Origin of the sequence: Arcanobacterium phocae (assembly GCF_018913465.1) — a bacterium.
GTDB lineage: Bacteria > Actinomycetota > Actinomycetes > Actinomycetales > Actinomycetaceae > Arcanobacterium > Arcanobacterium phocae_A.
Window position 1 is genome coordinate 230686 of the sequence record NZ_JABAPM010000002.1, and the last position, 115343, is coordinate 346028.

The window sequence follows — 115343 nt, forward strand, 5'->3', positions numbered from 1 at the left end:
ATTGATAAGACCACGCGAATCTAACAAATATTTCCACACTATCGCAGCTGCAACTGAAGAAGTCACAACAGGTAAGAAATAAATGGTTCTGTAGAAACTTCTGCCACGGATAGGGCAGTTAAGTAACAAAGCAAATAAGAGACCCGAAAAGACCGACAGCACAGCAACGCCAAAAGCGTAAACGACAGTAACAAGGAGACTATTCCAGAATTCAGAATCGTAAGCAAGGCGTATATAGTTATCTATTCCGATAAAATCTTTTGCAGAAGAGAATCCATCCCAAGAAGTTAAACTTGTATAGATACCGGAAAATATAGGGTATATAACGAATATACCTATGATAACTAAAGCTGGAAGTAGCACTAGATATGCAGTAACAGCTTGCTCCCGTTTGTAATAATTTTGGTGTTTCATACTGTCGGTCTTTCCAGCCTACTTCACTTCGCTTGGGCAATTATTTCATTGACCGCTTTTTCAGCTTTTTCTAGTGCATCTTCCGCATCCACTTCACCCGCAAAAGCTTTTTCTAATTCTTTAGCAAATGCGAATGAAATCTTCGGATAGAGTGGCGTATTTGGACGGGTATGGGCGAACTCCATCTGTTCAACATAAGGAAGTAGCCTCGGCTCAGCCACTTGCACCCAATCAATATACTCTTGATCGGAAATAGCCGATTTTGTAACTGGGATAAATCCTGTCTTCTTATTCCACTCAATTACATTTTTCTTCTGCAAGAACCAGTTTAGAAATTCTCCAGATGCTTTCACTTTCTTTTCATCATTCGCAAATACGACGGCCTGTTCCCCACCTAAATTTGTTGCTTGCTTCCCCGGCAACATCGTGGGAAGTTGCGCTACACCAAAATCAAATGGTGGATCTTGCGACCAGATTCCAACCATCCATGATCCCTCTTGTGCAGAGCCACCTTGACCTTTTTCAAATTCACCCCACTTGGCGTAAGGACTAGCATCTGTTTTGATAAGTTTAAGCCAGTAATCAAGAGCTTTCTTTCCCTCTGGCGTATTAAAGGCTGCAGCGCTATTATCTTTTGTAAGAAATTCCCCTCCTGCTTGCCACAAGCTAACCTGAAAGTTCCACGTAAGACCTTCACCGTTGTCACCGGCTTCAGTGAAAAGATCATATCCAGGCTTGCCTGTTTTATCATGAATCAACTGCGCATCAGCTTCTAATTCTTCCCAAGTTTCTGGTGGATTATCGGGGTCCAACCCAGCCTCTACAAACAAATCCTTGTTATACATATAGGCAAGATTGTTTGCCGAAACAGGGATTGATGTATGCACTCCGCCTGTCTTACCAAAACTCTCAAGTGCCGGATTAAGATCATTAAAAATCTGTCTATCGATGATGCTATCTAGATCGGCGCTTTTCCCCATTTTCACAATTTGGGGTGCCCATACTAGATCACCAATAGCAATATCAGGAAGAGTGTCGGAAGTTGCAGAGGCTCGAACTTTTGTCAAGAAATCAGAATTCGGCACGACGACTGTTTCCACTCTGACATCTTTATGCGATGCGTTGAACTCGTCTACAAATGAATCGAATACATCTGCGTTAGTACCATCCCAATAATGCCACACTTGAATTTCAACTGGACTATCAGCAGAAAGTGAAGAATCATGGGGACCACCACACCCAGACAGCATGAGTGGAGCTACACACAATAATGACATTAGTTTTCTCATTTTTCCCTCACTCCTAGTTTTCGGCAAACCGCTTACCTTACCGCGGTGTTGCTTCATTGCTCTCACCGCCTATACCATTGAAAGTATTACCACTAAGTTCCCATTTATCATCTACGAGAACTTTATAGGTGAATTTCTTGCCCTCTGGAAAGCGCTCAATATCAAATTCCCATAGATCCGGAGCTATGTTACGAGCGGCTCGTCCATATTCCCATGACAGAGGATAGTCCGAACCTCGTATGGCTATGTTGTGCCCAAAACCAACATTCGCATGAACAATAATTTTGGTTAGATTACGTTCCATTGGTAGATAGTCTCCTGCAGGCTTACCAACTCCAAGTACAACTGTTTCATGCTCATCAAGTTGGACTTTTATCTGCTTCCCCGTAATACCACCGGCCACAACTTCAAATTGTTGCGTTGTATTAAGTTGGTTAGTTAGCTTTTGTCCAACTTCCAGATCGCTCTCGGAACGAATCGGAATAGTTCTTTCCTGCTTAGTAAAAGAATTCGAAGAAACTGTTATCGCCTCACTAGCTGTCGCCGTGTCAATCCTCGAAAATGCATACACTTCATCATCGACCCACATTTCACGTTGCTTTCCAGTTGCAAGTGCAGGAATCGCTTTCTTGATCTTATTTAACCTTTGAATGTGTTTATAAATCGGTGCATGTTCGTCAAAAGACGTCATATCCTTGCGATTATCTTTATTGGCAATTGGAACTTCATTTCCATTCCCATTGCCATCGTCAGCTTGTTCTGTTCCGTAATAAATAATCGGAATTCCTCGCGACGTCATCATAAAGGATAATGCCGAGCGTAGCCTTTGGTAATCATCATTGGCCCAAGTCAAAAATCGCGCACGATCATGGTTGTCAATAAACGTCTCAAGCTTATTTGCATCCACATACTTTGAATCATCTGCAAAAAGTGTGCTCAGCTCACGCATACTGGTATCTGCTGAGAAGGCTTTACGAACCGTGAAAAAATATGGAAAATCAAGCTCACCCCACTGATATTTCTGATAATCGGCTACATACCCAGTATCACCTACAAAAATCTCACCAAATGTAGGGATACCCATCTCCTGTTCAAATTTTTTCAACCACGGTTTAGGAATCGAGCGAGCAGCATCCACGCGGAGCCCATCGAATCCCATTGATACCCAATCCTTATATACTCTCATAAGATATTCGTTAACTTTGGGATTATCTTGGTCCAGGTCGTCCAACCCACCGAGGTCACAGTTGTTGAGCTGTTCCTGGGTTTCTGAATTGTCAAACCTACAGTCGCCGCTATGATGAAACAAAACTGGATCGTCTAATGGCGAAGCAGGACGGTATGAACCAATGTATGAATTCGAACTAGGATCCAAATAATCAGCAGTATGATTAGGGACAACATCAAGAATTATTTTTAGCCCTTTTTTGTGTGCAGTATCAATTAGCTGCTGTAACTCTTTACGATCTCCAAAGTGCTTGTTAGGGGTAGCGAAGTTCTTGGTAAAAAACCCATGATAGCTAGCCTCTTTCTTATCCTTAGACAAGGGTTCTTGTTCAGACACAGGAGAGATCCAGATTGCCGTAACGCCCAAATTCTGGATATAATCCAGCTTCTGAGTTAGACCAGCCCAATCGCCACCATGATAGAAACCGAGATCGTTAGGATCATACGCACCATCATTAAGATCGTTATTATTTTTATTACCATCGTAGAAACGATCAACTAAGACTTGATAGACCACATCTCCCTCAGCCAAAGTTCCCGGAGAAGCAACTTTAGGTGTTGCTTGTGTCGCAGAAAAAACAGTAGGACTATGTAATGTCTCTTGAGCAAGCGCCGGCACAGCAGAGACTACTCCAAGAGTGAGCGCAGTAACAAGACTTACATAACCGCATTTCTTCAGATATTTTGTTGACATGCGTCAATTCCTCTCCTAAAGAATTCACCATTGAATTCAGGCAATCATTGCCTAAATCACATATTAGATCGATCTACTAGCACTGTCAACAACTGATTGCACTTTAAGTATTTACTTTGTACCCAATGACAGATTGGGTTACTTTTAGATCTTTCCATAATTTTGATAAAAGATGGAGCCACCCACAGGTGGCTCCATCTTTTATCAGTTAAACCGTAAACTTTGTTCTTAAATGCTCGCTGACATCTTTGATTCCAAAGCATTCAGCGCGTTAGCCACTGGAACTTCGTACCGTTCGCCACTGCGACGATCACGGATCTCAACCATGCCGTCTTTGAGACCACGCCCGACAACAATCGCGAATGGAACACCAATCAGTTCGAAGTCCGCAAACTTCACGCCGGCTGATACCTTAACGCGATCATCGTAGAGAACTTCTAGTCCACGACCAGACAACTCCTCCGCAAAATTCTGCGCCGTCTCAAATATCGCCGCGTCCTTTCCAGTAGCAAGTACATGGACCTGAGCAGGAGCAAGATGCAACGGCCACTTCAGCCCCATATCATCTGAATTCAACTCTGCCAATGCAGCCATCACGCGCGAAACACCGATACCATATGAGCCCATGGTTACCACTGCGGTCTTACCGTTTTGGTCAAGCACTGTTAGGTCAAGTGCCTTAGCATACTTGCGGCCCAGCTGGAAGATATGTCCGATCTCGATACCGCGTTCGATCGTGAGCGGGCCAGAACCATCTGGAGCTTCATCGCCTTCACGAACCTCAACAGCTTCAATCGTACCGTCGGCTTCGAAGTCGCGCCCGTAGACCAGATCGAAAACGTGTTGATCAACTTCATTCGCCCCAGAAATCCAACGCGAACCGCGAGCGATATGCGGATCGAGTAAGTACCGCACTGAACCAGAGATTTCACCCTCATCACTCACTGTGCGGGAAGCCGAATTTGGTCCGATAACCTCCGGACCAATGTAGCCGGCCACAAGTTCTGGATGTTGCTCAAGATCATGTGCCGTTGCCATCTCGACTTCAGCCGGGGAAATACTGGCCTCTACTCGCTTGAGATCAACTTCGCGATCCCCAGGGACGCCAATAACAACAACTTCACGTTCACCATCCGGATGGACAAAAGCAACCACAACATTCTTCAACGTGTCACTTGCTTCCCACGCGCGATCCGCACGCGGTGCCACCTCGTTCGCCATCTCAACAAGCGATGCAATCGTTGTTGCACCCGGTGTTGGAACAGTGTGCGGTTCCGGAACATCAGAGAAATCCTGATCCGGCTGTGCCGGAGTAGTGACTGCTTCGGTATTTGCAGCGTAACCACCCGCGGACATAACGAAGGTATCTTCACCAATAGCACATGGCGAAAGGAATTCTTCCGAACGCGAACCACCCATTGGTCCAGACTGCGCCGAACAAATCACATACGGGATACCAAGACGATCAAAGATTCGCTGATATGCGGCACGCATCGTTTCATAGGAGCGGTCCAAACCGGCGTCGTCAATATCGAAAGAATAGGCATCCTTCATGATGAACTCGCGGGTGCGGATGATACCAGCACGCGGACGAGCCTCATCACGGTACTTATGCTGAATCTGGTAGAGCGATACTGGAAGATCCTTGTACGAAGAGTACATATCCTTCACAGCCAACGTGAACATTTCTTCATGCGTTGGTGCCAACAGATAATCGTTATCGCGCCGATCCTTCAACCGGAATAAGTTCGGACCGTATTCTTCCCACCGATTCGTAGCTTCGAACGGCTCGCGTGGCAATAGCGCCGGGAAATGCATTTCTTGCGAACCCGCATTATCCATTTCTTCACGCACCACAGCTTCAACTTTGCGGAGCACTTTGAGCCCTAGTGGTAGCCAAGTATAAATACCAGGCGCAGCACGACGTACGTATCCGGCACGTACCATCAGTTTATGAGAACGGACCTCTGCGTCGGCCGGATCGTCGCGGAGGGTACGGACAAAAAGTTCAGACATTTTTAGCACAGTACTAGTCTAGCTGTTTCACGCTGTCCACCCTATTTTCTCCGACGAATCAAGCGTGGCGTTGGCAACATTCACATTATGCCAACAGTACCGTTGCGTACTCTCCGACGACGGCGAACCCGGCTTTTTCATATGCGCGCACCGCAGCAATGTTGTAGTCGTTCACATAGAGGGAGACCACTGGCGCATGCGAATCCTGAATCAGTTTCGCTACGCTGGCCATTGCCGGCCCAGCGATTCCGCGCCCACGCAAATCTGGATGAACCCAAACACCTTGTATTTGAGCTACTCCCCCGGCTAACGCGCCAATATCAGCTTTAAACTCAACTACTGGCTGTGGAGAATCATCAAACCGCACGAACGTTCGTCCATCTCGGACAAGCGAATGCACCCGACGGGTATAGGCCGGCCCATACCGAGTAGGATCATACCCGACTTCCTCGATAAACATGGCGACTGAAGCCGGTACAATAAGTGGTCCTTCACCGAGCTGAGCGGGACGCACCTGATCGTCGTATCCACACCGTGAATTTCCCTGCCATACCATGGACAGCTGATGTTCCCGGACCTCGCGTGGAGCTGCATAAGAATCTTTAATGCGTTCCCACAGGCCCAGAACCTGATCAGCTGGACCTACCAGAGAGTTAGCGATCCGATCATGCCGGCTGACGTAACTGGCTAGTAAGTCTAGGCCAGGTTCATCAAACCCAAGTGGGATGATGTTGGCCCCGATCCAGCAAATTGATCGTAGCTGATCGCCGTCGTCGATCCCCACAGCATGAGCCAAACGTTGGGTGCGTGATTCGACGGCACCCCGCGCAAGAACAGAACCTACTGGGTCCCGGTCAAAGAACTGGAAAGCACGGCCAAGGTCATTCGACCCGAGTCGGCGAAGCTGACCGGCACGCCGAAACGGCCATGTCATCTCACACAATCACTTCAGGTGAGCTTGCTGCGTCCTCGCTTAACCCGAGTTCTTCTGCAACAATTCGCGCGCGAGCGATGAGAGTCGGGACGATATCTGCTTCTGGAACAGTTTCAACAACCTTACCTCGAACAAAAATCTGTCCTTTGCCGTTTCCAGAAGCTACCCCTAGGTCTGCTTCTCTTGCTTCGCCTGGACCGTTAACGACGCATCCCATAACAGCTACCCGCAGCGGGAACGAAATATCTTTCAGACCCTCCGAAACTCGATTCGCTAGGGTGTACACATCTACTTGGGAGCGGCCGCAAGACGGACACGACACAATTTCCAGCTTCTTTGGACGCAAGTTAAGCGAACGCAAAATGGCTTCGCCAACCTTGACCTCTTCAACTGGCGGGGCCGAAAGGGAAACACGAATAGTGTCGCCGATACCCTGAGCGAGCAATGCACCGAAAGCTACCGAGGATTTCACGGTTCCTTGGAACGCTGGACCTGCTTCGGTCACGCCCAGATGCAATGGCCAATCGCCTGCTTCGGACAGCAACTCATAGGCACGAACCATCGTCACTGGATCGTGGTGCTTAACAGAGATAGCAAAATCATAGAAGCCGGCATCTTCAAAAAGCCGGGCTTCATTCACTGCCGACTCAACCAGAGCTTCCGGAGTTGCCTTGCCGTATTTTTTGAGCAACCGCGGGTCTAGCGACCCGGCATTAATTCCGATGCGCATAGCTGTGCCGTTAGCGTTAGCAGCCGCAGCGATTTCCGGGATGCGGTCATCAAACTTCTTAATATTTCCTGGGTTGACACGCACACCACAGCCAGCCTCAATCGCCGCAAAAACATACCGTGGCTGGAAATGGATGTCAGCAACCACTGGAATCTTTGATTTTGTAGCAATAATTGGTAGCGCATCAGCATCTTTATCGGTTGGACACGCAACTCGAATAATATCGCAACCAGCAGTGGTCAACTCTGCGATCTGCTGCAAAGTTGCACCGATATCATGCGTTTTTGTGGTGGTCATCGACTGCACGGACACCGGAGCGTCACCGCCAACTTTGACGTCACCAACTTGAATCTGACGAGTCTTCTTCCGTTGCGCGAGAACAGGATCTGGTTCTTTCACGCTGGGTATTCCTAAAGCAATTGGCATATTCACGTTCTGTATTATTCCACTCTTGAGGGTTTCTCACACGATGGGGTTAACTATGTCGACCACAATCAGTAGCACGGTCATGAAAATAAAGAACAAAATCATTGTGTAGCTCACCGGCAGTAGCCGTGCAGTATCGAACGGTCCTGGATCCGGTTTCCCGCGGGAGAAAGCGATTTTCCGCCGGACACCTTCGATGAGTGCACCGAGTATATGGCCGCCGTCTAACGGCAGCAACGGAATCATATTGAAGATGAACAACGTCATGTTCAGCCCTGCGAGGAGCATCGTTAAATCGCCAAGTCGATCAAGAAAACTGTAGTTATCTACTTGCGCCGCACTGATAGATCCTGCGACATCAGCGATGCCAACTAGGCCAACCACAGAATCTGGGGTACGCTTTTCGCCGGTGACCAGGGTGCTAGCGGCATCCCAGAGTTTAACCGGCAACTGGACAAGTATTTTGGCAGTGCCGCTAGCCATTGTCCATGTCTGGCCCGGAACTTCAGAAAGCGTTCCTGGGCGGCGCTCGATTGCCGGACCTATTCCCACATATGGCTTGGTGGCTACAGTGCCAGTACCGTCGTCAAACTCGCGCATTACCGGGGTAACAGAAAGCGTTTTTTGAACGTTGTTTCGTTCGACGACGACGTCCGTCGCTACAGTCCCACCAGTTGCGATAGCTTGTTGGATATCATTCCATGTCTCGACTTGCTTACCGCCCCACGAAATAATCGTGTCCGACGGCTCGATGACACCAGTTGCCGGAGCAGGTGTGCAAGTTTCAGCATTATCAATACATGGAGCTACTTGTGCAATCGTCGTAGACAACCGCGGCACTCCAATACCGACGGTAACTGCAGCAAGCAAAACAATACTGATAATCAGATTCGTTAGCGGCCCACCAAACATGACAATCATTTTCAGCCGCGCTGGCAGGTGCCAAAAAGCACCTGGCTGCGCCGGATCATCAAATTCTTCAGCAGACTGTAACCGGGCTTCCTGAGCCAACGTTAAGGACCCGTCAGGTTTAGTTGTCGGCACGCCGTCTTTTGCCGGCGGCAACATTCCAGCAATCGATACGAACCCACCAAGCGGGATTGCTTTGACTCCCCATTCAGTTCCACCGCGTTCAATTGACCAAACAGTTGGACCAAAGCCAACGAAATACCGGCTAACTTTTGCACCAAATTTTTTCGCTGGTATGAGATGTCCTAGTTCGTGGATAGCTACTGAGGCGACGAGCCCAATAACCATAAAAATAATTCCGGGAAGCATAGTATCTTTCTCTGGTTAGAGGCTATGTTGTGCCATAATTTTGTGGGCAAGCGTGCGCGCACGCTTCTCAGTGTCAAGAACACTCTCAACAGTTCGCTCTGCCGGAACTGACAGTGTTTCAAGTACCTGTTTCACGGTATCGACAATTCCTAGATACGGTAACTTCCCAGCTAAGAACGCACCCACGCATTCTTCATTGGCAGCATTGAGAATAGCCGGGTGCAGTGACGACGTCGAGATCGCCTGCTGTGCTAATTTAACTGCCGGGAATACCTCATGATCAAGTGGCTCAAATGTCCATGCAGATGGCGTATCCCACGAGTGTGGAGCGACAACCGGATCGAGCCGATCTGGCCATGAAATTCCCAAGGCTATCGGAAGTCGCATATCCGGATCTGAAGCCTGTGCAATCGTAGATCCGTCCTGGAACTCGACCATCGAGTGGATCATCGACTGCGGATGAACAACTGGCACAATATTCTCTGGTGCAACGTCAAATAAGTATGCAGCTTCGATGAGCTCTAAACCCTTATTCATAAGTGTAGAAGAGTTAATTGTGACCACCGGCCCCATTGACCATGTTGGATGGTTTAACGCCTGTTGCGGGGTGACATTTGCTAGCTCGTGGCGCTTTTTGCCACGGAAAGGTCCACCTGATGCAGTCAGGATAATGCGGCTCACTTCGCTTGTTCCATCAACGATTGGTGAGGTTAACCCCTTACAATGCCGACCCGAACGAAGAGCTTGCGCGATAGCCGAGTGTTCCGAATCAACCGGGACAATCTGCCCCGGCCACGCCATCGCTTCAGCTACAAGAGAGCCTCCTACAACGAGAGATTCCTTGTTTGCCAGTGCTAACGTCGCGCCCGAGTGCAGTGCTGCAAGCGTGGGCAATAGCCCAACTGAACCCGTAATACCATTGACGACGACGTCGGAGGAATCAATGCTAACTCCACTACCACTACCCGCGAGCTCAGTGATTGCCCGCTCGCCAGCAATGATCTGAGGCTCTGGCAAATGCGCAAAACGATCATTCCACTGCTTATGAAAATCGTTAACAGCTGATTCGTCTGCCACGCCTACAATCGGAACGTTGAATGTTGCAGCTTGCTCAGCTAACAGCGGGATACGAGAACCTCCCGCACCTAAAGCATGCACATGGAATTTATCCCGATGCCGGGAAATCACATCCAGTGTTTGGGTGCCGATAGAACCAGTTGAGCCTAAAACGATAACCCGCCGCATTATTCCACACTCATCAAAACTGAAATCACACGATCGAGGAAAACATCCACGACTTTTTCTTCATAGGCTTTCTCATTCTTAGCCGAAGAAAAAGTAGTATTGCGGACTTCCTGAGAGGTAATCGGCTCCGCACTGTCGAAGAAAGCAATAATGCGATCCATTAATGCATCGACATCAGCAGAAGAGTAACCCGACTTCTCTGGGTGTGCAAAGCGCTGTCCGGCTGGTCGACGTAGACGTGGATATAGACTCGTTGCCCGATCATACGTAGATCGTAGCCAGCGGTCTTCGCCTTCTTCGCGTACCCGTGCAGCACGTCGCCGCTGAATAAAAGCTCTTTCTAACCGATCTAGCGCAGCGTCGACAAGCTGTGCATGATACCCATTACGTACCCACGGAAATGAGACACGTCGTACTGTTTCTTCAGTAATTTCCTGTCCATCTTCGTAAGCTACATCGTATGCATCTTTTGCTTGCTCCAAAAATGCATCAACCTGAGCTGGATCATACCCAGATCGGAACCAGCCAACGCGCGCAAATGTGTCATTCATCGATATCTCCATTCGTAACTGCTGCCATAGCAGCAAGAGTCGAATCAAAATCTTTCGGTTCGCTACGATGCGCCTCGATGCGGGCATCGACTGCAGCTTGTGCGCGGGCAGCGCGCCGTGAAACATGATCCCGGTCTACTACTTCAGCAGCTAGCTGGCCACACGCACCGTCTATATCTGAACCACGAGTGTCTCGGATCGTCGTCGAGATCCCAGCATCAGTCAACGTTTGAACAAAGACCCGTGTATCCGCCGTCGTAGACGCGGTCCAAATCGATCCTGGCGTCGGGTTAAGCGGAATCGGATTAACATGCGCCCAGCCACGCCCACGCGAATTAAGCTCCGCAGCAAGAAGCTCAGCACGCCACTGATGGTCATTCATATCTTTAATCAACGCGTACTCAATCGAAACTCGCCGTCCAGTCCGAACAAAATAATACCGTGCAGTGTCTAGTAATTCGCCAACTTTATAGCGCGAGTTAATAGGGATGAGATCGTCACGCAAACCATCATCCGGTGCATGCAAGGATACCGCCAATGTCACTGGCAAGCCTTCGTCAGCAAGCTTCTTAATTACTGGAACCATACCAACAGTAGACACGGTTATATTGCGGGCCGACATACCAAAGCCTTCTGGCGCTGGCTCAATCATGCGGTGCAATGCATCGCGCACTGCCGGGAAATTCGCTAATGGTTCTCCCATTCCCATGAACACGACGTTGGTTACCCGCACTGGCTCGCCAAAAATACCCTCTTCAGCAAGCTGACGTGCCTGGCGGAGCTGTTCAACGATCTCTCCGGCAGATAGGTTGCGTGTTAAACCAGCTTGGCCAGTGGCGCAAAATGGGCACGCCATGCCGCAACCAGCTTGTGACGAAATACAGAGCGTTGCACGATCGGGATACTTCATCAGCACCGACTCCACGACGGCACCGTCGAACAGTTTCCACAGCGTCTTAATAGTTACTCCGCCGTCAGCAACTTGATCACGAACTTTAGTGATGAGCTGCGGGAGCATAACGCGCGTCAAATCAGCGCGTTGAGCTTGCGGTAAATCCGTCATCTGCTCCGGGTCAACACAGCTATGCTCGAAATAATGCTTCGACAACTGGTCAGCACGAAATTGTGGGTATCCGAGATCTGCTACCAGTGCACGCCGCTCACTACGGCTAAGATCAGCCAAATGTTTTGGTGGCTTGCCATGCCGACGTTCAGTAAATGAAAGCGACGGGCGCGGCCCTTGCTCCACACGTGGCATAACCTGTTTAGTTTTCTTCATTCCAGTCCTCGAAAGCAGACGTATGTTTCTGGTTCGTCAGTTCACGCCGAAGCCATACGTAAGGACGACGTAGAGAATCGGTGCACAAAACAACAGTGAATCTACCCTATCGAGCACGCCACCGTGGCCTGGAAAGATCGATCCCATGTCTTTCACACCAAGATCACGTTTCAGAAGCGATTCCGAAAAGTCGCCAGCTGTAGCAAAAACCGGGGTTAGCAGCCCGATGATTAGCGCCGCATACCAAGGTAAGCCTAAAGCGAACCAGATAGTAACCCCCGCAGCGAAGAGTGCTCCGAGGAGTGAGCCAACAAAGCCCTCCCAGGATTTTTTAGGTGAAATCGAAGGTGCTATCGGATGCTTGCCAAAGGTGATGCCCGCAAGCCAGCCACCAGTATCCGATGCCACTGGGAGAAGCACGAAAGCGACGATAGCAAGCGGGCCATTTTCAAGTGCTGCCAGGGCTACTGCAAACATCGAAAAGATACCGATCCATGCCAAGGCAAAAACCCCGGCTAAAGCATCGGTTAGGGCATTCGCCATTGGCATATAGCTACGCCACAAGACCAAGATACCACTGGCGATGAGGAATACCACCAGTCCCGCTTCTATTCCGCCGAACCAGGTTGCTAGTATCATACCTAGCCCACTTCCAAGAAGTGGGATCGCTGGAATATGAATATCGCGAGCCAGAAATGCTCCCGCAATTTCCCATAAACCAGCAAGGATGAAAGCAATCGCAAGCACTACAAAACCTTCGATTTTGTATGCTAATGAAAGCCCCACCAAGCCCAACAAGACAGCAGCCGTCAGCACTGCAGCCGGCACATTTCGCCCGGCACGCGAAGTAACCTCTTTAGGCGGACGCGGCGGGTGCGGAGTTATGCGTTCTAAAAACGAGCGAGTCGCTGTTGGACTTGGTGTAGCCACAATCAGATCTCCATCAATTCCTTCTCTTTAGCCTCAAGAATAGAATCGACAGTATCGACAAACTTCTTAGTGAGGCTTTCGAGTTCTTTTTCGGCGCGCTCGACGTCATCTTCGCCAGCTTCGCCGTCCTTCTTGATCTTATCCAGCGTTTCCTTAGCCTTACGACGAATTGCTCGAATCGAAATACGCGCATCTTCACCCTTAGTCTTGGCAAGCTTGACGTATTCCCGACGACGCTCTTCGGTAAGCGCAGGCAGGTTAATACGCAATACTTGGCCGTCATCAGTAGGGTTAACACCTAGGTCTGATTCTTGGATAGCACGCTCAATATCTTTCATCGCAGAGCGATCATATGGCGAAATAAGAACAGTACGAGCTTCCGGAACCGAAACTGTGGCCAGTTGCTGCAACGGAGTTGGCGCGCCATAGTAGTCCACAACTAGAGATGTGAATAGTTCTGGATTAGCACGACCCGAACGGATTTTCGAGAAGTCATTACGGGCAACGTCAATTGCTTTGCCCATCTTTTCTTCGGCTTCGAGTAGGGTATCGTCAATCATTTTTGGTCCTTGCTGTTGGGGGTTGATGTCACTAGGGTACCGATCTTTTCCCCGCGCAGCGCGCGAGACACGTTTCCTGGTGTACCCATTCCGAAAACGCGCATAGTCATTCCATTATCTTGGCATAACGAGAACGCTGCCGCATCTACCACTTTTAGACCGTCGTGGAGGGCTTGCTGATACGTCACTGATTCAAGCATGACAGCGTTCGGATCTTTACGTGGGTCTGCAGTGTAAACACCGTCAACCCCGTTCTTCCCTACTAACAACTCATCACACCGTAATTCGAGTGCACGTTGTGCCGAGACTGTATCAGTTGAGAAGAAAGGCATACCTGCGCCGGCGCCAAAGATAACAACACGGCCTTTTTCAAGGTGACGGATTGCCCTTAGTGGAATGTATGCTTCAGCAACCTGGCTCATCGTAATCGCCGTTTGTACACGCGACGGAATACCTGAGTTCTCCAGGAAATCCTGCAAGGCAACAGCATTAATAACAGTGCCAAGCATTCCCATATAGTCGGCCCGAGCTCGATCCATGCCATTTTCTTGGAGTTCGACACCACGGAAGAAATTACCCCCGCCGACGACGACAGCGACTTGCACACCAGCTCGCACAGCTTCCGCGATTTCATTAGAAATACGACGAAGTACCGTTGTATCGAGGCCGATGTCTCCACCGCCAAATACCTCACCCGACAGTTTTAAGAGCACACGGCGTGTACCGTGTGCGGCCATATCAGCAGACATGGTCCACCTTTCATCTAGTTAGCGCTAAGAAGATTCTACCCCATATGACCATAGTTCGAATTACGTCCAAGAATCCGATCCAATTCGCGTCGTTCTTTCTTCGTAGGCCTGCCAGCTCCGCGCTCTCGAGTAAAAACTGGGATAAAGAGCTTCGGGCGTTGCGGACTCAAATCGTCATAGCATTCTTGAGCGCGTGGCGCACTAGTGCGCTTCGAGATAAGCCCAGTCACTTGCAATATCCGATCAAAACCTTGGAACCTATAACGCACTTCGTCACCGATTTTCACCGGCGAGGAAGGTTTAACAACGGCACCATTAATGCGTACATGTCCTGCTTTACATTCCGCAGTAGCCAGACTGCGCGTTTTAGTTTGCCTAACCGACCACAGCCAAACATCTATTCGAACCGTTTCACTCATGATATCCAGCCTAAAGGGTCACACAGATCACTACAATATTATGACCCAGCACGTATTAGTTGAAAATGAAAAGGACTAGTATCGATCCGTACCTTCTTAGACTGAGAGAACACGAATGAAGAAGAACGCAAGATCGATTCCAACCGAGCACGCTTTCACTGTGCCCGGTTCCCCACGCATATACGATAAACGCCAGCTTCTAGCTGTACTCCTTGTGCCTCTGATGATGGCATTAGTACAGGTGAGCTCAGTGAACAACGCACTGCCAGCCCTACGCGAGGCACTCCATTCCACCGACTCTGGTCTACAGTGGGTATTATCTGGTTATGCTCTCGCTATCGGAATTGTTCTTGTTCCAGCCGGACGATTAGGTGACATCTTAGGACGCTCATCACTGTTCGTCGTCGGACTCACGTTGTTCACTACTATGTCTCTTGCTTGTGGGTTATCCACACATATCGTCGTACTCAATATTTTTAGAGTATTACAAGGGATTGGCGCCGGAATTCTCTCGCCCCAAACTACTGGGCTCATCTTGCAATATTTCGAAGGTCAGGCACGCGCCAAAGCCTTTGCACTTTTCGGCTTAGTGGTTTCCTTATCCGTGGCAATCGGTCCCATCCTATCTGGGGTCTTAATCGGATGGCTCGGCAATGACCTCGGCTGGCGAGGCGGATTCTTAGTCAACGTACCGCTCGGAATAATCGGATTGTTATTGGCTATCAAATGGCTACCCTTCGGTAAAGAACGACGAACCGTGGGGCCTCACCATCAACAAGTGCAAGCAGAATTCCGACGTCGTGAGCGCGCTGTCGGACATAAGGTTATTGAACGACGGGGCAAAATTGATATTGACCCCATCGGAGCTTCCCTGCTTTCCGTATGCGTCCTACTTATCATGCTTCCTTTTATGGTACGAACCACACCATGGATATGGACATTTTTGCCAGCAGGACTAGCGCTGACTATTTTCTGGGTGCGCTGGGAGAAACGCTACAAAGAGCGCGGACACTACCCCATGATGGATCTCGAGCTTCTCAAAATCCCAAGCTATGCGCTCGGTACACTCACTGGTTCATTATTCTTCTTGGCCGGACCTGCTGTCATGGCCATCGTCGCAATCTACCTCCAAAACGGAGTAGGCGCTATAGCCCTAAGCGTCGGGCTACTTACCTTACCCAACGCCGTATTGTCAGCGTTTGGAGCGATGTGGGGTGGACGATACGCCGTCAAACATGGTGCTGCAATTCAAGTATTATGTGCCATCATCATCGTTGCCAGCGCCATTGGGCTGGCCGGCGTCGTCTGGGGAATCGAACATGGTGCTAGTTTCTGGTGGGCAGCCATCCCCCTCGCATTCCAAGGATTCGCTTTCGGAGCATTCGGTTCAGCAAACCAAACAATAACAATGATGGACGTGCCCCACGCACACGGCGGAACTGCCGGTGGCTTTTTGCAAACAGGTCAGCGCATCGCTACTGCTATCAGCATCGCAATGGTGACTGCAGTATTCTTCGCAGGGCAAAGATCGACAACAGGAGAACCCAACTGGCTACTAGGAATGCTCCTCGCACTAGGACTCGTTGTTTTCCTAGCTTCGCTCACTCTCACCGTTGCATCGATTATGGTCCATCAGCAACGTACTAGCCTTCGCGATAGCTGATCCCCATCCCGGAATTCGGGTAATGCCAGCTCAAGGTACCAGCCGGAGCTAGTGCTAAACACGTACCGCACTCCAAGCATGCCGCATATTCAGCAGCCACAGTTCCATCAGGATTCTTCGAATACACTCGTGCCGGACAAATATGGATAAGCGTATCCGCGAAACCACTGGCAGCTAATTCTTCCTGATGAACCTCGATATGCGAAGCCTCATCGTCAGTCATATACGAGTTGCCTGCTAACCGGCGATTAAGCGGAGGCAAGGAAAAGTTATCGCTCTGCGTCATAGTGCCTTCTTCATCTTCCGGGCGATCTTGACTAAATTCCAGATGCTCAGCTTAGAGGCCCTGAGCTTTGCTAATGCCAATGGGACGATGCGTCTACGTGGAGTCTGATCCATATGGTAAACACCGTGAAGCACATCAGCCGCGTACTGACCAATCTCGCCGTACATCTGTGGCGTCGACGCTAAAAAGTCAGGCGCATGACGGAAAGTCGCCATATCCTGGCCCAGCCACGAGGCAGCAACATTGTGCTCATAAGCTTGCAATCGAGTAACAGAATAATCCTCTGCTTCTAAAGCCTCATGCACTGCGCGGGCAGCGCACCGTGCTGATTCCGCAGCCAAATCCATTCCACGAATCGCAAAACCATTGTTAATGGTGAAACCAGCAGCGTCACCAACAATGACTGCACCGTCAAAAGCAATCTGACCAACCATAGTCTGACCACCCTCGGCCACCATATGAGTACCATACTCTAGCAACTCACCACCAGCCAGCAGCGGCTGAATAAACGGATGGCTAATCAGATGATCATGTAACTCCACAACATCATGCCCGGATTCGGCAAGATCCTGGGCATTGACGACAATACCTACGCTCACGGAATCCTTGTTCGTGTACATAAATGCTCCGCCTGGAACACCACGAGTAGCGTCGCCAACCAATGCGTACGCCACGCCGTCGTCGTTCCCAGCGTGGAAACGCTCCGAAACCACATCGGCGCCAAGACGCACCACTGATTTCACACCAACGCCCAGCGTCTGCGGAGCAGGCTTCGCTCGCAAACCTGCAGCACAAGCTAAAAACGAATGAACACCATCTGCCAAGACTACGACTTTGGCATGCAAAATATCCTCGCCGGCACGGATACCGCATACTGCGCCCGACTCACTTTTCACAAGCTCATCCACTTTGACGCCACTCATAACAGTCACGCCAGCTTCTTCTGCCTGCTCAGCAAGCCACGGATCAAGTTTGGCACGCAAGACCGACACCGCATTCGCTGGTTGTGCTAAACGCGCGTCCCAATAATCCATTGAAACTGCAGAATCAGCATTAAGGAGCGTCAAGACATTGCGCGTCATGCGGCGTTCTATCGGAGCTACCTGCGAAAAATCCGGAAAAATCTCATCCATGACACGTGAATAGAACACGCCGCCGGAAAGATTCTTCTCCCCTGGCTCATTGCCGCGCTCCGCTAGCAATACTTCGTGGCCGTCCTGAGCCAACAAATAAGCAGTAGTAAGACCAGCAATACCAGCGCCCACTACTATAACGTCAAAATCGTAATCAATGCTCACAGGAATTTAGCTCATTTCTGCAATGCCGCAGTCAATTCCGGCAATACTTGATACAGGTCACCGACAATGCCATAATCTGCAAAATCAAACATTGTTGCGAGCTCATCATTGTTGATAGCCACGATTGTTTGGGAGTCCGTGACACCTGCAGTGTGATGGATCTGGCCTGAGGTACCAACAGCAATGTAAAGCTCGGGAGCAATAATTTGTCCCGAAATACCAATATAGTTATCGCGACGCACCCAACCATAGCCTTCGGCAAGCGGACGAGAAACGCCCATTTCGGCACCAAGAACATCCGCTAAATCCTGAGCGAGTTGGAGATCCTCTTTGTTTTCAAATCCGCGACCGGCACACACCACGCGCTCCGCGCGCGTAATATCTACCCGCGGCGTATCACTAATATCCTCCGTGATCACCCGCGCCGAATAACCTGCGCAGTCTACAGTCGCCTCGTCACCAGCTGTTCCGGTAAGCTCAGCCCCACCATCATATAGCGCCACAACCGGACCCGTAAATTCGACTGTTTCGAGTGTAATAGCGCCGAAACGAGCAACCTGCGCAGTGCCTGTGCCAAGCTGACGAACGCTCACAAGAATAGGGACGCTCAACTTTGCTGCCACAGCCCCTGCGAGGACACGTTCAGCAGGTAAATCAGCAGCCAAAATGACATCATCAGCACGAGCAGTAACAACAGCGCTAACTGCCGGAGCTAGAACTTCAGCTGGCTGACCTGCTTGTTGCGGAATCCGAATGACTGAATCAACATCAGCAACAGCCACATCACCGACTACAACGGCAGTAATAGTATCGCCGCGGTCTTTACCTAAAGCAACGAGATCAGAAATAGCTCCGTTGGTAGTAACAATCCATGTAGTTGACATTTTGTTCCTTCCTTAGAGCACGCCATCTGCACGGAGCGCAGAAACAAGTTCATTTACTGCATCTGGTCCGGCAAAAATTGTTCGCTTACGCTCACGCTCGACTGGTTTTTGGTGCGCAACAGGTCGCACACCAGCTGGAGCCGGCTCAACATCTGCCAGCGTTAGTACCTCGACCGGAGTTTTACCTGCAGCCAGAATTTCCTTCATCGACGGTGCCGGGACACGTGCCGCATCTGATGTAACTGCCACAACAACGGAACCAGAAACATCTACCGTGCGAGTTCCTCCAGCAACCTGCTGAGTAAGGCGATAGCCGCCGTCAAGAGGTTCAATTTTCTCTACTTGCTGGAATACCGGCCAACCAAGATAGCCGCCAAGTACCGCTGAGGTCATCGATGCTCCATTATCAATTGATGCATCACCAGTAATGACTATCGTTGCATCTCCGATACGCTCGACTAGTTGTGAAAGTAGCTGAGCGTATTGAGTTGGGTTGAGATCTTGCGCCGCATCATCAGCAAGGATCAGACCGCGAGAAAAGCCTTTAGACATAGCATTTTTCCGAGCCATGGATCCGCCAATAGCTGCTGCCCCAACACTGATGCCGATAGATTCTGTTCCTAGATCCGCGGCTAAGGCTTTGCCAACTTGGGCTGCCACTGGATCATAATCACTCATTGCAGGTTTTGCACGTGACCAGTCCACCGTACCATCAGCTGCTACTCGAGCATCTTGTGGGTTTGTGGTGTATTTGTATGCAACAACTACACTCATGAACACACTCCTATGAATTGCGGGTTTAAACCACCACAATTCTATACGTTTTGCGTAATCGCATGCGCTGGAAGCGTGGTGGGATTAGTCGCTAAACCGTTGCTGTCCCAAACGAGGTCTGGTCACTACACCGCTGAGGTAACTAAACCGTTCTTCGATGCCAGAATGGGGTTGCTACACGTGATACCGTCCGCTAATCGCGGCAATAGTGCAAACCGAGGCATATATGCTCTCGGTTTGCGCTATTGCCGAGTTTCTCTACCGCCGACCTCTGCGATCTCGGCTACCCACAAACAGTAAGGGCGAGGTTCAAAAGAACCTCGCCCTTACACTCTTAAGCTATGTGCTTGAGCTGTGCTCACTCAGCGGCAGCGTCAGCAGCAGCTGCAGCCTCGCCTACGCGAACGCGCTTGAAGCCTGTGACCTTACCGCCAGCAGACTCGATGACCTGACCGACAGAGGTCTTTGGGTCACGAGCAAATGGCTGATCAACTAGCGTAATCTGCTTGAAGAAGCCCTTGAGACGTCCTTCAACGATCTTTGCGATAGCTTTTTCTGGCTTACCTTCAGCAACCGTGATATCGGTTGCAATGCGGCGCTCGTTTTCCACGATCTCAGCTGGAACTTCTTCTTCGTTGAGATACTGTGGGTTCATTGCTGCAATGTGAACAGCAACATCATGAGCAACCTTGGTGCCAGCTTCGTCAGTCGCAATGAGAACTGCTACCTGAGGTGGCAGATCGGTTGCGGTGCGGTGCATGTAAGATTCGATATGCTCGCCAGAAAGGGTCTCGAGAGAACCAACAGCAAGCTTCTCGCCGATAACACCGGTGAAGTTGTCGATACGATCCTTGACAGTACCTTCAGCAAGTGGAGCTTCGAGCAATGAATCCACCGAGGTAGCCTTGGAAGCAACAGCGGCTTCAAGCAGTTCCTCAGCGAACGCAATGAACTTCTCGTTCTTTGCTACGAAGTCAGTTTCGGAGTTAACCTCAATGATGTAACCGGTCTGACCGTCAGCGGAGTCAACGATCTTGGAAAGAACGAGACCTGCACTTGCAGTGCGACCTTCGCGCTTTGCAGCAACCTTCAAGCCCTTGAGACGAAGTAGCTCTTCAGCCTTGGCGGTATCGCCTTCAGCATCAGCAAGCGCTTTCTTAACGTCGAGCATTCCGGCACCAGTCTTCTCACGAAGAGCCTTAATATCAGCGACAGAGTAATTTGCCATGTAAATATACCTTCCTTTATAAACCCAAATCAGGCTTCAGTTGTTTCGGAAGCGGACTCTTCGGTGGTTGCTTCAACTTCAGCGGCTGGAGCTTCTTCCTCCGCCTTGTCGGAAGCGAGCATTTCGCGCTCCCACTCTGGCATTGGTTCTTCAGCGGCATTCTTACCACCATTACGGGCAAGAAGACCTTCAGCAACAGCGTCAGCAACAACACGGGTGAGGATTTCGATGGAGCGAATAGCGTCATCGTTTCCAGGAATGCCGTAGTCGACAACATCTGGATCACAGTTGGTGTCAAGAACAGCAACAACAGGAATGTTGAGCTTCTTGGCTTCAGCAACAGCCAAGTGCTCCTTATTGGTATCAACGATCCAAATAGCGGAAGGAACCTTTGGCATGTCGCGAATACCACCGAGGGTACGCTCCAGCTTTTCCTTCTCGCGACGCATCATCAACAGCTCTTTCTTGGTGAACTTTGAACCAGCGACGTCGTCGAAATCAATTAGTTCAAGTTCCTTGAGACGCTGAATACGAGATGAAACGGTGGCAAAGTTCGTCAACATACCACCCAACCAACGCTCGTTCACGTATGGCATACCGACGCGCTCAGCCTGCTCGCGAATTGGCTGCTGTGCTTGGCGCTTAGTACCAACGAAGAGGATGTTGCCACCGTGAGCAACAGTTTCCTTAACGAAATCGTAGGTAGAGTTGATGTCTTCAACAGTTTTGCGAAGATCGATGATGTAAATGCCGTTGCGTTCGGTAAGAATGAAACGCTTCATCTTTGGGTTCCAACGGCGGGTCTGATGACCGAAGTGGACACCAGCTTCAAGCAGCTGGCGCATAGAAACGACTGCCATGGTCGTCCTTTCTCAGGCGTGAAAACACGCATAGATACGGTTAATGTTTATCGGCAGGATTACCGATAAACCCTGGCGTGCCACCTTCTGCAACATAAGCACCGAAGCAGAAGAGACCTTACGGCGAACGCACGCGCGAATTAGCTACACTCGTAGCCTTTCCAAGTTTACCTGACGCTTCTCATTTACAGCTAACGTCTTGTTAGAGATAAGACGTGGGATTGGTGACATTTTCTGCTTTTCACGAGCGCGTCCAGACAACTCGGTCGATTTTATTCGCTATTTTCTGAGCAGCAAATAATTATCCACATAGAACCAGATTTCGCCTGTTTTCCACAATTTCCATTGTCAACCATTCCCAATCAGTATTTTCGCGCATACTGTCACTATGTTTAGATTAACTGTTGCAAAAGCTTGTGTTTCTTGTGCCGTGCTGGCCACAAGTTTAATAGTTCCTGCTACCTTTACACATTCGCCAGATTCAGCTTTAGAACACACGGATATAGTAACCAGCAAGATCACGAATCACTCGTTTCCATCCAGCAACCAGTCCCATGTGCGACAAGTTCCCATCAGGCATCGTTACGATTGGCCAACTGGCCAGCCGGTTAAAGTTATACAACCGTTTAGCGTTGGCAAGTATAATTGGCTACCCGGGCATCGTGGAGTTGATCTCGACATTACCCAAGGAAAACCGATATACGCTCCGGCAGCAGGAACAATCATCTATTCAGGAGTTCTCAATGACCGGCAGGTTATATCGATTCTTCACGACGACGGTATCCGGACTACGTATGAGCCAGTAATCCCAGCAGTTGTTAAAGGACAGCGGGTCCAACCACATGAAATCATCGGAACCGTGGACGGCACTCATTGTGCTCCCTCGTCGTGTCTACATTGGGGAGCGAAACAAGGAAAGAATCATTACCTCAATCCGTTATTTTTACTTGAAGGCCCAATAGTTCTTTTAAAATAGCACTTTTCTTCACCACGATCAACGATAATATCGGGCGAATATAGGACACTATGCCTATATTCGCCCGATATTAACAAAAGTTGCCGCTATTTAATTGTTGCGACCAATATTGGCTCGGAAAATGCGATAGACATGTTCTCTTGTATCGCTGCAACAATGTTTTGCATTTCGTTTTCTGTTATCTTCCTACTCAATGTAACAGTCAGCGCTCCTTTGCCATTGGCCTGAGCAGATTTTGCTATTACATCTGACTGTTGGAAAATTGTATTCAGTCTTTCAACTTCTTCTGGAGGAAGCAACTGTGCGAGATCACCTGTTGCAGGACCCGCAGCTAAAACTTTAGCTTCAGCTGAGTTTGATTCATACCCAATTACAAGAAGACTGGTAGACATATCGCGAATAGGGTCTGGCTGCTCAACTACTGATCCAGATTTCCGCGACTCTCCGCTAGTTGGACGCTGCGAAGAGAAATCACCGCCGCCTTCAACCTCTAGTGGTTCAGCTACTTCGCTATCATTCTCCGATGTTTCTGTTCCACTAAGTATAGGCAATGAGTCCCTAGTCTCCGTTGTATCATCAGCACAAGCAATCAGAGTTAATAAGCAGCAGAAAGAAAGTGAAAGTATGCCTAAGGCCCTCCGCATCTTTACTCCTCCTAGATTAACGCGCAAGATAATGGAAAGTGGTCCCGGCGACCCGACCAGAATGCTCTCCTTGAATATATAAGATATGGTAGCCACGCTTCAGGAATTTATCAGGAGAAAAGAAAGCATTGGCTCTTCCCTCCTCATTAACTTTCACGCTGCCGATTGGGTTATTGAAATTATCGATAAAAGCAACGATATCTTCTCCAGGTTCAAATCCAGCAATATCTACTCCAGTAGTCTCACTACTATCGAGCCAAAAATCTCTCAGCATCACTCGAGCACGCGCCGGAGACTTCACTGGAGCTTTAACCGGAGACTTCACTGGAGCTTTAACCGGAGACTTCACTGGAGCTTTAACCGGAGACTCCGGAACAGGTTTGGAAGTATTTTGTTCATCGTCAGAGTCCAAATTGCGTTTCACTATTGATGCAGCAGCACGAAGAGCAGCTGGCGCATCGAGTAAACCTTGTCCGCATCCGCCACGGCATTCTTTAATCTGCTTGGTAGAGGCTACCAATGCGTCTTTAACTTGAAGCGGAGTCATTTCAGGGAACTTGGATTTAAGTAATGCTGCTACACCAGTAACATGAGGAGTAGCCTGCGATGTTCCCTGCATCCAAATATAATTTGGTTTTCCTGGCCGCGAGCTTGAGCTGTTACCGGCCGACAAAATCTGGTTTTCTCGTGATCCATTTCCTCCGGGGGCAGAAAGTGTTAGATTCGGACCATAATTCGAGAAACTAGACTGCTCTCCTTTAGCTCCCGTTGCACCTACTGTGATCACGCCTTCACAATTTGCTGGTGTCGAATATCGGGCATTCTGGCTTTCGTTACCTGCAGCTACAACAACTGTCGCTCCGCGCTTGATAGCTTCATTGATTGCATTCTGATAAACATGCGGACACTGTGGCGCGTTTCCTCCAAGACTCAGATTAATAACTTGCGCAGGGTTTTGATTGTGTGGCATGCCTGGGACGTCACCACCAGCCGCCCATATGATTCCGTCTGCAATATCAACAGAAGTACCACCACATCGTCCTAGAACACGGACTGGTTGAATGGATGACTTTGGAGCAATACCGTCGATACCAGATCCGTCACGTTCTGCTCCAATAATCCCCGCCACATGAGTACCATGCCAAGACGACGCTCTGGGGCGTTCGGGCCAATTTCCACACTCGTGCGCACTCATCCAGTCTCCCTCATCCCGCGGATTCATATCACGCCCGTCGTAATCACGACTGAAAGACGGATTCGAAATCATGTCTGCGCCCGGTACCAGTTTATTGTTTAACTCCGGATGATCGACGATACCCGTATCAAGTACGGCCACAGTCACACCTTCGCCTTGGCTATAACGCCATGCTTCTGCAACATTTATCCCTGCATCTTCATCTAGATTCCATTGATAACTGGCATAGTTTCCGCTACCTATCTCATCAGCGTTCATATTGTTCGGCCTGGCTATATACACAGGTTCTACAAACTCTACGTCCGCATCGTTCTCAAGGTTTTCTACCAAGCTTTCAGCATCATTTTCCGAAAGCTCTTTATTGAGGGAAATCATCGCAGTGTTCTGTGCACCTGCTTTAGACCCGGTCAATTGAGCTTTTTCCTCGGTAAGCGCCTGATCGATTCTCTTTTGTTCTTCAGCAGGTAGCCGATCTTGGACGCCTTCAGCCTCAGTTGAATTTTGGATTGCTTCAGCAGGTTCAGACCCCGCTTTGTACTTGATAACGAATTGATCTGTATTAACTTCCAGCTTTTGTATCTCGTTTGCTTTAGCTAACGGGAGTGGCTCGATCGCTGTTGTAGCAAGAGCCAACATTACTGCAAACGTTCCGGAGATCCTTATAAGAACGTTTTTCTGCACAGCCATACCTCTTTCGATAGGTAACGGACGGATAAGATTATTCCTCTAAACACATTATGCCTAGAAAAAATAATAGGATTGACTTAACAACGAGCGCTATTCGACATTCACGAAAACTAAAAATGTGTATTTAGTCGCCTAGTCGAAAGTTAGCTTTGCGTATTTCTTATAATTCAACGAATTTATCGAAGGACCTCAAGAGCACCAACGGATCTATGCACGCGGGTGGGCTTGTCCAAATGCTGCTCGTAGCCGTTCTGCACTAACATGCGTATAGCGCTGCGTTGTCCCAATTGACGAATGTCCGAGTATTTCTTGCACAGCTCGTAAATCTGATCCGCCGTCAAGTAGATGTGTGGCGGCCGAGTGCCGTAAATCGTGTGGCGTAATATCTGGAAGATTTGCTTGGATCGTCAGCTGGCTGAGCGATTTCCGAACAACACGCGGGTCTATTCGCTTCCCGCGCGCCCCAATAAACAAAGCCGGATCCTGAACGTTACTCCCTAATAGGGACGAACGCACGCTCAACCATGCCATGAGAGCTGTGCGGGCTGGACGTCCAAAAGGCACCACCCGTTCTTTGTTGCCTTTACCCAGCACTCGTATGGAATTATCCGGAGAGATATCGCCAATATTGATTCCAACTAACTCACTTATTCGAATTGCTGTGGCATAGAGCAGTTCAAAAATTGCAGCATCCCGAATAGCAATCGGATCTCCCGATTGTGTATTCTCATGAGCTACTCGGAGTAGTTCACGCGCCTGGGCAACAGATAACACATGTGGTAACTCATTTGCTGCTCGCGGAGCTTTAAGCTGTGCCCCCGGATCGTGATCAATTATTCCGGCTTTCAACATCCACGCAGTAAAAGTGCGCACTGCGGCAGAATGCCGCGCTATCGAAGAACGAGCGTGTCCAGATTGTTGGCGATATGCCAACCAAGAACGTAAATCACGAATGTCAAGTTCCCCAATAGCTACCGCAGCGTTGTCCGACTGCTGATGTAAGAACTCCAAAAGCGATCGTGCTTCGGCAAGATATGCGCGGCATGTATGATCGGACAGACCACGCCGCAAACTAATTTCTCGGTTATATCGAGCAAGGATATTCTCTAATGCTTGTGGTAGCTCCGCAGTCATGCTTTCTATTCTAGCCTAGGAGTTCATACTCGCCTCCACCCTGAAGGCACGTTGCGCGCCCGGCCCAATAGTTCTAATCGAGCAAGTTTCACCAGAGCTTCTCTCTCACTCACCCCAGCAACACGAGCAATCGAGGATGCCGTTGCTGCACAAGTGAGTGGAATTGCCTCCCAAACCTGCTCCAAGATCTTGTCAAAGCCGTCATCAGGCATCTGGAAAATATCTTCTCCTTCACCCGTGGAAAGCGTTAACTGTTGCCAAGAGACGAGTTCGCGCACATCTGCGCTATTACGAATTAGCGTTGCCCCGTTACGGATCAAAAGATGACAACCGTCGGCAACCGGAGTATCCACTAATCCTGGACACGCACCTACTGGCCGACCGCAGTCAATTGCATGACGCGCAGTAGATAATGCACCCGAACGGCTAGGAGCCTCCACTACCACTGTTCCAGCACCTAATGCTGCGATAATCCGATTCCGAGATAAAAAACGATGTCGTTGTGGCGCCGCTCCTGGCGGAGATTCAGACAGAATGGCTCCTTGAGCTATCGTTGCGGTAAAAAGATCTGAATGTGCGAGTGGATACGGTCTATCTACGCCGCCAGCCGATACTATGATGGTCTGTTTCCCATTGTGTAAGGCACCCAGATGAGCTTGCGCATCGATTCCAAAAGCTCCGCCAGAGACAATAATGTGGGTATCAGAAAGATCGCAGGCCAAATTTCGGGCGATTCTTTTTCCGTAGGAACTAGCTGCACGTGATCCAACTAGTGAAATAGCCGGACGCGAAAGAACGTCAACATCTCCGCGAATCCACAGGCCAAAAACTGGAGCGCTGAGATCATCTAAAGAGAACGGCCACTGTTTATCACCGGGTATCAAAAAACTGATGCCCATGCGTTTCATCGTAAACGTACTCATTTCTTGATACGACGCTAACCGTAACTGCCATGCTTGCATCGTTCTTCGCACGTAATCACCGCGAGCGCCGCTGCGTTGTATAGCTTCTTCGATTTCATCGCTCAGCTGACTGTGGGTACCGTATTCTTTTACCCACGACAATGCCTGCTCATATGAAGTAGCTTCAATAAGTGCGTGCGCGAGTGGATGGCCACCTTCGCATAGATAGCTCCACGCTTGAGCAGCACTATGTTCATTACCCATTATGTCTCCTCAATATTTGTTCGCAGAGAGAAAGCTAATGCCACATCGTCATCAGTAGGATGCGCATGTTCGTTAATATCGGCAACGGACCACGCTAGTTTCAAAATTCGGTCCATCCCGCGCATAGACAGCTGGCCCACACGTAACCTATTATCGAACAATGCCGAAATAGCGCTGCTCAATGTAGTGTGCTCCCGTAACCATGAACCACTGAGCTGGCTATTCCGGACGTTTTGTCGCTCATATTGCCGTTGCTGAGCACACTCTATTTTGGCTCGCATGCGGGCACTCGTCGTCGTGCTCCCCATGTTGAGATCAGCTTTTGTGGGACGGTTAAGAGATATAACGACGTCGATCCGGTCCCGCACCGGCCCGCCTAACCGAGATTGGTAACTACGTAAGTCGCGCGAAGTGCACTGGCAGGCTCCTGGACCGTCAAGAGCTTTCCCGCATTTACACGGGTTAGCGGCAGCTATGAGCTGAAACCGCGCGGGAAAACGAACCCTGGCAGAGCTGCGTGCGATGTCGATATACCCTGTTTCGAGTGGTTCTCGCAAAGCTTGGATAGCACGTGGTGAAAACTCAGCAAATTCGTCGCAAAAGAGGATTCCATTGTGAGCCGCAGTTATCGCACCGGGGCGGGCAATAGTGCTTCCGCCACCAATCAGAGCAGCTACCGAGGTGGTATGGTGCGGACTCGCTAACGGTGGCCGGAAATTTAATTCCGCGCAACTTTGACCCTGCACGGATTGGATAATAGCTACCTCTATCGCTTCATCAGCTGATAGATCCGGCATAACAGTTGGTATCCGTTGGGCAATCATCGATTTTCCGACACCCGGTGAACCCAGCATCAACATATGGTGTCCCCCAGCTACGGCGACTTCAGTAGCAATTAGTGCTGATTCTTGACCGTATACCTCAGCCATATCGAGTCGCTGGTCGGGCATTTTTGCAGGCAACGCTAACGAGTTCTTGCCCGGACTATCAAATTGCGGGATACCCGTTTCCATCCATTGTGCGATTTGGGCGAGGCCAGCTACTGGCACAATGTTCACCCCATCAACCAGTTGCGCCTCATGAGCATTTTCTTGTGGAACAAGTACTGTTTTCAAGCCGTTTTCTTTTGCGGCCACGACGCTGGGCAGAACTCCTGGAATCGGACGTACACTCCCATCCAGCCCTAGTTCTCCGATAGCCATCGCGCGCTTAGTTAATGGCCTATAGCCTTGGGCACATAAGATCGCGATAGCTAGGCCAAGATCTAACCCGGTGCCCGTCTTTGGCAGTGCACCGGGTGATAAATTTATTGTCAACCGTTCTTGTGGCCAAGGCAGACCGACCTGAGAAAAACTTGCGCGCAAGCGTTCCCGTGCTTCGTTCACTGCAGTATCAGGTAAGCCGACGATGGAGCACCGTGGCAGCCCGGGAAGAATAACTGCCTCAATAAGTACCGGTTGAGCACTGATTCCGATCAACGTCATGCTCATCGCACGCCCGACAATACCGATACTCATGCGACATTCCGAATGTGGTTAAGTCGAAAATCGTCAACGGTTCTCGCCGTAATTGCGATAACGTCAATCGCTATCCGAGCAGCGCGCCGACGTTGGATATGTTGCCAGTGCCCGAAGGCTCGCCGAATTCGTTCTATTTTCTGGCGGGTAACGGCTTCTTCTGGAGCTCCGTAGCGTACACACCGCCGGGTCTTAACTTCGATTGCTACGAGCGCGTCACGCGCTGGATCATATGCGACAATATCTAATTCGCCCGCGGGACTACGCCAGTTGCGGTCTAAGACGGCCCAGCCGCGGGACTGCACATAGCGCGAAGCAGTTTCTTCTCCCCAGGCACCCAACGACTGCCGATTATTTAGTGTTTCCATAAGTTAATGAAAACAAATGCGGCATCGCGGCCAACGAGAAAAAATAAATCTGTGGAGAAACGTTTAGCTAAATGATCTTGTGGAAAAGCCGGACATCACATTGCCAGTTCATGCGTAATATCTGGCTTATTCAGCTCTTCGACATTGACGTCTTTAAACGTTACTACGCGAGCTTCGCGAATAAACCGAGATGGCCGGTAAATATCCCAGACCCATGCATCTTTCAACATCACTTCAAAGAAAATATCACCAGAGGCCGAGGCGCGAACCTTCACATCGACGTCGTTCGCCAAGTAGAACCGTCGCTCAGTTTCAACAACAAACCGGAATAGATTAACAACTTCACGATACTCGCGGTACAACGCCAACTCAGCGTCTGCCTCAAAGTTTTCCAATTCACTCATTATTTGCCTGTCCAATCGTTGAGCTCACACCAGGGAGTTTCCACGCTGTCCGATGAAAATCGCACGGCCCATGTTCTGCTAAACCAGCGATATGTTGTGCTGAAGCATAGCCTTTGTTACGTTCAAAACCATACTCAGGAAAATTCTGAGCAGCCTGAACCATAATCGCATCACGTTCTACCTTAGCTAATACACTCGCTGCTGCCACGACAGCGCAACGCGCGTCGCCTTTTACTTCCATGTGCACCGGTAATGCTGGTAGCGTGCAACCGGCATCGAATAGCCCGTCCGATGTCCACCAGTCGTGACTACCGTCAAGTAGTATTCCACCAATATCGTACTGGGTTAGTTGCGCTAATGCGTGGCTCGCGGCAATCCGTAGTGCACCGATAATCCCAAACTCATTAACGTCATAGGCGTTCGCATGTCCAACTGCACGAGCACTTACCCACGATGACACCGGTTCAATCAGGTTTTCACGTGCTCGCGGCGATAGCAACTTAGAATCCCGCAAATTTTCCGGGAAGTCATCCTTCGTCTGGAGATTGACAAGAGCAATACCTACACTTGCTGGACCAGCAATGGCACCGCGCCCTACTTCATCTACGCCCGCCAAAAATGCTCCGGGTTTCAGCGTTTTTAGTAGTTCTTTTTCAACAACACGATCAGGATGCAACATTCACACTAGCCAATCACCGTTGTGGTTCAGGAACGCCTTCAAAAACCTTCGATACATCCGGTAAGGTTCCAAATCGAGATACAGGCAAAATACGCAACCAAGCGCGCCCTTCTATATTTCGAATCGGCACAAAGCCAGATCCATCAACTCGTTGGTGATACCGCGAATCACTCGAATCAGAACGGTTATCTCCCATGACCCACACGTGTCCACGCGGGACTCGCACGTCAAAGGTCTCGTCAGAAGGCGCTACCCCGGGTTTAATATAAGTTTCATCGAGGCTATGCCCATTGACCATCATGCGTCCTTTGTCGTCACAACATGAGACGTGGTCTCCCGGTAAACCTATAAGCCGTTTAATCAGGTGGCTTCCGGCATTCTTTGGCATAAGTCCGACTGCTTCGCCTACTTTTTGGATGCCAGCTTGCCACCCGGAAGGTTCAGGTACCTGGGTGTTGGCTAACCATTGCCCTGGATCCCGGAACACTACGATGTCACCGCGGTTAAGATCATCAGCGCTATTGGCAAGTTTATTGACCACAACCCTATCATCAATGATGATGGTGTCCTCCATAGAACCGGACGGGATCTCAAAAGCCTGCAGAAAAAATGTTTTTAGTAGCACTGAGAATAACAGTGCAATCGCCACAATAGTACCAATCTCAAGAATTGACGAGAAAAATCTGCGGCCAAGAGATACCGGTTTTTTATCCGCTGGGATAACAATTCGTAAACGTTGAGCCCGCGCTTCATCAAGCGACACCGGTTCGATAGTTGGTGGCATCACGTCAGGAGCCGGAGCGTAGCGCTCGGCTTCAATCTCTTCACCGGTATCCGATGTCATCTTTCTCCTGACGTATAAATTTACGACTCTTTAAGCCTACATAAGCAGCCTTGGTTGTGCGTAGGTCAACTACCGCGCGTCACGTATCAGTTCCATCACAATACAGAAATGCCCCGACATATAGCCGGGACATTTCTTACAAATACGATCAGCGAGCGTCGGTACGCTTCTCCTTGATCTTAGCTGCCTTACCGTGCAAATTGCGTAGGTAGTACAGCTTAGCCCGGCGGACATCACCACGGGTCACGACCTCGATGGAGTCAACATTCGGGGAGTGCAGTGGGAACGTACGCTCCACACCAACGCCAAACGATGACTTGCGGACGGTGAATGTACCGTTGACACCGGTGCCGCCCTTACGAGCGATAACTAGGCCTTGGAAGACCTGGATACGGTGACGGTTACCTTCGACAACCTTGACGTTAACCTTGACGGTATCGCCAGCGCGGAAGTCTGGGCGCTCAGTGAGCTGGGATTCAGCAATCTTCTTTAGAAAATCCATGATTCTCTCAACCATTCTGCGCGCAGGTCAGAATGCTTTCCGGGGTTACCCCCGTTCGTATGTGCATTTATCTTGCCTCGTACGCCACCCCCTGCGGCAGGCTCTGGTGTACGCGTTATAGCAAGCGTTTCTTATTCTGCCAGATTGAGTGGCCGCACTAAAGTGACTTCACTATTATTCGCGTCACCAACATTGCCGGTACGTTCCCCGAAAGACACGAATCCGGACTTTTTGAGCGCCTTCTGTGCCCGGCGATTAGCGTTGGCCACTGCAGTCCACACGTCTGCATGATTCGGGACCGCAGAACAGTCACGGAGCTTCTTGAATGTTTCTGTCATCAGCAATCCATATAGTCCGCTACCTCGCCACAATCGATCGAGGTAGATTCCTGCAACGTACACCAGATCCGATGCTTGCGGAGCTCCTAGATGATGAGTTATCTGTGTATCCCACATTGCATGAGAAAATCCGATAATTTCGCGTTCCAGTTCTGCAACGAGAACAAGCTGGGCGCCATTCGTGATCCACGAGCGAACGTTTTCTTTATTCACATGCTGGGTTATGTGCATCTGGACATCTGTTTCGGACACATTCCGATCAAGACCATCTGGGAAGGTACGTCGCGCAAGTTCGGTAAGCGCTTCGACGTCGGCTTCACCAGCTAAACGCACGGTCACCTGTTTTACTGGTCCATCCGTTTTGCGAGGACGAATCCATCCGTACTGAGCTAAGAGGGCACAATCTTTCTTGTCGAGATTGCTCACTCGCTCGATCATGTCCGGCCGGCGTACTGCGGTTTTTTCAAGGGCGCGATCCCGGCGCCATCGGGCGACGGCTTGGTGATTTCCGGACGTCAAAACCTCAGGTACCTCTATCCCTCGAAATTCCGCTGGCCGAGTATAAACCGGGTATTCCAGCAGACCGGCTTCGCCATGGGATTCTTCAACTAAGGATTCTGGGTTGCCAACCATACCTGGCACCAAACGTCCGACGGCTTCGATCAGTGCAGTAGCAGCTACCTCACCGCCATTGAGTACGTAGTCTCCAAGCGAATATTCATAGACGACGACGTCGGGCTGGCTTGCGTAATACTCAGCCACTCGGGAATCAATTCCTTCGTACCGCCCACACGCGATAATCATATGATCTGCCTGTGCCAGCTCATAACAACGCTGCTGCGTGAGCGGATGACCAGAAGGTGTTGGGATTGCGAGGACACATTGCCCGGCTATACCGGAACGTGCGCGTACATCATCGAGAGCAGCACCCCAAATATCTGGCTTCATAACCATGCCGGCGCCACCACCGAATGGCGTATCGTCCACAGTTCGGTGGACGTCTGTGGCCCAATCGCGTACATCGTGGACTTCAATATCAATCAATCCACGGGCACGTGCTTTTCCCACTAGAGAAACGTCGAGAACTCCAAAGAATTCCGGGAATACGGTCATGACGTCGATGCGCATCAGTCGATCTCCAGCTCGTCATCAGAGAACAGGCCAGCCGGCGCATCAATGATCACACAGTGATCGTCTAGGTCTACTTCAGTAACAATCGCTTTGACGAATGGTACTCGAGTCATTATCCCGTCCGGCTCGCGCACAATGAGATAGTCATGAGCGGGTCCTGGTTCGAGTCCAGTTACTTCACCGAGCTCATATCCTTCCGGGTCTAAGGCTTCGAGCCCAACAAGTTCATGTGGGTACCACGCATCTTCTTCGACTTCATCTTCGTCGGTCTCGATCACAAGTTTGGCATTACGCATTGCTTCGGCACCGGTCCGATCTGCATATTCCGCAAAAGTGACGAACGTAGACCCTTTGTAGGAGCGCACACTTGCGATTGTAACCGGACCAAGATCAGCAGGGTCTGTTTCATACATTGCGCCGACGACGAGTCGGCGTTCCGGCGCATCAGTGCGCACATTAAGTTTGACTTCACCTTTGAGCCCATGAGCAGAACCGACAATAGCAACTGTTAAAAGCATGATGACCTTTCTAATAAACAGACCCGCCCTCGTTTTCCAAGGGCGGGTCTGCTACACGTAAAATCAGCGATCAGTTTCGATCACATCAACGCGAACGGAACCGTTCGTTGCCAGTGCGCTCATCACAGAACGCAACGCCTTGGCCGTGCGGCCATTACGGCCAATCACGCGGCCCAAGTCCTCCGGGTTTACGCGAACTTCAAGAAGCTCACCGCGGCGGTTAGTTCGGGAAGAGACCTCGACATCATCGGGGTTATCCACGATTCCACGGACGAGGTGTTCCAAGGCTTCGGCTAACATCAGGCTTCCTCGGTCTCTTCAGCTGGGGCTTCGGCAGCTTCAGCAGCAGCCTTAGCTTCGGCCTCTTCGCGAGCCTTGGCCTTTGCAGCACGACGCTTCTCAGCCTCGTCCTGAACAGCCTTGATAGCTTCTTCGCGAGCCTTCTCAGCATCAACCTTTTCGACGGTCTTCAAGGTGGAGCCACCTTCAAGACCCTTGGCAGCCTGCCAATCACCGGTGATCTTCAACTGAGCGAGTACTGCTTCGGATGGCTGTGCGCCAACGCCGATCCAGTACTGAGCGCGCTCAGAATTGATGTCGATGGTTGAAGGCTCGGTATGTGGATTGTAGTAACCGATTTCTTCGATGACGCGGCCATCACGCTTCTTGCGCGAATCGACGACAACAACACGGTACTGCGCTTGACGGATTTTACCCATGCGCTTTAAACGAATCTTGACTGCCACTTTTGTGGTCACTCCTGGTTCTATAGTTGGGCGGAACATGACTCTGATCCGGTGGGAAATACACGTATCAGCGAACTGTTCCTAACTGAGGAATTCACCCGGTGAGAGGTCCGAATTGCATCCTGAGTACAACGAACCATTCTGCCAGATTTCCCACACCAACACCATTTAATCCACTGTTGCTACTGGTGGCATCGCTCACCTCTGGTCAGCTGCGCTGATGTGATTCTTCACGCACAATTTCCCATCCACAATAACTCTTATCCTGTACACAATAGGATTATGAGTTTTTCGTCAGAGTCTTCCCGTGATCTTTCTGCTTTCGCCTGGCTATCCGTGGGCGCCGCAGTCGTAACAATCAGTTTGAAATATGTTGCGTACGAAGTTACAGGTTCAGTATCACTTTTATCGGACGCGATGGAATCCGTTGTCAACCTAGTTGCCGCCATCGTCGCCCTGTTGGCTCTGAAGCTCGCCGCAAAGCCCGCAAATTCACGGTTTCCGTTCGGCCGGTCCAAAGCGGAGTATTTTTCTGCTGCCCTCGAAGGCGCAATGATCTTTGGCGCGGCCGCTCTCATCATGTTTACAGCTATTGAACGCCTGATTCGGCCGGTCGAGGTTGATCAGCTCGGTATCGGAATTATCATTTCTCTCATTGCGTCAGCTGTTAACGCTGCAGCTGGTTTTCTATTGTTAAGAGCAGGAAAAAGATACACCTCGCCCACTCTGATTGCGGACGCAAAACATCTGTTTACTGACATCGTCACTTCGGCTGGCGTCGTCGTCGGTGTTGGTCTAGTGGCAATCACGGGCTGGTCTCAGCTTGATCCGATTATCGCGATCTGCGTTGCGTTAAACATTATCTACGTTGGCGTTACTCTTATGCGGGACGCCCTAGCTGGACTTATGGATGTCGCATTGCCCGACGACGAAAACAAAGTCATCATCGAAATTCTCAATTCGCATACGCAAGAAGGACGTATTTCCTTCCACGGCCTGCAAACTCGCGTCTCCGGACATGACCGTCACATTAATTTCGATGCCCTTGTCCCTGATTTATGGACAGTCAAACAAGGCCATGACTTTGCTGAGAACCTCGTCCGCGAAATCCAACAACAATTATCAGATGCGACCGTGACAGTTCACGTCGAACCGATCAATGATCCAGAATCTTATAAGGACATTCCACAAGGCTATATCCCCTTGAAAAAAATGTAAAAGGTCATACAGTATAATTTATCAACTGTTGACGATCAGTATGTTCTAGCCGATGCACTCTAGAACAAGGAACGGAATTTCAATGAAGAAAACTCTGACCGTTATGTCGCTGGGTAGCTTATTACTCTCTGCCCTGCTCTATCTTGTCTTTGCTTCCCGCCTAATATCAGGAATAGGATTCCCATTCCTGCCACTTATCATTGCGGCTATGTTAGGTTTCGTAGGCATCGTCACCTTAAATATTCTGCTGGTGGCATCTTCATGGAATTCTCCATCACGAGCGCTAGCCGTCTTGTTTCTGATCGGAGAAGCCTGCTTACTTCTTGCCTTGTGTATTGGATTTGTGAGCGTTGACGAATACCCCTCATTGGGTCGCTTCCTTACTTCCACGCCACTTTCTACCGGTTTAAGCATCGCTGGCGTTGCCACATGGCTAGTGACGTTGGGGGTTTATTCACGCCGATCCCATTAACCCATAATCAAACCAAGTGACCGATACTCTATCCAGCTATTTCCATAGAAATAGTTTGAGTATCGGTCACTTTTTAGTTCTTTTTATGCCTGAAAACCGGATCCCATCGATAAACACCGAGGCGGGATGCAACGTCTGCGTAATATCTACTTCCGGATCGCTATCGTAGACAACGAAATCAGCCGGAGCTCCCTCCTCCCAAGTCGGCAATCCAATCCGAGAACGTCCCGCATAACTCGCATTCGCCATCGCAAAATCTGGCGGGAAACCATCAGCTACGGCGTCAATAAGTTCATGTGGCATCGATAGTTCGCCAACGTTCTCCGACGTATCCGTGCCCAACAGCATAGGTACTCCCGATTCCATCATTAGCTCTAAATGCTCGCGCCGCTTCCGGTCCATTCCCCGCATCCGTTCCACATAGATCGGGAAACGCGAACCGGCGTCAGCAAATTCTGGAAACCGCCTAATTTGATGGACGGTCGGGGTAATCAGAATTCCACGATGCGCAGCTTCTTGCAGGTGCTCAGCCGTCATTCCAGTGCCGTGCTCGATACCGTCTACTCCGGCTTCGAGCAGATCATCGATAGTTTCGGTACAAAACGAGTGCACAGTTACTTTACCGCCACGTTCGTGAACCGCATCCACTGCATCCGCTAGAGCAGACTGGGGCCACACCGGACGATTGTCGCCCACTGCGCGATCAATCCAATCGCCCACGATTTTGATCCACCCATCAGATTTCTCGTACTCAATAATGGCTTGGCCGACGAGATCAGTTGGTTCAACTTCAACAGCTAGGTGACGCGTGTACCGTTTGGGACGGGAAATATGTTGGCCACAATGAATCACACGTGGCAAACCATCGTAGCGATCCTCATTGGGATTTTGCTGCCCACCGCAATCACGAACCGCGGTAACACCCCATCCGCGTAATGCGGTTAGCCGACGACGTACCTCACGCCGGTCAAGCAAACGTCCATCACGGTTGACACCCGGGTGGGTATGGGCATCAAGTAAGCCTGGATAAACATAGCCGACGACACTGGTTACGGCTCCCTGTGGTTTTTGCTGTGTTATGCGCCCGTCAACAATCCACATCTCACGATGCGACGTGCCCCGTAGCGTACCGCTCAGCCGATAATTCACCAACGAGCAAACCTATCGCAGGAATTTCTTTAGATCGTCCAAGTTCACGTCCGGCTGGGCGCTAGATTGTCCACCAAAAGCGCTTCCGGACGCTTCCCGTTTCCGAGCCGCTTCAAGCTCCTGTTGCCGACGCTTAGCCGGATTACCAGAGCGGCCTTTCTTCGAGCCGCTCTTCTTCTTAGCTTTCTTATTTTGTTTCTTGGTATACCCACCGCCCGGCATTCCCGGGATCGATGGCATTCCAGGCATGCCAGGGATTCCACCGCCGCGCGCCATTTGTGTCATCATCTTCTTGGCCTGCTCAAAGCGATCCATCAAAGAATTCACTTCTTGCACAGACGTACCCGAACCCTTAGCAATACGCATACGCCGAGAACCATTCAGAATCTTAGGATTGGCACGTTCTTTTTTAGTCATGGAGAGCACGATGGCTTCTTGGCGATCAATCTCGCGTTCGTCGAAACCTTCGATAGCCTCCCGGAACTGTCCCATACCCGGGAGCATGCCCATGATTTTCTTCATCGACCCCATCTTGCGCATCTGGTTAAGCTGCGCCAAGAAATCGTCAAGAGTAAAATCGCCGCCTGCCATCTTAGCGGCTAAGTCAGCAGCTTCTTCCTCATTCCAGGTGCGTTCCGCCTGTTCAATAAGAGTGAGAATATCACCCATATCGAGGATACGAGATGCCATCCGATCAGCATGGAACCGCTCAAACGCATCGAGTTTCTCACCAGTAGATGCAAAGAGTACTGGTTGACCGGTAACACCACGCACTGAAAGCGCCGCACCACCGCGGGCATCGCCGTCGAGCTTCGAGAGAACAACACCCGTGAATCCAACGCCGTCGCGGAAAGCCAACGACGTCGTCACTGCGTCCTGACCAATCATCGCGTCCAGCACAAACAAGATTTCATCCGGATTTACCGCGTCGCGAATATTGCGAGCCTGGGCCATCATTTCTTCATCGATGCCCAAACGACCTGCAGTATCAACCACAACCACGTCGAAGCCGTTTTCTTGAGCATGCGCAACACCGGAGCGAGCTACCTGAACCGGATCACCGATTCCGTTACCTGGCTGTGGCGCCCACACCTCAACGCCAGCTTGACCAGCAACAACCGTCAGCTGTTGCACGGCGTTTGGCCGCTGCAGATCAGATGCAACCAGCAACGGGCGCTTGCCACTTTCGCGCAGCCAGCGGCCCAGCTTCCCAGCCAAGGTGGTTTTACCAGCACCTTGCAAGCCGGCCAGCATAATGACTGTTGGACGTCCGGTAGCCCAATTCAGCTCCCGACTTTCCCCACCGAGCACCGCAATAAGCTCTTCGTTAACGATCTTAACAACTTGTTGTGCCGGGTTGAGTGCCTGCGAAGCAACAGCCCCTACAGCCTTTTCCCGAACCGCCGCCGTAAAAGTACGGACAACCGGTAACGCCACGTCAGCATCCAATAACGCGCGGCGAATATCGGAAATTACTGCCTCGACATCCTGCTCGGATAACCGACCGCGCTTGCGAAGATTCCGCAAGGAACCGGTAATACGATCAGAGAGGGAGTTGAACATGACAGACCTTTCGACAGGGATTAATCGGGAACGATAGGAGTTTTAGGATAGTAGCGAATCGACGAAGTTTTCTGGATCGAACGGAGCAAAATCATCCGCGCCCTCGCCCAGACCAACAAACTTCACTGGGACGCCAAGCGCACGCTGGACTGAAATAACGATTCCACCTTTTGCAGTACCGTCAAGCTTGGACAAGACGATACCAGTGATTCCGGCGGCTTGAGCAAACACTTCGGCCTGGCGCATGCCATTTTGACCAGTGGTTGCGTCTAGGACGAGCAGGACTTCGCCAGTAGGCACAGTTTTTTCCATAACGCGCTTAATTTTGCCGAGCTCATCCATAAGCCCAGCTTTGTTTTGGAGACGCCCAGCAGTATCAACGATGACGACGTCGACGCCGGTATCGGCTCCCTGCTTAACTGCGTCAAATGCTACCGAGGCCGGATCTGCGCCTTCACGGTCGGAGCGAACTACCTCTACCCCAACGCGTTCGCCCCAGGTGCAGAGCTGATCAGCTGCGGCCGCACGGAACGTATCTGCTGCTCCCAAAAGTACAGTGTGCTCTTGGGCAACAAGAAGACGAGCAAGTTTACCAGTGGTTGTAGTTTTACCAGTGCCATTAACACCAACCATCAAAATGGTAGCTGGTTTGTTCGTTAGTGCGAGCGAACGATCCATCTCCACATTGACGGCTTTCAATAATTCGTCACGCAATAGTTGCCGGGTATCGGCTTCCGGGCCAGCAACTTTCACTGCGGTGCGCAAGTTATCGAGAATCTCAGTGGTGGCATCTAAGCCAACATCAGCCATCAACAAGGTTTCTTCTAGTTCTTCCCAATCTGCTGGCGATAGGTCACCACGAGAAAGGATTCCAAGCAATGCCTGGCCGAGCCCACCCGAATGTGCCAAACGTGCCCGTAAGCGTTGCATACGCGACGGCATTGATTCTGGGACTTCCTGCGCCGGTGAACTAAGCACCGTATCTGGGGTAGGTTCTGCCTCTTCTTCAGCAGGTAGTAGTTGCGTTTGTTGGGCAGGCGGAAGCTGATCAGACCGGCGTGTTTTTATGAATGCAACCGCCCCACCAAGCGCAACAAGTGCTAGCAGGGAAACAATAATGACAAGATAAGTTAAAGAAGACACATGCTAATCTTCCCGCACAATGGAAGAAAAATAAACTTTAGGCGGCGTGATTTTCCTTCTTTAACATATCTGCTACCTTTTTAACCCTTTCCACACCAGGGTTTGATGCCAATTCACTCACCGCAGCATTGAGCTCTTCCGGTGTCAAATACGCGTCACCTTCATAAGGCGCAAACGTGGAAAACACATCATTGATAGAGACGTCATGATGCTCGATGGCAAACTGTTCAGTATCGAGCCGGTCTGCTCGCATCGCTTTAACAGCATCAACATAGTATCCAACGAAGCCCTTTTCAGGACAACGCCACGAAGCTATCAGCCAGATAACACCGATAGCAAATACAGACATTACACACACAACAATCAACGGTAACCACACACTCTTAGTGTGCCTTCACCAAGTTAGGAATGGATACAGGGCACGCTATTTCGTCAGTCACATTTGGGTAACATCTTTGAGGCGTTGTGAGATCACCGTGGTAACTCCGCCTTCGCGCATCGCCACGCCATAGAGTGCGTCGGCAATTTCCATTGTGCGCTTGTGGTGGGTGATGACTAAGAGCTGCGAATTTTCTTGAAGTTCGACGAAAATATCTAGGAGCCGGGAAAGATTGACATCATCTAATGCAGCTTCTACTTCGTCCATCACATAGAACGGTGATGGACGGGCCATGAAAATCGCAACCAAAAAAGCAAGAGCGGTCAAGGAGCGCTCGCCACCGGAGAGTAACGAAAGCCGTTTCACCCGTTTACCCGGCGGACGAGCTTCAATGTCAATTCCAGTCGTAAGGATCGAATCTGGATCCGTCAGCACCAATTTACCTTCTCCACCAGGAAACAGCCGCGGGAAAATACGTTCAAATGCGCGAGCCACATCTTGATATGCTCCACCCATCACTTCGTGAACGCGTGAGTCAATATCGCTCACTATCTGTAGCAGATCGGCACGCGACTGACGCAAATCAGCCAATTGTTCCGATAGGTAACTGTGGCGTTCTTCCAGCGCTGCGTGTTCTTCTAACGCCAATGGATTAATTTTTCCGAGTTTGGCGAGATCACGTTCCGCGCGGGCTAGTCGTTTTTCTTGTTCACTACGCACATACGGGTATGAGCGTGGACGTCCTTCGTCGTCTACCGATTCCGGATCAACAATGAGCTGATGTGGCCCGAACTCATCGATTAACGTGGCCGCTTCCATGCCAAGATCTTCGATGGCACGCTGAGCTAACTGCTTATACGTCAGTTGTAGTTCGGCAAGAGCCAGTTCGTGTTGGTGGCGGCTGTCGTCAAATTTTCGTTCCTGCGCCAAAGCTGCATCAAGTGTCCGGCGCGCCTGGGCTATGCCAGCTTCTCGTACCGAATGTGCTTCGTTCAGTTCTTCGCGTTCCTGATTGATCTCAGTCTCCAAACGCTGTGCCTCGCGTGCTGCCCGGTCAGCATACTCATATACTTTCTCAGCGATCTGTGCAGCCTGGGCGCGTCGTTGCGCGGCGCGTTCTTCTTGCGCAATCCGCGCTTCAACAGATCGCGCAGTGTTTTCTAAGGTGTCAGCTCGGCCAGCAACTGCGCGCAAGCGTTCTTCGCGGGTACGCAACGACAGCCGGGCTTCGGTTTCTTGAGCACGTGCTTGTATCGTTGCCTGATGCGCAGACTCACGCTGCGACTGCAACTGAGCTAATTTAGCTGTTTGCTCCGCTGGATCATCGCTGGTAGCCGCATTTCTTGATTCGAGTTCGGCGCATTTGTCAGTATGTGCCGCAAGATCAGCATCAATGCGTTGTATTCGCTGTTCATTTCGTTCGGTTTCCGCCTGCGCCGCGGAAAGGGATTGCCGTAACACTCCCAATTGGGCACTAATCGCCGCCACCTGAGAATCACGACTGGTGAGCTGAGTTGCGAGAAGATCATAGTTTTCTTGTGCCACGTTACGCGCAGAAATAGCTTTATCGATATCGCGTTGGGCTTCTTGTTCTACTTCGTGGGCACGTTCTGCTTGTTGTACCGCATCATCATAGAGAGCTTGTCTAGCCAAGATCGCATTATGCTCCACTTCCCCACCGCGAGCCGTAGTTAACGTGACGACGTCGCCAGCTAACGTTGCGACTCGCTGAGCACCAGCGTTCATGAGTTTGCGGGCAATGCGCAGATCCGTAGCAAGCACAGTATCAGCGAGGTAATAACGTAAGGCGTGTGCTACGTCGTCGTCCCCATGAATCACTGACGATGCCGAACGCGCCTCGTGCTCTGATACGCCGGCAGTCTCAATAAGTGTCTGCGTCTGATCGCCACAATCATGCCGGGCACTTATAAGGAAATCTACGTGTCCAGCATTTGCTTGGCGGGCAGCCTGCAAGGCGTCAATCGCGAGATCGACGTCGGTCACAACTGCACCATCTGCAATACCAAGCATCGCAGCTTCGATTCCAGCTTCCCAGCCAGCGTCGATTCGGATGGCATCACGCACAAGCCCATTGATCCCGATTCGGTGGGTGTCCAACGCCCATGCGGTAGCATTTTCTGGGGCAAGTGACAGTTTCAATGTTTCGGCTTTAGTTTGCCAGGCAACGCTTTGTCCCTGTGCCTGAGTTAGTGTTTCGCGAGCGCGCTCCACCTGTTCACTGGCAGCAGCAAGGTCTTTCGCGGCTTCCTCATGTTCAATGGCAAGGGTGTCATCGCCGTCGGTATGGGCAACAATATCTTGTTCAAGCCGGGCAACCTGGTCGGCAGCATCGCGGGCGCGAATCTGTGCATCGTTCCCAGCGCTGACTACGCGTTCGCGTTCTGCCGTCAACGCTTCGAGCCGCGACTTCACGGCAGTAATTTTGCCAGCTAACCGTGCTGCGGCTTCACGCTGGTCAGCCAAGGCACGATTGACCAACGCCAGCTCAGCATCTATGCTTCGTTCGGTCCGCTCACAGTCTTCCCGTTGGGTGATTACCGCGTTGAGGGTATCGTGCGCTTGCTGGACCAATGCGGTTAGTTCGTCTTCTTCTTGCCGCGCGACCTGTGCTCGCTCACGAATAGATTCGGGAGATTCGCCCCGGTGGATATCAGGCGTTGCCGAAAGCAAGGATCGGTGGCGTTCTCCCGCCAGCGCACGCAACGACGCGAAGCGTTCCGCCAGCGCTGTTACACGTTGCCAGTTATCGGTGAATTCGGCAAGCTTCGGGCTAGCTTGGGCGCGTTCGTTTTCCAGCCGTTCGAGTTCGTCGCGGGCGGTACTTACCGCATGCTCGATTGCTACTCGTTGTTGCGCAAGCGTCTGTTTATTGGTGGTTTGGCTGGCGAGCCGTGCCTGAGCTTGGGCTAGATCATCAGCTAGGAGCCGGGCGCGAGCGTCGAATACATGCTGTTGAATTGCTTGTGCACGGCGCGCGGTTGACGCTTGGCGAGCCAACGGGCCAAGTTGGCGGCGCAGTTCTGCGGTGAGGTCTTCGATCCGAGTGAGATTGGCTTGCATCGCATCGAGTTTGTGCAGGGCTTTTTCTTTACGACGACGATGCTTGAGTACTCCAGCAGCCTCTTCAATAAATGACCGGCGGTCTTCGGGAGTAGCGGTCAAAACTTGGTCGAGTTTTCCTTGCCCGATAATGACGTGCATCTGTCTGCCCATACCGGTGTCAGATAGGAGTTCTTGAATATCAAGCAACCGGCATGGACTGCCATTGATAGCATATTCAGAACCGCCCGCGCGGAATAGGGTCCGCGAAATTGTCACTTCCGAATAGTCAATGGGCAATGCGCCATCACTATTGTCAATCGTCAGCGAAACTTCGGCTCGGCCCAAGGCAGGACGTGATGCGGTTCCGGCAAAAATAACATCAGTCATATTGCCGCCGCGCAAATTTTTTGCGCCTTGTTCGCCCATCACCCATGCCAGGGCATCAACAACGTTCGACTTGCCCGATCCGTTCGGGCCGACAACACAGTTGATCCCTGGTTCAAAGTGGAGCGTGGTTGCCGAAGCAAAGGACTTAAAACCACGCAATGTGAGTGTTTTTAAGTGCACGTTATTAGCTTACACATTCCCGTAATGCTTGGAGAATGAGCTGTGTGGAAGCGGCTCCTGGGTCAAGATGTCCAATGGTACGCTCACCGAGGTATGAGGCACGTCCCTTGGTGGCAACCATCGGTATCGTATTTTGCGCCGCGGTGTGCGCGGTCTCGGTCATAAGCTGTGCTGAAGCCACTAAGTCGGCGCCTTCATCAACGGCAGTGTTGACGGCATCAGATACCGGTAGCCAGACATCGAGCATCGTTTTTTCGTGTGCCTGCGCATGTCCGCGCCCTTGAATGGCTGCAACTGCCCGGTCTAACATCGCGGCTAGTGTTGCTGGCGTGAGTTCGTCATTGGCAACATCAGCCATCCGAATAAAAGCTGACCCGTATAGCGGTCCGGCAGCTCCACCGACGTTGGAAATCAACGTCATCCCAATGCCACGCAGAACATCCTCTGCGTGGGGATCTGCGTGAGCATCTAAATATTCGACAACGGCCCGAAAACCCCGATCCAGATTCTCGCCATGATCAGCATCGCCAATCTGACGGTCTAATTCGATCAGGGATTCACGGTTGTCTTTAATAAGCTCAGCTATTCGGTATCCCCATTGCCGTGCCCACATTAAAACCACACACTCGTTTCGTGTTCGGCAGATTGTACCGAATCAGATGAATGGATCAGGTTTTCGATTGAATCAGTTCCGGTATCACAGCCGAAATCACCACGGATTGTTCCGGGGGCTGCTGTTGTTGGGTCGGTTGCTCCACTGAGTGAACGAACGCCTTCGATAACACGATAACCGCTGACAAGGGCCGCGATGATCGGACCGGACGTCATATATTCGACGATGCTCGGATAAAATGGTTTGTCAACAAGTTCATGGTAGTGAGCTGCTAGCTGTTGTTCAGTAGCAGTAAGCATACGCACATCTTCAATTGTGTAACCCTTAGCTTCGATACGAGCCAAGATTTGTCCAACGAGGCCACGACGTACGCCGTCGGGCTTAACTAAAATGAGAGTTGTTTGTTTCATGATGCTAGTCTAACTCGATATCCACTGGTCCGGCACCGAGAAGCGCACGCGCTTGTCCACCAAGCATGATTGAACCGAGAACAGTCACCGAGGCTGGCGCTATCGCGTCTGGGTCAACGGTTTCAGCAATGTCCGCGGCGGTGGCGATAGCATCAAGCAGTTCGCCTACCACTCGTACTCGATCTTCACCAAAAATATCGGTGGCAATCTCAGTCAAATCATCAATATCCATGGCTCGGTCGCCAGCCATTTCAGTCACCACAATAGTGTGGAATACTGGCTCCAGCTCAGTAAGAATGCCTTCTACGTCTTTATCAGCCATTGCGCTAAAGACTGCAACTCGTGGCCCGGGGAAATATTCTTCGAGACCTTCTCGGGTGACTTTGGCACCAGCCGGATTGTGCGCAGCATCCACAATAATCAGTGGTGACGACTTAACTACTTCGAGCCGACCAGGCGAGCTTGTTGACATTAACGCGTGTTCAACGATGTCACCAGGAATAGCTGCACCACCAAAAAATGCTTCCACTGCGGTGAGTGCAGCTGCCGCGTTTTGCGCCTGATAGGCACCTAGCATGGCGAGTGGAATATCTTCGTAAACAGCTGCCGGGGTACGTAACGATATCAGCTGGCCGCCAACGGCAGCTTCATGACTGATTACCTCGAAATTATCGATCAGGGTTGCGTGTACTCGATGAGCGTGCTCGTATGCCATCGCACGTACTTCTGGATCTTGCGGGGCCAAAATCATGATAGTTCCGGGCTTGACGATCCCGAGCTTCTCGAATGCAATATCCGTGAGGTCATGCCCTAACCATTTTTCATGGTCGTGTGCGATCGGCATGATCATCGCAACGTCAGCATCGATCACGTTGGTGGCATCCCAACGTCCACCCATTCCAACTTCGACGACGGCGACGTCCACGGGTGCCATTGCAAACGCAGAATACGCCATCACAGTGAAGACTTCGAAGAAGGACATTCGCGGTCCATCTTGGGCAAGCGACTCGGTGTCCACCATCTCGATAAACGGTGCTACGTCTTCCCATGTTTGGACGAAGTCAGTAGCGCTAATCGCCATCCCATCGATAGATATCCGTTCCCGCACAGAGTTCAAGTGTGGCGAGGTAAAGCGCCCGGTACGCAAGCCACGCTCACGCAACAAGGCTTCCACCATACGCGCAGTTGAGGTTTTTCCATTCGTTCCGGTGATGTGAATAACCCGGAACGAATTTTGCGGATTCCCCATCAGGTCTAATGCACGCCGAACTCGATCAAGCGAAGGCTGTATCTTATGCTCGGGTGCCCGGGCCACAATGGACAGATAGATTTCTCGTACCCGTTCTTGGAGTTCGGCGTCTTCTACCCATTGGGCAGTTTCGCGTTCGTCCTCATCTTTAATATCGGAAACGACGCTTGGATCCGGCCCCGCAAACAATGGGGAGGCAAACAAGGCAGCTAATGCTTCGCCCGTTTCGTCAATCTCGTCCGGCGTCGGAGCCGAATCCATAGCGTCATTCATTTAGTTCACCTTTTCTACCTGAACCGCAAATTCACCGGTTAATACTTCTGATTCTACTGCTAATGTTTCAGCGCTAATCATCTCACGATGAGTCTCTACCGCTGCCCGATGCTCTTCGGGAACAGTTAATACTAGCCGGATGCGGTCTGCCACGTGCAGGTCTTCCGCTTTACGCTGATCCTGGACTGCACGAATCACGTCACGCGCATATCCTTCAGCCTCCAGCTCGTCATCCAGGACAGTATCGAGAACAACGAACGCTCCGGAAGCCAAGACCATCGCGACTGAGCCTTCTTCGGCACTGACCGATGTGGTCATTTCGTATTGTTCCGGAGTTAGCTCAACTGGCGGCTCAATCAGCATCCGAACGCCCGTTTCGGTGCGCTCCCACTGACCGGTCTTAGCAGCCTTGAACAACGCCGAGGTAAACTTACGAACCGATGGATCCAGCTCACGTGGAAGCACTGCAAGATCAGTAGATACTTCTAGTCCAGATTCAGCAGCTGACTGGATCTTGACTTCCTTCACGTTGACTTCACCCTTGATGAGCTCAGCGTACGGTGCCAAATCGAGATCTGTGACCACGGTCAGTGCCCGCAACGGTTGGCGTACCCGCAACTTGTGAGCCTTTCGCAAGGAATGAGCGGCCGAAACAACGTCACGCACCTCGTCCATGACGGCTACTAGATCGTCGTCGACTTCCCCAGCCTCTGGATAGTCAGTCAAATGAACAGACCGACCGCCAGTCAGGCCACGCCAAATTTCTTCGGAGACCAACGGCAGCATCGGTGCCACTACGCGCATCAGCGTTTCGAGCACGGTGTAGAGAGTATCGAACGCAGCCTTGTCCTCATTCCAGAACCGATCACGCGAGGTGCGCACATACCAGTTGGTCAGCAAGTCAAGGTAGGCACGTACCGCTTGGGTTGCGGCTGGGATATCGAGGCCGTCAAGAGACTGGCGAACGTCAGAGACCAACATCGATGTACGAGACAGCAGGTAGCGATCCATCACATCAGTTGGCTCGCTCGTCAGCCCATGCGAGACGTAACCCTTACCGCCGTCGACCGTTCCGGCGTACAACGCATAGAAATACCAAGTATTCCACAACGGCAAAATCACGTGACGCATAGCCTCACGGATACCGGCTTCGTCAACGACGAGGTTTCCGCCGCGTAGCACTGGTGAACTCATGAGCATCCAGCGCACCGCGTCCGAGCCGTAGGAGTTAAACATCTCCATCGGGTCTGGATAGTTACGGAGCGACTTGGACGCCTTTCGGCCGTCATTACCCAGCACGATACCGTGAGAAATACATGAGGTAAACGCCGGCTTATCGAACAATGCTGTTGCCAACGCATGCATGACGTAGAACCAGCCACGGGTTTGACCAATGTATTCGACGATGAAATCGCCCGGGTAGTGCGATTCGAACCAGTCGTGGTTATCGAATGGATAGTGGACTTGGGCGTACGGCATCGAACCCGAATCGAACCAGACGTCGAGGATGTCAGTGACGCGACGCATGGTGGACTTTCCGGTTGGATCGTCTGGGTTTGGCCGGGTTAATTCATCGATGAATGGGCGATGCAGGTTTGGTTCGCCGTCGCGTCCGCGTGGCAACCGGCCAAAGTCGCGTTCGAGTTCTTCAAACGAGCCGTAGACGTCAATACGCGGATACGTTGGATCATCAGACTTCCATACTGGGATTGGTGTTCCCCAGAAACGGTTACGGGAAATCGACCAGTCGCGAGCGCCTTCGAGCCAGTGTCCGAAGATGCCGTCCTTAATGTGCTCAGGCTGCCAGGTGATGTCCTGGTTGAGTTCGACCATGCGGTCACGGAACTTGGTGACGGCCACAAACCATGAGGTTACTGGCTTGTAGATCAGTGGTTTACGGCAGCGCCAGCAGTGTGGGTAGGAGTGGACGTATGACTTTTCCTGAACCAGCACGGCGCGCACGGATGGGTCACGACGCGCGATTGGACCAGTTGCGTCACGCAGGTCGTTGATGATTGGTCGGTTAGCATCGAACACGTGCATTCCGGCGTAGTCGGAGACGACGTCGAAGAATTTTCCGCCAACATCCACGGTTTCGATGACGTTCACGCCAGCTGCGGAGAGGACGAACATATCGTCTTCACCGTATGGTGCGGTGTGGACCAAGCCGGTACCATCTTCAGTGGTGACGTAGTCTGCTAGGCAAATCTTCCAGGCGTTGGGCCCTGGCTTCTCGGAATCTCGGGTGTAGTAGTCGAAGATTGGTTCATAACGTAGACCTTCGAGGTCACGTCCTTTGACTTCCTTGATGATGCGCGGTTCTTCGCCGAGCTCTTTGGCGTATGCGCTCAGGCGTTCTTTTCCGATGATGACGTGTTCGCCAGCGAGATCGCCTTCAGTTGGTTCGACGACGACGTAATCGATGTCTGGGCCAACGGTAATAGCAAGGTTAGATGGCAACGTCCATGGTGTAGTGGTCCAAATTAGTGCAAGCTCGCCTGTTTCCATGCGCAAGCCGACGGTGACTGTCTGATCTTGGCGGTCTTGGTAGACGTCGTCGTCCATCTTCAACTCGTGGTTGGACAGCGGGGTCTGATCGTTCCAGCAGTATGGCAACACGCGGTAGCCTTCGTACACGAGGCCCTTATCGTAAAGGGACTTGAAGGACCAGATCACGGATTCCATGAAGGTTGGATCGAGGGTCTTGTAACCGCCGTCGAAATTCACCCAGCGTGCTTGACGGGTGACGTATTCTTTCCACTCCGAGGCGTACTTCATGACCGAGCCACGGCAGGCATCATTGAACTTCTCGATACCGATTTTTTCGATTTCGGACTTGTCTTCGATTCCGAGGATCCGCTCAGCTTCGAGTTCGGCCGGTAGACCGTGGGTGTCCCAACCGAAAACACGCTCAACGCGGTTGCCGCGCTGGGTCTGGTAGCGGGCAACAAGATCCTTGACATATCCGGTGAGCAGGTGGCCGTAGTGTGGCAGACCGTTAGCAAAAGGAGGTCCATCGTAGAAAACGAATTCGCGACCTTCACGCTGATCAATGGACGCCTGGAAGGTTTCATCTTTTTCCCAGTAGGTAAGAATATCTTCTTCGAGGTGTGGGAAATTCGGTGAAGCCACCACATCATCTGTGCGGTGGAGTGGATAACGGCTCGATGTTGGCTCGCCCATGTAGGAACTCCTCATAGTGTTCGGTCAGGCGAGGACGCATAGCCACGTTGGGGCGTTTGCGCGGTACCACCTCGCTTGCCAAACCTTGTTTTCGCCAATCGAAACAGGTTCGACGGCGGAGCCTAGGCGTGGCCACTCGTTAGGGGCGATGACGGACCCATCCGTTCGGTTCTAATAGGCATCGTTGCCGAAGCCGTTCTTCCGAATGCTCCCCGGTGATTGCCGGATCATTGCATCTACCTAGCTTAATCAATGATCTCGGGCATTTCTACAGAACGATACGTGAAATACCTTGCGTGAGATACACCATGTTTTTCCGTCGTGCGACACAACACCTCCATTATGTCGCATAACCATGCTCATGAGATCAGGATTCCCTTACCAAACATTAACTACCTGTCTCTAACCTCCCAAGGAGCTTTAGTCAGCATACCTAGAGTTCAGCACTAAAGTCAGGCTACCCTTAGTACCGAGATACTGTTGTTACTACTTGGAGAAATACTGTGTCAAGATCCCGACGCCGAACATCCGACCCCGCGGTGCAGGTCATATCTGCAGCCGGGAAACGAGGAACTCGCTATACCGCACTTATGCGAATTTTCGTTGAGCTGTGCGTAGCTGCCGCACTTATCGCCACGGCAAACACACTTGGCCCATACCTTGTTGGGGTACAGCCCTGGACACCATGGTTCATTATCGCGGTAGTCTTTGCGTTAGCCGCCGGAGCCTTCGGCATCCTCGAAGTCACATCCGGCATCGCCCAAGCACGAGCCGAAGAAAAACGTATCCGTCATCGGATACTGTCACGAATCTTCACCGCCAAATCGTTACCACAAGACGATTCAGATGCGTTCTCATCGGCAAAGCTCATTCAGCTGATGACCGACAATGCAGAGCGCCTGACTGATTTCCGTCAGCAATACCTCGGTTCGACTCTCGCCGCGCTATTCACCCCGGTTCTGCTAGTCATCTACATAACCATTGGCGTCGATTGGCACCTAGGCCTAGGAATGGCACTATCGATTCCAGTTGTGCCACTTCTTGTTGGCGGATTTTTACGGCTTTTCCGCGGTGTTTCCGCGCGTTCGCGCGCCGAGCGTGCCAAGCTCACCACCCAATATCTCGACGCGATTCGCAATCTCACTGCGGTCCGACTTTTCGGAGCCGGATCGCGCCTGGAAACAACACTGCGCGCCCAAGGCGAAAAGAACCGCCGCGCAATCATGAAAATCTTGGCCGGAAACCAGATCGTCATCATTGTGCTTGACGGCGTCTTCTCACTCGTTTTCGTCTGCTGGTCCGTTCTCCTCATATCCTGGGGTATCGACGCCGGACGCGTCGACGTAACAGGCGCTGTCAGCACGCTCTTCCTCCTTGTCCTATTCCTCGAACCGCTCAGCCAAGTCGCCGGATTCTTTTATATCGGCATGGGCGGAATCGCGGCACAACGCGCCATCAAGCGCTACCTGCAATCGCATCCCGAGCCCACCGCCACCCCAGCAATCGGCGAAGCTCCCACCACTGAGACACCAGCTGATAACCACCGCATCCAGGTATCGAACGTCAGCTACGATTACGGTCGCGGCGAGGTTCTGCATGGAGCCAACGTCGTCGTCGATAACGGCGAAAAAATTGGAATCGTCGGCCCGTCCGGCGCCGGAAAATCAACGCTACTTGGTCTACTCAAAGGCTCACTGCCACTCCAAGACGGATCCATCGTCATCTCCGGTCAGGAACTGCACCACCTCACCCCCGCCAATATCCGCAAACTGGCCGCCTCCGTTTCGCAAACCACATGGCTATTTACCGGAACTATTGCCGACAACCTCCGGCTGGTACGCCAAGACGCCACCGAAGAAGACATGTGGAATGCCCTCGAACGCGCCCACGTTGCCCACGACATCCGTCGCATGCCCGACGGTTTACATACTGATGTTGGCGAACGCGGCTCACGCCTATCGGGCGGCCAAGCCCAACGAATCTCGCTGGCCCGCGCCTTCCTCTCCGGACGCGACATCCTCTTCTTAGACGAACCCACCTCACACGTGGATCCAGAATCCGAAACACACATCATTGATGCCATCGCCGATATTGGTTCCGATCTAACAGTTGTTATGGTTACCCATCGCCGTGCACTGCTTCGCATCGCCAACCAGGTTTACACCGTCACTAACGGCACTGTTTCCCAAGGAGTACGTTCATGAATCGCACCGCGCCATTAACTCAACCATCGAATCGGGAGCTGCTGCGATGGCTCACTGGCATCACTCGGCCAGTTCACACCCCACTCTTGTTCTCCACGTTCTTCCGGTTCCTGAATCTGTCGCTCGACATCGTATTGTTCGCGTGGGCCGGCTGGACGGTCATGAACGCGCTTGCCGGGCAACCAATCGGGTTCCACCTCGGTGGCATCGTGATCGTGGCAGTTACGAAAGCTCTCGCCTACTACCTCGAACAGTTCCTTGGACATTTCGTGGCATTCAAGGCGCTGGAGCTACTGCGCGGCTACGCCTTCTCCAAGCTCTGGCCACAAGCCCCAATGATCAGCACTCAAACCCGCTCCGGCGATTTGTTGGCATCGCTGACCCGCGACGTGGACCGGATCGAAGTGGTCTATGCGCACACATTCGCGCCCGTAGTTTCGGCGCTCGTTGTCCCACCGATTTTCTTCCTATCCTTGGGAATGAACATCTCCTGGCTCGTGGTGCTGCCACCAGCTATCTGCTACCTGTTAGCAATGACGCTCGTGCCGTGGCTAGGAGCACGCGAATCGTTTAGCGCAACCTCCACTCAGCTCGCACATCGCGCCGACCTCGTCTCGCACGTCACTGATTCGGTGTTCGGCGCCGAGGAAGTTGTTGGTTATGGCCTTGAAGCTGAACGTCTCGACCAGATGAATCATCTTGCTGGCATCGTGACAGCTGACACGCGCCGTCCCGCTCTCTTCCGTGGATTGCGCCGCGGACTCAACATTTCGCTATCGGCTCTTTCGGTTATCGGCATCGCGTTTGTTGGCTACGCCAGCGGGCTAGAACCAGCGCTCACCGTAGCACTCGCAGCCGGCGCGTTACGTCTATTTGAAGGCCCGAAAGGCGTGGAGGACGCTATTGGCGCACTCGACGCTTCCTTCGCCTCCGCACGACGGATCTGGACGATTGCCCACAGCGATTATGGTGTGGCCGACGGCGAACGCGACTTCCCGACGTCGTCCGATGAAGACGCAATGATCGAATGGCGCAACGTCACCTACCGTTATCCGCAAACAGCCGATAATAGTGAGGCAGCGTTGAAGGACATCAACGTGAAGGTTCCGCGTGGCTCGCACACAGTTTTCGTGGGTCATTCTGGTTCTGGAAAGACGACTGCCGCGCAATTGTTGCTGCGTTTCGACGATCCAACTGCTGGCGATATCCTCATCAACGGTGTGCCAGTACGCGATATCCGACTCGATGAGCTGCGCTCCCACGTGGTGCTCGTGACCCAAAAGAATCAAATTCTGGACACCACAATTGCGGACAACGTTCGTCTCGGCGCCCCAAACGCCACCGATGAGGAAGTCTGGGCAGCCCTAGAAATGGCAGAATTGGCTGACGAAGTGCGTGCCATGCCCGATGGATTAGAAACCCGCACCGGTCAAGATGGCACCCAGCTTTCTGGCGGGCAGGCGCAGCGACTCGGTTTGGCGCGGGCATTGATTATGCATCCTGATGTGTTGGTTCTTGATGAGTTCTCCGCGAATTTGAACGTTGAGCTGGACGCGCGAATCCGCGAGCACTTAGCCCAACTGCCGGTCACCATCATAGAAGTCACCCACCGGCTTTCCCATACCGAACAGGCTGACCAGGTAGTGAGTTTCAACTAAAGGAATGGTGTGGAGCAGTTCGATCGCTATAGTCAATAATTAGATTCAGAACTGCCCCACCCCTCATCGCTTACTAGACTTGCGGAAATTTCTTCCCTAGTTGCGAAGCTAGTAGTTGAACCGCGAGAAACATTAGTGAGACAACTATGAAAGTGAAGAATCTTTCCGGTTTCGTAATAACCAGCAGGATAAAGTATTGGGCAAACGTCGAATACCATAACAAGAGGTGACGTTCTCGAGAAATCAGTGGGTTTCGTTGCGCAGTCAATGAAGAATCAGTATAAGAGATTCCAGCGGTAGCTAACAGAATTACCACTACTGAAGTAACTATAATCCACATTATATGACTCCTAATAAATGGGCACAGGATGCAGTACCTAAGATTTGAAAATAAGCTTTTTGGTATCAGGGCCTAACGTGGTGAAAAATGCTTTAACTGCAGCGGCGGCAACAATTTTCTCATCGTTCACCCAATCTCTAATGCCTCGAACACATTCACTCACTCTGTTGATTTTATGCCATGCTTTTAGAGCTAGCGGTGATTTTTGAACAAGATTATAGATTTTTGCTGCAGCAACAGGCACCTTTGCAAAAACCAACAAAGAAACTCGCTATTTCCGCAGTACAAACCGAAGTACGCTCCTTACTCAGGATCAGCCGCAATAGGATACACTGCATCAAAGTCAATTGCCCAAGGAGCATTCATTGTTGCAATCGTCTTTCCGTAAACCACGTTCGTAAGCAGAAGGCTACCCGTGCTTGTATGTTGCCATTCATAGCCTGACGGGATATCGGTTTTTACACTATATCTATCTCCGTTAGAAGGAGATTTGAGCACGGCGACACTCTGAGACCCGTTTGGAGTTATATGTGTAACTGTTGAAATGCCCGTGGGCGTTTCAATCACTGTGTTGGTTCTTGATGAGTTCTCCGCGAATTTGAATGTTGAGCTGGACGCGCGAATCCGCGAGCACTTAGCCCAACTGCTGGTCACCATCATAGAAGTCACCCACCGGCTTTCTCACACCGAACAGGCTGACCAGGTCTATAGTTTTGACCGCGGTGAAGTCATCACGCCGGTTCGTTAGCCACCCGGCGTTCTAGCCAGCCGGCATTCTCCCTAACACAAAATCTCGCCCAGCGACACGGTAGGCCCATATAGAGCACTATCGTCACGTGGGGCGAGATTTTGTGCATATACCTAACTCAGGTCTATCGAGGCGTCTTTACAGTCCGCATTCTGTTTGTAAGGTATGAATTAAGCTCTTTTTATCTTGATCTCCTAGAGTAAAACCAACAGAGTTATACTTCTGTAAAACTTCGCTCATCCTCACCGCATATTCGCACCGGTAAGAAGTATTGTCAGGCATCCATTCTGCTGGACCTTTATCGGATTTTACGATATTCGCTCGTTGTTCAACAGCTACAAGATTGATTGGGTCATTGGCGAACTCTTCCAATAGCTTCTTCTTACCTTCTTGTGCTAGTTTCCACGCTCCATGTCGATATGCATAGCCGAGCGGTATCACGTGGTCAATTTGCACCTTGCTCGCATTTTTTGCACGGTCAAATTGAATCGTCTGTCCAGTGTACGGATCTTCAAGTGTGCCGCTGTAAACGGTTGCGTTCTTACACTTCCTGACACCCTGACCAATACCTTGTTCTCTGGTTTGGACACCCGGACGGGGAGAAAAATCAACGTTCGTAAGATCTCGCGCAAGAATATCATTTCGAGTATCGCACTGATTGTGATCCATGTCTTTCCATGGAGTGCCAAATAATTTTGTCCTATTCCCGGTGTATCCAAGCCCGTTATGGGGATCTGGTATATCTTGTGACAGTCCTGTTTCAAGGAAAGTCAAGGCCTGCGACGCACGAGGCGCTAAGTCATCGTTAGGCACTGCGTTGGCAATGCCTACTGGCGCAAGGCTAAGCGCGGCTGAAAGAACTAAACGAGTAAACATATATTCCCCTTACCTAGTGGTTCAAACACACAAATCATATGCCTAGGGAGCCTGGATCGAGTACGACATCGTTAGAACCAATAGGTGTTTCGGGGCTAATAGGCGATTATCTAGTTAAATGCACGCGTCGAAAGTGTGTCCGGCTTTTGCGCGAAATATTCGGCATTAGCCCGACTATGGAATTTTTGTCCATCTGCAATTCTGTGGCTGTCGGCAAAACTGGGTAATAGTGCAAACCTAGGCGTATATCGCCAAGGTTTGCACTTTTACCAAGATTAGTGGACACCTTCTGTTTACTCGCGGCACTGTTAAACTTAATCCCATGACAACTCTTGGTTTTATCGGTGCTGGTTCGATGGCCAGCGCAATTATGCACGGCCTGGTCTCTTCCGGTACGCCCGGTGGTGACATAATTTTTTCGCGGCGCAATGCCGACGCCGGTAACCAACTAGCTACCGATCTCCAAGCCAGTTTCACTATCGATAACAGTGAGGTAGCACGAGCCAGCCACATCCTCGTCCTAGCAGTCAAGCCATATCTGGTTGCTAGTATTCTTGACGAGATTAGCCCGCACCTTTCTCCTGACACCATCATTGTTTCGGTGGCGGCGGGGGTATCGCTCGCGGATCTCGCTGAGCATTTGCCAGCAGGCCAGCCGACTGTGCGCGCCATGCCAAATGTTAATGCACACATCCGTCAATCCATGACTGGACTATGCGCGAATAAGTACGTCACTGAATCAGCCGCCCGCCAGGTATGGACGATGTTTGAAGCCATCGGACAAGTAGCAGATATTCCTGAAGAACTCTTCTCCGCATTTTCAGCAATCGCCGGCTGTTCTCCAGCCTGGACATACACCTATATTGATGCGTTGGCACGTGCCGCGCTCGCGGAAGGGATGACGAAGCGCGAAGCCGTACGGTGCGCCGCTCAAGCCGTCCTTGGTTCTGCCCGTATGGTTCTCGATTCACTCGATACTGCTGTCCCGGCCGAACTAGTAGATCGCGTTACCTCACCCGGCGGCACGACTATTGCTGGATTACTTGCCATGGAAGACGCCGGATTCTCCCCTGCTGTCATCGCCGGCGTACGCGCTGCGGTCGCGCGTGATAAAGAGTAAAGCAGGCCAACGTGACACCTGCCACCGTGCAGACCAAGGCATGAGAATGCCAAAACGTGGAACAATAGAACCATGACTGAAAATAATTCCGCATTGCTCGATAACACCGAGGTTCCGGACAAGGCATCGCTCGAAGGTCTAGAAGATCGTTGGGGTAAGGCTTGGGCCGAGAACGGCACTTACCGCTTCGACCGGGAAACTTCGCGTACCCAGGTCTACTCGATTGACACCCCACCACCAACTGTTTCTGGTTCGCTACACGTGGGCCACGTGTTCAGCTATACCCATACAGATACAGTTGCCCGCTACAAGCGTATGCAGGGGATGAATGTCTTCTACCCGATGGGCTGGGATGACAACGGCCTACCAACAGAACGCCGGGTACAAAACTATTATGGTGTGCGCGTTGATCCGTCGTTGCTATACGTACCAAATTTTGTGCCGCCGCATGATGGTGGTGATGGCAAGTCGATCAAGTTCGCTGACCAGATGCCTATTTCCCGACCAAACTTTATCGAGTTGTGTTGGAAGCTAACCCAAGAGGACGAACAGCAGTTTGAAGCGTTGTGGCGTCATCTTGGCCTGTCAGTCGACTGGGAGCAGAATTACCAAACCATTGGTTCTAAGGCACAAAAGGTTGCCCAGGCTGCTTTCATTAAGAATCTTGAACGTGGCGAAGCCTACCAGGCACAAGCCCCGGGTCTGTGGGATATTACCTTCCAGACCGCAGTTGCCCAGGCTGAATTGGAAGCCCGCGAATACCCTGGCGCATACCATTCACTTGCGTTCCATCGTACCGACGGCGGTGACGACGTCGTTATCGAAACTACCCGTCCAGAATTACTGCCGGCTTGTGTAGCACTTATTGCTCACCCAGACGATGAACGCTACCAAGAATTGTTCGGCACAACTGTTACCTCGCCAGTCTTCGGCGTCGAAATTCCAGTCCTACCTCATCCACAGGCAGAGATGGACAAGGGTGCGGGAATTGCGATGTGCTGTACGTTTGGCGATGTTACCGACGTCGTCTGGTGGCGCGAGCTGGCGCTGCCAATGCGCTCGGTGCTTGGCAAAGATGGCCGCTTGCTGAACGAGACCCCAGAGTGGATCACTACCCCGGCAGGCGTTTCGATGTACGAAGCGATGGCTGGCAAGACCACATTCTCTGCTCGTAAAGCACTTGTCGAAAAGTTGGCGGAAACCGGCGAAATGCTTGGTGAACCAAAGCCAACCACTCGTATGACGAACTTCTTCGAAAAGGGCGATAAGCCACTCGAAATCGTCACCTCCCGACAGTGGTACATCCGCAACGGCGGTCGCCCGCATGAGGATTCCAACGGCAAGGATCTGCGCGATAACCTCTTGGCTCGCGGTGAAGAAGTTGCTTTCCATCCTGACTTTATGCGGGTTCGCTACAATAACTGGGTTGAAGGTTTGAACACTGACTGGCTCGTGTCCCGTCAGCGTTTCTTCGGCGTTCCGTTGCCATTGTGGTACCGTGTCACTGAAGCTGGCGATGTTGATTACGACGACGTTATCGTTCCGTCTATCGACCAGCTCCCGATCGATCCAACCACCGATGTTCCAGAAGGGTTCGCTGCTGAGCAGCGTGGCCAGGCTGGCGGCTTCGTTGGCGAAGTTGACATTATGGATACTTGGGCTACCTCATCTCTCACCCCGGAAATTGCCGGCGGCTGGTTAACTGACGAAGATTTATTCGCCAAGGTTTACCCGATGGATGTTCGCCCACAGGGCCAGGACATTATTCGTACCTGGCTCTTCTCCACTATGGTTCGTGCCCATCTCGAATTTGATGACGTCCCATGGAAGCATGCTGCTATCTCAGGCTGGATCTTGGATCCGGACCGTAAGAAGATGAGTAAGTCCAAGGGTAACGTTGTGACCCCGATGGGTCTGCTAGAAAAGCATGGTTCGGACGCGGTTCGCTATTGGGCGGCTTCGGCACGCTTGGGTACTGATGCAGCTTTCGATGAGCAGCAGATGAAGATTGGTCGTCGCTTGGCGATGAAGCTTCTTAATGCTTCGAAGTTTGCGTTGCAGATGGGCGGCGCTGGCGTGAAGGTCGATCTCGATTCTTCTGCGGTCACCGAACCGCTCGACCGCGCTATGCTGGCTGAGCTTGCTCACGTGGTTGAACAAGCAACTCAAGCATTCGAGAACTACGATCACACTCGAGCACTTGAAATCTCCGAAACGTGTTTCTGGACTTTCTGCGATGACTACCTCGAGCTTGTTAAGGATCGCGCATATGACCGGGACGGAAAGTATGCTGCCGCTGGCCATACCGATGCAGTACGCTCTGCACGTGTTGCGTTGAACCTTGCAGTGGATACGTTCGTTCGTTTATTCGCTCCGATCCTGCCATACGCAGCTGAGGAGGTCTGGTCATGGTATCGCACTGGATCTGTTCATCGTGCACAGTGGCCATCGATTGTTCCATTGGCTCAAGCTTCTGGTGATGCCGATCCAGCTACCTTACACGTTGCAAGTCAAGCGTTGGCAGCGCTGCGCAAAATTAAGTCGGAAAACAAGGTCTCACAGCGTACCTCGTTCCACACTGTCACGCTGACAGTTCCGGAACTCGACGCGGCGAAGATTGCTGCGGTTAGCTCCGATATTGTTGCGGCCGCTCACGTAGATGGCCAGTTCGTCGTCGAAACAAGCGATGTGGAAACACCGACTGTGACGGCTTACGACCTAGCTGAACCAGAGCCAAAGAAGAAGTAAACTTTTCTCTTCAAATACGAGCCCGGCATTGACGTTACATCGTGCCGGGCTCGTGCCATAATATGGCTATGTGCGTCGCACGCAACACACGCAATATCCTCCCCCTTCACAAAAACTTACGGTATCGTAGGAATGGTTAAGCGTTCCTGAAGGAGGACCTCCGTGAGCAAGTATATTGAAGACGAAGGCGTAGCATTCATTCCTGGTCTAGTAAAAATATCCGATAATATGACCGTCCCGTCCACTATTCGGCGCTATGGCGAGGAGCGATCCAAGCACGTCGTTATTGAACGCAAGTCAAATCTCGGCAACAACTGGGTGCCCGTCACATGGCATCAGCTCATCGAAGAGGTACGCTCCTTAGCGCGTGGCTTTATCGCCATGGGTGTACAGCCCGGCGATTGCATCGCGATTATGGCCCACACGTCATACGAATGGACGCTGTTCGACTTTGCGATTCAATTCGCGGGCGCTCATGCTATCCCGATTTATGAGACCTCGTCGACTGCACAAGCAGAATGGATTATCCAAGACGCACACATCCGCTTTGCGATCGTGGAAAACCAGGGAATGTACAACGTTCTCGCACCAATTTTGGCAAAGTTTGACCATTTTGAAGACGCTTTCGTGATCAACGATGACGCCCAAGGGAGAATCTCTGCTCGCGGAAATATCGAGGACGATCACATTATTGATGAGCGTATCGATGCGATCCACGCGGATGATCTGTGGACTATTATCTATACTTCTGGAACAACTGGACGGCCTAAGGGCGCGGAGCTCTCGCATCGTAATGTATTGCATGTTGCCTTGAACGGACCGACTGATGAGGGTTTGACTAGCGTCATCTCATATAAAGGATCCCGCACACTTCTATTCTTACCACAAGCGCACGTCTTTGCTCGATTCATTAACCTGGTCGCAATGATTGGTAACGCCACTGTTGGATACTGTGGCACGAAGAATCTCGTAGCTGATATGCAGTCGTTCAAGCCAACTTTCATCTTGGCAGTGCCACGCATCTTCGAAAAGATTTACAACTCGGCCGACTCTAAAGCTGGTAAAGGCGTCAAACTGCGGCTATTCCGTACGTTTGCTAAGGTCGCAATTAACTATTCACGAGCACAAGGAACTGCTAAAGGCCCGTCAGCAAAGCTCACGGCACAGCATCGGCTGGGCGACAAGCTCGTTTATTCGAAGTTGCGGGAGATCACTGGTGGCAAGCTGCGCTACGCCATTTCCGGGGGCGCACCGCTGGGCGAACGGCTTGGCTCGTTCTTCCGCGGCATCGGGCTTACCGTGTTGGAAGGTTATGGTTTAACTGAGACTTCCGCACCAACAACAGTCAACCGATCAAACTATATGCGCATTGGGTCAGTTGGCCTGCCCTACCCTGGCTGTTACGTTAAGACTGCCGACGACGACGAAATTCTCATCAAGGGTGACCACGTCTTTCAGCGTTACCACAACGATCCCGAAGCTACGGCTGCTGCGTTTACGGACGACGGCTGGTTCCGTACCGGCGATATTGGGCGAATCGATGAAGATGACTTCGTATGGATTACCGGACGCAAGAAGGAACTGATTGTCACCGCAGGTGGAAAGAATGTTGCGCCGGCTGTGTTGGAAGATCGGCTTCGTTCTCACCCGCTGATTTCACAGGTCGTTGTTGTTGGCGACAAGAAACCATTTATTGGAGCGTTGATAACGTTGGACGCCGAGGCTTTGCCACAGTGGCTTATGAACCACAACTTACCGTCAATGACAGTTGCCGATGCTATTAGCGATCCACAGGTAATAGCTGCTGTTGACCGCGCAATAAAGCGAGTCAATGAGCGAGTTTCACGTGCGGAGTCTATCCGTAAGTTCACTATTCTTCCTACAGATTTCACTGTGGGTAACGGATACTTAACGCCGTCGTTGAAGGTCCGACGCAATGTAGTGTTGGAAGAATTCGCAGATTACATTCACGAGATCTACGGCGATTGATCGAAGCTCGTATTTAGTGACTTGGGCACGCGCTGGACATTGTCCAGCGCGTGCCCTTATTTTGGAGACAATAGGCGCAAGTCAGCAAAAACGATCTAGCATTACATAGCTTGGACGATTAGTCGATCGTGGATTCCCGAATGGACTGTCGGCCAGCCTGCAAGGATAGAACCCTTATGCCGAACATCCAATGGAGTTCCGTCTAATCGAGTAACTAACGCACCTGTTTCTTGACAGATCAACATAGCGGCCGCGATATCCCATGGGGACACCCACAGGTGAACAAATGCTCCAGCACGTGAAGATGCTACTTCGACCAATTCCAGAGCTGCGGATCCATAACGCCGATGTCCACGCGAGTCTTTGAGAACTTCAATCAGACGTGGCAACGCATTCATTTCTTTCAGGTCAGTGATAACAACTGCCTCCGAATAAGGCCTCTCCGGGTCTACCTTTGGGAGCTCTTTTCCGTTGCAACGTGCACCTCCTCCGCGTATTGCGGTGTAGATTTTACTGCCAACAACGTCAGCCACCACGCCCAATACTGGCACTCCGTCCTCGCACAGAGCTAACGAGATCGCATAATCTCGATGTGTCTCAACGTAATTCATCGTGCCGTCAATCGGATCAAGTACCCAAACTCGCCCGTCGAAAGAATCGATACTATGGTTTTCTTCGCCTAAAAGCGGATAGTCTGTTACATCAGCAAGCTTTCGCGCAATGATCTCTTCTACCTTTTTGTCGACTGCAGTTACGAGATCATTCCGATTCGATTTAGTAGCTACTTTAAGATCGATACCGGGATTCAATGCTACTTCGCATGCTTCGACGACAATTTTCTCAGCGTATCCTAGTAGCTCTTCATAACTTTTTACACCACTCATCTTACTTCTCCGATTCATTATTGTTATCTGACGATTGTGCAGCAAGGAATTGCCTATCTTTACGAAGCATACGCTCCTCAAATACTGCAACGAAAGCCAAGCAAATCAACCCGGCAACAGCAGAAATCATCAAGACTGTAAACGTTGATTCCCACCCATGGAAGACATGACCGAGTATTGTAAGGCCTTCTTTTTGTGGGTCTGCAATGCGGCCAAGGAGAACTTTTGCCATTGAGTCTCCAAATACGTAGCCGAAAGCTCGTGGTACAGCATTCACGACAACCGTGGCGTTCTTGGGTGCAAAACCAATTACACAAATACCGATCAGCGTCACTGGACCAAAGATAAGGAAACCGATAAAGAACAATGCACCATAGACCACTGGAGCCGTCGTTGCCTGAGAGTAGATCCAAATTGGCAGAATCACCAACGCGATTCCAATGGCTGCAGTCAGAGCGCGGCGGCCACCCAGCTTGTCTGAGAAATAGCCCCACAATAGCGATCCCAACAAGCCGCCAATTTCGAGAGCAAATGTTGTATTAACAGCGGTATATTGTGAGAAGCCTAATTCCGTTTGTGCGTAGAGAACATTCCAGTTATCAATGCCAATTCGTACGGTATACGCAGCAACATTTGCTATGCACAATAGCCATACTGCAGGGTTCTTCAGGACGTATTCGATCAGAATCTGCCCCTTAGTCATCTGTGTAGCGACGACGTCGACCTGTGCTTTGGGCTCATCAAAAATTTCTTCGGCCGTCTCCCAACCAAGCTCTGCTGGATCATCCTTGCCGAAGAAGAATCCCCAAATTCCGATTGGGATAGCGACGAGACCAGGAACGATAAACATACCTGCTACAGATCCACCAAAGAATGTATTAGCTCCCCAAACCGCAAGTATGCCTGCTATCATCGCACCCAGATTATGGGAAGCATTCCACCATCCAATAAATCTTCCGCGTAGCTTTCGTGGTGTCCATCGATTCATTGTCGAATTCGAGCAAGGTCCGCCCGGAGCTTGGAATAAGCCATTGATTGACCATAACAAGATCAGGAATCCATATGGATGCCTCATAGTCATCAGAACGATGCCAATAATAACTGCAAGAATACCAGCAGATGTGACTAAGAAACTAAGCGCTTTTTTAGTATTTTTGCCGTCGAAATAAAACCCTAAGAATAAGCCTCCAAATCCGTAGGTTAACGAAAAGGCAAAACCAATGAGACCTAGCTCTGTGGTTGAAAAACCAGCCTGGGTGATGAGCTCTGGCTGAGCTGCTTTGAAATTTGTTCGTAACAAATAAAAAGCACCGTACCCAATAACCAGCACCGAGTATACTTTCATAAACTCTGCCAGCCAGCGTTTTCGCTGTACTGCCAGGGTTTCACCAGAACGTGGCAATCGATTGATAGCAAATAGACTTCGATTCTTCATCTGGCCCACAACCTCCTTGTTGTATTTCCTTCTTCACCATTGAAGATGGCTCAGCTGACATATGAAGATAACCAACCGGTATAAAAATGCTATTCAAACGATTGAACTATGTCAAGCAAAATACTCTATTTGTTTTAACAAATATTTACGGGAGGCTACCATATGGATACATGTACCTGTGTACGCCTAACTGAATCCAGACGTCAAAAGGACGTCATTCAACCCGAGTAGTGGTATTCCGTACTACAAGGTGGCTATCTACTACCATTGTCTTGGCGCCTATTTTCGTATTGTTGTGCCGTTCAATTGCTAACTCAACCGCATATTCAGACACCTGAGCAATGCCTCGATCTACCGACGTAAGACCAAAAGCTCGCGAGGCAGCGATTGAGGAGTTATCAAACCCGACAACACCTACATCTAAAGGAATCCTCAAGCCAGCCCGCTCCAGTGCAATAACAGCCCCTTGAATGCACTGATCGTTGTATCCTACTACCGCTGTTGCGATTCCTGTTTCTTTGAATTGATTTGTTGGAGAATCTGAACGCTCGCATAGAACATGCTGCATGGCCAGAAAGCCATCATCTAAACTATTGCCCGCAGCTACGATTTCGAGCCACACATTATTCCCATTTGCTGCATGTTCAATGGCTCGACGCCTATTGCGCGCAGAGATACCTTTTGGCCCGTCCAGGTACAGAATTCTCCGGTAACCCCGATCAACTAGATGCGTAACTAGTTCTTGCATCCCGACGTCGTTGGACGAACGAACAAGGCTGGAAGTTGGACAAGGAGACGTCTGACCAATAATGACAGATGGCTCTAAGCGTTCTGGAATAGGTTCAGGAAAACACGGATTAATTGCAATGGTGTTGGTTACCCTTAATTGAGCTAACCGCTCTAGCGCTTCCTCATAGCCAGCATAGAAACTAGCATCTTCGATAGCTAGTTGATAACCATGTTTATTCGCAATGGACCGAATATTGGATACATATGCAGCGTGCAGTTCTTGACTAAACTCTGCAGCAACTCCAATGATGCGCGGGTTATTTGTTCGCAACAACGATCCAGTAATATCGGGCCGGTACCCGATTTCCCGCGCTACTCTTTTTATTTCTTGTGCAGTTTTATCAGAGATTCGCGGATCATTTCTGAGCGCCAACGACACCGTCGAGACAGACACGCCTATATGCTCAGCTACATCACGCATAGTTGCTCTGCGCGTTATCGCCGCACTTTTCTTAGTAGTCATGTCAGGGAAGAGACAGTATTACGCAGTTTGCCCTTGGGCACCGCGCAATACTAATCGCGGTTCCGCAGTACCAGTTACGACGTCGGCATCAATAACTGCACGTTCTACGTCGTCACGAGACGGTATTTCAAACATCAGTTCACGCAACAGGTTTTCCATAATCGAACGTAGCCCACGAGCACCCGTACCGCGCTCTATCGCTTCGGTAGCAATAGCACGCAAAGCCTCTGGAGTTACGTCAAGGGTGACGCCATCCAGCGCAAACATCTTCTGATACTGCTTGAGCAGCGCATTCTTCGGGGTGGTAAGAATTTCTACGAGATCGTCAACGCTAAGTTCTTCCACGTTAGTTACGATCGGTAACCGCCCCACAAGTTCTGGAATGATACCGAACTTATGTAGGTCTTCCGGCGTTACTTCGCTAAATACTTCTGTACCGCGATCTGCTTCATGGAGCTGGGCACCAAAGCCAATCCCCCGCCGTCCGGTTCGCGACGAGACAATATCTTCCATGCCAGCAAAAGCTCCGGCGAGGATGAACAAAACATTTGACGTATCGATCTCAATAAATTCTTGCTGTGGATGTTTGCGACCACCCTGCGGTGGCACAGAAGCTACAGTTCCTTCGATAATCTTCAGCAGCGCCTGCTGTACGCCTTCCCCGGAAACATCGCGGGTAATGGAGGGGTTTTCAGATTTGCGTGATATCTTATCGATTTCATCGATATAGATGATGCCTCGCTGAGCTCGCTCAACATTACCGTCAGCTGCTTGGATAAGTTTAAGAAGGATATTTTCTACGTCTTCACCGACGTACCCAGCTTCAGTCAACGCTGTGGCGTCGGCGATCGCAAACGGCACATCGAGCATTCTGGCCAGTGACTGTGCAAGATACGTTTTACCGGTACCAGTTGGCCCCATGAGCAGAATATTCGACTTGCCGATCTCTACATGCTCTTCAGACTGCTTTGCTTTGAGGCTAGATCCTTGTTGGGCACGAATTCGCTTGTAATGATTGTAAACGGCAACTGCCAATGTTCGTTTTGCTCGTTCTTGTCCAACGACGTATTCGTTGAGGAATGCAAAAATTTCTGCCGGCTTGGGCAGCTCTTTCTCTTCATGCTCTTGAGCATCATTCCCGAATTCTTCTTCAATGATCTCATTGCAAAGTTCAATGCATTCGTTGCAGATATACACTCCAGAGCCAGTGATGAGTTTGCGTACTTGACGCTGGCTCTTTTGGCAGAAGGAACACTTGAGCGTATCTGCCGCATCGGCCGTGCGTGTCACTGGGTTTCTCCATTCGTTGTAAATCGTCGTCGACTTCTATTCCACACTATATCGCGTCCAGTGTGAAGTGTTTGAGTGTTGGGCGTGTTAACAATTGACGACGACGGGGCCAAACTTGACGTCTGACCCCGCCGTAGCAAAAGGTATTATGCCTAGATTTTATTTTGCGAGCCGTGGGTCAATCGCTTTACGCGATGCCAGAACTTGGTCGACTAATCCGTATTCTTTTGCTTGCTGAGCAGTAAGGATCTTATCGCGAGCAATATCGTTCTTGACAATCTCGCGGTCTTTACCGCTGTGCGCAGCAAGGGTATCAATGAGCCAATCGTTCATACGGTCTATTTCGTCCGCAACAATGGCAATATCCGATGCTTGGCCTTGAACACCTTCCATTGCTGGCTGGTGGATAAGAATACGAGCATTTGGCAGAGCTAGACGACGTCCTGGACTACCCGCTGCAAGAAGAACAGCCGCAGCTGAAGCAGCTTGTCCCAAGCAGACTGTCTGGATCTGCGGCTTAATGTACTGCATCGTGTCATAGATTGCGGTTAGCGCCGTAAACGATCCACCTGGGGAATTGATATACATCGTGATTGGAGATTCTGGATCAGTTGATTCCAGAACGAGCAACTGTGCCATGACGTCATCAGCCGAGGCGTCATCAACTTGGACACCAAGGAAAACGATGCGATCTTCGAACAGTTTTGCGTATGGATCTTGACGCTTGTAACCGTAAGGCGTCCGCTCTTCAAAGTTTGGCAGGATGTAGCGATTTGACGGCATTTGTGGTGCGATACCACCGGGCATCATATGCATCTGATTTGGGTTCATTGAATTCATCATCTGCGTTTCTTTCCTCAGTTCTGACCATCATGTGGTGCGACGTTTTGCATTCCGCCACCACCGACAACGGATGAGGCGTCTTCAATAATATGGTCTACGAATCCATATTCAAGTGCTTCATGAGCGGTGAACCAGTGATCCCGATCAGAATCTTCAAGGATTTGTTCCACGGTCTTGCCCGTATGCTTTGCATTGAGTTCAGATAATTCTTGTTTCATTTGCAAAATCAGATCTGCATTAATACGAATCTCCGTGGCAGTACCACCAGCGCCACCTAACGGCTGATGCATAAGCACCCGAGTGTGTGGCGTAATGTAACGCTTGCCTTTAGCTCCAGCAGTCAGCAAGAACTGCCCCATTGACGCAGCTAATCCCATGCCTACAGTTGCAACATCTGGCTTGATGTACTGCATCGTGTCAAAGATTGCCATGCCTGCTGTTACCGAGCCACCAGGCGAGTTAATGTACAGATAGATGTCCTTATCAGGATCTTCCGCAGCCAATAGGAGGAGCTGAGCACAAATAATGTTTGCGTTTTCGTCCTTAACCTGATCGCCGAGCCAGATGATGCGCTCTTTGAGGAGACGGTTATAAATTGAATCGCCTAATCCGAGGCCATTTGCGCTGCCTCCGGCGAGCTGTGGCGTGGTAGTCACGTATTCTCCTTCGTTGTGGCATTAAAACCAAAATTGTTTCCGTAAGACCTCAACACGATCTTACGTATTTCCATATATGAGAGTACCCTGCTTTTGCCTTATTTTCCAATATGCGTTCGCTAGTGGCGTGGGCGGACAGGTGTCCCTCAAACTGGGTAATAACGCAAACCTCGGCGATATAGATCCCGGTTTGCGCAATTGCCGCGTTTCTCAACCGCGAACCGTTACCCTAAAGAAAAAGGGACCACACCGCACAGGTATGGTCCCTTTTACGTTAAGTATCAGGCAAGAGCCATAATGGTCTTACGTGCCTTACCAGCCTTTTCAGCTTCGAGTACGCGTGCCTTTTCAGCGTCATCTGCAGCCTCAAGGTAAGCAATAACTTCGTCTACCTTGTGAGCGGATGGGTCAAACTCGCCAGCAGCTTCAGTTGCTTCTGCTTTCTTTTCAGCCTTCTTAGCCTTTGGTGCCACAACCTTCACCTTCTTCTCCTGAGCGGAGAAGTCTGGAACAGTTTCGCCTTCTGGGGCTTCGCCGAGGATCTCGGTTACGTCAACGACGGTACCGTTTTCATCCTCTACCTTTGCGAGGCGCAGAGCTGCGATGAGACCCTTGTTGCGTGCGATCTCACCAGCAAATGCACCGATTTGGTTGGTCTGAGCAGCAGCTTGGATGAACTGGTTCGGATCCATGCCGTACATCTGCGCCTGAGAGACGAGGAACTCGATGAGTTCGTCCTGAGCCACATCAACGTTGAACGCCTTGGCGTATGCGTCAAGAAGAATCTGGGTACGAAGTGCTTCTTCGATCTCGCCACGGATTTCTGCACCGTGAGCGTCGTCTGCTTCTTTACCTTCGCGCTCGAGGTGGTTCTTTACTTCTTCTTCAATCACTGATTCTGGAAGTGGGAACTCAACTGCGGCAAGAAGTGCTTCGGAAAGCTTCTGGGTTCCTTCAGCAACTGCATCGTTACCCTTGTTCTTTGCGGCGGTCTTGCGGAGGTCTTCCTTGAGTTCATCGATAGTGTCGAACTCGGAAGCGAGCTGTGCAAAATCATCGTCTGCTTCTGGGAGCTCGGATTCCTTCACAGAGTGAACGGTGATCTTGACGTTCGCATCTTCACCTTCATGAGCGCCGCCCATGAGCTCAGCAGTGAATTCGACTTCGTCGCCTGCCTTAGCACCGGTAAGTGCTTCGTCTTGGCCTTGAAGCATGTTGCCGTCACCGATCTTGTAAGAAACACCGGAGACGTCATCAATCTCTTCACCATCGATTGTGGCAACCATGTCAATGTTGACGTAATCACCCTTAGCAGCTGCACGATCAACCGAGGTAAGGGTTGCGAAACGCTCACGGAGGGAGTCGAGCTCGGCGGCGACGTCGTCGTCAGAAACTGCAACGGAGGAAACCTTAACGGTCATGGATGCTGGGTCTGGGAGGATGATCTCTGGACGAACATCAACTTCGACGGTGAACTTCAGGGCGGTGGTGTCATCCTTGCCCTTCATTTCTGGAACTTCGTCAATAGCGATTTCTGGGCGCGCCATTGGGAAGATGTCAGCTTCTGCAACAGCTTGCTGGTAGAACTTGTCCATGCTGTCATTGATTGCTTGCTCAATGATGTAGCCCTTGCCGATCTTCGCTTCGAGGATGCGACGTGGGGCGTGACCTGGACGGAAGCCTGGGATGTTGACCTGCTTGGCGAGAGTCTTCGCGGCTTTCTCGTAGTCTGGACCGAATTCTTCGGCGGTCACTTCGACGGTTAGCTTGGCGCGGGTCTCGCTGAGGTACTCAACGGAATTCTTCACTGGGATTTCTCCACTCACGTATTCGGGGGCCGTGGCCCGTTGGGTTCGCCGTTTGGGTGGCGAACGTCTGTCAGAGGCGCAGAGCTTGTTTTCTAGCTGTGACGTAACGACGCCGATCTGGCACGTTGCGTTTGCGCATACTGTTCCATCATAAAACATGTAAGGGCTAAGGTCTGCATTATCGCGCAATGAAGGTAAACACAACTGCCGCTTCTCCAACATTGACGTATTCATTGATACGGATACGTGCCATCGAAGAATTACCCTATCGTTACGTGACTTTAATTACTCAAAGGATTTTCCGTTGGACTATCCTCAGTGAGCAATCATTGCTAGCGTAGAAACTACTTATTCTTCAACGATCGGACGTCCGCTATGCACATAGCCTACGGAACCTATAAACAAAAGTTGCCGTCCATAGGCTATGTCGCTGTGCTAGGATTGCTCGTCGTCGCATTGCCGTTAAGCAGTTTGGCTTTTGCCTCGCAGGATACCTCCATCCAGGAATTACACGAAGATGCTCCGGATACTTTGATCACCGGCGGGTCTACTCCTGAATTACGAAAGCATCCGGAATCAAGCGAGGCACCGATCTATACTCCGTCATCTGATGTGCAACCAGAGGATGGTCCACCGCCCGACGCTCTGCTCGCGGATAGTAATGAGCACTCCCCTCCAGCAATATTAAGTACTGAACCAAATACAGATACACCTACTCTCCGACTACGCAACGCACAAGCAGCTTCATCATTTTCCTGTTCTGTTGATGCTGTTTATGCCATGGACAATAGCAGCAACATCTTTGGCAATGGCGCCAACACTTTGCTTCCCGATAACCCTTTTAGTCCCCAAGAACTCGTTCCGAGCAAATATCCAAATTATCGCGATGTCGTGACAGATGGTCTAGCAATAAGCCACGAGGGTTCCACTGCTTTTGCTTTCGCAATGGAAATTCGTACATGGGGCAGCCCACGCAATTTTTACTTCCACCCGAAAAAATTCTCCCAAGGCGTGTGGACCAATATCGAAGTGACAGATCCTGAAATTTTTTGGCCGCAACATTGGAACGTCACCACCGGTGCTATCGATCCAGTAACCGGAGATTATTATTTGGGTGGCTTTGACGGAAAGAAATTCAAGTTATATCGGATCTCCGAGAATCCCGGAAATAACGGGAAGCACGATATCAATTACGTCGGAGAAATAAATGTTCCAGACGCGAGCGAAAGAGGCGGAATCGCGTTTGATTCTCTCGGTAACCTACACCTTGCAAGTTCGTCTAATATCTACACTATTTCTCACATCAACCTTGCCCAGGCAGCATTAACAAATCCGGAAGTTTCTGCTACTTCATTGACTGCCCAAGGTACCGGCATCACATACGGAAGAGACGGTCGTCTTTTCGTGGTAGAGCCTTCTACGGTTACTTCCTACGACCCGTTTACTTTTGACTCTGCAGCTACAGAAATTACTGGTTCGAATCTTGTCTCCGTCTCCAGCTGTGGTTTTCCACCGATGCTGACGTTAACAAAGAATATCGTGGAACGAAAGAATCCGACTGATCAATTTTCGTTGACGATAATGCGCGATTCAACGGTGCTGGCATCTGCGGAAACTACTGGAGAGACTACTGGTTTGCAAGAAGCGCAGACCCCATTAACGAATGTGTTGTCTACGAAAACCTACAAGGTTTCAGAAACTGCTACTCACGGCGCAAACCTTGAGGACTATGACACAACATTGGAGTGTTCTTATGTTGATAATGAAGGCGGTTTACAGGTAATCATCCCGCAAGACGCTTCTAGCAATAGCACAGCGACAGTTACTCATTCAATCACGCTGCCGGTAGCAGATAACTTCAGTTCTCATACTCGGATTTCTTGCCAGTACACAAATACTAAAAAGCGGGAACCTAGTTTTCTTTCACTAAGTAAAACAATTCGGGGAGATGGAAGTCCTCAAGGTTGGACATTAGACGCTGAAATAGATACCACTAGTAATCCGCTAGGAGGCACTGTCACTTTGACTGGGAATACATGTTCCGGGGTGACTGATGAGCAAGGAATAATGTCAGGTACACCTTGCACCATTACCCTCAATAGTGATAACCCAACTGAAGTTATTATTTCGGAAACACCCGGCCCGCAAACATTGCCGACGTGGAAAAACGTCGGCTTAACATGCCAACGCACTGACGGTGGTGCTGAAGCAGTAAAACTAAGCCATGTTGATGGTGCATTACATGGCACACTCACGGTTTTACCTGGCCAAGCCTATTCTTGCCAATTCGTGAATGAGAATCAGGTTGGCACAATAACCTGGGAATTACATGACGCCGATAATGACTTACCGCTAACTGATTCAGTATGGACTATCGAACGGGAAACCTCACCAGACGTATGGGAAACCGCAACATTGCCGTCGCACAACGATGTTGCGCTAAATGATATTACTGATTGCGTCTCAGATCCTTGCCCAAGTAACTCGCTGGACCAGAATCCTCAACCAGGTTTGTTAACACTATCTGATCTTGCGTTTGGGAAATATCGACTTGTGCAAAGCCTTTCACCACCCGGATACATACTCGCATCATCAATCGAGTTCGCTATTGACTCGACGTTCCCACTTGCGACTCCGCTGAAATTTACAAATGCGAAAGCTACTGTTCCACGAATTCCGTTTACTGGCGGTACTGGAGCTGACCTGTTCATTTTTATAGGTTCCGGATTACTTATTGTTGCACTGAGTATCCAGCTGTTGACGTTGAAAAAACGCCCGCGCACTAACTAATACGGGGCAGTCCTCTGCTAGATTTCTACACCCTATCAATATTCGTAAGCTAGAAGCTGGAACGATGACTCCCCGGTTTGCCGAACGACCAAACAGGCAAACCTGGCATTGATGTTACTAAGTTGTATTTACCGTATGCCCATCTCAAATCTTGATCTGACAACGTCAGATGGATGGAACAATTTACCTACTACTCCCACGGCAGACGTTTGCGACACTAGGACGCTAGACCCCGGGAACAACACCCCAGCCACTTTCAGAACTGAAAAAGCTCTGGTATTGGAACTACAGCCCAGGCTAACCAGGTTGAATACACGATCGCTGCCACTATCCCGGATATTGCCGATGATGATTCTTACACACCCTTCACCAGCACTTTGACGAACATGACGGCACTAAAGGTTGCTCACGGTAAGAAGTTAGTCATGAAGATTCAAGCCAATGTTGATGGCGCCTACAATAAGACACTTAAAGGCGTGAAATTCGAAAAATTTAATGCTGATATCCCGTTTCCTATAGTGGCCTGTATGGCCTGTCCTTGGAACATGCACGATTGACAGCTGCTTAGGGCGGTCTAGGCACACAACTGCCCCCCCCACAATGAGCGGGCTAATTTTGAAGATCATAAATAAAACGTAAAATAAAACCCGAGATTCGCTTGAGAGCGAATCTCGGGTTTTGTTGGTCGGGATAGCGGGATTTGAACCCACGACCTTCCGCTCCCAAAGCGGACGCGCTACCAACCTGCGCTATATCCCGTCGCTCTAAAAACTTTAAAGGACTTTTTAATAAATTTCTAATCTGAGACGATCTTGAGGTTCAGATCACGTTTAGGATATCTATTTTGCACACAGCGGCTTCACTTGCTACACTCAATAAGTCAGTTTCGACTGGCAAAGCGAGTGTAGCTTAATGGTAAAGCCTCTGCCTTCCAAGCAGATGACGCGAGTTCGATTCTCGTCACTCGCTCTTTTCATACTCACTTCACCTTCAATAAGTTAATTGAACTCACCCCACATCGCGCACAATCCCAATTAAACACAAAGTGTCTTAAATCACACAGAAGATAAAAGCTTCCTGAGCGAAGTCTGGGAATTTCCTGAAAGCTCAGAGATTTAATGGCGTGTCGCGTTACCGGTCCATTCACCAAACAAGCTATATTGTGCGCTAGCTCGCAGAGCAAATTGATTATTATGTAGCGAGCCGTGGAATATACGACTACAGTTTTAGTCGAAACACTTAACCATTCGCTCAATCAGCAAACTGATTGACAGGAAACATTTAGGAGAATCTAAATGAAGAACTTTAAGAAGGGTGCAGCATTTGGCGTTGCATTCGCAGTAGCAGGTCTTGGTCTCGCAGCTCCGGCTTTCGCAGCCGACTCCGATTCAAATCTTTCACCGTTAGAGCAGGCTAAGCATGACTCAAACGAATACTGCTCAATCGAGCACTGGGATGTCAATAAATGCAAGAAAGCAGATACAGACTTGAAAGACGCGCTTCGTAGCGAAGCTTTCAAGGAGCGTCTTGAAAAATACCGCAATGACGAAAACGTTCAGGAAGCCACCAAGAGTCTTCGCGCTGGAATCAACGGCGACGAGTCCCTCAAGTCCCGTCTCGACCAGTACAAGAAAGATGCAAATGTTCAGGACGCAACAGAGAATCTCCGCCTAGGCATCGAAGGCAAGGAAACCCTCAAGTCCCGTCTTGACGCATTAAAGAAGGATCCAAACGTCCAGGACGCAACTGAGAACCTCAGTCTTGGCATCGAAGGCAAGGAAACCCTCAAGTCTCGCCTCGACCGCTACAAGAAGGATCCAAACGTACTCGAAGCCACCAAGGATCTCCGCCGTGGCATCAAGGGAGAAGAGACCCTCAAGTCTCGCCTCGACCGCTACAAGAAGGATCCAAACGTACTCGAAGCCACTGAAGGTCTTGCTGATTACCTCAAGGACGGTTCTGCAAAGACCGATCCAAAGAGCGAAACTACTCCAGCCATGAAGCTCACCCCAGCCAAGAAGGCTGAAGAAGCTAAGAAGGGTGAACTTGCTAAGACTGGTGTTGCAGTAGGCGCTCTCGCTGGCATCGCAGCTCTCTCCACCCTCGGTGGTGCAGCAACTCTTCGTCGTCGCAACCACTGATTTAAGCTAGATAGAATGTAATAGCACATATCTATCTGACTTCAAAAAACTAAGGTGTGGCCCGCAGGATTTCCTGCGGGCCACACCTCTATGTTCTACCACTTAACGAGATTCTTTGAACTCCACGTGCTTGCGCACAACTGGATCATACTTCTTGAGTACCATGCGGTCTGGAGTATTGCGACGATTCTTCTTCGTCACATACGTAAAGCCAGTACCTGCCGTGGACACAAGCTTAATGATTGGACGGACATCCGCAGCCTTAGCCATTTTCTACCTCACAACTCTCCGCGCCGAATCAAATCAGCAGCAACAGCATCGATCCCTTTTGAATCGATTGTCTTGATTCCCTTTGCACTCACAGTCAGAGTAATCGTGCGCTTGAGTGAGGGAACATAATACCGTTTATTTTGCAGGTTCGGGTTGAATCGACGGCTCGTACGCTTATGCGAATGAGACACCGTCTTGCCAAACTGCGGTTTACGGCCAGTCACTTGACAATATGTGGCCATTACCCTTGCCTTCCTTTGAATTTTGGATTGAGCTTATTGATGACATAAACCCGTCCCCGACGGCGAACTACTTTTGAACCCGGCTGGTTCTTTAAGCTATGCAATGATGCACGAACTTTCATGACCGTCTCTCCTTACCAAGATGATTTAGTGACACCAGGCAAGAGACCTTCATGTGCCATTTTCCGGAATCGAACACGCGACAGCCCAAATTTTCCAACGAATCCGCGCGGCCGCCCGTCTACAACATCTCGGTTACGCAATCGCGTGGGCGATGCATCCCGTGGCAATGCATGAAGCTGTCGCATCGCTTCATCCCGTTCACTCGCCGATAAATTGACGTCTACTGACATTTTCTTCAACTGTGCGCGACGCTCGGCATATTTTGCCACTATTTCTCGTCTACGCTGGTCGGCTACGATTTTCGATCGTTTTGCCACTCACATCACCTCTTGAGAATTGTTCTCATCTAATTACTCTGCCATAATAGAGAATAGTTCTCATTAAGGCAAGTGCACTGATCGAAAGGACACTATGACTACGCGCACGCTCCACGTCATTTCCAGCACCAACCAGTTACTGACGGATCTGCTTAGCTTGGCTTTAAACGCGAATCCTGACAACACATGGCAAACACAAGTGATTTTTGGCGACGACGTAGCCCCGCAAATCGGAACTGCCCTATTCACATCTGTTTCCGGGAAGACCTTCCGCACTGAACTCACTGGAACGTGCATCACGTGCGCAATCCGCGTAGCAATGACTACTTTTGTAGACAGTCTTAATACACCTGAAACGTTCTTGTTCTTGCCTGCCGGAATTGAACTCGCACACCTATGCCCCGGATTGCACAACGACCTAGCAGAACGGCATATCATCCTGGGTGCAGTCATGCACAGCATTGACGCGACGAACGCTCCTGCTGAACTCTTAACACACATGCCCCTCAGCGATCATGGATCTAACTTAACCCCAGATGATGAACGCTGCTTAGCTGAAATACACGCACTCAATCTTGGTTATGCAGACCTTATTTTGCTCACCGGAGATCATGATAGTGCAGGTGGCGAGCTAGTCGAGCATCTACGCGCCCACGATACGTTGCTTGCCGACCCGTTCGAAGACAATATCCTTGCCATAGCTCGATCACTCGTTCATAGTCCAGAAGATGCCCTAGAACGTATCCATCCAGCCACGATTCAGGCCTGGGGCGGACCCGACGGGCACGGGACGTGGACACTGGATCTCACGTCTCAGCGGGCATTCCATCCAGATCGTCTATTCGGTTTTGCAGAACAGCTGGGCGAATACGGAGTATGTGCACGCGGTTGTTTCTGGCTGGCATCACGGCCAACAACGATCTGTTCATGGGACGCCCTCGGCGGCTCTGTAGCCATATCGTCCGCCGGTTCATGGGATACACCTGCCGATGCGCAGACACATATTGTCATTGTGGGAATCGGAGATAACACAACAAGAGATGCTATCTCCCAAGCCTTTTCTCAGGCTCTCGCAACAGACGAGGACATGTTGTTCGCTGAGGCAGACGACGGACTAGATCAGTGGCTAGGCACCAACGTTATTGAAGGGTAATTGCTAAACCCACAGCAATGCCGACGATGATAGCTTCCCAATACCAATACATTTTTACCAGCGCAGCAAATTCTCGCACTACCGCCGTCGGCAATGCGAGAACAGACGTGCGGGCCCCGAATGTCGCCCACGGCAAACTCATCCGCCGGGCCAGTAAACCGGCTCGAATCATGTGATAGTCACTGCTGACGATTCCGACCTTGGCGCTCGGACCGAAAACCCGGTCTATGATCGGAGCGCTAAAGGATATGTTCTCGTTCGTCGTCGTCGAGCGATCTTCCTGGAGAACAGTGAAGGTATCTGGTGCCTGTTGTCCAATGTAACGGCTCATCGCCTCAGCTTCCGAAATCACTTCGTCAGCGCCTTTACCACCTGAGCACAACACCGTGCGTGCACCGCTTGTACGAGCAACCGCAATTCCAGCGTCTAAGCGACGAGCCAGCGACGGTGTCACCTTAGTGCCAAGCAAGCCAGCTCCCAGGACAACGACGACATCTAGTGGCCCATCGGGACGACGTCGTCCGCGATGAACCACCATAAAAAGAAAAACAAGAAACTCAAGGAGCACAACCCCTACCCCGGCCGCATAAGCCCAAGCGATACCACCAGCCCGTAGCCCATGAATGATACTTGCTAACCATGAAGCTACTATGCCAGCAACGATGAACCTTGCCGCCCACTTTCGATAGCGCGGTGAACGCAATCGCTCAAGCCCAAACAACACCAGAGCAACTGCACTGCTCACACACAGCAGTTCCAACACATAAGCCATTCTTCATCACCCCTTGCACCCGCTAACATTACAACTCATAAAAATATGTGTTCATATATCCTAGCCGACGCAAGCAGCGGGACTGCGTTCAAAAGAACACAGTCCCGCTGGTGGCATAAAACGTGATAGTCAGATGGTGACTACTTCTGCGATAGCTCTACAACTGCTTTGGCCACTCGCTCATGCGCGTCCCAAATCTCTTGTGGGAGATGATCGAACTGTTCGAGATGCTCACGGCGTGCTTGCAACTCACGAACCCAGAGTTCCGGATCGATGCGCAAGATTTCCGCAAGGTCTTCGCGAGAACCAGTAAAACCGTCAAGGTTAAGCTCGTCGATGGTTGGCACAATACCAACTGGTGTTTGAGTTCCCTTCACACGACCGTCTTTAAGTTCCAGTAGCCATAGGAGCGCACGAAGGTTATCGCGGTATCCAGGCCACAGGAAATGGCCGTCTTCTGGATCGCGTTGGAACCAATTCACGTGAGCAAAGATTGGAGTATCCTTTGCTTCGCCGATGATCTTCATCCAGTGAGCCGCATAATCGCCTTCTGGGTAAGACATAAATGGACGCATAGACATTGGATCATAGCGCAAAACGCCTTCTTTACCTTCAGCCGCGAAGGTAGCTTGAACGCCCATGGTTAAACCGTCGTAGACGCCTTCAGCAATATCGGTAATTGCACGAATAAGTGGCTCGCGATCAGCTACACGACCGCCAAAGATAATGGCATCAATCGGAACGCCTGATGGTACATCATAATCTGGAGCAACGTTTGGCACGTTCGACAGTGTTGTGGTGAAACGGGAGTTAGGATGTGCCCATTCGTCACCCTTAGCCTCAGAGCGTTGACGTTCAGCGGGACGATCCGCGATTGGTTCGCCCTTCCAATCAAGCCAGCCAGCAACGTCTTCTGGATATTCTGGGGTCTTGCCTTCCCACCACAGTTCTTCCGTTTGTGGATTGTAGGCCACGTTCGTAAAGAGGGTGCGAGTTCCAGGAGCCAATGATTCCATTGCAGTTGGGTTGGTGTCCCAGTTGGTATCCTTAGCCACGCCAAATGCGCCGAACTCTGGATTCATTCCGTAGAGGCGACCATCCTTTGGATCCACGCGGAGCCAAACGATATCGTCGCCATAGAAGAATACTTCGTAGCGATCGCCGAGTGCTTCTGGTGGAAGCATCATAGCTAGATTGGTCTTACCGGATGCCGACGGGAAGCCGCCGCAAACGTAGTAGGTCCGATCTTCTTGCTTATCCTTAATACCGATAAGCATGAATTGTTCACCGAGGAATTCACCGGAGAACCAGCCATCGAATGATCCTTGGCGCAAGCCGTGAGCGATTTTACCCAACAGTGCATTGCCGCCGTAGGAAGATCCGTAGTGCAAGATTGTGCGCTCGTCAGCAACGGTCGCAAACAGTCGCTGATCGTCATCGGTGCCTTGACCGAGATTTTCCAAATCACCAGTGACGTGGACAGCCCGGACAAACATCGATGGGTCTTCTAAGTCATTGAGATATTCAACGCCGACGCGAGCCATCCGAATCATGTGGATCGCAACCGTACGGTTGTCAGTTAATTCAACTCCGAGAGCATATTTTGCAAGTGGCGAACCAACTGGGGCCATCAAGTAAGGAACCACGTACATGGTCTTGCCGCGTGATGCGCCGCGCATATGCTCGATTTGAGTTTTAGTTACTTCACTAGCGTCACGCCAGTTGTTGTAGACACCAGCATCGGTTGGACGATGAGTAGCGACGACGGTACGCTCTTCGGACCGAGCTGTGTCCTTGTAATAGGAACGGGAGTAATAACGGTCTTCACCGGCTGGGAAGATCTCTCCCGCAGCTAACGCTTCGTTTACTATACGTTCATCATCAGAAGCGCTAATCACCTCAATATTATCTGGCTGGGTGATGTCAGCCCAATACGCAACGTATTCTTCAACGGCTGAATTTTTCAGGCCCGCAGCCTGGAGGATTTCCGAAACAGTCATCTGTTTCCCCTTTCATTAGCGGATAAACGCAAATTATTCGTCACACTCGAACATTTTTATTTGCGCTTGTTGAACAGCTTATCCTATTGCGGGTCATTAATACAGGACCAAAGAAACAGATAGACTACTCGTACCGATATACGCGAGAGGATACCCATGAAAAACCAACACCAATCACGCCCCTACGTGCCCGACTACGATTGGCTCTGGACCCAGCCCCCAAGCTATACGCGGACACTTCGAGCCATCATCTCGCACTCTGATGCTGCCGTGCTACGCACCGCATTCACATCTTTCATCCGCTCCCTACAACATGATGAGAACGGTGTAGCCGGGCGTGGCGGATGGGCAATATACCCCAACGTCAGCGAATCTGAGCCACACGCCGTCGTCGCTGATATTGTTTCCGGTGGCGAAGACGTAGCCGACGCGATCTGCGACGGCGCAGACGAACTCTTCGAAAAACTCACTGCAACGCCGGGAATAAAAATTCAGTGGCGCCAGCTTGACACCGGCGCCACCAAATCTGACTAACGGAGACTAATCGTTGCGGCGTACCCGCGCCGATAAAATCCGGTGCTGGATCGGAATCGTTACTGCCACCGCAGCGAACGTCAACCCGATACCCAAACCGACCATCGTCAACAACGCAACCATGTTTTCCCACTTCACCAATGCCGGATGCGTTAGCGAAGGCACAAATGACAGCCCAACCACGATCACCAACACAGCAAGCAACGGATACATCACCTGAATAAACCGGGCGCGAATGAGCGTCGAGACGGGCGTGCCAACATACACCAGCGCACGGGTTTCATCACTGCGGTCAAAAACATCAGAGACTTGGTGAATCATCGTCGATACCGCACCGATAATCAAGGCAAAAGCAAACGCAATCAGAACGCCTTGCGGGATATCGTGAGCCACCAATTCCACATACGAATGCGCCTGATCATCAACCGATGCATCTAACGAAACAATGGTCATTGTGGAAACCAATGTTGCTACCGCGCCCATGAGTGCCACCGCACTGATATTGCGCCACGCCGCCCGCGAATGCGAAACCACCCGGCGAATACCGATTAACCGTGCCGGCGAACCAGTGAAAACTAGTGGTCGCATCGTCAGCTGAATAAACAGCGGGCCGGCCAAGGCCAAACCGCCAAAGAAGATCACCACGGCGAGACCGATAGAAAGAACTTGACCGACATCAACCGAGCTTGGTGAGAAGGTTGCTGTCATATACAACAATAGAGCCAACGCCACGCCTAAAACAGCTAAACGCCACATTTTCACATTCGTTGGGATAACGCGATGTGCAACTCCCAGTGGCGAAATGGTTACCCGCTGCAGGCCAACAACCGTTGAAATACTAGCAATAAACAACATAAGACCATAAGCTGCCAACAGCATCCACCAGGGAAGCAACATATGTCCCGTACTAATCGGCAACGTGCCAAAGGTGAGCTGAGACCAAGCCGGCAAAGTTGCCAAGTAAACAGCCAAACCTGCTACATAGCCAATCGTCGCCTGCAAAACACTTTCCACAATCGACATCACCAAGACTTGGCTGGCACTCATGCCCATCAGGCGTAGCGATGCTAGGCGGCGTTCCCGGCCACCAGCACCTAACCGAGCGGCACCTGAACCGAGCGATAACAGCGGGATCGTCAGCAATGCCAACGCGATAACAGAAAATGCTGCGTAGACTTCGCCAATCGACTCATAGCGCACATCGCTATGGAACGCCGTCGCAACAGCCTGGTTGATCGCTCCAACACGTGATTGGAACATGAAGACGCCACCCAACGTGGTCAATGTCAGCCATGATGACACCGCAAACGCAAGAACCGCAAACACATCCAAAATACCGCTGCCAGTGCGCGCGCCTAATCGGGCACGCGTCAGCATCGCAGCTAAAGACAGCGACTTCATCGTGACACCGCCCCGTCATAGTGAATCAAACCGTCACGGATTTCCACCAAACGCTGGCACCACGAGGCCACCTGGGTATCGTGGGTGATAACCACCAAGGTCGTGCCGTTCATTTTTGCGGTAGCGGTCAACAACTGCATCACTTCATGACCGGTTGCCTGATCGAGTGCGCCCGTTGGTTCGTCAGCAAATAGAATCGCCGGATCGTGAACAAGTGCGCGCGCAATAGCCACGCGCTGTGCCTGACCGCCAGACATCTCCCCTGGGCGTTTAGCAGCTTGCGACCGCACCCCGAGCCGTTCCAACCACGTTTCCGCGGTTTTTAACGCCTTGCGCCGGGAGACTCCAGTAAGCAACAGCGGGAAAGCCACATTCTCGCGAGCCGTCAACTCCGGCACTAGCTGTCCATCTTGGAACACGAAACCGAGTTTCGAGCGTCGCAGTTCCGAGCGCTTAGCATCTGACATCGACGAGATCGACAGTTCCCCGAGTTCCACCTGGCCTTCATCTGGCTGCAAAATACCCGACAGCACGTGAAGCAGTGTTGATTTTCCGGAACCAGACGGGCCCATAATAGCCACCTGCTCGCCGTGCTTGATATCAATATCGACGCCCGCCAACGCGTGGACGTCACCGTATGTTTTCATTAAACCGCGACCGCGGAGATTCATTTCGTTCATGGTTCCTATTTTCCCGGCTGACGGTAGCGAGCACCATGGTGCTACCTCCCATTTTTGAGGTAGAGCTAGCCCTACCATTCGCTTCTGCGGCGGTTGAGCCAGCTTCCACCCGCTAATATTACTAGTATGAGTTTTCTTCGCCGGCTATTTTCTATGCGTTCGACGTCGTACGCCCAGGAAATCGCACACCTAACCGAATCGCGCCGCGAAATCGTCAAAGCGTTCGAAATAGAACGCCGCCGAATCGAGCGCGACCTGCACGACGGTGCCCAACAATACCTTGTTGCTACCGGAATGGCGCTCGGCGAACTCGAACTCATTGTCACACTGGCCGGCGATTTGCCTGCCGAACTGGCTGATCTGCCAGAGATAATAGCTCGCGCAAAAACCGCTAACCAGCAAGGATTGGCAGCTTTGCGGGCAACGGTCAACAATGTTCACCCTAAGCTACTGTCTGACATGGGATTAGCAGCTGCCGTACGCGATATTGCTGAACGCAGTGAGCTGCCGGTGCGCGTCGTCGTCCCCCATATGCTCCCGGATCTGCCCGAAGGCGTAGTTGCTACGGCCTACTTCTTGGTGGCTGAAGCACTCACGAACACTGCAAAATATGCACCAAACGCTGAGGCTACGGTTATGCTTGCTGCCGACGAATACCTGCACGTATCGGTCGTTGATACCGGGCCAGGTGGAGCACAGCTAAGTAGCGGGCACGGGCTTGCCGGAATGCGCGAACGGCTCGCCGCATTCGGTGGAACACTCGACGTCGTATCCCCTGCCGGCGGCCCCACGAAAATAACCGGAAAAATCCCGCTACTCTTACGCACCGGCGAATCAAGTATCGTTCTACACTCAGGAGAAAACCAGTGACCCGCACAATTTTTATTGCCGACGATGCCGCCCTGATGCGTGCCGGACTTTCCGGTATTTTGCAGCGCGTGGGTTATGAGATTGTTGGCGAGGCTAGTTCTGCCCCCGAACTTGTGTCCGGGGTGCGGAAGATTATCGACGACGGCGGGCAGATCGACGTCGTTCTTACTGATGTGCGCATGCCGCCGACGATGACTGATGATGGCCTACGTGCCGCCGACGAACTGCGCTGTATCTATCCCAACCTGGCTGTGATGGTGTTATCGCAATATGTTGCACCCGCCTATGCTCAATCGTTGTTTGGCTCGGCGCACGGAATGGCCCGCGGTGGGATCGGATATTTACTCAAAGAGCGCGTCTCTCAAGTGGCCGACTTCGTCACCTCGCTGGATATGGTTGCTGGCGGAGGCGTCGTCGTCGATCCAGAAGTTGCTGCTGGGCTCATCCGTGGCCGGTCTACCGCGCTCGCGGCGCTCACGCCCCGCGAGCGCGAAGTCCTTGAGCTTATGGCGCGCGGACTGTCCAATGCGCAGATCCAGGCGGACTTGTTTTTATCCGCGGCAGCCGTATCCAAACACGTGGCAAATATTTTCAGTAAACTCGGGCTGGCGCCGGGCGAAGAAAACCGCCGGGTGCGCGCGGTGCTGACCTATCTAACCGAAACAGGCGGAACGGGCGCCGCGTCACGGTGACTCTTACAAGGTGACGTGACTGAGCGTGACTCGAGGTGTCTTCCTCAAGGTGACGAACGGGGCGCGAATGTGTATAGTTAAGTCGTTGGCTTTCGCCACTGCGGGCGTAGTTCATCGGTAGAATGGCAGCTTCCCAAGCTGCAGAGGCGGGTTCGATTCCCGTCGCCCGCTCCACTAGACGCTTGATAATGATAAAACGGTGTTGGCGTGTATGCCCCAAAGGGGTCAAGAAAATCCTTTGTGCTAGCGGGTGTATAGTGCGTCGCGCAAATTCTGCGAGAATACTGTCAGATCATGGTCTGCAAATAGCTACTCGAAACCTACTCGAAACAATAATGACAGAGTAGATTTCGAGTAGAACACTCATGAAACCGCTATAACAAGCCACTTCCTTCCATCAAAACAACCTACTCGAAATATTTGGCGAAAAATTTAGAGTAAAGCGCTCATCGCCTTTCTAAGCGCATCAATAATCGCACCAGGACGTAGCGGGAACATCTCGCATGCATCCTGGATGAGAATCTCATCGCAGTACTCACCCGTGCCAAGAGTGTCGATCGTGAACGCAACCGGGTCGGCCTTCCCATAGGAACATAAAAATCAACGGTTGTTAAGATCGGGCTTTCAGCAGCTACTCCATCACGCTATCCCCGGAGCTACACCCGATTAATCACTCGTGCACGTAGCACGCGTCTAGCCACTGCCACGTCTCTCGATAGACAAGATCAGCACCAAGCGGTTTGTTCCGTCACGAACCATACGACGTCCTCCAGTACAGTAGACAGTGATGAATAAAGGTAGGTAGATATGGGAAAGGTAGTTGTAGTTTGAGAAGAAGAAGTTCCCTATACTCCCTCACAGATCTGGCAGGTCGTCACGGATTTAACGAACTGGCAATGGCGCAGCGATCTATCTGATTGCACGATCATTGGTGAACACATATTTAGCGAGACTCCGAAAAAGGGAAATCCCCTAAGGTTTCGCATAACCCGACTCGAAGAACCCTATATCTGGGAATTCCACATGGATTCACCAGCCTTGACTGGTACATGGCAGGGCGCCTTCGAAACAAAAGAAGATGGTGGCTGCCGAGTCAGATTCGTAGAGAGCGTACGCCTTCGAAACAGGCTAGTACCGAACTGGCTAGCGAGACGATTCCTCACTGCCTATCAAGCCCAATATTTCCGCGACCTACAAGCTGAACTGCAATCGCGTTACAACTAGAGCCACCTTTTGTCATCCGATATAACCTGTACTTTTCCCGGCAAACTTAGTTTTCCTTGAACATCGATAGCTACACCCCACAATAGAAAGCAACATCCTGCTACCATCTGCGCTTTAATCGGGTCAATAGGCTACCAACAACTGAGATCGTTGCTCGATGCCATCCGTTGAGCAAGTCCTAAAATGCCTTTTTGTCATTCGCTTCCGTGGACGCAAATCCTCCGTTGTAGATACGTTTTTACGTCGCGCTCACATTAAGATTATCTTGCCGATGCGCACGCACATCACACTACGATTCGGAAGCTTCGTAGCAAAGGTATGTCCAAAGTAGGCAGTTTACCATATCGGACAATTCCGTTTTAGAGCCCTTATTTTTTGTTCTCTCGCATTCTAAGGACGATTCCAATGACAAAACCTACCAGGGCAATACAGAACATGGTCAAGGCCGCTTGCCACGGGAAAATATCAAAAACAAAGTAACTAATCAGGAGCATTAAGACTGTTACGACAACCAACATCAATGCATCACGAAACCATACGTGACTATACGGCGAAAACATCATATTCTACTCCCAGTTCTATGAAGGGTTCCGCCAAGACGCACGGATTGAGTTTGTTCGATGATCTTTTCAATGGACTCACTTCGGCCAACCGGAACAACATCAGAACCATCTTCAAGCACAGTTCCTTGGATCACTTCCGCACTGTCATCGACTGCCATTGCAGGCGAAGCAGCAAACAACATTATTACTGCAGTTACCGCCGCTTTAATCCCTTGAATTTCTTAAACACTCCACCCCACCCCACCGTTTTCATTGTGTCCCACAACACTAACACGGACATACTTTAGTTTCAATTAATTACATTTTTTCAATGACTTAATTAGACCATTGAACAAGCACATCTGACTTGAAATACCCTGAGTCATACCAAACTTTTCAACTTCAAACTTGCCATTATCAGAAGAATTCTGCATTAACTGGGCATCTACCTGACTACGCTGATCGTTAAGCTCTGGGAAATAACACTCAATCTCAAAAGTACCTCCCGTAGGCAACTTGTCGACTTTCTTCGCTGAGTTAATTCTTGATCTTTTTACAATTGCACAGCAAACGAAGATTATCAAAGTCGCGGGTGCAGCCATATTCCCGCGGGAGAACATGGTGAACTTCCTGCACCGGCGCGTGACACCCACCTTCAAGGCAGCCCTCGCACAGCGGGTGGGCTGCGACGTAGGTAGCGCGGATCTTTTTCCGCCTCGACCCGTAACGCTTGTTAGCTTTCGGCTCCCTTTAGTAGGGCCGGTAACGTTTATCCTCAGCCTTGGCATGCGTTTGATAAAAACGCTCGTGAGATAGCTTAGGACAATCCTGATACAAATATGGAGACAGTGGTTTAACTGACATTGTTAGGGTTAAGGCTAAAATAATTCAAGGTCTTTTAGCGAAGCCAATCATCAGAAAGCGGATTAGCTGACATCTGTTGCTTGACATCGTCAAGCCCACGTTGGGCCTTTTCACGATCATGCCGCCAAAACATTTTCACCCCCTCGGACACAGCGCTAAAACCACTTCACCACGCGCTCCTCATAACCTGTACACCTGCTATAAGAATTTGGTGTTCAACAGTCCTAGAAAGCATATTTCCTTGAAATTATGTAACTGCCCCTATATACTAGTATGCATTACAAGCTACTATGTTAGGCAAGGAGGAATAATGTCTGAGTCACAGTTGCGCAAAGGCGCTATCGAATTAGTTGTACTTGGCTTGCTTGACTCTTCTGCATCCTATGGCGGCCAACTCCTCGAACGTCTCACCACAGAAGCAGGAGTGGTCGTGTCGTCTGGCACTCTATATCCACTACTTGCGCGGTTACGTAAAACGCAGCTAGTGAAAACATCGTGGGAAGAATCTCCCGTTGGCCCTCCTCGGAAACGTTATGAACTCACCTCTACCGGAACAAGGCGACTGAACGAGCTTAAAGAAGAGTGGGATCTATTGAATCAGGCAATTATCAAAACAACCAGAACAAAGGACGGCAATCGATGAAATGGTTTGGAAAAGACGAGGATGAAACCAAAAGATTTTTAGGACTTCCACTTTCGAAACTGTGGGAGGGGCAGGCAGACGCAATTCTTGACACGTTTGAACCAGAAAACCCTAATCTTTTTGTGCCTCGACACTACGGTCTAGGTTGGAGCCTCAATCTGGGCGCAGTCGCAGTCAAAGCCGGATGGATTCGTCCTGATGATTCCCTGCCCGATCTTTCCAACTTTATTCCCACCTCCGTGCGCCAATCTGTATCGCTGGCACAGATTGCAAGTGCCCTAGCAGTGATCGCCAGTGCAGCAAAGGTGGCACAACACGAGTCTGTGCCAACAAGCTGGACTCTAGGCGGACTTCCCAAAAAATTCTCTCGAGGTAGGAATGTTGCATTCGCGGCGCTTCTAACTACGGGCGCAGTAGCAACTCTTCCACGTCTTATTGCACGGCACGAAACGGAATCTCGTGTAGCCATAAGCCTCGGGCATCACGCAGATCTACTGGGTTTTGCCTCGATGGTCACAGTCGGGCTTATAGCTACTAATAGGAGCGCTACCCATCCAGGCCAGCGCCAATTTCTGCCTATAGCAGCCCCATTACTTGCAGCGGTAATCAGCGCGAGTATAAAACTCGCCTATCTCAAAGTAGCTCTTCGAAATATTGACAAGCAATTACAAGATAAAACCGGAAAGAAAGATTAAAACAATGAATCTCTTCGATTCCCTTTCAACACTTCCAAACTCCGCGCTTATCGCGCTTGGTATTGTGGCAGTCATTCAACTCTGCCTCATGATATGGGCGCTGGTGCGTTTGGCATCGGATAAACGCGAACAAGTCGTTGGAATATCTCGATTCGCATGGGCAATTATCATCTTACTAGGTCAACTCATTGGCCCTATCATTTTCTTGATTTGCCACATTAAGGAAACACGAGAGCTCGATCAACAACGTACCTTCCAACAATCTCTGGCAACTTCGGGTTCGAACCTCAGTAAAAATTCATCGACAGTTCTTGGCAATTTATACCGAAAGTAGCCAATCATGGAATGGGCGATCTCAACTACAGATCTCAATAAAACGTATGGCATAAACCGCGTACTCAGCGATGTGAATCTTAAAGTTCCTTACGGATCTATCTATGGTTTTATCGGAGCAAACGGGGCTGGAAAAACTACAACCATTCGGATTTTACTTGGTTTAGCTGCCGCTACAAGCGGAAAAGCACAGGTTTTAGGTACTGAGCGTGGCACACTTCCCCCTACGCCACTTCCAGGGGTCTCATACCTGCCCGATGTGCCTAATCTCAGTCCCTGGCTTAAAGCACGCGATGCGCTGATTACATTAGCTCGGCTAGATGGGATAAGTAGCGATATTGCTGCTGAACGGGCAAGCGACTTGCTCGATCTCGTTGGGCTGAAAAATGCACCTGGAAAAGTAGGGACTTTCTCTCGGGGAATGAAACAACGTCTAGGTATAGCTGCCGCACTCGTCAATGCGCCCAAACTCCTCATCTTGGATGAGCCAACCAGTGCTCTCGATCCGCTCGGCCGAGTTAATCTACTAGCTATCATGAGTGAATTAGCTGAGCACGTCACCGTCATGTTCTCTTCCCACATTCTTAGCGACGTGGAGAATATCTGTACTCATATAGGAATTCTTCACCATGGGAAACTCCTTTCGCAAGGCCCCTTGCCTAGCCTATTGGACGGGAGCCCAAGAACTAACGAACACTTAGAAATCACAGTATCACCAGCTAATAGCACGCGAGTTATCGAAGCTCTAAAGAGCATCGATTCACATATACAGGTGACAAAGAAAAATACCGGATTAGAGCAGCTATTTGACAATCTTGTGAAAGAGCAAGGAGGGCACCAATGATATCTGCTCGGATTATTCCAATTTGGCGTTATCACTTTACTTATCAGCTACGGTTTACCGGTACCTGGATCCTATTCTTCCTGATAACTTTCCTAGCTACGACACAGGGACTGATCACGGAACATGCACCCGAACTTTTGAAGACTCTCGCCGGTCCTGGGATGTCCGATATTCTCGCCACTTCCCTTCCAGAGCCATCTTGGCAAGAATCCTACGCCGGGTGGGTGAAGAATCTCGCGCAGATCGTATCCCTAGCGTTCATCGTCGTCAACGCCCTCTCTTGCGCTAGGCTCTCCTCTGGCGGTGATATTCCATTCATCCTGACCCGAAACGTGAGAAGATCCGATTACTTGGGCTGGGCAACTTTTACTGTATGGGTATTGACAGTTTTCCTCGCATTCCTCGGGGCAACTTTCATGTGGTTGGGTACCTTGCTTCTCTTTCCCGGGACCCCTTATCTTCCTATTTTGACGGCAACTCTCGTATGGGCACTCCAGATGATCATCATCTACGCATGCCAAGTTCTTGCTACCACATGGAAAAGCGGCGTCGGCTCTCCATTGATAGTAGGACTGGGAGTCTATTTCTTTATAGCTATTGCTGGCATGTGGGATAAAGCGGCAAACTATACCCCACTGGGTCTAGGAAAACTCACCGATCAACTGGCACAAAATGCTCCAGCCCCTCTATGGCTCTGGCCGATTCTCACCAGCGCACTTCTTATTGGACTTCTTACTAGTGCAGCAATCCATCGTTTCAACCGCATAGAACTGGGCTGACCACACGTAGCTGGCAGATTGTCATGCGAAAACGAACAACCTGTAACACCGCAGTACACGAGAAGTTGCTCAGAGAATTTCACTGTCACCTTAAACGCACCTGCACCGTACCACAACAGTGCTACTGTGACTCTAAGGTGTGTGCTCGACGCCGTCGAGTAGCATTCGGTTAATGCCTACGTAGTGTATTGAATAGTTAGGTGGAGTAATGAAACTTTCACAGATTCTTTTGTCTGGAATTTTTGTCACAGCGGGTTTTGATTCCGTCAAGAAGCCAGGTGGTCGCGTACAAATCACACAGGATTTCATGGCCGATCTTGGCATTGAGGTTAGCCACGAGAATGCTGAACTCATGGTTCGCGCAAACGGAGCTGTTATGGTTGGCGCCGGCGCGGCACTAGCTCTTGGCATTTTCCCGAAACTTTCCGCGCTCGGCCTTGTTGGTGCTCTTGTTCCGACGACGCTCGCCGGGCATCCTTTCTGGAAGTCTGCTCCGGAGGCAAAAGGTATGCAACAGATCCAGTTCTTTAAGAACCTCGCCGCAATCGGTGGTCTCGTTGGCGTACTTGAAGCCAAACAGAAGCACTGATTTCAGTTATAGCGTGATTATATGAGTAATAAAACAGTTGATGTCATTGTTATTGGCGCCGGCCCGGTAGGCGAAAATGTGGCGCAATATGCCCACGATGGCGGACTCTCCGTCCTCCTCGTTGATAAGGAACTGTTTGGGGGCGAATGTTCCTACTACGCATGTATTCCAAGCAAAGCCCTCCTGCGCCCCGTGGATCTAGCACATACAACAGATCACGTGCAGGGTGTCAGCGGCGCGAGTGTCAAGGCGCGCGACATGTTGGCTCGCCGTGACGAATGGGTGAGCGAATATGATGACAGCTCCCAAATAACCTGGGCACAAGACGCCGGCTTGGAAGTGGCACGCGGCCATGCACGTATCGTGGGAGAACGCCGGGTTGAAATCACGCCAGTAGATGGCGGCACAACCGCTAATGAGCCTCAAACCACCGAACCCTACACCGTCGAGGCACGCGTTGCAGTCGTTCTGGCCACCGGGTCAACGCCGGTCATTCCAAACATGTACCAAGGTGTGAATGCCTGGGGATCGCGTGATGCAACTGGAGTCGTTGAGGTCCCAGATCGTTTAGTTATTGTAGGCGGTGGCGTCGTCGCAGTAGAAGCCGCTACCTGGATGCAAGCATTAGGCACTAAGGTCACGATGCTTGTGCGCGGATCGTCACTCCTGGATCGCTCTGAACCTTTTGCTGGCCAATTCGTTAAGGAATCCCTTGAAAACCAGGGCATCACAGTCTTAACGAACGCTGAAGTGATAGCAGTTAAGCGCGATCCGGCATTGAACCCGAACCCAAAAATCGGGCATATTCACGGCGGAACCGTACACCTCGACGTCGTTACCCGTTCACATTCCGCAGATGGTGACACAGTGAAAACTCTCGATGCCGATGAGCTTCTTGTCGCAACAGGCCGGCGCCCGGCGGTGGCTAACGTCGGACTCGACACCGTTGGTCTTACCCCGGATGACGTGCGGAACGGAAACCTTCCTGAGTGGCTACATACCATTGGCGATGCCGGAACCGGCGCACCTCTCACCCACCAAGGCAAATATGAGGCGCGAGTGCTCGGCGCGAAACTCGCAGGCACACAAGAAACCGCACCAAATGTAGAGGTTCCTGTTCCACAGGTCGTGTTCACCGATCCGCAAGTCGCATCGGTTGGCCTGACAGAAGCTCAAGCACAAAAGCAGGGACACGAGGTACTCACCAGCGAAGTTGAGATCACATCCGCTGCCGGAGTTGAGCTGTTACGTGACGATGCGAACGGCAAAGCCAAGCTCGTCGTAGATGCGCACACCGGCGCGCTACTCGGTGCAACATTCGTCGGCCCGGATGTTGCCGAGCTTCTCCACGCAGCCACAGTTGCTATCGTCGGCGAATTGCCGGTGCGAGTTCTGCGCCATGCCGTGCCTGCGTATCCGACCGCATCCGAAATTTGGCTGCGATTGCTTGAGGAGTTCCCGGTAGAGCTGCGGTGAAGCCCAGTAGAACTGCAATGAGGCGGCTCAGAGCTATGAAGCTTTGAGCCGCCTCATCACATAACGCAAGTTAATAATTATTCAGAAACTACATCTTGGCGGTTGAGCCTGACGTGGATTAATGGCAATAAGATCCCATCGATGTCTGCTTTGAAGATCGCGTCTGAAAGATACTTCATCGCGAATTCGTGATTTTGCGTCATCCGGGATGAGCATAACTTTAGGCATCTTCTCGTCATAGACGATTTTGAATAAATCCAACGTGTTGTGCGCACGCAACAGATTCTCATCATCTTGAGCCAAGTCCTCAGCCACCTGTTCGAGAACTTTATCCATGTTGGTAAACTCGGTTCCCCATCGATCATTCAACGTGTCAAGGATCTTCGACAATCGCTCTCGTTCATCCTCGGTTGCCATGGCGAGCTTCGGCGAATTGGTCAATTCTCCGACCTCGTCTTCGAGTTTAATCGATCCTTCATACACTGATTGGAGGCGATAGTACTGCAGCGTTACCTCATCATCTAGGTGTGGAGCCGGGTCACCGTCGATATGAAGTTTCCGAGTCAACAGTTTGGCATAAGCAGCGAATTTATGGAGTCGAAAATGGTTTGTTCCTTCTGTTTGATATAGAAAACCTTAGCGAGCCCTGAAATTTCTTCCTCGCTGTATTCGACACTTTCATAGTCCACATTGTCAGAGAATGCTACCAATACTCCGAGGCCGGTATCGCCCTTGGACTTAATGTAGCTTTGCAAACGAAGAAATATCGCGCCTCCTTAGTCCGATACTAGTTGAGCGTTAACAACACCTGTTGCGCCTATTTCCCTCCATTTCGCTACGCACATGGATACAGCCCAAAAATGGGCTTTACACGTATTATGCGTCTGTATGACTTTGACAGTCAGCGACGCATGGAGCTTTCTCGTGTCATCTCGAAAGCACATCACCAAAAATCGTTCCATACGGGAGATCAACAACCGGAATCCTGGCTACGAGCTTTCACAGATTTACGTATCAAAGGTGCTCATTACACGCGGTTCTACCTGTGGCATTTTTCAACTATTCCTCGGTTTTCCAGAAGATTGGGAAAATCTACTCCTAGAGAACTCCTGTCACGAGTCGTTGCGATAGAAGTAGCACTCGTTCCCGTCCACAAGCAGTCTCTTCTCCCAACCCGATACACCACTGCCCCGACAGCCAATCTCGGTAATAGCGCAAACTGAGGCCATATACGCCGAAGTTTGTGCTATTACCCGGTTTACCTAACGCCATTTCCCATATACTTACAGTGAGTCGGCAAGATTACGGTGAAATAAAATGAGCCCTACACTGCGTGAGCTCTTTGAGCTTTTGAAAATACAGGTACCAGCTGGAACCTGGTGGCCGGGCGAATCCAGGTTCGAGATCGCCGTTGGCGCGATACTGACCCAAAATACCTCCTGGCACAACGTCGAGTCTGCCATCGATAATGTGCGCGACGCGGGTTTGCTATGTCCCGAACGCCTCTTAGCTGCCGACGACGAAACAGTGGCTGACTTAATTCGCCCGTGCGGATATTACAAAGCCAAGACACGCTATCTCAACGAACTGACCGCTTGGTTCATCAAGCGCGATCAACACGCCAAGCATCTGAGCACACCTGAACTACGCGAAGAACTACTACGGATTCACGGAGTTGGCGAGGAAACAGCCGACGATCTTTTGCTTTACATCTATGATCGGCCGGTTTTCATCTACGACCTCTACGCCCGCCGGCTATTAGCAGCCGCCGGATACGGGGAGTATCGAAGCTATACGCATGCCAGACACGCCCTAGATCCGATGGTCACTAACGCCGGATTCTCCACCTTGGAGTTGGCAAAGTTTCACGGACTCATCGTCGACGGCGGAAAACGAGCGCGCCAACTGGGTGGCTGGGAACAGGCATACCCGCTCCTTGTCCGTGGAGCTTTTAAGCCTAACTAAGCAGACCATCACAACAGCCGGAAGACTTACCCGAATCACAAAGTTTTATCGAAAGCATCTGGCTAAATGTATAATCGAAGCAATTTATCAGTATCGCCGGAAAGGTAAGATCTGTGCGCAACCAACCACGAATGAGCTACAAACCTCTTATTATCGCTCTAATAATGGCACTACTTTTTGCGTTGTGGTGGTTTCGCGGGTCCTTTTTACATGACGAAAACAACTGGCTTCACAACCCTGTTGTGCTCTTTTTGAGCTTGCATGCCTCAAATCTTGTTGGCGGCCTAGGAGTTGCGCTCGGCGGTTACTTTACATATCACTTTACTAAGCGTACTCACCACTCTTCCTGGGTATTTTCTGCCTGGTTTTTAGCCATACTTGCTTTTCTCTTAGCATGCGGTGTAGAAATCTGGGGACTCTACGTGGGCGCTCCTTTCGATATTCTCGACGCGTCCAGTTCCGCATTAAGCGCATTTTTGGGAGCCTATGTCTTATTCGGCGCACTTACCCCGCTTCGGTGCACTTATCCCGCGTCAAAATAGTCAGTAGAGCAGTTAACTAGTGCCCTACCATAACTGACATTATTATCCCCACGCGAAGGGGAGTAACGCACAGATATAAATAATCTGAATACCCAGACAAGCTACGCCAACAGCCACCTTGTCAACATCTGTTGACAGAACTTCGTTAGCAACATATATTGCTAACATGGATACCTTAAGCATTACCGACGTCGCAGCAGATCTGCGCGATCCAAAATCCGGCCTGCGCGCCGTCGCCACCTTGCGCTCCCTCACCGAGCGGTTAGAACTAGCGCAGGTTGAGGCCGGACTCAAAGCAGGCATGAGCTGGCAAGATATCGCCGCTTGTCTAGGAATTTCCCGACAAGCGGTTCACCGCAAATACGCAAAAAAGATCGACCCAACAATTCCAGTTCCTCGGAGGCAACGATGAGTAAAATATCCGCATCCCTACTCACCCTCCAAAAACTAACTCAAACCGCTATAGCCGAAGCTTCGCGTTCTCAACAATCAACACTCGGTGTCGAACATCTTTTCCTAGCCCTCACTGCTCACGAACAAGTAGCCGGGCAAGTACTGCGAACTTACGGCATCACATTAGAAACAGCACGCCATGCGGTAGCGGCACAGCAAGCTGATGACCTTACTTCTCTTGGAATAAACCTCAGCCCGCCCACCCCGAGCACCCACCTACCAAAGACAACGAATTACTCGTGGTCAGAACCGGCATTGGAGATCATACAGCGCGCCTCTAAAGACAAGGAACGAGAAGGAACCAGCGCATTACTCCGCGAACTTGTACAAGAACCAAGCGGATTTATCGAACAGATCCTTCACCGCTTAGGGACATCCGCTGAGCACATCATCGAGCGCCTGAATGACTTTGAACATTTAACTGAGACTGATACCCGCCCTAAGCATAGCCACCATCTGCTAGCTAACCACCAGTTATCGACAACAACAGAAAGTTTCGTTCCTGCACCAATTGACCGAATATGGGAGCTACTTGCCGATCCGGCAAACATGCCACGTTGGATGCCCGGAATAACCAGTGTTATGAGCACACCGGCTAAGCTCGATATCGGCGCGAGTTGGAAAATACAATCATCACGGCCAGCTACTAACCGTAAAACAAGGCAATCCCCGCCACACAACATGCACGCCAAGCTCACCGCTTTCACTAAACAACAAACTATTGAATGGCAATTAAGCTTGCCTGACATTCGCTGTGCAAACCAACAAGTCATACGCATAGAACTAGAACCGGCTGCTGGCGGTACCCAGCTATTCATTTCTATCGCTTATATCCCTTCCTCAGCCAAAAGCTGGCGAGCGATACGTCGTCGAGTGCTACATCCTCTATATCGCTTCGCTTACCATTGGCAAGGACAACAGATCAGCCAATCAATTAGCAGAGAATCTAGCTAAAGCGGCATTTCGGAAACCGAAAGCGGATGCTCCGGTTAGTCTACCGGAGCATCCGACAGCCAATCTTGGCAATAGCGCAAACTGAGACCATATACGCCTAGGTTTGCGCTATTGCCCGGTTTACCTAACGCCGCTTCTGCTTTCAAGCCATTCCTTGACTTCCACCACGTCGCACAACACAGCCTGCCGAGCCGGCCCGCCCACGACATCTCGGCGTGCCACACAGTTTGCGATATCAAGATAGTCATAGACGTCATCTTCAATAAGCTCGCAGTGTTCGCGCAACACCTCAAGTCCTAGCTCTTCCAAGCAAATACTTTCAGCCACGCAGTGATGCACAAGCTTGCCGGTAATTTCGTGCGCCTGACGGAACGGGACGCCCTTAATTACCAAATAGTCTGCTAAATCAGTCGCATTGGTGAACCCGCCACCGGCCGCTCGCCGCATCTGCCCTGCATTAACCCGCATCGTCGCCACCATCCCAGCGAATGCTGGAATACACAACTTCACGGTATCAACCGCATCGAAGATCGCCTCTTTATCTTCTTGTACATCCTTGTTATAAGCCAATGGCAGGTTTTTCATCATCGTCAACAGTGTCATGACATCACCGATAACGCGACCAGTTTTGCCTCGCGTCAGCTCTGCCACATCCGGATTTTTCTTTTGCGGCATAATACTGCTTCCAGTGGCGTACGCATCATCGAGCTCGATAAAACCGTACTCTGCACTCGCCCACAAAATGATTTCTTCACTGCACCGCGATAGATGCACCATGAAAATGGCTAAATCACTGGCTATTTCCACCACATAATCCCGATCCGAAACCGCATCGAGCGAGTTAGTTGCCACCCCATCGAAGCCCAGCAGTTTCGCGGTAAGCTCCCGGTCTACTGGATACGTCGTTGTCGCTAACGCTGCCGCCCCTAACGGCGAGTAGTTCAACCGCTTCTTTGCTTCACCCAACCGTTGAAGGTCGCGCATAAACATGTGCACATAAGCCATCAGATGGTGTGCAAGTGTAATAGGTTGCGCACGTTGAAGATGGGTATATCCAGGCATCACTGTATCCACATGACGTTGTGCTACCTCAATAAAAACGGCAACAAGATGCTGGATGAGTGAGTCGATCTCGCCTAGTTCGTCACGCATCCAGAGCTTGAGATCGGTGGCGACTTGGTCATTGCGCGATCGAGCGGTATGGAGCTTCTTTCCCGGATCCCCTATTCGTTTAGTGAGTTCTTCTTCGACGAACATGTGGATGTCTTCAGCTGCACCGCCAATAACAAGTGCACCACTGTCGATGTCTGTTTTGATTCCGGTGAGCCCGGCAGTGATTGCTTCAAGTTCGGCGGGCGTCAAAATCCCAATCTGCGCAAGCATAGTTGCGTGTGCGATACTGCCGGCGATGTCGTGTGCATAGAGCCGTTTATCGAAGCTCAACGAGGAATTCATTGCCCAGACGGCTGCGTCGGTGGCTTTTTGGAACCGCCCGCTCCAGAGTGCGCCAGCCATTATTTTTCCTCCATCATGCCCGCGCGCTGTTTCATCTGAGCCACGACTTGAGTGGGGAGTCCGAAGAGATTGATGAATCCAGTGGCATCAGATTGGTTGTAAACATCGTCTTCATCGAAGGTGGACAGGGCTTCGTCATAGAGCGAGAACGGTGACGATGTTCCTGCTGGAATGATGTTGCCTTTATATAGTTTGAGTTTGACAGTTCCGGTTAAGGTTTCGTTGGCTTTGTCGACGAAGGCACTGAGGGCTTCGCGCAGTGGATGGAACCATTGTCCGTTGTAGACGAGGTCAGCGAAGCGTTGGGCAACGAGATCTTTATAGTGGAGGGTGTCGCGTTCTACACACAGGAGTTCGAGTTGCCGATGGGCCGCGTAGTAGACAGTTCCGCCTGGTGTTTCGTAAACGCCACGAGATTTCATGCCCACTAACCGGTTTTCGACGATGTCGATGACGCCGACGCCATGCTTAGCAGCTTTGTCATTGAGGTATGTAAGCATCTCGACGTCGCCTGTCACATCGTCAACCTGAACTGGGATACCGGAGACGAATTCGATTTCGACGTATTCGCCGTGGTCTGGCGCTTGTTCTAGGCTGGAGACAATGTTGAGTAAGTCCGAATAGGTGGGTTCGTTTTCCGGGTTTTCGAGATCCATGCCTTCGTGGCTGAGGTGCCAAATATTTTGATCCATTGAATAGTTGTCTTCTTTGGTAACTGGCACGGGGATGTTACGAGCGTTCGCATAGTCGATTTCTTCATCGCGGGAGGTAATATCCCACGTCCGCCACGGTGCAATTATTTTCATCTCCGGGGCCAGTGCTTTGATAGCAAGTTCGAACCGAACTTGGTCGTTCCCTTTGCCGGTACATCCGTGGGCGATGGCGGTACAGTTTTCCGCGCGGGCAATCTCGACCATACGCTTGGCGATACATGGACGTGCAGTTGAGGTGCCTAAAAGATAGCTTCCTTCGTAGCGAGCTTGCGCTTTAAGACTTGGGTAGATGTAGTTAACAATGTAATCCTCGGCTAGGTCTTCAATGTATATTTTTTCAGCACCACACGTTAATGCTTTTCGCGTCAACGCATCGTCATCAACGCCAATTCCGACTTGCCCGACCATTGCAACCACATCACAGTCGTAATTTTCCTTGAGCCACGGGATAATTATCGAGGTGTCGAGTCCACCAGAGTAAGCAAGGAGGATACGTTCTTTCGTCATGTTATTCAACCAACCCTTCAGAATAGTTATGCGCTATTACGTATAACTATACACTTAGGGTAGTGAGTCACCATCATCAAACGTCAACTGTGAACCACGCCTCGTCGTTTTCCGGTAGATTGGACAGATATTCACTTTCTACAACCAACTCGGGAGCATCCCGCTATGAAACACTCTCAAAGCAACCGATTATCTATTCCTATCGCAATGTTCTTTGCACTGATACTTGCGTTCACTATGCTAGTCATGCCTAGACCGTTACCGGCACACGCGGCTACCGGGGCAACATTGCAGCTGTCCGCCTTCAAGCATGACAACACCGGCGTAGCTTTCCCCGAAGCTGACGATCTTCTTTCTGGCGTAACCTTTGTTCTTACCGATCCCGATTCAGGTTTTAAACACCAAGTTACGACGTCGTCAAGTGGCCGGGCAGTATTCAATAATCTGAATGAAGGAAACTACACACTGACGGTCGAAAAAGTGCCAGCCGGCGTCATCAATCTTGCTAAACCCCATAACATCTCAGTGTCAAAAACTCCGGCAGGTGCTTTTGAAATACTCATGGATGGAAAGAACGAAAATGGTGGCACTGGCCCGGCTCCGGGCGCACATGTTCCAGGAAAAACTCCATTCAAGATATATTTCCCTGTCAAACCCGACATTGCTAAGATCAGTAGCGTTGCAGACAAGACAGTAATCGAACGGTGCGACGGCAATAATTTAGCTGAACCAGTGACGTTTACGATGAGTGCTCCACTTTCGATTTACGCCAACTGGCAGTTTGTCTACCTATCTTCAACGGATCTTGCTACCTCGTATGCGAATTTCAGTATCCAAGATTTGGTCAGTCCCCGTCTGGAAGTAATTGCCGCGCGCGGCTATGTCGAATCATTAGGCATGAAAACAACTGTCCCGGTTCAGATATCGCAAACTCCTACCGCACAGGGGGCTCTCGTTAAAGCAGAGATTACCGATTTCTCCCAGTTATTAGCTAATGGCTTCGGAAAGATCGATTTACGAACCCTCAAGCTAGAAATTGATGTACGTCCAGCTGCTAGCGAATACCAGAATGCACAGGTGAACACATCACCCATCGAAAATACTGCAGAAGTCTGGCTTGATGACAACATGGTCAACACTTCGAACACTGTGAGTATCAAACTAAAGGGCAGCGAGAAAACTGCGACGAAGGTGTGGAAAGATCTCGACACCATGCCTGCGCCACGGATTTCTTTCCAGCTGATGCGAAACCTTGATGGACAAAATCCTGAGCCAGTTCCAGGACTAGCCTTGGCTACCTTAACGGGAAAGACGACGACGGCGACCTGGATCGATTTACCAGAACGGGATGGCTCCTGCCACCCATGGGTTTACTCGGTACGCGAAGTGGACTCCCAGGGGATCCCAGGGGTGCCAGAAAATTTCGAATCGACGCAAACGGACGCGTTGACGATTACAAATTCACGCCTAGTACACCCAACGATTGATATTGAAAAGTACACTCTCAATGAAGGCCTGATCCCTGGAGATCACGACGACGAAGCAGATCCTTACCAAATTCCTCTAGAAAATGTGGATGCCGGTACAGCAGTTGGCTTTGTTATCACAAACACCGGCGATATCGCATTAAAAGATTTACAGTTCACTGATGTAACAGATCCAAAGACAGCTGGACGCGTCGCCGATATTCAATGTACTCTCAACGATCAACCAATAACAGTGACCGAGCTCGCTCGTTTTGAGGTTGGGGAAAAGATCTATTGCCAGGGCAAACTCGCCAACATACAGTTAGGAGCATTTCACAAGGATATAGCTTCTATTCATGCAGTTTCAGTAGTACGCGATATAAAGGTTTCGGATTCTGATCCGTGGCATGCAGTTACTCCAAAACCTGCACCTGAACCGGAACCATCTCCAGAACCAGAACCGGAACCACAACCTGAGCCAGACCCAGAACCATCTCCGTCTCCGGACCCACAACCAGAACCAGAATCCAAACCGCATCTTGCTATCACAGGCATGGATCTAGACTCTGTCATGCTGGCGATGCTCGGTCTACTCGGAATCGGTGTTGGATCTATTGGCATTACCACAATAACTATCAGAACACGTAAGGAATAATCTCTTTCCTTTGGTGCAAACGTGCGCTGTGGACAATAAATGAGTCTACAGCGCACGTTTTCATGCTCAGGTAATATAAACAAACAGTAGACTATTGGAGAAGATATGCAGGCCCTTGAACTTATCTTGTTACTGTTTTCTGTTATTTTATTGTCGACTGTTCTTGACCAGTTAGTTTCTGGATTGTCGCTCCCACTCATTCAAATTGCGATGGGATTGCTTGCGGCTTTAGTTATTGGCGAACCGTTTGCCCTTACGATCGACGCCGATCTGTTTCTGGTACTTTTCATTGCTCCGCTCTTATACGACGAATCGCGTAAAGTTTCAAAACGATCGTTAGCACGCCACATGTCTTCGATTCTGTCTCTAGCGATCGGACTAGTTGTAGCAAGTGTCTTTGCAGTCGGATTCGTACTCCATTGGCTATCCCCTACTATCCCGTTAGCCGCAGCGCTCACACTTGGTGCAGCTCTCGGACCTACTGACGCAGTTGCTGTTACTGCACTGGCAAAAACAGCAAAACTAAACGAACGCCAAAAAGCTTTATTATCTGGCGAAGCTCTTATCAATGATGCCTCCGGCATTGTTTCATTCCAATTTGCGGTAGCACTGGTAGTTACTGGAGTTTTCAGCATCCGTGAAGCGGCAACGGCATTTGCTATCTCGTTTGGTGGCGGGCTTGTATGTGGCTTGGTTTTGGGGGTCGTGGTTCTAGCTGTGACTCGTGCAGTCCGCAGTGTGGGCTTGGAGTCTACCGTGTTCCACGTGACGTTCGAGATTTTCACTCCGTTTGCTATCTATCTCGTTGCAGAGTCATTACATGTTAGTGGTGTTCTTGCGGTGGTTGGTGCCGGATTATTAGTCACGTTAGCGCCGTTACCTTCTACGGTTTACACAGCTCGGGTATCACTTGTTTCTTCCGGAGTATGGGAAGTGCTCAGCTTTATCCTCAATGGTGTTGTTTTCGTGTTTCTTGGTTCGAATTTGCCAAGCATCGTCACAAATTCGTGGGAACAGTCTGCAGATCCGCTAGCACTCTTAGGAATGGTCATTGCCGGCACTGCAGTAGTTGTCGTCGTGCGCTATCTTTGGATCGTAATTGCCGATTTCATCAGCATGAAACGTGGTGGGCTACCTGGTTTTCCTTCGTTACGCAGTGTTTTATTACCTTCTTTAGTGACGACGTTGGGTGGTCCAAAAGGCGCTGTCACACTCACAATCGCGTTCACATTACCGTACGGGATTATTGGCGCGCACGGTCAATCTATCCGTGATGAGCTTATTTTCTTAGCATCAGGGATTATTTTGTTTACGCTTCTTCTTGCTAATTTTATTGTCCCGCGTCTGGCACCTTTCCAGGTCTCTGCACAGGAAAAAACACGAGAGAACGACGTACGAGCAGCTGTGTTGCGTCTCCTTATTAAATCAATGACTACTAAGTTCGAGACTCAGTATCCCATTGCACTGGCATTGTTTGTTAGCCGTTACCGACGCGAAATTGCAGAGCTAACTGCCGGTGATGACTTCGCTACCGCAAACCGTCAACTGCGGTTGGAATTGATTTTCCGACAACGCGAATTTATTGACGATATGTTGTCTCAGAACGAGATTTCAGTTGCTACTCACCATGCGCTAGACCATACGTTAGAACGTCTGTTGCAGGTTATGAAGCATCGTCGCAGTGGTGCCTTTAATATCAAAGGCATGTGGGCATTTATCACCAGCCGGATAAGGATCTTTCTTGATGACCACAGCTCCGATAAAGCCCCTGACTCAGTTGCGCAGTTACGCCATGCACGATTAGAACTCGAAAAGTTTGCAATCTCATTTTTAGAATCCGCAACTATTGATTCAGAGAATGCCGAAAACGTACGCAAATTCCTGCTACGTGAACACAATGACATGCTTCGCCAGCTAGAACAATCTTCTCATAGACAATATCCAGCTATACCCGAAACACAAGACGCATCAAACACAGCCCATGACCCGGAAACTCCATCCAGAACAATGGGCGAACAACTAAATTTACTAGAAGTTGAGGCACTCCGTCTTGAGTTAGGATGCATCCAAGAGCTACGTGAAGACGGTCAGATAACATTGAAGGAAGCACAAATGCTCCGCGATGAAATCTATCTGCTACAGATGAACCTTTCTGACCTAGGTACCCACTAAATATTGCCCACACAAACATTAGAAACACTATATTTGCGGACCTTTTCACATCAATTGATAAAGCACAACCACCCATAAGGGAATAAAATTAACCTTGGTTAATTTACTATTTGGCTGAGGAGAATCATGCTAGTTGTCGGCGGAATGATCGGAGTTGGCAAGACTACTCTTGCGTCAGTAGTTGCAGCAGACCTCAATATCGATCTTTACACGGAAAATGTTGATGACAACGATATTCTCCCTCTTTTCTACACTGCGTCTGAAGAAGAACAGATCTTTAAGCGTTACCCGTTCTTGTTGCAGCTCGAGTTCCTGACGTCGCGTTACCGGGACATCAAGCGTGCCCTATTTGGTGGTCCAGCGATTATGGATCGGTCGATTTACGAAGACTGGTATTTTGCAAAGGTCAACACTGATTTGGGTCGCATTTCTCCAGAGGAATTCCGTCTTTACGCCAAGATCCTTGATGAAATGATGAAGGAAATCGCGCAGTTCCCGAAGAAAGCCCCGGATCTCATGATCTATCTGCACGCCTCGTTCGATACGATTATGGAACGCATCGGGGCTCGTGGGCGCGACTTCGAACAAGACGAGAAGCTTGTTTCCTATTACCGCACCCTGTGGGAGGGTTACGACGATTGGGTACACAACCACTACTCAGCATCCCCAGTACTCATGGTTAACGCAGACGAATTCGATTTCTTCCGTGCCGAGGATCGCAAATTCCTCGTTGAGCAGGTGGAAAAGCTTCAATTTAACCCTACGGCTCAGTATATGACGCTGTCTCGCGATTAAATTGTCGCGATACTAAAATTCGCCGAATTCATTGTCACGCATAAACCGTTCAAACTGATTTATCACATCACAAATAATTGCTTCCGCAGAATATCCCATAATGTCATACGGCTCTTCATCTAAGCTTGTCTGAACTTCTATTCGAGTAGAACGGTCATTCTCAGTTGGGATTTGAGTTCCATAAACCATCGCTGGGCCATCAATAGAAATTGTTCGATAATAGAAGTCTCCTTGAGCACCCGTGATGTGTAATGTTAGGTGGTCATAGACAACGCGATCTGTTTCTGGATATACATAGTTATCGTCGCCCGAGACCACCGCCGAATAAGCACCCTGTTTATCAATCTCAGTAACCACTGCTTCTAACGCCTGCCGAACAACTCGATCCAGATAGTTTTGAGCTTGTTGCGGGGTCACAGTTCCAAATAATTGTGCAAGACGTTCTTTCCACGAAGCGCTCTGCGAAAAGCTCGTTGCCGCCAACGAACCGATCCCAAGCGAGTAGGTTGCAGAACGAGCTTTCATAGTTTTTCTATCACGGCTTATTTCCTTATAGAAACCAACCATGGTTAAAGCGATGACGAAAGCAAATGGCAGGCCCATGATGACTGTCGCCGATTGCAATGCAGGTATCCCACCAACAAATAACATCCCAACAGTTAAAACTCCGGTCAGTGACGCCCAGAATACCCGCAACCACGGCCGCGCATCCGTCGTCGGCGATGGCAAAACTGAACACAAGTTTGCTACTACTAGGGCGCCTGAATCAGCAGACGTTACATAGAACAAGAATCCGACAGCAGTCGCAAGCAATACAATCGCTGTCCCACCTGGAACCTGCTGTAACAAATGATAAAAACCAAGCTCCGGGGTATTGAGAGTAATCCGCGCAAATTCTGGCCCGTCGTCGGCGCGCAAAATATAGTCGATCGCACGGTTACCAAAAATAGAAATCCACATCACAACATAAAGAAATGGAATCGTCATTACACCAAAAACAAATTGTCGGATAGTGCGGCCACGAGAAATTCGTGCCAAAAACATTCCAACAAATGACGCCCACGCCACCCACCAGGCCCAGAAGAACAGCGTCCACGCGTTCTTCCAGATTTCAACATCAGAATAAGCCATCGTATCCATCGTCATCTGCGGGAAGTAAGCTACGAGATCACCAATGTTTGAAACCATGGCGTTCATCAAGAATTCTGGACGCCCGGTGGCCAGCACCCATCCCACTAGGACGATCGCTGCAATAACGTTAATCTGCGAAAGAATACGTATCCCCCGCGAGACACCCGACACGGCCGAAATGATCGCCATCAAAACGGCGACGAATATTAGAACAGTTTGGGTTACTAGGCCTCGTTGGATCCCAAACATTATTTCGAGTCCAACGTTGATTTGGACGACGCCGATTCCGAGGGTTGTTACGACGCCGAAAACGGCACCAAGAATGGCTGCAATATCAACAATGTCTCCGAAAATGCCAGCCATGCATTTTTCTCCGAAGACGGGTTCTAGTGCAGTGCGAGCCGCGATTGGGCGGCCACGACGGTATGCGAAGTAACCAAGCGCCAGCCCCATCAGGGCGTACATTGCCCAGCCGGTTATTCCATAATGGAAAATGGCCCAAACAGGGGCTTGTTCCGCAGCAGTGACCGACTGCGGTGTACCTTGTGGCGGTTTCATAAACTGTGATACGGGTTCTGCTACCGAAAAGAATAAGATATCTGTTCCGATACCAGCAGCGAAGAGCATAGACGCCCACGCTAGATTCGAATATTCAGGACGAGAGTCTGACGACGACAAGCGGATGTCACCATATCGAGAAAGCGCAATATAGAAAACAAAAACAACTGTCGCTGTTCCTAATAAAATATAGAACCAGCCGAACCATCTGCCAATCCATAATGTAACTACACTCAGAACATGCCCTGCAGCTTCTGGCCCAATAATTGTCCATAGGACTAGAGCTCCGATTGACAATGCAGCGCCCCAAAACACTCTGCGCTTAACTACTATTGCCCGATTCGGTTCAAGCGTCGCGTTCACCCGTCTCATTTCCGTTCTTGCTAGCATCATATCCGTCTTAGATTTACCACACGTGGAGCACTGTGCCAACCCTACGTGCAGCTATGCGCTTGCCTCCGAACATATAATGACTCTCATTATTACTTAAATAAACATATTGTAATTCTTTTATATATGTGTCATGATTAAGGCATGGACATCCTGAACGGACTGCCACAAGCAGCAGAACTTTTCAAAGCACTCGGTAACGAATCACGCCTAGCGCTCCTCGTTTTGCTCGATAAACAACCACTCGGAGTGGGCGCGCTTGCTGAGCAAGCACATATGTCTCAACCGCTGGTTTCCCAGCACCTTCGTACACTTCGAGCAGTCGGCCTTGTCACCTCTACCCGTCACGGGAAAGAGATGATCTATCAGGTAGCTGATGTGCACGTAGCACACGTCGTTGCAGATGCCCTCATCCATGTTCAAGAATCAGTGGATTCTTATTCCCTACCCCATCCGCACGATGACCATCGTGCATGACAGAAAGAAGCCAACAATGACAATTAGCGATCTCCACGCCGAGCACACCGTAGCCGAACACAAGCACGGCGAAGGCTGTGGCCACGAAGCTATCCAGCATGGCGACCACATCGATTACGTGCATGGCACCCACCATCACGCCCTCCACGGTGACCACTACGACGAGCATGAAGCAGTAGCCGAACACACTGTTTCCGAACACAAGCACGGCGAGGGCTGCGGCCACGAAGCTGTCCAACACGGAGACCACGTCGATTACATCCACGATGGTCATCGCCATGCACTCCACGGCGAACACTACGACGAGCACTGAGCCATACCACTGAAGCAATAAAACAATAGCCGGGAATCCACTCATAGTGAATTCCCGGCTATTGTTTTCTGCATTCAATACTATTACAGCACACCATTAAACATCTCTGTTGACGACGGATGTGTCCAAATACCATCCCGCAACTGGCTAGCAGTTGCACCAACGCGGATCGCCAACGCAACCATATTGATCAACTCCTGCGAGTCAATACAATGCAATGACGCTCCCAGAATCTTATCTGTCTGCGCATCAATAACAAACTTCACTGAGCCTGCCGAATTACCAATGATCTTTGGCCGCGGCATGACTGCAATCTTGGCGATATCAGCCTGCGCAATACGCACATCTCGCCCCTCAGCAACAGCCTGTTCTTGCGTCAAACCAACGCCAGACAACGGTGGATTTAAAAATGCTGTCCACGGCACAGCAACGCGATCTTTCGTAGATCTCTTACTGCTCCCCAACAAATCATCCAAAACGATCCGGTGATCGTCGTATGAGATGTAGGTAAACTGCGGTCCGCCATTAATATCACCTACCGCATAAACCCCTGGAACACTCGTCCGCAGTTTTTCATCGACACGAATAAATCCACGCTTATCTATCTCAATTCCTGCTTTTACCAAATCAAGATCGCCAGCTGTTGAAGCACGTCCTACCGCCACGAGAACTGCATCAGCATCGAATTGTCCTTTATCGGTATGCACAGTCAAGCCGTTCTCAGACTTGGAAATCTCCGAAACGGCCTGGCTTAAGACAAAGTGAATTCCTTGATCCTCCATCGTCTGCTTGACGCTAGCGGCCACATCGTCGTCGAGCCGAGGTAGTAGCTTGCCTGCCGGATCGATAACAGTCACATCAGAACCAAAATCATTCATCATGGTGGCAAACTCGAGTCCAATAAAGCTACCGCCTACGATCACAAGCTTTCGCGGTAATGGCTGAACATGCTGGATCGTCGTCGAATCATAAACGCCTGGCAAATCAATCCCTGGGATCGGTGGATGAGCAGGAACCGTACCAGTATTAATAATGATCGTCCCAGCCGAAATTTCCAACTCCTCAGCCTCACCGACCGTCGGTACTACCTTCACTCGATGGCTATCAACGAATTGTGCCCGGCCATCGATCAGCGTGACTCTGCCCTCAAGCATCGCATGGTTTGCGGCACGCAGACGCGCAATAAACTCGTCCCGATGCGCAACAGACTTTTCAAAATATTCTGCAGGAGAATCAGCTTCGCGGCGGTCGTGTGCACTAGTAATTAACGTTTTTGTTGGTACACAGCCAATGTTGATACAAGTTCCGCCATACATCGAAGCTGACTTTTCGACCAGCGCTACCGACTTTCCCTGCTCTGCTAGCTTTCCAGCCAACGTCTTTCCAGCTTTGCCCCATCCGATAACCAAAACATCAACATTCATAGCCAAATCTTCCTTTACCTCCGAGATACGGTACTGAAACGGTTCCATCATGGTTTTTATTCCGACGACGCCGTCGGCTCCGCTATTATTTGGCCAGAGCGAACACAAGCGGTCTACACACACGTCCTCGCGATACAGTGATGGTACTCATTAATACAAATGCCCAGCGAAAGGATATCTCTTGGCACCTACAATTACGCTGAATGACGGGCGGACTATACCGCAGATTGGCTATGGCACATTTCTTGTTCCACCCGAAGATACTCAAGCTCGCGTAACCGAAGCCCTTGAAGCTGGGTATCGCCACATTGATACTGCAATGATCTACCGCAACGAAGATGGTGTGGGCAGGGCGATTGCCAGCTCCGGAATTCCACGAGAAGATCTGTGGATTACCACGAAATTATGGAATGATCGGCGCGGTCCGGATGCTACTCGGGCAGCCTTAGATGAATCACTGACAAAACTTGGCCTTGACTATGTCGATCTGTATCTTATTCACTGGCCAACACCCGATAACGCGCCAATTGCTCCTACGTGGGAGACTTTCGGCGATCTGCAAAACGAAGGCTTAACAAAATCTATCGGCGTATCTAATTTCGATCATCGCTACTTGCCAGAAATATATGCTACCGGTCTTATCCCAACTGTGGATCAAATCGAACTACATCCGCAATTTCAGCAGCGCCCAACAGTAAAACTGGCAGATTCTCATAACGTCCGAATCGAGGCATGGGGTCCGCTTGGCCAAGGAAAAGTTGACTACCAAACCAGTATTATTGGCGAGATTGCAAACCAACAATCTGCTAGCTGGGCCCAGGTCATCTTGGCCTGGCATCTCGCAAAAGGGCATATTGTATTTCCAAAGAGTTCAACTCCGCAGCGCATGGCGGAGAATCTTGCGAGTTCTGAGTTAACTCTTAGCGCTGCAGATATTGCAGCAATTGACGCTCTCGATCAAGGTGCTATGGGCCGGGTTGCCTCTGATCCTGCGAACGTCAACTAACACATAAAAGCGACACTCTGCAAAGACGGGTGGGAAGATCATTTCTGATCTTCCCACCCGGTATTTCAACCCGCGTTAACAGCAACGAGCTTGCACATTCCGTTCGGCTTCGTCAGCGCGTGCACGCCAAAACTCGCGCTCGCTCATCGGCTCATGATCAGGATGCTCCCGGCGATGACGTTCAACATAGGCATCGTAGGCGCCCTCTCCCGTCATAGCTCGCCATAAATACCGAACGTGCTCATATCGATCCCAGAATTTCTGGTAGAACTCTGACATGGTTGCCCTGCTTCCTATTAACGATCAGTATGTTTCATAGTGGCAGGCACTTGGCCCGCCAGCATTTGTTCAGTGGGAGCGTGGTTTTGCGCCCGGGATAAGATTCGGATCGCCAACCTGCTCGTATTCGACCACAAGTTTCTTTTCAAGTGCGGTCGCAACTAAGTTAGTTGGCGCAAAGAAGTTCGACTCCTGGTACGGATCTTCACTGTGAGCAAATTGTCCGGACTTGATAGTAGAGATAATCCGAACTGCAGCCATAACAATTACGAAAGCTACCGCGACAACGAAGATAATCGACAGTGTTCCTCGAATAAAGGTGTTACGAATGACTGCAGCATTATCTTCAATTGCTACTGGATCAGTGAGTGTTTCAGCTTTTGCGACAGCATCACGCCATTGCTGGAAGTAGCCGATTTTTGCGTCGGTGGAGAAAATCTTCTGATAGGACGCAGTAAAGGTTACCGCTACATCAAATGCGAATGGAATGAGTGGAATCCAAAGATACTTGATAAACCCTTTGCGTGCCACCACCACAGTGCACAGCAGCAACGCAATTGCAGCGATGAGCTGGTTAGCAATGCCGAACAGCGGGAACAGGGTTTGGATACCACCACGCGGATCGGTGACGCCCATTAGCAGAAGTGAACCCCACGCAGCTACGACGAGCGCAGTTGCAATCCAGGCTCCTACGTTCCAATTTGGGTCCTTAAACTTTGGCATTACTGATCCCAGTGCTTCGGAGACTTGGAAACGTGCCACCCGGGTTACTGCATCAACGGCCGAAAGAATGAACAAAGCTTCGAACATGATCGCGAAGTGGTACCAGAAACCCATCATCCCTTTGCCACCACCAACTTGATGCAGAATATGCGCCATCGAAACAGCCAATGTTGGCGCACCACCGGTTCGAGAAACGACCGACGGCTCCCCAACATCCTTGGCGACTGCCTTGAACGCGTCAGCGCCAGTGACAGTAACTTCATTCCCCTGGCTGTCTTCGGTTTCCCACTGCGGCTCGATTCTTCCGCCTTCAACGTTCGTAACGCCCAAGTTCCCTACAGCAACTGCAGTGATTTCTTCACGGTCTCCGTCGTACTGCTGAACAATCGCGGTCCCAGCGAGCTTATCGACGGTTCCTGCGGACGTGTTCATTCCGAAGTAGATACCTTGGTTGAGCGAAGCAGCCGCGGCTAGAGCCATGATAGCGACGAACGACTCCATCAGCATTCCGCCGTATCCGATCATGCGAACTTGGGATTCTTTCTGGACCATTTTTGGTGTGGTTCCAGAGGACACAGTTGCGTGCATACCAGATAGGGCGCCACATGCGATGGTGATAAAGAGGAATGGGAAAAGCTCGCCCGCGAATACTGGGCCATCAGTGTTCGTTGCAAATTCAGTTACGGCTGGCATTTCTAAGATGGGGCGCACGACGACGATGCCCAACGCTAAAATGGCGATAGTGCCAACTTTCATGAAGGTAGACAGATAATCACGTGGCGTAAGTAGCATCCACACCGGAAGAACGGCAGCGAAGAAGCCATAAATAACCATCGCTATAACTAACGTGGTCGGGCTCAAATGGAGCCATTCACCGATCGGCGACTCAGCAACATAACGGCCGGAAATAATGCACAAAATCAGACCAAAACAACCAGCAATGGACACCTGAGTGATTTTTCCTGGTTGAACAAAACGCAACCACAAGCCCATCGCAATGGCGAGTGGAATCGTCATACCGACAGAGAATACGCCCCATGGCGATTCCGCGAGTGCATTAACACACACCATTGCTAGCACTGCGAGAACAATCATTAGCATGACGAGCACGATGACTGTTGCAACGGCGCCACCAATTTTGCCAATTTCATCTTGCGCCATCTTGCCGAGTGAACGGCCACCACGTCGCATAGAAAAGAATAATACGAGCATGTCTTGAACTGCTCCAGCAATAAGGACACCGAAAATAATCCATAAGGTTCCCGGCAGATATCCCATCTGGGCAGCGAGTACTGGCCCAACTAGTGGCCCTGCACCAGCGATAGCAGCAAAATGGTGTCCGTAGAGGACCACCCGGTTGGTCGGATCAAAATCTCGACCGTTGTTGATACGCTCAGCCGGGGTGGCATTCGTATCATCTGGAATCATTATTTTGCGTTGGATATAGAGCGCATAGAACCGGTACCCGATGGCGTAGGTACACAGTGCAGTTATAACGAACCAGATCGAATTAACTTCCTCGCCGCGGATAATAGCGAGCATGGTCCATCCGAGCGCTCCTAGGATGGAAATTCCTATCCATAAAGCTATTTTGACAGGCGTCCATTTCTGGTGTGGCTTGACGCCGACTGGTACACCGTCTTTATTTCTGAGAATGTACTTTTCTTCCTCCGCGGTGTAAACCGGGGTGGCCGGAGCAGACATCTGTGTCCTCCAAACTAATCTTAAACTGACATAAAAGTCACGACGGCGTGCGCTCACGTATGTTTGCGACATACCAATTGCAACGTCGTGCGTTGTTAGTTTAAACGTATTTCAGTTTGCGACACAGGGTACTCTAGTCCTATTTTTATTTATTCCTTATTAACACAAGGAAAACTAGAACTGAGATATTTTTCTATCCCTGCTTGCTCTCTATTTCGGATCAGTTATGCCATCTGGAACGATCCAAAAATCACACTCGCCCGAGCCTTCAGCAATAGTGTGTTTCCGATAAAGATTCCCATGCGCCAATTCGACATTCTTATAATCCATTGCACAAAACAGTGGCGTATACCCATCGAATCCATTGTCGTGAAAGAACTGAGCAATCGGGCAGATCGTGAAGCGATACGATAATCCGTCGACATGGTGAGTGTTGAAGTCAAAATCCCAGTTTCCCGGGTAGACATCTCTCCTCTTTTCAATCCATTCCGCATGCCTATGTATCCCCCGCCGAAACGCATTGAAATGCCACGGCTTATTAAGATTGATCATTCCCAAGTATCGGCGTATCAATCGATCCTCATAAAACTCATCTATTATCTTTTTCATTTCATCTTTTTTAATGAGACTCCTATTTCCAGCATGAAATGAAAAGAACGCCAGCACCATATACAGATTGCTCGACATAGGACTTCGATAGCCAATGTCTTCTGCTCTACCAAGGAGATTTTTATATGCCTTGCGAGCATTATTCATAATTTCTTTAGATTCCGCTTGCGAATAGCGCTTCTTCAACGACTTTCGCACGTAATGAGAGACAACGAGCCACGGCGTTGCACGATACTTCATCATAGAAATCACCTTCAATTAGGTTAGTGTCACCTAAGTTAATCGTAATACGCGAGCGCTTATCTGGGTACCTCCAACTTACTTATGCCGAATCTTACAACCCTTGAATATATAGCCATTTCCACACGTATCGTTTTGAGAAAAAACATTTTGAGAATTATTCTTATATCTATTGAGAATTATTCTTAGCTATCGATAAGGGGTACCGTGAAGCGACTAATAGCTGGCATTATGGCGTTAGCGCTGCTGAGCGGTTGTTCCTCACCTACCTCATCGCAAGAGCACCATGTAGTCGCTTCGACCCCATTTTTGGCTGACATCACCCGCAATGTTGCCGGTGACCGCCTAGATGTAGTTCCTCTCGTCCCGCCGGGACGTGATCCACATACCTACGAGGCAACTTTTTCCACTATTCGCTCCATTGCTTACGCGGATCTAGCAATCACAAATCAGCTACTCCTTGAAGACGCCGCGTTAATGGATTCCCTCCACGCAAATCTCCCCAAAGACTCACGGATTGTTGCGTTGGGCGACGAAGCTGTTCCTTTCGGCGCTTACCACATTCCTCTCGTTGAAGATGTTTCTCTATCCACTGCCTGGCTCGGTTTACGAGTCGATGGTGCAGGTGGCTCGCAAGACTCTGTCACTTTCACTGCGCAGGATTTTGACGGCCCAGCAAAAATGGCGGCATTTACCACTGGCACATTTGGGCAAGCTAATGCCTGGCTCAACACCTCCGATGGCATATCTGATGCAGACAAACTAGCGTTGCCAACTAATGCGCACACACACATGTCATGGGCATTTTCCCGTCCCGGAGTTTACCACTTAACTCTTGGCGCAGCCCTCACTACTACGGATTCCAAAACTGATTTAGGCGCTAGTACCGTCACGTTCGCCGTTGGCGTTGATCCGGCATCCGTGGCAGAAAAAATGAAAGACGACGACGGACAACCTGCTCGCGTTATCAATTCTGGTCATCTGGATATTACTGCTTCACTGCAGGGCGGACTATCGTTGCGGGGTGAAGACGCGTCCGGCACATCGTTCGTTACCGATCCGGCCTCCGCAGTTATTGCAGTTCCGCATTCAACCGCTACTAAGATTCCACAGAAAGGCAACTGGCGTTTTATTGGCAAGCCAGGCGACGATGTGTGGATCTTGGCCCAAGCAGTTATCGGAAAGCACGTACACGGTGAAATCGATCCCCACATGTGGCTAGACGTACGCAACACCATGGCCTATGTTGACGTTATCGCAGAAGCGTTAGCAACATACGATCCAGCCGGTAAAGCTACCTACCTTGCCAACGCCACCGAATATAAGGATAAATTAGCTAAACTCGATCGCTGGATGCGCCTGACCTTAGCCGGCATACCAGAAAATCAACGCCGTCTTGTCACCAGCCACGACGGCTACGGATACTTTGCCAAAGGCTACGGGCTTGAAGTTGCCGGATACGTCTCCCCTAATCCATCCCTAGAACCGTCCACTCGCGATCTTGCAAACCTTTCTGCCACTCTCGCAGCTTTGCGCGTTCCCGCAGTTTTTGCTGAGTTGGGCGGCTCTGGCCAGTCCCCGGCACTGAAGAACCTAGCACGCGCAAACAATATCGATATCTGTTCAATTACTGGAGACGTCGTCCAAGACGGCCAAACCTATATTGACCTCATGACTAACCTCACCACAACGGTAACCACATGTCTGAACCCTGGCGCTTTGCCACCATGGCCAGCAGACCTAGATATTCCAAAGGTAGAACAATGAAAAACCGAATCACTGCGATCCTTACCGCAACATTTTTAGCTGCCACAGTCTCTGTCCCGGCTTTCGCTACCACAGATTCTTCAGAAGCAGATCCAGCACTAACCCAGCGCGTAGATGCTAACGAAAACATTGCGCCAGCTGGTGAGGCTGTGGAACGCAGCGCCGGGCACATTGATCTAGGTCCGAAACTGATCGATAGCCAGTGGGAACTCATGGCACGCGATGACACCGAGCCAACACCAGTGTGGCGTCATGTCTCCGATATGATCTACCGCGTTTCTGACCAAGGTATCTTGGCTGTCCCGGAGGATGACACATATTCCTTTATCAAGCCAAGTGGCGACAAAGTTTGGGTAGTCCCACAGCAAGAAATCCCAGACGTCGTCTGGCTAGGATGGAACACCCAAGATCCAGCGGTAGCAGATAACGTTAATGGAACCGTCACCTTGACCTACGGCGGACACGATGGGCCAGGACAATTCAATGTCTTCGTCCAAGCTGGAAACTTCGGTGCTCCGCAAGTGCTGTGGACGTCAGACAAGAAAGAACAGCAACCCATCGACGTCGATCTTCACTCTCACACTCACGCCAACTGGGTATTTACCGAACCAGGGATTCATCGCGTCACGCTCACCGCAGCCGCAACGCTCAAAGATGGCTCCACAGTTTCGGACACCCAAATACTGACTTTTGCAGTAGGAACTGACACCGACGCTACGAACGCACTGGCAGAAACAGCGGCAAAGGCTGATTCAGCAGCAACCTCAACTGACGCAACAAAAGAGTCGACTTCGGACGATCAGCAACCAACTGCACAAGAGCCAGCATCCAACGAGGCTACTTCTTCAGTCCTCCCTCTAGTTGCCGGAATCGGCGGAGCTATCATCGTGATTGCACTCATCGCAGTCGCCGTTGTTAAGCGCAAAGAATCCGCCACAAAGAAGGAAGCGAAGGACGAACTGTGACGGCACTGTTACAGGTATCGGACGTGAGCGTTCGCCTCGGCGGCCGCAACGTGTTACATGACGTCAGTTTCGACGTCGAAGCCGGCCAACTCATCGGCCTCATCGGTCCTAACGGTGCCGGAAAAACAACGCTGATGCGAGCCATAAACGGGCTAATCCCAACCTCGGGCGGAACTATTACCCGGCATGCGAAACTTGGCTATGTCCCACAGTCACGCCAGATTGAATGGGACTATCCGATGTCGCTCGAACAGCTCGTTGCCACGTCGTTTATTCCACATCGCCGCTGGTACTCACGCCTAGGCAAAGCCCAATGGCAAGCTGTTTATC

General features: G+C 50.5%; 108 protein-coding genes, 3 tRNA genes and 2 pseudogenes (2 of these 113 only partly in view). 40 read left to right on the plus strand and 73 right to left on the minus strand.

Translation table 11 applies throughout. The features are described 5' to 3' along the window. The 14 genes from KSO86_RS03625 to KSO86_RS03690 all read right to left on the minus strand — a co-directional run. Positions 1-414 carry the 5' portion of a carbohydrate ABC transporter permease gene (locus tag KSO86_RS03625; RefSeq protein ID WP_216378896.1) on the minus strand. Its footprint begins 477 nt before the window's first position, so the window shows 414 of its 891 coding nt (coding positions 1-414); the start codon lies at positions 412-414; the stop codon falls past the left edge of the window. Between the two features lie 23 nt (positions 415-437). After that, the gene (locus tag KSO86_RS03630) at positions 438-1703 is read right to left on the minus strand and encodes an extracellular solute-binding protein (RefSeq protein WP_216378895.1); all 1266 of its coding nucleotides are present in this window, start codon (positions 1701-1703) and stop codon (positions 438-440) included. 37 nt (positions 1704-1740) lie between these two features. Further along, entirely contained in the window at positions 1741-3624 is a 1884-nt protein-coding gene (locus KSO86_RS03635) for an alpha-amylase family glycosyl hydrolase (RefSeq protein WP_216378894.1), read from the minus strand. Between the two features lie 228 nt (positions 3625-3852). Then, positions 3853-5640 carry a proline--tRNA ligase gene (locus KSO86_RS03640; protein ID WP_216378893.1) on the minus strand — a complete coding sequence of 596 codons (1788 nt, stop codon included), beginning with the start codon at positions 5638-5640 and terminating at the stop codon, positions 3853-3855. Positions 5641-5725: 85 nt separating this feature from the next. Further along, complete coding sequence (locus KSO86_RS03645) at positions 5726-6574, minus strand: GNAT family N-acetyltransferase (protein WP_216378892.1); 849 nt, start codon at positions 6572-6574, stop codon at positions 5726-5728. Position 6575: 1 nt separating this feature from the next. Next, the gene (gene ispG / locus KSO86_RS03650; RefSeq protein ID WP_216378891.1) at positions 6576-7736 is read right to left on the minus strand and encodes a flavodoxin-dependent (E)-4-hydroxy-3-methylbut-2-enyl-diphosphate synthase; all 1161 of its coding nucleotides are present in this window, start codon (positions 7734-7736) and stop codon (positions 6576-6578) included. A gap of 30 nt (positions 7737-7766) precedes the next feature. Continuing rightward, positions 7767-9008 (minus strand): M50 family metallopeptidase, encoded by a 1242-nt coding sequence (locus KSO86_RS03655; RefSeq protein ID WP_216378890.1) that lies wholly within the window; start codon positions 9006-9008, stop codon positions 7767-7769. 15 nt (positions 9009-9023) lie between these two features. Then, the gene (gene dxr, locus KSO86_RS03660) at positions 9024-10253 is read right to left on the minus strand and encodes a 1-deoxy-D-xylulose-5-phosphate reductoisomerase (protein ID WP_216378889.1); all 1230 of its coding nucleotides are present in this window, start codon (positions 10251-10253) and stop codon (positions 9024-9026) included. After that, entirely contained in the window at positions 10253-10804 is a 552-nt protein-coding gene (locus KSO86_RS03665) for a DivIVA domain-containing protein (RefSeq protein ID WP_216378888.1), read from the minus strand. Before KSO86_RS03665 ends, dxr begins: the two co-directional genes overlap by 1 nt. Beyond that, the gene (rlmN, locus tag KSO86_RS03670) at positions 10797-12083 is read right to left on the minus strand and encodes a dual-specificity RNA methyltransferase RlmN (protein ID WP_216378887.1); all 1287 of its coding nucleotides are present in this window, start codon (positions 12081-12083) and stop codon (positions 10797-10799) included. Before rlmN ends, KSO86_RS03665 begins: the two co-directional genes overlap by 8 nt. A 36-nt stretch (positions 12084-12119) precedes the next feature. Then, complete coding sequence (locus KSO86_RS03675) at positions 12120-13013, minus strand: phosphatidate cytidylyltransferase (protein ID WP_216378886.1); 894 nt, start codon at positions 13011-13013, stop codon at positions 12120-12122. Positions 13014-13015: 2 nt separating this feature from the next. Then, on the minus strand, positions 13016-13573 hold the full coding sequence (gene frr, locus KSO86_RS03680) for a ribosome recycling factor (RefSeq protein WP_216378885.1): 558 nt from the start codon (positions 13571-13573) through the stop codon (positions 13016-13018). Then, entirely contained in the window at positions 13570-14322 is a 753-nt protein-coding gene (pyrH, locus tag KSO86_RS03685) for a UMP kinase (protein ID WP_091282088.1), read from the minus strand. The genes frr and pyrH overlap by 4 nt, the downstream gene beginning before the upstream one ends. A 35-nt stretch (positions 14323-14357) precedes the next feature. Next, positions 14358-14741, minus strand: coding sequence for an RNA-binding S4 domain-containing protein (locus KSO86_RS03690; protein WP_216378884.1), 384 nt, complete (start codon positions 14739-14741; stop codon positions 14358-14360). A 115-nt stretch (positions 14742-14856) separates the two neighbouring features. Here KSO86_RS03690 and KSO86_RS03695 point away from each other — a divergent pair, with 115 nt between their 5' ends. Next, entirely contained in the window at positions 14857-16404 is a 1548-nt protein-coding gene (locus KSO86_RS03695) for an MFS transporter (protein ID WP_216431828.1), read from the plus strand. Here KSO86_RS03695 and KSO86_RS03700 read toward each other — a convergent pair. The 6 genes from KSO86_RS03700 to rpsB all read right to left on the minus strand — a co-directional run bounded on the left by KSO86_RS03700 (position 16385) and on the right by rpsB (position 21734). Then, positions 16385-16690, minus strand: a complete 306-nt coding sequence (locus tag KSO86_RS03700) for a ferredoxin family protein (RefSeq protein ID WP_216378882.1) — start codon at positions 16688-16690, stop codon at positions 16385-16387. The two genes, KSO86_RS03695 and KSO86_RS03700, sit on opposite strands and share 20 nt — an antisense overlap. Next, complete coding sequence (locus KSO86_RS03705; protein WP_216378881.1) at positions 16687-17988, minus strand: FAD-dependent oxidoreductase; 1302 nt, start codon at positions 17986-17988, stop codon at positions 16687-16689. Before KSO86_RS03705 ends, KSO86_RS03700 begins: the two co-directional genes overlap by 4 nt. 11 nt (positions 17989-17999) lie before the next feature. Further along, positions 18000-18872, minus strand: coding sequence for an electron transfer flavoprotein subunit alpha/FixB family protein (locus KSO86_RS03710; protein WP_216378880.1), 873 nt, complete (start codon positions 18870-18872; stop codon positions 18000-18002). Positions 18873-18884: 12 nt separating this feature from the next. Further along, positions 18885-19646 (minus strand): electron transfer flavoprotein subunit beta/FixA family protein, encoded by a 762-nt coding sequence (locus KSO86_RS03715; RefSeq protein WP_216378879.1) that lies wholly within the window; start codon positions 19644-19646, stop codon positions 18885-18887. Positions 19647-20004: 358 nt separating this feature from the next. Continuing rightward, positions 20005-20874 (minus strand): translation elongation factor Ts, encoded by an 870-nt coding sequence (gene tsf, locus KSO86_RS03720; RefSeq protein ID WP_216378878.1) that lies wholly within the window; start codon positions 20872-20874, stop codon positions 20005-20007. Positions 20875-20903: 29 nt separating this feature from the next. After that, positions 20904-21734 carry a 30S ribosomal protein S2 gene (rpsB, locus tag KSO86_RS03725; RefSeq protein WP_216378877.1) on the minus strand — a complete coding sequence of 277 codons (831 nt, stop codon included), beginning with the start codon at positions 21732-21734 and terminating at the stop codon, positions 20904-20906. Positions 21735-22290: 556 nt separating this feature from the next. Here rpsB and KSO86_RS03730 point away from each other — a divergent pair. Next, complete coding sequence (locus tag KSO86_RS03730; protein WP_216378876.1) at positions 22291-22710, plus strand: M23 family metallopeptidase; 420 nt, start codon at positions 22291-22293, stop codon at positions 22708-22710. A gap of 86 nt (positions 22711-22796) precedes the next feature. Here KSO86_RS03730 and KSO86_RS03735 read toward each other — a convergent pair whose 3' ends face one another. The 14 genes from KSO86_RS03735 to rpsP form a co-directional block, all read right to left on the minus strand. After that, positions 22797-23354, minus strand: a complete 558-nt coding sequence (locus KSO86_RS03735) for a hypothetical protein (RefSeq protein ID WP_216378875.1) — start codon at positions 23352-23354, stop codon at positions 22797-22799. A 16-nt stretch (positions 23355-23370) separates the two neighbouring features. Further along, complete coding sequence (locus KSO86_RS03740) at positions 23371-25230, minus strand: S8 family peptidase (RefSeq protein WP_216378874.1); 1860 nt, start codon at positions 25228-25230, stop codon at positions 23371-23373. Positions 25231-25443: 213 nt separating this feature from the next. Beyond that, positions 25444-26370, minus strand: coding sequence for a tyrosine recombinase XerC (locus KSO86_RS03745; protein ID WP_216378873.1), 927 nt, complete (start codon positions 26368-26370; stop codon positions 25444-25446). A 23-nt stretch (positions 26371-26393) separates the two neighbouring features. Then, on the minus strand, positions 26394-27536 hold the full coding sequence (gene dprA, locus KSO86_RS03750; protein ID WP_216378872.1) for a DNA-processing protein DprA: 1143 nt from the start codon (positions 27534-27536) through the stop codon (positions 26394-26396). Continuing rightward, positions 27536-29053, minus strand: a complete 1518-nt coding sequence (locus tag KSO86_RS03755; protein ID WP_216378871.1) for a YifB family Mg chelatase-like AAA ATPase — start codon at positions 29051-29053, stop codon at positions 27536-27538. Before KSO86_RS03755 ends, dprA begins: the two co-directional genes overlap by 1 nt. Beyond that, the gene (locus KSO86_RS03760; RefSeq protein WP_216378870.1) at positions 29050-29421 is read right to left on the minus strand and encodes a YraN family protein; all 372 of its coding nucleotides are present in this window, start codon (positions 29419-29421) and stop codon (positions 29050-29052) included. Before KSO86_RS03760 ends, KSO86_RS03755 begins: the two co-directional genes overlap by 4 nt. Positions 29422-29516: 95 nt before the next feature. Further along, positions 29517-29825 (minus strand): DUF2469 domain-containing protein, encoded by a 309-nt coding sequence (locus KSO86_RS03765; RefSeq protein ID WP_091282135.1) that lies wholly within the window; start codon positions 29823-29825, stop codon positions 29517-29519. Beyond that, complete coding sequence (gene rnhB, locus KSO86_RS03770) at positions 29818-30504, minus strand: ribonuclease HII (protein WP_216378869.1); 687 nt, start codon at positions 30502-30504, stop codon at positions 29818-29820. Before rnhB ends, KSO86_RS03765 begins: the two co-directional genes overlap by 8 nt. Before the next feature lie 13 nt (positions 30505-30517). Next, positions 30518-31348 (minus strand): signal peptidase I, encoded by an 831-nt coding sequence (gene lepB, locus KSO86_RS03775; protein WP_216378868.1) that lies wholly within the window; start codon positions 31346-31348, stop codon positions 30518-30520. 148 nt (positions 31349-31496) lie between these two features. Continuing rightward, entirely contained in the window at positions 31497-31850 is a 354-nt protein-coding gene (rplS, locus tag KSO86_RS03780) for a 50S ribosomal protein L19 (protein ID WP_231700089.1), read from the minus strand. A 131-nt stretch (positions 31851-31981) separates the two neighbouring features. Then, the gene (gene trmD / locus KSO86_RS03785) at positions 31982-33316 is read right to left on the minus strand and encodes a tRNA (guanosine(37)-N1)-methyltransferase TrmD (RefSeq protein ID WP_216378867.1); all 1335 of its coding nucleotides are present in this window, start codon (positions 33314-33316) and stop codon (positions 31982-31984) included. Continuing rightward, positions 33316-33837 carry a ribosome maturation factor RimM gene (rimM, locus tag KSO86_RS03790; protein WP_216378866.1) on the minus strand — a complete coding sequence of 174 codons (522 nt, stop codon included), beginning with the start codon at positions 33835-33837 and terminating at the stop codon, positions 33316-33318. Before rimM ends, trmD begins: the two co-directional genes overlap by 1 nt. A gap of 63 nt (positions 33838-33900) precedes the next feature. After that, on the minus strand, positions 33901-34137 hold the full coding sequence (locus KSO86_RS03795; RefSeq protein WP_091282155.1) for an RNA-binding protein: 237 nt from the start codon (positions 34135-34137) through the stop codon (positions 33901-33903). Next, a complete protein-coding gene (gene rpsP, locus KSO86_RS03800; RefSeq protein WP_216378865.1) occupies positions 34137-34583 on the minus strand; it encodes a 30S ribosomal protein S16 in 447 nt (148 codons plus the stop codon). Before rpsP ends, KSO86_RS03795 begins: the two co-directional genes overlap by 1 nt. Positions 34584-34865: 282 nt before the next feature. Between rpsP and KSO86_RS03805 the strand changes: the two genes are divergently transcribed. Then, positions 34866-35801, plus strand: coding sequence for a cation diffusion facilitator family transporter (locus tag KSO86_RS03805; RefSeq protein ID WP_216378864.1), 936 nt, complete (start codon positions 34866-34868; stop codon positions 35799-35801). 82 nt (positions 35802-35883) lie between these two features. Continuing rightward, positions 35884-36273 carry a hypothetical protein gene (locus KSO86_RS03810; RefSeq protein ID WP_216378863.1) on the plus strand — a complete coding sequence of 130 codons (390 nt, stop codon included), beginning with the start codon at positions 35884-35886 and terminating at the stop codon, positions 36271-36273. A gap of 66 nt (positions 36274-36339) precedes the next feature. On the opposite strand, the gene KSO86_RS03815 is transcribed toward KSO86_RS03810, so the two are convergent. From KSO86_RS03815 to ileS, 9 genes are read right to left on the minus strand one after another with little or no spacing between them, the layout of a single operon-like run. Continuing rightward, positions 36340-37422 carry an amidohydrolase family protein gene (locus tag KSO86_RS03815; RefSeq protein ID WP_366493505.1) on the minus strand — a complete coding sequence of 361 codons (1083 nt, stop codon included), beginning with the start codon at positions 37420-37422 and terminating at the stop codon, positions 36340-36342. A gap of 12 nt (positions 37423-37434) precedes the next feature. Beyond that, entirely contained in the window at positions 37435-38985 is a 1551-nt protein-coding gene (gene ffh, locus KSO86_RS03820; RefSeq protein WP_216378861.1) for a signal recognition particle protein, read from the minus strand. Positions 38986-39027: 42 nt separating this feature from the next. Then, on the minus strand, positions 39028-40128 hold the full coding sequence (gene ftsY / locus KSO86_RS03825) for a signal recognition particle-docking protein FtsY (RefSeq protein WP_216378860.1): 1101 nt from the start codon (positions 40126-40128) through the stop codon (positions 39028-39030). Between the two features lie 37 nt (positions 40129-40165). Next, on the minus strand, positions 40166-40507 hold the full coding sequence (locus KSO86_RS03830; protein ID WP_216431830.1) for a hypothetical protein: 342 nt from the start codon (positions 40505-40507) through the stop codon (positions 40166-40168). A 57-nt stretch (positions 40508-40564) separates the two neighbouring features. Next, positions 40565-44137, minus strand: a complete 3573-nt coding sequence (gene smc, locus KSO86_RS03835; RefSeq protein WP_216378858.1) for a chromosome segregation protein SMC — start codon at positions 44135-44137, stop codon at positions 40565-40567. 4 nt (positions 44138-44141) lie between these two features. Beyond that, positions 44142-44750 carry a dihydroxyacetone kinase subunit DhaL gene (gene dhaL / locus KSO86_RS03840; protein ID WP_216379065.1) on the minus strand — a complete coding sequence of 203 codons (609 nt, stop codon included), beginning with the start codon at positions 44748-44750 and terminating at the stop codon, positions 44142-44144. After that, a complete protein-coding gene (gene ndk / locus KSO86_RS03845) occupies positions 44750-45160 on the minus strand; it encodes a nucleoside-diphosphate kinase (RefSeq protein ID WP_216378857.1) in 411 nt (136 codons plus the stop codon). The genes dhaL and ndk overlap by 1 nt, the downstream gene beginning before the upstream one ends. 4 nt (positions 45161-45164) lie before the next feature. Next, the gene (locus tag KSO86_RS03850) at positions 45165-46682 is read right to left on the minus strand and encodes a bifunctional folylpolyglutamate synthase/dihydrofolate synthase (protein WP_216378856.1); all 1518 of its coding nucleotides are present in this window, start codon (positions 46680-46682) and stop codon (positions 45165-45167) included. Further along, the gene (gene ileS / locus KSO86_RS03855; protein WP_216378855.1) at positions 46683-49865 is read right to left on the minus strand and encodes an isoleucine--tRNA ligase; all 3183 of its coding nucleotides are present in this window, start codon (positions 49863-49865) and stop codon (positions 46683-46685) included. Between the two features lie 503 nt (positions 49866-50368). On the opposite strand from ileS, the gene KSO86_RS03860 reads away from it, so the two are divergent. Then, entirely contained in the window at positions 50369-52069 is a 1701-nt protein-coding gene (locus tag KSO86_RS03860) for an ABC transporter ATP-binding protein/permease (RefSeq protein ID WP_366493428.1), read from the plus strand. Next, positions 52066-53727 (plus strand): amino acid ABC transporter ATP-binding/permease protein, encoded by a 1662-nt coding sequence (locus tag KSO86_RS03865; protein ID WP_216378854.1) that lies wholly within the window; start codon positions 52066-52068, stop codon positions 53725-53727. Before KSO86_RS03860 ends, KSO86_RS03865 begins: the two co-directional genes overlap by 4 nt. Positions 53728-53800: 73 nt before the next feature. Here KSO86_RS03865 and KSO86_RS03870 read toward each other — a convergent pair whose 3' ends face one another. The 3 genes from KSO86_RS03870 to KSO86_RS03880 are packed head-to-tail and all read right to left on the minus strand — an operon-like array spanning position 53801 to position 54565. Beyond that, positions 53801-54067 (minus strand): hypothetical protein, encoded by a 267-nt coding sequence (locus KSO86_RS03870; protein ID WP_216378853.1) that lies wholly within the window; start codon positions 54065-54067, stop codon positions 53801-53803. Positions 54068-54104: 37 nt separating this feature from the next. Further along, on the minus strand, positions 54105-54329 hold the full coding sequence (locus KSO86_RS03875; protein WP_216378852.1) for a hypothetical protein: 225 nt from the start codon (positions 54327-54329) through the stop codon (positions 54105-54107). A gap of 41 nt (positions 54330-54370) precedes the next feature. Further along, a complete protein-coding gene (locus KSO86_RS03880) occupies positions 54371-54565 on the minus strand; it encodes a hypothetical protein (protein WP_216378851.1) in 195 nt (64 codons plus the stop codon). A 52-nt stretch (positions 54566-54617) separates the two neighbouring features. Between KSO86_RS03880 and KSO86_RS03885 the strand changes: the two genes are divergently transcribed. Continuing rightward, a complete protein-coding gene (locus KSO86_RS03885; RefSeq protein ID WP_216378850.1) occupies positions 54618-54815 on the plus strand; it encodes a hypothetical protein in 198 nt (65 codons plus the stop codon). 138 nt (positions 54816-54953) lie between these two features. Here the strand turns inward: KSO86_RS03885 and KSO86_RS03890 are convergent, their stop codons facing one another. Further along, complete coding sequence (locus tag KSO86_RS03890) at positions 54954-55691, minus strand: HNH endonuclease family protein (protein ID WP_216378849.1); 738 nt, start codon at positions 55689-55691, stop codon at positions 54954-54956. Between the two features lie 322 nt (positions 55692-56013). Here KSO86_RS03890 and proC point away from each other — a divergent pair, with 322 nt between their 5' ends. The 3 genes from proC (at position 56014) to KSO86_RS03905 (ending at position 61548) form a co-directional block, all read left to right on the plus strand. Next, on the plus strand, positions 56014-56811 hold the full coding sequence (gene proC, locus KSO86_RS03895; RefSeq protein WP_216378848.1) for a pyrroline-5-carboxylate reductase: 798 nt from the start codon (positions 56014-56016) through the stop codon (positions 56809-56811). A 72-nt stretch (positions 56812-56883) separates the two neighbouring features. Continuing rightward, entirely contained in the window at positions 56884-59559 is a 2676-nt protein-coding gene (valS, locus tag KSO86_RS03900; protein ID WP_216378847.1) for a valine--tRNA ligase, read from the plus strand. 162 nt (positions 59560-59721) lie between these two features. Then, complete coding sequence (locus KSO86_RS03905) at positions 59722-61548, plus strand: AMP-dependent synthetase/ligase (RefSeq protein WP_216378846.1); 1827 nt, start codon at positions 59722-59724, stop codon at positions 61546-61548. A gap of 101 nt (positions 61549-61649) precedes the next feature. Here KSO86_RS03905 and KSO86_RS03910 read toward each other — a convergent pair whose 3' ends face one another. The 7 genes from KSO86_RS03910 to tig form a co-directional block, all read right to left on the minus strand. Beyond that, on the minus strand, positions 61650-62432 hold the full coding sequence (locus tag KSO86_RS03910; RefSeq protein ID WP_216378845.1) for an inositol monophosphatase family protein: 783 nt from the start codon (positions 62430-62432) through the stop codon (positions 61650-61652). 1 nt (position 62433) lies between these two features. Beyond that, positions 62434-63867 (minus strand): hexose-6-phosphate:phosphate antiporter UhpT, encoded by a 1434-nt coding sequence (gene uhpT, locus KSO86_RS03915; RefSeq protein ID WP_216378844.1) that lies wholly within the window; start codon positions 63865-63867, stop codon positions 62434-62436. A gap of 214 nt (positions 63868-64081) precedes the next feature. Beyond that, positions 64082-65119 carry a LacI family DNA-binding transcriptional regulator gene (locus KSO86_RS03920; RefSeq protein ID WP_216378843.1) on the minus strand — a complete coding sequence of 346 codons (1038 nt, stop codon included), beginning with the start codon at positions 65117-65119 and terminating at the stop codon, positions 64082-64084. A gap of 18 nt (positions 65120-65137) precedes the next feature. Then, positions 65138-66409 (minus strand): ATP-dependent Clp protease ATP-binding subunit ClpX, encoded by a 1272-nt coding sequence (clpX, locus tag KSO86_RS03925; protein ID WP_216378842.1) that lies wholly within the window; start codon positions 66407-66409, stop codon positions 65138-65140. Positions 66410-66568: 159 nt separating this feature from the next. Next, positions 66569-67252: an ATP-dependent Clp protease proteolytic subunit gene (locus KSO86_RS03930; RefSeq protein WP_269435395.1), complete on the minus strand. Its 684-nt coding sequence runs from the start codon at positions 67250-67252 to the stop codon at positions 66569-66571. A gap of 14 nt (positions 67253-67266) precedes the next feature. Next, positions 67267-67908, minus strand: a complete 642-nt coding sequence (locus KSO86_RS03935; protein ID WP_216378841.1) for an ATP-dependent Clp protease proteolytic subunit — start codon at positions 67906-67908, stop codon at positions 67267-67269. A 281-nt stretch (positions 67909-68189) separates the two neighbouring features. Beyond that, on the minus strand, positions 68190-69716 hold the full coding sequence (gene tig, locus KSO86_RS03940) for a trigger factor (protein WP_216379063.1): 1527 nt from the start codon (positions 69714-69716) through the stop codon (positions 68190-68192). 375 nt (positions 69717-70091) lie between these two features. On the opposite strand from tig, the gene KSO86_RS03945 reads away from it, so the two are divergent. Both KSO86_RS03945 and KSO86_RS03950 read left to right on the plus strand, forming a co-directional pair. Then, positions 70092-72506, plus strand: coding sequence for a hypothetical protein (locus tag KSO86_RS03945; RefSeq protein ID WP_216378840.1), 2415 nt, complete (start codon positions 70092-70094; stop codon positions 72504-72506). Positions 72507-72892: 386 nt separating this feature from the next. Continuing rightward, positions 72893-73063, plus strand: coding sequence for a hypothetical protein (locus tag KSO86_RS03950; protein WP_216431832.1), 171 nt, complete (start codon positions 72893-72895; stop codon positions 73061-73063). Positions 73064-73188: 125 nt separating this feature from the next. Here the strand turns inward: KSO86_RS03950 and KSO86_RS03955 are convergent. Further along, positions 73189-73265, minus strand: a tRNA-Pro gene (locus KSO86_RS03955). 139 nt (positions 73266-73404) lie between these two features. Here KSO86_RS03955 and KSO86_RS03960 point away from each other — a divergent pair. Both KSO86_RS03960 and KSO86_RS03965 read left to right on the plus strand, forming a co-directional pair. Further along, positions 73405-73475: transfer RNA gene (locus KSO86_RS03960), tRNA-Gly, on the plus strand. A 326-nt stretch (positions 73476-73801) separates the two neighbouring features. Further along, positions 73802-74647 carry a hypothetical protein gene (locus KSO86_RS03965; RefSeq protein ID WP_216378839.1) on the plus strand — a complete coding sequence of 282 codons (846 nt, stop codon included), beginning with the start codon at positions 73802-73804 and terminating at the stop codon, positions 74645-74647. 102 nt (positions 74648-74749) lie between these two features. Here KSO86_RS03965 and rpmG read toward each other — a convergent pair whose 3' ends face one another. The 4 genes from rpmG to rpsN are packed head-to-tail and all read right to left on the minus strand — an operon-like array spanning position 74750 to position 75599. Beyond that, positions 74750-74917 carry a 50S ribosomal protein L33 gene (rpmG, locus tag KSO86_RS03970; RefSeq protein WP_091282209.1) on the minus strand — a complete coding sequence of 56 codons (168 nt, stop codon included), beginning with the start codon at positions 74915-74917 and terminating at the stop codon, positions 74750-74752. Positions 74918-74925: 8 nt separating this feature from the next. Further along, the gene (rpmB, locus tag KSO86_RS03975) at positions 74926-75159 is read right to left on the minus strand and encodes a 50S ribosomal protein L28 (protein ID WP_216378838.1); all 234 of its coding nucleotides are present in this window, start codon (positions 75157-75159) and stop codon (positions 74926-74928) included. Continuing rightward, positions 75159-75281, minus strand: a complete 123-nt coding sequence (ykgO, locus tag KSO86_RS03980) for a type B 50S ribosomal protein L36 (protein WP_091282213.1) — start codon at positions 75279-75281, stop codon at positions 75159-75161. The genes rpmB and ykgO overlap by 1 nt, the downstream gene beginning before the upstream one ends. A gap of 12 nt (positions 75282-75293) precedes the next feature. Beyond that, a complete protein-coding gene (rpsN, locus tag KSO86_RS03985) occupies positions 75294-75599 on the minus strand; it encodes a 30S ribosomal protein S14 (protein WP_216378837.1) in 306 nt (101 codons plus the stop codon). 94 nt (positions 75600-75693) lie between these two features. Between rpsN and KSO86_RS03990 the strand changes: the two genes are divergently transcribed. Next, positions 75694-76752, plus strand: a complete 1059-nt coding sequence (locus tag KSO86_RS03990; RefSeq protein WP_216378836.1) for a CobW C-terminal domain-containing protein — start codon at positions 75694-75696, stop codon at positions 76750-76752. On the opposite strand, the gene KSO86_RS03995 is transcribed toward KSO86_RS03990, so the two are convergent. Then, entirely contained in the window at positions 76739-77524 is a 786-nt protein-coding gene (locus KSO86_RS03995) for a YdcF family protein (RefSeq protein ID WP_216378835.1), read from the minus strand. The genes KSO86_RS03990 and KSO86_RS03995 overlap by 14 nt on opposite strands. A 140-nt stretch (positions 77525-77664) precedes the next feature. Then, complete coding sequence (locus tag KSO86_RS04000; RefSeq protein WP_216431834.1) at positions 77665-79524, minus strand: phosphoenolpyruvate carboxykinase (GTP); 1860 nt, start codon at positions 79522-79524, stop codon at positions 77665-77667. A 156-nt stretch (positions 79525-79680) separates the two neighbouring features. Between KSO86_RS04000 and KSO86_RS04005 the strand changes: the two genes are divergently transcribed. Further along, positions 79681-80058, plus strand: coding sequence for a hypothetical protein (locus KSO86_RS04005; RefSeq protein ID WP_216378833.1), 378 nt, complete (start codon positions 79681-79683; stop codon positions 80056-80058). Between the two features lie 6 nt (positions 80059-80064). Here KSO86_RS04005 and KSO86_RS04010 read toward each other — a convergent pair whose 3' ends face one another. Together KSO86_RS04010 and KSO86_RS04015 are read right to left on the minus strand one after the other, a co-directional pair. Further along, the gene (locus KSO86_RS04010; protein ID WP_216378832.1) at positions 80065-81459 is read right to left on the minus strand and encodes an ABC transporter permease family protein; all 1395 of its coding nucleotides are present in this window, start codon (positions 81457-81459) and stop codon (positions 80065-80067) included. Beyond that, entirely contained in the window at positions 81456-82139 is a 684-nt protein-coding gene (locus KSO86_RS04015) for an ABC transporter ATP-binding protein (RefSeq protein ID WP_216378831.1), read from the minus strand. Before KSO86_RS04015 ends, KSO86_RS04010 begins: the two co-directional genes overlap by 4 nt. A gap of 126 nt (positions 82140-82265) precedes the next feature. On the opposite strand from KSO86_RS04015, the gene KSO86_RS04020 reads away from it, so the two are divergent. From KSO86_RS04020 to KSO86_RS04030, 3 genes are all read left to right on the plus strand, one after another. After that, positions 82266-83009 carry a sensor histidine kinase gene (locus KSO86_RS04020; protein WP_253280562.1) on the plus strand — a complete coding sequence of 248 codons (744 nt, stop codon included), beginning with the start codon at positions 82266-82268 and terminating at the stop codon, positions 83007-83009. Then, positions 83006-83701, plus strand: a complete 696-nt coding sequence (locus tag KSO86_RS04025; RefSeq protein ID WP_366493417.1) for a response regulator transcription factor — start codon at positions 83006-83008, stop codon at positions 83699-83701. The genes KSO86_RS04020 and KSO86_RS04025 overlap by 4 nt, the downstream gene beginning before the upstream one ends. A 100-nt stretch (positions 83702-83801) precedes the next feature. Continuing rightward, a tRNA-Gly gene (locus KSO86_RS04030) sits at positions 83802-83875 on the plus strand. A 285-nt stretch (positions 83876-84160) separates the two neighbouring features. Here the strand turns inward: KSO86_RS04030 and KSO86_RS08600 are convergent. Further along, positions 84161-84286, minus strand: a pseudogene (locus tag KSO86_RS08600) (methionine adenosyltransferase); the annotation flags it as partial. Positions 84287-84550: 264 nt separating this feature from the next. Here KSO86_RS08600 and KSO86_RS08655 point away from each other — a divergent pair. Next, positions 84551-84925, plus strand: a pseudogene (locus KSO86_RS08655) (SRPBCC family protein); the annotation flags it as partial. A 620-nt stretch (positions 84926-85545) separates the two neighbouring features. Next, entirely contained in the window at positions 85546-85704 is a 159-nt protein-coding gene (locus KSO86_RS04040) for a hypothetical protein (RefSeq protein WP_216378830.1), read from the plus strand. A gap of 300 nt (positions 85705-86004) precedes the next feature. Here the strand turns inward: KSO86_RS04040 and KSO86_RS08745 are convergent, their stop codons facing one another. Then, positions 86005-86172, minus strand: coding sequence for an HNH endonuclease (locus KSO86_RS08745; RefSeq protein ID WP_436231478.1), 168 nt, complete (start codon positions 86170-86172; stop codon positions 86005-86007). Between the two features lie 469 nt (positions 86173-86641). Between KSO86_RS08745 and KSO86_RS04050 the strand changes: the two genes are divergently transcribed. From KSO86_RS04050 to KSO86_RS04080, 7 genes are all read left to right on the plus strand, one after another. After that, positions 86642-86974, plus strand: coding sequence for a PadR family transcriptional regulator (locus KSO86_RS04050; RefSeq protein ID WP_216378829.1), 333 nt, complete (start codon positions 86642-86644; stop codon positions 86972-86974). Next, positions 86971-87669, plus strand: a complete 699-nt coding sequence (locus KSO86_RS04055; protein WP_216378828.1) for a DUF5808 domain-containing protein — start codon at positions 86971-86973, stop codon at positions 87667-87669. Before KSO86_RS04050 ends, KSO86_RS04055 begins: the two co-directional genes overlap by 4 nt. Before the next feature lie 4 nt (positions 87670-87673). Continuing rightward, positions 87674-88003, plus strand: a complete 330-nt coding sequence (locus tag KSO86_RS04060; protein WP_216378827.1) for a PLD nuclease N-terminal domain-containing protein — start codon at positions 87674-87676, stop codon at positions 88001-88003. Positions 88004-88009: 6 nt separating this feature from the next. Continuing rightward, positions 88010-88846, plus strand: coding sequence for an ABC transporter ATP-binding protein (locus KSO86_RS04065; protein ID WP_253280561.1), 837 nt, complete (start codon positions 88010-88012; stop codon positions 88844-88846). Then, positions 88843-89625: a DUF2705 family protein gene (locus tag KSO86_RS04070; protein WP_216378826.1), complete on the plus strand. Its 783-nt coding sequence runs from the start codon at positions 88843-88845 to the stop codon at positions 89623-89625. The genes KSO86_RS04065 and KSO86_RS04070 overlap by 4 nt, the downstream gene beginning before the upstream one ends. Before the next feature lie 208 nt (positions 89626-89833). Further along, on the plus strand, positions 89834-90214 hold the full coding sequence (locus tag KSO86_RS04075; protein WP_216378825.1) for a DoxX family protein: 381 nt from the start codon (positions 89834-89836) through the stop codon (positions 90212-90214). A gap of 21 nt (positions 90215-90235) precedes the next feature. Continuing rightward, the gene (locus KSO86_RS04080) at positions 90236-91690 is read left to right on the plus strand and encodes a dihydrolipoyl dehydrogenase family protein (RefSeq protein ID WP_216431837.1); all 1455 of its coding nucleotides are present in this window, start codon (positions 90236-90238) and stop codon (positions 91688-91690) included. Positions 91691-91771: 81 nt separating this feature from the next. Here the strand turns inward: KSO86_RS04080 and KSO86_RS04085 are convergent, their stop codons facing one another. Then, positions 91772-92257 carry a hypothetical protein gene (locus KSO86_RS04085; protein ID WP_253280560.1) on the minus strand — a complete coding sequence of 162 codons (486 nt, stop codon included), beginning with the start codon at positions 92255-92257 and terminating at the stop codon, positions 91772-91774. Positions 92258-93007: 750 nt separating this feature from the next. Here KSO86_RS04085 and KSO86_RS04090 point away from each other — a divergent pair. The 3 genes from KSO86_RS04090 (at position 93008) to KSO86_RS04100 (ending at position 95604) form a co-directional block, all read left to right on the plus strand. Next, positions 93008-93655, plus strand: a complete 648-nt coding sequence (locus KSO86_RS04090; protein WP_216378823.1) for an endonuclease III domain-containing protein — start codon at positions 93008-93010, stop codon at positions 93653-93655. A 708-nt stretch (positions 93656-94363) separates the two neighbouring features. After that, positions 94364-94609 carry a hypothetical protein gene (locus tag KSO86_RS04095; RefSeq protein WP_216378822.1) on the plus strand — a complete coding sequence of 82 codons (246 nt, stop codon included), beginning with the start codon at positions 94364-94366 and terminating at the stop codon, positions 94607-94609. After that, complete coding sequence (locus KSO86_RS04100; protein ID WP_216378821.1) at positions 94606-95604, plus strand: SRPBCC family protein; 999 nt, start codon at positions 94606-94608, stop codon at positions 95602-95604. The genes KSO86_RS04095 and KSO86_RS04100 overlap by 4 nt, the downstream gene beginning before the upstream one ends. A 120-nt stretch (positions 95605-95724) precedes the next feature. Here KSO86_RS04100 and argH read toward each other — a convergent pair whose 3' ends face one another. Beyond that, positions 95725-97119, minus strand: coding sequence for an argininosuccinate lyase (gene argH / locus KSO86_RS04105; protein ID WP_216431839.1), 1395 nt, complete (start codon positions 97117-97119; stop codon positions 95725-95727). Then, the gene (locus KSO86_RS04110) at positions 97119-98339 is read right to left on the minus strand and encodes an argininosuccinate synthase (RefSeq protein ID WP_216378819.1); all 1221 of its coding nucleotides are present in this window, start codon (positions 98337-98339) and stop codon (positions 97119-97121) included. The genes argH and KSO86_RS04110 overlap by 1 nt, the downstream gene beginning before the upstream one ends. A 165-nt stretch (positions 98340-98504) precedes the next feature. Here KSO86_RS04110 and KSO86_RS04115 point away from each other — a divergent pair, with 165 nt between their 5' ends. The 3 genes from KSO86_RS04115 (at position 98505) to KSO86_RS04125 (ending at position 103427) form a co-directional block, all read left to right on the plus strand. Beyond that, complete coding sequence (locus KSO86_RS04115) at positions 98505-100460, plus strand: SpaA isopeptide-forming pilin-related protein (RefSeq protein WP_216431841.1); 1956 nt, start codon at positions 98505-98507, stop codon at positions 100458-100460. 105 nt (positions 100461-100565) lie between these two features. Further along, on the plus strand, positions 100566-102632 hold the full coding sequence (locus tag KSO86_RS04120) for a cation:proton antiporter (protein WP_216431843.1): 2067 nt from the start codon (positions 100566-100568) through the stop codon (positions 102630-102632). A 126-nt stretch (positions 102633-102758) separates the two neighbouring features. After that, the gene (locus KSO86_RS04125; protein ID WP_216379749.1) at positions 102759-103427 is read left to right on the plus strand and encodes a deoxynucleoside kinase; all 669 of its coding nucleotides are present in this window, start codon (positions 102759-102761) and stop codon (positions 103425-103427) included. A gap of 12 nt (positions 103428-103439) precedes the next feature. Here the strand turns inward: KSO86_RS04125 and betT are convergent, their stop codons facing one another. Continuing rightward, entirely contained in the window at positions 103440-105488 is a 2049-nt protein-coding gene (gene betT, locus KSO86_RS04130; protein ID WP_216379747.1) for a choline BCCT transporter BetT, read from the minus strand. Between the two features lie 162 nt (positions 105489-105650). On the opposite strand from betT, the gene KSO86_RS04135 reads away from it, so the two are divergent. Both KSO86_RS04135 and KSO86_RS04140 read left to right on the plus strand, forming a co-directional pair. Further along, positions 105651-105983, plus strand: a complete 333-nt coding sequence (locus KSO86_RS04135; protein WP_216379746.1) for an ArsR/SmtB family transcription factor — start codon at positions 105651-105653, stop codon at positions 105981-105983. 16 nt (positions 105984-105999) lie between these two features. After that, the gene (locus tag KSO86_RS04140) at positions 106000-106296 is read left to right on the plus strand and encodes a hypothetical protein (RefSeq protein ID WP_091282290.1); all 297 of its coding nucleotides are present in this window, start codon (positions 106000-106002) and stop codon (positions 106294-106296) included. 83 nt (positions 106297-106379) lie between these two features. On the opposite strand, the gene KSO86_RS04145 is transcribed toward KSO86_RS04140, so the two are convergent. After that, complete coding sequence (locus KSO86_RS04145) at positions 106380-107771, minus strand: FAD-dependent oxidoreductase (protein ID WP_253280694.1); 1392 nt, start codon at positions 107769-107771, stop codon at positions 106380-106382. 130 nt (positions 107772-107901) lie between these two features. Between KSO86_RS04145 and KSO86_RS04150 the strand changes: the two genes are divergently transcribed. Next, positions 107902-108726, plus strand: coding sequence for an aldo/keto reductase (locus tag KSO86_RS04150; RefSeq protein ID WP_216379745.1), 825 nt, complete (start codon positions 107902-107904; stop codon positions 108724-108726). A gap of 75 nt (positions 108727-108801) precedes the next feature. Here KSO86_RS04150 and KSO86_RS04155 read toward each other — a convergent pair whose 3' ends face one another. The 3 genes from KSO86_RS04155 to KSO86_RS04165 form a co-directional block, all read right to left on the minus strand. Continuing rightward, on the minus strand, positions 108802-109005 hold the full coding sequence (locus KSO86_RS04155) for a YbdD/YjiX family protein (RefSeq protein WP_216379744.1): 204 nt from the start codon (positions 109003-109005) through the stop codon (positions 108802-108804). 69 nt (positions 109006-109074) lie between these two features. Then, positions 109075-111432, minus strand: coding sequence for a carbon starvation CstA family protein (locus KSO86_RS04160; RefSeq protein ID WP_216431849.1), 2358 nt, complete (start codon positions 111430-111432; stop codon positions 109075-109077). A 210-nt stretch (positions 111433-111642) separates the two neighbouring features. Continuing rightward, complete coding sequence (locus KSO86_RS04165; RefSeq protein ID WP_216379742.1) at positions 111643-112284, minus strand: L-2-amino-thiazoline-4-carboxylic acid hydrolase; 642 nt, start codon at positions 112282-112284, stop codon at positions 111643-111645. A gap of 204 nt (positions 112285-112488) precedes the next feature. Here KSO86_RS04165 and KSO86_RS04170 point away from each other — a divergent pair, with 204 nt between their 5' ends. The 3 genes in view from KSO86_RS04170 to KSO86_RS04180 are tightly spaced (each overlapping or abutting the next) and all read left to right on the plus strand, a layout consistent with a single transcriptional unit that may run on beyond the window. Next, complete coding sequence (locus tag KSO86_RS04170; RefSeq protein ID WP_366493714.1) at positions 112489-114048, plus strand: anchored repeat ABC transporter, substrate-binding protein; 1560 nt, start codon at positions 112489-112491, stop codon at positions 114046-114048. Beyond that, positions 114045-115013: a choice-of-anchor M domain-containing protein gene (locus KSO86_RS04175; protein ID WP_216430208.1), complete on the plus strand. Its 969-nt coding sequence runs from the start codon at positions 114045-114047 to the stop codon at positions 115011-115013. The genes KSO86_RS04170 and KSO86_RS04175 overlap by 4 nt, the downstream gene beginning before the upstream one ends. Next, positions 115010-115343, plus strand: the beginning of a protein-coding gene (locus KSO86_RS04180) for a metal ABC transporter ATP-binding protein (protein WP_091282300.1). Its footprint extends 389 nt past the window's final position; only the first 334 of its 723 coding nucleotides appear in the window; the start codon lies at positions 115010-115012; its stop codon lies beyond the right edge, outside the window. Before KSO86_RS04175 ends, KSO86_RS04180 begins: the two co-directional genes overlap by 4 nt.

Coding starts and splice junctions, on each gene's coding strand:
- KSO86_RS03630 (WP_216378895.1), bottom strand. CDS start 1,703: ATGAGAAAACTAATGTCATTATTGTGTGTAGCTCCACTCATGCTGTCT.
- KSO86_RS03635 (WP_216378894.1), bottom strand. CDS start 3,624: ATGTCAACAAAATATCTGAAGAAATGCGGTTATGTAAGTCTTGTTACT.
- KSO86_RS03640 (WP_216378893.1), bottom strand. CDS start 5,640: ATGTCTGAACTTTTTGTCCGTACCCTCCGCGACGATCCGGCCGACGCA.
- KSO86_RS03645 (WP_216378892.1), bottom strand. CDS start 6,574: ATGACATGGCCGTTTCGGCGTGCCGGTCAGCTTCGCCGACTCGGGTCG.
- KSO86_RS03655 (WP_216378890.1), bottom strand. CDS start 9,008: ATGCTTCCCGGAATTATTTTTATGGTTATTGGGCTCGTCGCCTCAGTA.
- dxr (WP_216378889.1), bottom strand. CDS start 10,253: ATGCGGCGGGTTATCGTTTTAGGCTCAACTGGTTCTATCGGCACCCAA.
- KSO86_RS03665 (WP_216378888.1), bottom strand. CDS start 10,804: ATGAATGACACATTTGCGCGCGTTGGCTGGTTCCGATCTGGGTATGAT.
- rlmN (WP_216378887.1), bottom strand. CDS start 12,083: ATGAAGAAAACTAAACAGGTTATGCCACGTGTGGAGCAAGGGCCGCGC.
- frr (WP_216378885.1), bottom strand. CDS start 13,573: ATGATTGACGATACCCTACTCGAAGCCGAAGAAAAGATGGGCAAAGCA.
- pyrH (WP_091282088.1), bottom strand. CDS start 14,322: ATGTCTGCTGATATGGCCGCACACGGTACACGCCGTGTGCTCTTAAAA.
- KSO86_RS03690 (WP_216378884.1), bottom strand. CDS start 14,741: ATGAGTGAAACGGTTCGAATAGATGTTTGGCTGTGGTCGGTTAGGCAA.
- KSO86_RS03695 (WP_216431828.1), top strand. CDS start 14,857: ATGAAGAAGAACGCAAGATCGATTCCAACCGAGCACGCTTTCACTGTG.
- KSO86_RS03700 (WP_216378882.1), bottom strand. CDS start 16,690: ATGACGCAGAGCGATAACTTTTCCTTGCCTCCGCTTAATCGCCGGTTA.
- KSO86_RS03710 (WP_216378880.1), bottom strand. CDS start 18,872: ATGTCAACTACATGGATTGTTACTACCAACGGAGCTATTTCTGATCTC.
- KSO86_RS03715 (WP_216378879.1), bottom strand. CDS start 19,646: ATGAGTGTAGTTGTTGCATACAAATACACCACAAACCCACAAGATGCT.
- tsf (WP_216378878.1), bottom strand. CDS start 20,874: ATGGCAAATTACTCTGTCGCTGATATTAAGGCTCTTCGTGAGAAGACT.
- rpsB (WP_216378877.1), bottom strand. CDS start 21,734: ATGGCAGTCGTTTCTATGCGCCAGCTGCTTGAAGCTGGTGTCCACTTC.
- KSO86_RS03735 (WP_216378875.1), bottom strand. CDS start 23,354: ATGCGGAGGGCCTTAGGCATACTTTCACTTTCTTTCTGCTGCTTATTA.
- KSO86_RS03745 (WP_216378873.1), bottom strand. CDS start 26,370: ATGACTGCGGAGCTACCACAAGCATTAGAGAATATCCTTGCTCGATAT.
- dprA (WP_216378872.1), bottom strand. CDS start 27,536: ATGGGTAATGAACATAGTGCTGCTCAAGCGTGGAGCTATCTATGCGAA.
- KSO86_RS03755 (WP_216378871.1), bottom strand. CDS start 29,053: ATGAGTATCGGTATTGTCGGGCGTGCGATGAGCATGACGTTGATCGGA.
- KSO86_RS03760 (WP_216378870.1), bottom strand. CDS start 29,421: ATGGAAACACTAAATAATCGGCAGTCGTTGGGTGCCTGGGGAGAAGAA.
- KSO86_RS03765 (WP_091282135.1), bottom strand. CDS start 29,825: ATGAGTGAATTGGAAAACTTTGAGGCAGACGCTGAGTTGGCGTTGTAC.
- rnhB (WP_216378869.1), bottom strand. CDS start 30,504: ATGTTGCATCCTGATCGTGTTGTTGAAAAAGAACTACTAAAAACGCTG.
- lepB (WP_216378868.1), bottom strand. CDS start 31,348: ATGACATCGGATACCGGTGAAGAGATTGAAGCCGAGCGCTACGCTCCG.
- rplS (WP_231700089.1), bottom strand. CDS start 31,850: ATGGATTTTCTAAAGAAGATTGCTGAATCCCAGCTCACTGAGCGCCCA.
- trmD (WP_216378867.1), bottom strand. CDS start 33,316: ATGCGCATCGACGTCATGACCGTATTCCCGGAATTCTTTGGAGTTCTC.
- rimM (WP_216378866.1), bottom strand. CDS start 33,837: ATGCTTTTAACAGTTGCTATTGTCGGTTCTGCTCATGGGCTCAAAGGT.
- KSO86_RS03795 (WP_091282155.1), bottom strand. CDS start 34,137: ATGTTAGCCGAAGCCTTGGAACACCTCGTCCGTGGAATCGTGGATAAC.
- KSO86_RS03805 (WP_216378864.1), top strand. CDS start 34,866: ATGAGTTTTTCGTCAGAGTCTTCCCGTGATCTTTCTGCTTTCGCCTGG.
- KSO86_RS03810 (WP_216378863.1), top strand. CDS start 35,884: ATGAAGAAAACTCTGACCGTTATGTCGCTGGGTAGCTTATTACTCTCT.
- ffh (WP_216378861.1), bottom strand. CDS start 38,985: ATGTTCAACTCCCTCTCTGATCGTATTACCGGTTCCTTGCGGAATCTT.
- dhaL (WP_216379065.1), bottom strand. CDS start 44,750: ATGTGGGCACGGCAATGGGGATACCGAATAGCTGAGCTTATTAAAGAC.
- ndk (WP_216378857.1), bottom strand. CDS start 45,160: ATGAAACAAACAACTCTCATTTTAGTTAAGCCCGACGGCGTACGTCGT.
- KSO86_RS03850 (WP_216378856.1), bottom strand. CDS start 46,682: ATGAATGACGCTATGGATTCGGCTCCGACGCCGGACGAGATTGACGAA.
- ileS (WP_216378855.1), bottom strand. CDS start 49,865: ATGGGCGAGCCAACATCGAGCCGTTATCCACTCCACCGCACAGATGAT.
- KSO86_RS03865 (WP_216378854.1), top strand. CDS start 52,066: ATGAATCGCACCGCGCCATTAACTCAACCATCGAATCGGGAGCTGCTG.
- KSO86_RS03870 (WP_216378853.1), bottom strand. CDS start 54,067: ATGTGGATTATAGTTACTTCAGTAGTGGTAATTCTGTTAGCTACCGCT.
- KSO86_RS03890 (WP_216378849.1), bottom strand. CDS start 55,691: ATGTTTACTCGTTTAGTTCTTTCAGCCGCGCTTAGCCTTGCGCCAGTA.
- proC (WP_216378848.1), top strand. CDS start 56,014: ATGACAACTCTTGGTTTTATCGGTGCTGGTTCGATGGCCAGCGCAATT.
- valS (WP_216378847.1), top strand. CDS start 56,884: ATGACTGAAAATAATTCCGCATTGCTCGATAACACCGAGGTTCCGGAC.
- KSO86_RS03910 (WP_216378845.1), bottom strand. CDS start 62,432: ATGAGTGGTGTAAAAAGTTATGAAGAGCTACTAGGATACGCTGAGAAA.
- uhpT (WP_216378844.1), bottom strand. CDS start 63,867: ATGAAGAATCGAAGTCTATTTGCTATCAATCGATTGCCACGTTCTGGT.
- KSO86_RS03920 (WP_216378843.1), bottom strand. CDS start 65,119: ATGACTACTAAGAAAAGTGCGGCGATAACGCGCAGAGCAACTATGCGT.
- KSO86_RS03930 (WP_269435395.1), bottom strand. CDS start 67,252: ATGATGAATTCAATGAACCCAAATCAGATGCATATGATGCCCGGTGGT.
- KSO86_RS03945 (WP_216378840.1), top strand. CDS start 70,092: ATGCACATAGCCTACGGAACCTATAAACAAAAGTTGCCGTCCATAGGC.
- KSO86_RS03950 (WP_216431832.1), top strand. CDS start 72,893: ATGACGGCACTAAAGGTTGCTCACGGTAAGAAGTTAGTCATGAAGATT.
- KSO86_RS03965 (WP_216378839.1), top strand. CDS start 73,802: ATGAAGAACTTTAAGAAGGGTGCAGCATTTGGCGTTGCATTCGCAGTA.
- rpmG (WP_091282209.1), bottom strand. CDS start 74,917: ATGGCTAAGGCTGCGGATGTCCGTCCAATCATTAAGCTTGTGTCCACG.
- rpmB (WP_216378838.1), bottom strand. CDS start 75,159: ATGGCCACATATTGTCAAGTGACTGGCCGTAAACCGCAGTTTGGCAAG.
- ykgO (WP_091282213.1), bottom strand. CDS start 75,281: ATGAAAGTTCGTGCATCATTGCATAGCTTAAAGAACCAGCCGGGTTCA.
- KSO86_RS03990 (WP_216378836.1), top strand. CDS start 75,694: ATGACTACGCGCACGCTCCACGTCATTTCCAGCACCAACCAGTTACTG.
- KSO86_RS03995 (WP_216378835.1), bottom strand. CDS start 77,524: ATGGCTTATGTGTTGGAACTGCTGTGTGTGAGCAGTGCAGTTGCTCTG.
- KSO86_RS04000 (WP_216431834.1), bottom strand. CDS start 79,524: ATGACTGTTTCGGAAATCCTCCAGGCTGCGGGCCTGAAAAATTCAGCC.
- KSO86_RS04005 (WP_216378833.1), top strand. CDS start 79,681: ATGAAAAACCAACACCAATCACGCCCCTACGTGCCCGACTACGATTGG.
- KSO86_RS04010 (WP_216378832.1), bottom strand. CDS start 81,459: ATGAAGTCGCTGTCTTTAGCTGCGATGCTGACGCGTGCCCGATTAGGC.
- KSO86_RS04015 (WP_216378831.1), bottom strand. CDS start 82,139: ATGAACGAAATGAATCTCCGCGGTCGCGGTTTAATGAAAACATACGGT.
- KSO86_RS04020 (WP_253280562.1), top strand. CDS start 82,266: ATGAGTTTTCTTCGCCGGCTATTTTCTATGCGTTCGACGTCGTACGCC.
- KSO86_RS04040 (WP_216378830.1), top strand. CDS start 85,546: ATGATCTTTTCAATGGACTCACTTCGGCCAACCGGAACAACATCAGAA.
- KSO86_RS04050 (WP_216378829.1), top strand. CDS start 86,642: ATGTCTGAGTCACAGTTGCGCAAAGGCGCTATCGAATTAGTTGTACTT.
- KSO86_RS04055 (WP_216378828.1), top strand. CDS start 86,971: ATGAAATGGTTTGGAAAAGACGAGGATGAAACCAAAAGATTTTTAGGA.
- KSO86_RS04060 (WP_216378827.1), top strand. CDS start 87,674: ATGAATCTCTTCGATTCCCTTTCAACACTTCCAAACTCCGCGCTTATC.
- KSO86_RS04065 (WP_253280561.1), top strand. CDS start 88,010: ATGGAATGGGCGATCTCAACTACAGATCTCAATAAAACGTATGGCATA.
- KSO86_RS04070 (WP_216378826.1), top strand. CDS start 88,843: ATGATATCTGCTCGGATTATTCCAATTTGGCGTTATCACTTTACTTAT.
- KSO86_RS04075 (WP_216378825.1), top strand. CDS start 89,834: ATGAAACTTTCACAGATTCTTTTGTCTGGAATTTTTGTCACAGCGGGT.
- KSO86_RS04080 (WP_216431837.1), top strand. CDS start 90,236: ATGAGTAATAAAACAGTTGATGTCATTGTTATTGGCGCCGGCCCGGTA.
- KSO86_RS04090 (WP_216378823.1), top strand. CDS start 93,008: ATGAGCCCTACACTGCGTGAGCTCTTTGAGCTTTTGAAAATACAGGTA.
- KSO86_RS04095 (WP_216378822.1), top strand. CDS start 94,364: ATGGATACCTTAAGCATTACCGACGTCGCAGCAGATCTGCGCGATCCA.
- KSO86_RS04100 (WP_216378821.1), top strand. CDS start 94,606: ATGAGTAAAATATCCGCATCCCTACTCACCCTCCAAAAACTAACTCAA.
- argH (WP_216431839.1), bottom strand. CDS start 97,119: ATGGCTGGCGCACTCTGGAGCGGGCGGTTCCAAAAAGCCACCGACGCA.
- KSO86_RS04110 (WP_216378819.1), bottom strand. CDS start 98,339: ATGACGAAAGAACGTATCCTCCTTGCTTACTCTGGTGGACTCGACACC.
- KSO86_RS04115 (WP_216431841.1), top strand. CDS start 98,505: ATGAAACACTCTCAAAGCAACCGATTATCTATTCCTATCGCAATGTTC.
- KSO86_RS04120 (WP_216431843.1), top strand. CDS start 100,566: ATGCAGGCCCTTGAACTTATCTTGTTACTGTTTTCTGTTATTTTATTG.
- KSO86_RS04125 (WP_216379749.1), top strand. CDS start 102,759: ATGCTAGTTGTCGGCGGAATGATCGGAGTTGGCAAGACTACTCTTGCG.
- betT (WP_216379747.1), bottom strand. CDS start 105,488: ATGAGACGGGTGAACGCGACGCTTGAACCGAATCGGGCAATAGTAGTT.
- KSO86_RS04135 (WP_216379746.1), top strand. CDS start 105,651: ATGGACATCCTGAACGGACTGCCACAAGCAGCAGAACTTTTCAAAGCA.
- KSO86_RS04140 (WP_091282290.1), top strand. CDS start 106,000: ATGACAATTAGCGATCTCCACGCCGAGCACACCGTAGCCGAACACAAG.
- KSO86_RS04145 (WP_253280694.1), bottom strand. CDS start 107,771: ATGATGGAACCGTTTCAGTACCGTATCTCGGAGGTAAAGGAAGATTTG.
- KSO86_RS04155 (WP_216379744.1), bottom strand. CDS start 109,005: ATGTCAGAGTTCTACCAGAAATTCTGGGATCGATATGAGCACGTTCGG.
- KSO86_RS04160 (WP_216431849.1), bottom strand. CDS start 111,432: ATGTCTGCTCCGGCCACCCCGGTTTACACCGCGGAGGAAGAAAAGTAC.
- KSO86_RS04165 (WP_216379742.1), bottom strand. CDS start 112,284: ATGATGAAGTATCGTGCAACGCCGTGGCTCGTTGTCTCTCATTACGTG.
- KSO86_RS04175 (WP_216430208.1), top strand. CDS start 114,045: ATGAAAAACCGAATCACTGCGATCCTTACCGCAACATTTTTAGCTGCC.